Source organism: Paenibacillus sp. 1A_MP2 (assembly GCF_052244825.1).
Lineage (GTDB): Bacteria > Bacillota > Bacilli > Paenibacillales > Paenibacillaceae > Paenibacillus > Paenibacillus vandeheii.
Map to the genome: position 1 here is coordinate 6,341,510 of NZ_JBQQCS010000001.1, position 115,343 is coordinate 6,456,852.

General features: G+C 46.7%; 79 protein-coding genes, 3 rRNA genes, 20 pseudogenes and 2 riboswitches (1 of these 104 cut by a window edge). Of the genes and pseudogenes, 23 read left to right on the forward strand and 79 right to left on the reverse strand.

What is annotated here, in order from left to right; genetic code table 11:
• Positions 1 to 686, reverse strand: a pseudogene (locus ACTWJ7_RS31235) (1,3-beta-galactosyl-N-acetylhexosamine phosphorylase N-terminal domain-containing protein); it reaches 690 nt to the left of the window's first position.
• 13 nt (positions 687 to 699) lie between these two features.
• Positions 700 to 1,718, reverse strand: a pseudogene (locus ACTWJ7_RS31240) (glycoside hydrolase family 88/105 protein).
• A 156-nt stretch (positions 1,719 to 1,874) separates the two neighbouring features.
• Between ACTWJ7_RS31240 and ACTWJ7_RS31245 the strand changes: the two are divergent.
• The gene (locus ACTWJ7_RS31245) at positions 1,875 to 2,834 is read left to right on the forward strand and encodes a helix-turn-helix domain-containing protein (RefSeq protein WP_443146215.1); all 960 of its coding nucleotides are present in this window, start codon (positions 1,875 to 1,877) and stop codon (positions 2,832 to 2,834) included.
• A 130-nt stretch (positions 2,835 to 2,964) separates the two neighbouring features.
• Here ACTWJ7_RS31245 and ACTWJ7_RS31250 read toward each other — a convergent pair.
• From ACTWJ7_RS31250 to lpdA, 4 genes and pseudogenes are all read right to left on the reverse strand, one after another.
• A pseudogene (locus ACTWJ7_RS31250) lies at positions 2,965 to 4,128 on the reverse strand (DUF4317 domain-containing protein); the annotation flags it as partial.
• A gap of 233 nt (positions 4,129 to 4,361) precedes the next feature.
• Positions 4,362 to 5,534, reverse strand: coding sequence for an ABC transporter permease (locus ACTWJ7_RS31255; RefSeq protein ID WP_301880845.1), 1,173 nt, complete (start codon positions 5,532 to 5,534; stop codon positions 4,362 to 4,364).
• On the reverse strand, positions 5,518 to 6,150 hold the full coding sequence (locus ACTWJ7_RS31260; RefSeq protein WP_301880846.1) for an HlyD family efflux transporter periplasmic adaptor subunit: 633 nt from the start codon (positions 6,148 to 6,150) through the stop codon (positions 5,518 to 5,520). The genes ACTWJ7_RS31255 and ACTWJ7_RS31260 overlap by 17 nt, the downstream gene beginning before the upstream one ends.
• A gap of 262 nt (positions 6,151 to 6,412) precedes the next feature.
• Positions 6,413 to 7,816 carry a dihydrolipoyl dehydrogenase gene (gene lpdA, locus ACTWJ7_RS31265; protein WP_301880847.1) on the reverse strand — a complete coding sequence of 468 codons (1,404 nt, stop codon included), beginning with the start codon at positions 7,814 to 7,816 and terminating at the stop codon, positions 6,413 to 6,415.
• Between the two features lie 235 nt (positions 7,817 to 8,051).
• On the opposite strand from lpdA, the gene ACTWJ7_RS31270 reads away from it, so the two are divergent.
• Positions 8,052 to 8,621 (forward strand): TetR/AcrR family transcriptional regulator, encoded by a 570-nt coding sequence (locus tag ACTWJ7_RS31270; protein ID WP_079350458.1) that lies wholly within the window; start codon positions 8,052 to 8,054, stop codon positions 8,619 to 8,621.
• A gap of 81 nt (positions 8,622 to 8,702) precedes the next feature.
• Here the strand turns inward: ACTWJ7_RS31270 and ACTWJ7_RS31275 are convergent, their stop codons facing one another.
• The 5 genes from ACTWJ7_RS31275 to ACTWJ7_RS31295 form a co-directional block, all read right to left on the reverse strand.
• Positions 8,703 to 9,410, reverse strand: coding sequence for a DNA alkylation repair protein (locus tag ACTWJ7_RS31275; RefSeq protein ID WP_079350459.1), 708 nt, complete (start codon positions 9,408 to 9,410; stop codon positions 8,703 to 8,705).
• A gap of 244 nt (positions 9,411 to 9,654) precedes the next feature.
• On the reverse strand, positions 9,655 to 10,362 hold the full coding sequence (locus ACTWJ7_RS31280) for a DUF7832 domain-containing protein (RefSeq protein ID WP_301880848.1): 708 nt from the start codon (positions 10,360 to 10,362) through the stop codon (positions 9,655 to 9,657).
• A gap of 279 nt (positions 10,363 to 10,641) precedes the next feature.
• Positions 10,642 to 11,802 (reverse strand): cobalamin-independent methionine synthase II family protein, encoded by a 1,161-nt coding sequence (locus tag ACTWJ7_RS31285; RefSeq protein ID WP_301880849.1) that lies wholly within the window; start codon positions 11,800 to 11,802, stop codon positions 10,642 to 10,644.
• Between the two features lie 113 nt (positions 11,803 to 11,915).
• Positions 11,916 to 12,485 carry an SF0329 family protein gene (locus ACTWJ7_RS31290; protein ID WP_301880850.1) on the reverse strand — a complete coding sequence of 190 codons (570 nt, stop codon included), beginning with the start codon at positions 12,483 to 12,485 and terminating at the stop codon, positions 11,916 to 11,918.
• 352 nt (positions 12,486 to 12,837) lie between these two features.
• Complete coding sequence (locus ACTWJ7_RS31295) at positions 12,838 to 13,830, reverse strand: tRNA dihydrouridine synthase (protein ID WP_301880851.1); 993 nt, start codon at positions 13,828 to 13,830, stop codon at positions 12,838 to 12,840.
• A gap of 441 nt (positions 13,831 to 14,271) precedes the next feature.
• Between ACTWJ7_RS31295 and ACTWJ7_RS31300 the strand changes: the two genes are divergently transcribed.
• Positions 14,272 to 14,478 carry a DUF2536 family protein gene (locus ACTWJ7_RS31300; protein WP_301880852.1) on the forward strand — a complete coding sequence of 69 codons (207 nt, stop codon included), beginning with the start codon at positions 14,272 to 14,274 and terminating at the stop codon, positions 14,476 to 14,478.
• Positions 14,479 to 14,678: 200 nt separating this feature from the next.
• On the opposite strand, the gene ACTWJ7_RS31305 is transcribed toward ACTWJ7_RS31300, so the two are convergent.
• Positions 14,679 to 19,133: an endo-1,4-beta-xylanase gene (locus ACTWJ7_RS31305; RefSeq protein ID WP_301880853.1), complete on the reverse strand. Its 4,455-nt coding sequence runs from the start codon at positions 19,131 to 19,133 to the stop codon at positions 14,679 to 14,681.
• 791 nt (positions 19,134 to 19,924) lie between these two features.
• Between ACTWJ7_RS31305 and ACTWJ7_RS31310 the strand changes: the two genes are divergently transcribed.
• Positions 19,925 to 20,800 (forward strand): GNAT family N-acetyltransferase, encoded by an 876-nt coding sequence (locus ACTWJ7_RS31310; RefSeq protein ID WP_079350466.1) that lies wholly within the window; start codon positions 19,925 to 19,927, stop codon positions 20,798 to 20,800.
• Positions 20,801 to 21,256: 456 nt separating this feature from the next.
• Here ACTWJ7_RS31310 and ACTWJ7_RS31315 read toward each other — a convergent pair.
• The 5 genes and pseudogenes from ACTWJ7_RS31315 to ACTWJ7_RS31335 all read right to left on the reverse strand — a co-directional run bounded on the left by ACTWJ7_RS31315 (position 21,257) and on the right by ACTWJ7_RS31335 (position 26,796).
• Positions 21,257 to 22,212: pseudogene (locus tag ACTWJ7_RS31315) on the reverse strand (IS30 family transposase).
• Positions 22,213 to 22,336: 124 nt separating this feature from the next.
• Positions 22,337 to 23,428 (reverse strand): Ger(x)C family spore germination protein, encoded by a 1,092-nt coding sequence (locus ACTWJ7_RS31320; RefSeq protein WP_079350468.1) that lies wholly within the window; start codon positions 23,426 to 23,428, stop codon positions 22,337 to 22,339.
• Between the two features lie 2 nt (positions 23,429 to 23,430).
• Positions 23,431 to 24,546 carry a GerAB/ArcD/ProY family transporter gene (locus ACTWJ7_RS31325; RefSeq protein ID WP_301880855.1) on the reverse strand — a complete coding sequence of 372 codons (1,116 nt, stop codon included), beginning with the start codon at positions 24,544 to 24,546 and terminating at the stop codon, positions 23,431 to 23,433.
• Positions 24,543 to 26,000, reverse strand: a complete 1,458-nt coding sequence (locus ACTWJ7_RS31330; protein ID WP_079350470.1) for a spore germination protein — start codon at positions 25,998 to 26,000, stop codon at positions 24,543 to 24,545. The genes ACTWJ7_RS31325 and ACTWJ7_RS31330 overlap by 4 nt, the downstream gene beginning before the upstream one ends.
• 550 nt (positions 26,001 to 26,550) lie before the next feature.
• The gene (locus tag ACTWJ7_RS31335) at positions 26,551 to 26,796 is read right to left on the reverse strand and encodes an IS110 family transposase (protein ID WP_367620550.1); all 246 of its coding nucleotides are present in this window, start codon (positions 26,794 to 26,796) and stop codon (positions 26,551 to 26,553) included.
• Between the two features lie 169 nt (positions 26,797 to 26,965).
• Here ACTWJ7_RS31335 and ACTWJ7_RS31340 point away from each other — a divergent pair, with 169 nt between their 5' ends.
• Positions 26,966 to 27,658, forward strand: coding sequence for a site-specific integrase (locus tag ACTWJ7_RS31340; RefSeq protein ID WP_301880856.1), 693 nt, complete (start codon positions 26,966 to 26,968; stop codon positions 27,656 to 27,658).
• Here the strand turns inward: ACTWJ7_RS31340 and rlmD are convergent.
• The gene (rlmD, locus tag ACTWJ7_RS31345; protein ID WP_079350472.1) at positions 27,643 to 29,343 is read right to left on the reverse strand and encodes a 23S rRNA (uracil(1939)-C(5))-methyltransferase RlmD; all 1,701 of its coding nucleotides are present in this window, start codon (positions 29,341 to 29,343) and stop codon (positions 27,643 to 27,645) included. The two genes, ACTWJ7_RS31340 and rlmD, sit on opposite strands and share 16 nt — an antisense overlap.
• A 141-nt stretch (positions 29,344 to 29,484) precedes the next feature.
• A pseudogene (locus tag ACTWJ7_RS31350) lies at positions 29,485 to 30,365 on the reverse strand (diacylglycerol kinase).
• A 624-nt stretch (positions 30,366 to 30,989) separates the two neighbouring features.
• Between ACTWJ7_RS31350 and ACTWJ7_RS31355 the strand changes: the two are divergent.
• A complete protein-coding gene (locus ACTWJ7_RS31355) occupies positions 30,990 to 31,706 on the forward strand; it encodes an NPP1 family protein (protein ID WP_301880857.1) in 717 nt (238 codons plus the stop codon).
• Between the two features lie 68 nt (positions 31,707 to 31,774).
• On the opposite strand, the gene ACTWJ7_RS31360 is transcribed toward ACTWJ7_RS31355, so the two are convergent.
• Both ACTWJ7_RS31360 and ACTWJ7_RS31365 read right to left on the reverse strand, forming a co-directional pair.
• The gene (locus ACTWJ7_RS31360; RefSeq protein ID WP_301880858.1) at positions 31,775 to 32,191 is read right to left on the reverse strand and encodes a DUF4395 domain-containing protein; all 417 of its coding nucleotides are present in this window, start codon (positions 32,189 to 32,191) and stop codon (positions 31,775 to 31,777) included.
• Positions 32,192 to 32,315: 124 nt separating this feature from the next.
• Positions 32,316 to 33,257 carry a ketopantoate reductase family protein gene (locus ACTWJ7_RS31365; protein WP_301880859.1) on the reverse strand — a complete coding sequence of 314 codons (942 nt, stop codon included), beginning with the start codon at positions 33,255 to 33,257 and terminating at the stop codon, positions 32,316 to 32,318.
• Positions 33,258 to 33,425: 168 nt separating this feature from the next.
• On the opposite strand from ACTWJ7_RS31365, the gene ACTWJ7_RS31370 reads away from it, so the two are divergent.
• Entirely contained in the window at positions 33,426 to 34,013 is a 588-nt protein-coding gene (locus ACTWJ7_RS31370; protein WP_443146216.1) for a TetR/AcrR family transcriptional regulator, read from the forward strand.
• Here ACTWJ7_RS31370 and bioC read toward each other — a convergent pair.
• The 9 genes and pseudogenes from bioC to ACTWJ7_RS31415 all read right to left on the reverse strand — a co-directional run bounded on the left by bioC (position 34,010) and on the right by ACTWJ7_RS31415 (position 41,979).
• On the reverse strand, positions 34,010 to 34,873 hold the full coding sequence (bioC, locus tag ACTWJ7_RS31375) for a malonyl-ACP O-methyltransferase BioC (protein ID WP_301880861.1): 864 nt from the start codon (positions 34,871 to 34,873) through the stop codon (positions 34,010 to 34,012). The genes ACTWJ7_RS31370 and bioC overlap by 4 nt on opposite strands.
• Entirely contained in the window at positions 34,863 to 35,651 is a 789-nt protein-coding gene (locus tag ACTWJ7_RS31380) for an alpha/beta hydrolase (protein WP_301880863.1), read from the reverse strand. Before ACTWJ7_RS31380 ends, bioC begins: the two co-directional genes overlap by 11 nt.
• Positions 35,648 to 36,826, reverse strand: coding sequence for an 8-amino-7-oxononanoate synthase (bioF, locus tag ACTWJ7_RS31385; RefSeq protein WP_301880864.1), 1,179 nt, complete (start codon positions 36,824 to 36,826; stop codon positions 35,648 to 35,650). Before bioF ends, ACTWJ7_RS31380 begins: the two co-directional genes overlap by 4 nt.
• A gap of 13 nt (positions 36,827 to 36,839) precedes the next feature.
• Positions 36,840 to 37,828 (reverse strand): annotated as a pseudogene (gene bioB / locus ACTWJ7_RS31390) (biotin synthase BioB).
• A gap of 15 nt (positions 37,829 to 37,843) precedes the next feature.
• A complete protein-coding gene (bioD, locus tag ACTWJ7_RS31395) occupies positions 37,844 to 38,578 on the reverse strand; it encodes a dethiobiotin synthase (protein ID WP_301880867.1) in 735 nt (244 codons plus the stop codon).
• Positions 38,575 to 39,930: an adenosylmethionine--8-amino-7-oxononanoate transaminase gene (gene bioA, locus ACTWJ7_RS31400; RefSeq protein ID WP_301880868.1), complete on the reverse strand. Its 1,356-nt coding sequence runs from the start codon at positions 39,928 to 39,930 to the stop codon at positions 38,575 to 38,577. The genes bioD and bioA overlap by 4 nt, the downstream gene beginning before the upstream one ends.
• Before the next feature lie 367 nt (positions 39,931 to 40,297).
• Positions 40,298 to 41,077: a sirohydrochlorin chelatase gene (locus tag ACTWJ7_RS31405; protein WP_301880869.1), complete on the reverse strand. Its 780-nt coding sequence runs from the start codon at positions 41,075 to 41,077 to the stop codon at positions 40,298 to 40,300.
• Positions 41,078 to 41,079: 2 nt separating this feature from the next.
• Positions 41,080 to 41,370 carry a YerC/YecD family TrpR-related protein gene (locus tag ACTWJ7_RS31410; protein ID WP_017690665.1) on the reverse strand — a complete coding sequence of 97 codons (291 nt, stop codon included), beginning with the start codon at positions 41,368 to 41,370 and terminating at the stop codon, positions 41,080 to 41,082.
• 447 nt (positions 41,371 to 41,817) lie between these two features.
• A complete protein-coding gene (locus tag ACTWJ7_RS31415; protein WP_443146217.1) occupies positions 41,818 to 41,979 on the reverse strand; it encodes a hypothetical protein in 162 nt (53 codons plus the stop codon).
• Positions 41,980 to 42,151: 172 nt separating this feature from the next.
• On the opposite strand from ACTWJ7_RS31415, the gene ACTWJ7_RS31420 reads away from it, so the two are divergent.
• Both ACTWJ7_RS31420 and ACTWJ7_RS31425 read left to right on the forward strand, forming a co-directional pair.
• Positions 42,152 to 42,454, forward strand: a complete 303-nt coding sequence (locus tag ACTWJ7_RS31420) for a hypothetical protein (RefSeq protein WP_443146218.1) — start codon at positions 42,152 to 42,154, stop codon at positions 42,452 to 42,454.
• 183 nt (positions 42,455 to 42,637) lie between these two features.
• Entirely contained in the window at positions 42,638 to 43,729 is a 1,092-nt protein-coding gene (locus ACTWJ7_RS31425; RefSeq protein ID WP_079351078.1) for a DNA alkylation repair protein, read from the forward strand.
• 413 nt (positions 43,730 to 44,142) lie between these two features.
• Here ACTWJ7_RS31425 and corA read toward each other — a convergent pair.
• From corA to ACTWJ7_RS31445, 4 genes and pseudogenes are all read right to left on the reverse strand, one after another.
• Positions 44,143 to 45,101: pseudogene (gene corA, locus ACTWJ7_RS31430) on the reverse strand (magnesium/cobalt transporter CorA).
• A 352-nt stretch (positions 45,102 to 45,453) separates the two neighbouring features.
• A pseudogene (locus ACTWJ7_RS31435) lies at positions 45,454 to 46,442 on the reverse strand (inorganic phosphate transporter).
• 14 nt (positions 46,443 to 46,456) lie between these two features.
• Entirely contained in the window at positions 46,457 to 47,074 is a 618-nt protein-coding gene (locus ACTWJ7_RS31440) for a DUF47 domain-containing protein (protein WP_301880875.1), read from the reverse strand.
• Positions 47,075 to 47,290: 216 nt separating this feature from the next.
• Complete coding sequence (locus ACTWJ7_RS31445) at positions 47,291 to 48,358, reverse strand: DUF3048 domain-containing protein (RefSeq protein ID WP_301880877.1); 1,068 nt, start codon at positions 48,356 to 48,358, stop codon at positions 47,291 to 47,293.
• A gap of 340 nt (positions 48,359 to 48,698) precedes the next feature.
• Between ACTWJ7_RS31445 and ACTWJ7_RS31450 the strand changes: the two are divergent.
• Positions 48,699 to 49,237: pseudogene (locus tag ACTWJ7_RS31450) on the forward strand (DoxX family protein).
• A gap of 173 nt (positions 49,238 to 49,410) precedes the next feature.
• On the forward strand, positions 49,411 to 49,623 hold the full coding sequence (locus tag ACTWJ7_RS31455; RefSeq protein WP_301249939.1) for a hypothetical protein: 213 nt from the start codon (positions 49,411 to 49,413) through the stop codon (positions 49,621 to 49,623).
• A 178-nt stretch (positions 49,624 to 49,801) separates the two neighbouring features.
• On the opposite strand, the pseudogene ACTWJ7_RS31460 reads toward ACTWJ7_RS31455, so the two are convergent.
• The 3 genes and pseudogenes from ACTWJ7_RS31460 to ACTWJ7_RS31470 all read right to left on the reverse strand — a co-directional run bounded on the left by ACTWJ7_RS31460 (position 49,802) and on the right by ACTWJ7_RS31470 (position 52,191).
• Positions 49,802 to 50,586: pseudogene (locus tag ACTWJ7_RS31460) on the reverse strand (DODA-type extradiol aromatic ring-opening family dioxygenase).
• Positions 50,587 to 50,766: 180 nt separating this feature from the next.
• The gene (locus ACTWJ7_RS31465; RefSeq protein ID WP_301880882.1) at positions 50,767 to 51,597 is read right to left on the reverse strand and encodes an alpha/beta hydrolase; all 831 of its coding nucleotides are present in this window, start codon (positions 51,595 to 51,597) and stop codon (positions 50,767 to 50,769) included.
• 357 nt (positions 51,598 to 51,954) lie between these two features.
• Entirely contained in the window at positions 51,955 to 52,191 is a 237-nt protein-coding gene (locus ACTWJ7_RS31470) for a hypothetical protein (RefSeq protein WP_301880883.1), read from the reverse strand.
• 413 nt (positions 52,192 to 52,604) lie between these two features.
• Here ACTWJ7_RS31470 and ACTWJ7_RS31475 point away from each other — a divergent pair, with 413 nt between their 5' ends.
• A complete protein-coding gene (locus tag ACTWJ7_RS31475; protein WP_301880884.1) occupies positions 52,605 to 53,441 on the forward strand; it encodes a DUF1129 family protein in 837 nt (278 codons plus the stop codon).
• A gap of 896 nt (positions 53,442 to 54,337) precedes the next feature.
• On the opposite strand, the gene ACTWJ7_RS31480 is transcribed toward ACTWJ7_RS31475, so the two are convergent.
• Positions 54,338 to 57,472 carry a copper amine oxidase N-terminal domain-containing protein gene (locus ACTWJ7_RS31480; RefSeq protein WP_301880886.1) on the reverse strand — a complete coding sequence of 1,045 codons (3,135 nt, stop codon included), beginning with the start codon at positions 57,470 to 57,472 and terminating at the stop codon, positions 54,338 to 54,340.
• A gap of 293 nt (positions 57,473 to 57,765) precedes the next feature.
• Between ACTWJ7_RS31480 and ACTWJ7_RS31485 the strand changes: the two genes are divergently transcribed.
• On the forward strand, positions 57,766 to 58,737 hold the full coding sequence (locus tag ACTWJ7_RS31485) for a hypothetical protein (protein ID WP_301880887.1): 972 nt from the start codon (positions 57,766 to 57,768) through the stop codon (positions 58,735 to 58,737).
• A gap of 123 nt (positions 58,738 to 58,860) precedes the next feature.
• On the opposite strand, the gene ACTWJ7_RS31490 is transcribed toward ACTWJ7_RS31485, so the two are convergent.
• The 24 genes and pseudogenes from ACTWJ7_RS31490 to ACTWJ7_RS31605 all read right to left on the reverse strand — a co-directional run bounded on the left by ACTWJ7_RS31490 (position 58,861) and on the right by ACTWJ7_RS31605 (position 85,346).
• Positions 58,861 to 59,130 (reverse strand): GNAT family N-acetyltransferase, encoded by a 270-nt coding sequence (locus tag ACTWJ7_RS31490; RefSeq protein WP_443146442.1) that lies wholly within the window; start codon positions 59,128 to 59,130, stop codon positions 58,861 to 58,863.
• Positions 59,073 to 59,462, reverse strand: a complete 390-nt coding sequence (locus ACTWJ7_RS31495) for a hypothetical protein (protein WP_443146219.1) — start codon at positions 59,460 to 59,462, stop codon at positions 59,073 to 59,075. Before ACTWJ7_RS31495 ends, ACTWJ7_RS31490 begins: the two co-directional genes overlap by 58 nt.
• Complete coding sequence (gene ilvA / locus ACTWJ7_RS31500; RefSeq protein WP_079344059.1) at positions 59,462 to 60,754, reverse strand: threonine ammonia-lyase IlvA; 1,293 nt, start codon at positions 60,752 to 60,754, stop codon at positions 59,462 to 59,464. Before ilvA ends, ACTWJ7_RS31495 begins: the two co-directional genes overlap by 1 nt.
• A 554-nt stretch (positions 60,755 to 61,308) precedes the next feature.
• Complete coding sequence (locus ACTWJ7_RS31505) at positions 61,309 to 61,914, reverse strand: alpha/beta hydrolase (protein ID WP_301880910.1); 606 nt, start codon at positions 61,912 to 61,914, stop codon at positions 61,309 to 61,311.
• 14 nt (positions 61,915 to 61,928) lie between these two features.
• The gene (locus tag ACTWJ7_RS31510; RefSeq protein WP_079344057.1) at positions 61,929 to 62,879 is read right to left on the reverse strand and encodes a ring-cleaving dioxygenase; all 951 of its coding nucleotides are present in this window, start codon (positions 62,877 to 62,879) and stop codon (positions 61,929 to 61,931) included.
• Between the two features lie 299 nt (positions 62,880 to 63,178).
• Positions 63,179 to 64,261 (reverse strand): hemolysin family protein, encoded by a 1,083-nt coding sequence (locus tag ACTWJ7_RS31515; protein WP_301880890.1) that lies wholly within the window; start codon positions 64,259 to 64,261, stop codon positions 63,179 to 63,181.
• A gap of 82 nt (positions 64,262 to 64,343) precedes the next feature.
• Entirely contained in the window at positions 64,344 to 65,681 is a 1,338-nt protein-coding gene (locus ACTWJ7_RS31520; protein ID WP_079344055.1) for a hemolysin family protein, read from the reverse strand.
• Between the two features lie 654 nt (positions 65,682 to 66,335).
• Entirely contained in the window at positions 66,336 to 67,607 is a 1,272-nt protein-coding gene (purD, locus tag ACTWJ7_RS31525) for a phosphoribosylamine--glycine ligase (protein WP_079344054.1), read from the reverse strand.
• Positions 67,608 to 67,725: 118 nt separating this feature from the next.
• A complete protein-coding gene (gene purH, locus ACTWJ7_RS31530; protein ID WP_094938663.1) occupies positions 67,726 to 69,273 on the reverse strand; it encodes a bifunctional phosphoribosylaminoimidazolecarboxamide formyltransferase/IMP cyclohydrolase in 1,548 nt (515 codons plus the stop codon).
• A 296-nt stretch (positions 69,274 to 69,569) separates the two neighbouring features.
• Complete coding sequence (gene purN, locus ACTWJ7_RS31535) at positions 69,570 to 70,187, reverse strand: phosphoribosylglycinamide formyltransferase (protein ID WP_301880893.1); 618 nt, start codon at positions 70,185 to 70,187, stop codon at positions 69,570 to 69,572.
• Positions 70,187 to 71,227 (reverse strand): phosphoribosylformylglycinamidine cyclo-ligase, encoded by a 1,041-nt coding sequence (gene purM / locus ACTWJ7_RS31540; protein ID WP_024633540.1) that lies wholly within the window; start codon positions 71,225 to 71,227, stop codon positions 70,187 to 70,189. The genes purN and purM overlap by 1 nt, the downstream gene beginning before the upstream one ends.
• 848 nt (positions 71,228 to 72,075) lie before the next feature.
• Positions 72,076 to 73,553 (reverse strand): annotated as a pseudogene (purF, locus tag ACTWJ7_RS31545) (amidophosphoribosyltransferase).
• Positions 73,538 to 75,780 (reverse strand): annotated as a pseudogene (purL, locus tag ACTWJ7_RS31550) (phosphoribosylformylglycinamidine synthase subunit PurL). Before purL ends, purF begins: the two co-directional pseudogenes overlap by 16 nt.
• A pseudogene (purQ, locus tag ACTWJ7_RS31555) lies at positions 75,758 to 76,448 on the reverse strand (phosphoribosylformylglycinamidine synthase subunit PurQ). Before purQ ends, purL begins: the two co-directional pseudogenes overlap by 23 nt.
• Positions 76,449 to 76,452: 4 nt before the next feature.
• Entirely contained in the window at positions 76,453 to 76,698 is a 246-nt protein-coding gene (gene purS / locus ACTWJ7_RS31560) for a phosphoribosylformylglycinamidine synthase subunit PurS (RefSeq protein WP_024633544.1), read from the reverse strand.
• Between the two features lie 576 nt (positions 76,699 to 77,274).
• Entirely contained in the window at positions 77,275 to 78,147 is an 873-nt protein-coding gene (locus tag ACTWJ7_RS31565) for a phosphoribosylaminoimidazolesuccinocarboxamide synthase (RefSeq protein WP_301880895.1), read from the reverse strand.
• 232 nt (positions 78,148 to 78,379) lie between these two features.
• Complete coding sequence (gene purB / locus ACTWJ7_RS31570; RefSeq protein ID WP_024633546.1) at positions 78,380 to 79,678, reverse strand: adenylosuccinate lyase; 1,299 nt, start codon at positions 79,676 to 79,678, stop codon at positions 78,380 to 78,382.
• A pseudogene (gene purK, locus ACTWJ7_RS31575) lies at positions 79,675 to 80,876 on the reverse strand (5-(carboxyamino)imidazole ribonucleotide synthase). The gene purB and the pseudogene purK overlap by 4 nt, the downstream one beginning before the upstream one ends.
• Positions 80,873 to 81,357: pseudogene (gene purE / locus ACTWJ7_RS31580) on the reverse strand (5-(carboxyamino)imidazole ribonucleotide mutase). The pseudogenes purK and purE overlap by 4 nt, the downstream one beginning before the upstream one ends.
• 187 nt (positions 81,358 to 81,544) lie before the next feature.
• Positions 81,545 to 81,646, reverse strand: a riboswitch (purine riboswitch).
• Between the two features lie 271 nt (positions 81,647 to 81,917).
• On the reverse strand, positions 81,918 to 82,352 hold the full coding sequence (locus ACTWJ7_RS31585) for a universal stress protein (protein WP_024633549.1): 435 nt from the start codon (positions 82,350 to 82,352) through the stop codon (positions 81,918 to 81,920).
• A gap of 189 nt (positions 82,353 to 82,541) precedes the next feature.
• Positions 82,542 to 82,805, reverse strand: coding sequence for a DUF1294 domain-containing protein (locus ACTWJ7_RS31590; RefSeq protein WP_024633550.1), 264 nt, complete (start codon positions 82,803 to 82,805; stop codon positions 82,542 to 82,544).
• 129 nt (positions 82,806 to 82,934) lie between these two features.
• Entirely contained in the window at positions 82,935 to 83,072 is a 138-nt protein-coding gene (locus ACTWJ7_RS31595; RefSeq protein ID WP_173405256.1) for a hypothetical protein, read from the reverse strand.
• 145 nt (positions 83,073 to 83,217) lie between these two features.
• Positions 83,218 to 83,631, reverse strand: a complete 414-nt coding sequence (locus ACTWJ7_RS31600) for a topoisomerase DNA-binding C4 zinc finger domain-containing protein (protein ID WP_443146220.1) — start codon at positions 83,629 to 83,631, stop codon at positions 83,218 to 83,220.
• A 119-nt stretch (positions 83,632 to 83,750) separates the two neighbouring features.
• Positions 83,751 to 85,346 (reverse strand): DNA topoisomerase 3, encoded by a 1,596-nt coding sequence (locus tag ACTWJ7_RS31605; protein WP_443146221.1) that lies wholly within the window; start codon positions 85,344 to 85,346, stop codon positions 83,751 to 83,753.
• Positions 85,347 to 85,729: 383 nt separating this feature from the next.
• Between ACTWJ7_RS31605 and ACTWJ7_RS31610 the strand changes: the two genes are divergently transcribed.
• The 3 genes from ACTWJ7_RS31610 to ACTWJ7_RS31620 are packed head-to-tail and all read left to right on the forward strand — an operon-like array spanning position 85,730 to position 87,662.
• Positions 85,730 to 86,005: a hypothetical protein gene (locus ACTWJ7_RS31610; protein WP_443146222.1), complete on the forward strand. Its 276-nt coding sequence runs from the start codon at positions 85,730 to 85,732 to the stop codon at positions 86,003 to 86,005.
• A complete protein-coding gene (locus ACTWJ7_RS31615; protein ID WP_443146223.1) occupies positions 85,957 to 86,181 on the forward strand; it encodes an S-layer homology domain-containing protein in 225 nt (74 codons plus the stop codon). Before ACTWJ7_RS31610 ends, ACTWJ7_RS31615 begins: the two co-directional genes overlap by 49 nt.
• Positions 86,121 to 87,662: an amidase family protein gene (locus ACTWJ7_RS31620; protein WP_443146443.1), complete on the forward strand. Its 1,542-nt coding sequence runs from the start codon at positions 86,121 to 86,123 to the stop codon at positions 87,660 to 87,662. The genes ACTWJ7_RS31615 and ACTWJ7_RS31620 overlap by 61 nt, the downstream gene beginning before the upstream one ends.
• Before the next feature lie 252 nt (positions 87,663 to 87,914).
• Here the strand turns inward: ACTWJ7_RS31620 and ACTWJ7_RS31625 are convergent, their stop codons facing one another.
• Positions 87,915 to 88,910: a ketoacyl-ACP synthase III gene (locus tag ACTWJ7_RS31625; RefSeq protein ID WP_301880900.1), complete on the reverse strand. Its 996-nt coding sequence runs from the start codon at positions 88,908 to 88,910 to the stop codon at positions 87,915 to 87,917.
• A 242-nt stretch (positions 88,911 to 89,152) separates the two neighbouring features.
• On the opposite strand from ACTWJ7_RS31625, the gene ACTWJ7_RS31630 reads away from it, so the two are divergent.
• Positions 89,153 to 89,698 (forward strand): NADPH-dependent FMN reductase, encoded by a 546-nt coding sequence (locus tag ACTWJ7_RS31630; RefSeq protein ID WP_301880902.1) that lies wholly within the window; start codon positions 89,153 to 89,155, stop codon positions 89,696 to 89,698.
• Positions 89,699 to 89,896: 198 nt separating this feature from the next.
• On the opposite strand, the gene rrf is transcribed toward ACTWJ7_RS31630, so the two are convergent.
• The 13 genes and pseudogenes from rrf to ACTWJ7_RS31695 all read right to left on the reverse strand — a co-directional run bounded on the left by rrf (position 89,897) and on the right by ACTWJ7_RS31695 (position 106,307).
• A 5S ribosomal RNA gene (gene rrf / locus ACTWJ7_RS31635) occupies positions 89,897 to 90,013 on the reverse strand.
• Positions 90,014 to 90,152: 139 nt separating this feature from the next.
• Positions 90,153 to 93,078, reverse strand: a 23S ribosomal RNA gene (locus ACTWJ7_RS31640).
• Between the two features lie 356 nt (positions 93,079 to 93,434).
• Positions 93,435 to 94,984: ribosomal RNA gene (locus tag ACTWJ7_RS31645) — 16S ribosomal RNA — on the reverse strand.
• Together the 16S, 23S and 5S rRNA genes form the textbook arrangement of a ribosomal RNA operon.
• 810 nt (positions 94,985 to 95,794) lie before the next feature.
• Positions 95,795 to 97,171, reverse strand: coding sequence for an NCS2 family permease (locus tag ACTWJ7_RS31650; protein WP_024630796.1), 1,377 nt, complete (start codon positions 97,169 to 97,171; stop codon positions 95,795 to 95,797).
• Between the two features lie 179 nt (positions 97,172 to 97,350).
• Positions 97,351 to 97,450: riboswitch (purine riboswitch) on the reverse strand.
• A 504-nt stretch (positions 97,451 to 97,954) separates the two neighbouring features.
• Positions 97,955 to 98,089, reverse strand: a complete 135-nt coding sequence (locus ACTWJ7_RS31655) for a hypothetical protein (RefSeq protein ID WP_443146224.1) — start codon at positions 98,087 to 98,089, stop codon at positions 97,955 to 97,957.
• 95 nt (positions 98,090 to 98,184) lie between these two features.
• The gene (locus ACTWJ7_RS31660; protein WP_301882562.1) at positions 98,185 to 98,361 is read right to left on the reverse strand and encodes a hypothetical protein; all 177 of its coding nucleotides are present in this window, start codon (positions 98,359 to 98,361) and stop codon (positions 98,185 to 98,187) included.
• Positions 98,362 to 98,528: 167 nt separating this feature from the next.
• Positions 98,529 to 100,067 carry a glutamine-hydrolyzing GMP synthase gene (gene guaA / locus ACTWJ7_RS31665; protein ID WP_301882560.1) on the reverse strand — a complete coding sequence of 513 codons (1,539 nt, stop codon included), beginning with the start codon at positions 100,065 to 100,067 and terminating at the stop codon, positions 98,529 to 98,531.
• 309 nt (positions 100,068 to 100,376) lie between these two features.
• Positions 100,377 to 100,817 (reverse strand): DUF4129 domain-containing protein, encoded by a 441-nt coding sequence (locus ACTWJ7_RS31670; protein WP_443146225.1) that lies wholly within the window; start codon positions 100,815 to 100,817, stop codon positions 100,377 to 100,379.
• Between the two features lie 80 nt (positions 100,818 to 100,897).
• Positions 100,898 to 102,658, reverse strand: coding sequence for a transglutaminase-like domain-containing protein (locus tag ACTWJ7_RS31675; protein WP_443146226.1), 1,761 nt, complete (start codon positions 102,656 to 102,658; stop codon positions 100,898 to 100,900).
• Positions 102,659 to 102,724: 66 nt separating this feature from the next.
• On the reverse strand, positions 102,725 to 103,558 hold the full coding sequence (locus ACTWJ7_RS31680) for a DUF58 domain-containing protein (RefSeq protein ID WP_443146227.1): 834 nt from the start codon (positions 103,556 to 103,558) through the stop codon (positions 102,725 to 102,727).
• On the reverse strand, positions 103,507 to 103,950 hold the full coding sequence (locus ACTWJ7_RS31685) for a hypothetical protein (protein WP_443146228.1): 444 nt from the start codon (positions 103,948 to 103,950) through the stop codon (positions 103,507 to 103,509). Before ACTWJ7_RS31685 ends, ACTWJ7_RS31680 begins: the two co-directional genes overlap by 52 nt.
• Positions 103,947 to 104,935: pseudogene (locus ACTWJ7_RS31690) on the reverse strand (AAA family ATPase). The gene ACTWJ7_RS31685 and the pseudogene ACTWJ7_RS31690 overlap by 4 nt, the downstream one beginning before the upstream one ends.
• Positions 104,936 to 105,038: 103 nt before the next feature.
• Entirely contained in the window at positions 105,039 to 106,307 is a 1,269-nt protein-coding gene (locus ACTWJ7_RS31695; RefSeq protein WP_301882555.1) for a polysaccharide deacetylase, read from the reverse strand.
• Positions 106,308 to 106,552: 245 nt separating this feature from the next.
• Here ACTWJ7_RS31695 and ACTWJ7_RS31700 point away from each other — a divergent pair, with 245 nt between their 5' ends.
• Positions 106,553 to 107,197 (forward strand): DedA family protein, encoded by a 645-nt coding sequence (locus ACTWJ7_RS31700; RefSeq protein WP_301882554.1) that lies wholly within the window; start codon positions 106,553 to 106,555, stop codon positions 107,195 to 107,197.
• A gap of 72 nt (positions 107,198 to 107,269) precedes the next feature.
• Here the strand turns inward: ACTWJ7_RS31700 and ACTWJ7_RS31705 are convergent.
• Positions 107,270 to 108,576 (reverse strand): annotated as a pseudogene (locus ACTWJ7_RS31705) (MFS transporter).
• A 173-nt stretch (positions 108,577 to 108,749) separates the two neighbouring features.
• Between ACTWJ7_RS31705 and ACTWJ7_RS31710 the strand changes: the two are divergent.
• From ACTWJ7_RS31710 to ACTWJ7_RS31730, 5 genes and pseudogenes are all read left to right on the forward strand, one after another.
• Positions 108,750 to 110,261, forward strand: coding sequence for a spore germination protein (locus ACTWJ7_RS31710; RefSeq protein ID WP_301882552.1), 1,512 nt, complete (start codon positions 108,750 to 108,752; stop codon positions 110,259 to 110,261).
• A gap of 114 nt (positions 110,262 to 110,375) precedes the next feature.
• Positions 110,376 to 111,481, forward strand: a pseudogene (locus ACTWJ7_RS31715) (Ger(x)C family spore germination protein).
• A 6-nt stretch (positions 111,482 to 111,487) separates the two neighbouring features.
• Positions 111,488 to 111,724: a hypothetical protein gene (locus tag ACTWJ7_RS31720; protein WP_301882550.1), complete on the forward strand. Its 237-nt coding sequence runs from the start codon at positions 111,488 to 111,490 to the stop codon at positions 111,722 to 111,724.
• Between the two features lie 93 nt (positions 111,725 to 111,817).
• A pseudogene (locus ACTWJ7_RS31725) lies at positions 111,818 to 112,851 on the forward strand (GerAB/ArcD/ProY family transporter).
• 51 nt (positions 112,852 to 112,902) lie between these two features.
• A complete protein-coding gene (locus tag ACTWJ7_RS31730; protein WP_301882549.1) occupies positions 112,903 to 114,024 on the forward strand; it encodes a GerAB/ArcD/ProY family transporter in 1,122 nt (373 codons plus the stop codon).
• 50 nt (positions 114,025 to 114,074) lie between these two features.
• Here ACTWJ7_RS31730 and bcp read toward each other — a convergent pair whose 3' ends face one another.
• Together bcp and ACTWJ7_RS31740 are read right to left on the reverse strand one after the other, a co-directional pair.
• Positions 114,075 to 114,539 carry a thioredoxin-dependent thiol peroxidase gene (gene bcp / locus ACTWJ7_RS31735; RefSeq protein WP_285080760.1) on the reverse strand — a complete coding sequence of 155 codons (465 nt, stop codon included), beginning with the start codon at positions 114,537 to 114,539 and terminating at the stop codon, positions 114,075 to 114,077.
• A gap of 44 nt (positions 114,540 to 114,583) precedes the next feature.
• Positions 114,584 to 115,326: pseudogene (locus ACTWJ7_RS31740) on the reverse strand (ABC transporter permease).
• Positions 115,327 to 115,343: the final 17 nt, after the last annotated feature.

Here is a 115,343-nt window from a genome sequence, read left to right on the forward strand (position 1 = left end):
TTACGCTCGTCGCTGCCCCAGATCCAGGCGAAATTATAAAATAATGAGGTGAATCGAACCACCGTTGTTTCCTGATGCTGCTGACTCCAGCTTTCCATCCAGTCCAGCAGATAGGTCTGCGTTTCCGAATAGATCGGATCAATTTGCATCAAGTGCTCTTTGTCCCAATGGTTCGTGGTGTGATTGTACATCGAAATCTCTTCCCAAATCCGATAGGCCATGAAGCTTACGGTGTATTTATGCCAAGGGACGATACCGGTAATTACTACATGGCCGGATTCCCTTTCATAATTCCACTGCCCTCTTGGCACTTCCTCCCCGGTTGTCCGGTCAAAGACCTGCCAATATTTAAACGCCTCTTTGGAATCATTCACCCTGAATTGTTCAGCAAAAAAATCCTCCATCAGATAGAACGATACATAATCTTGTACAGCTACCTTCGGATTCGTAATTAGAAAACACTGCTGCAGCTTATCGGAATTACGGGTTGCCCACTCGTTATGATCCCGAATGATACAGATGGTCGAATAAATGCCATACCCAGCGTTAATAATCTCATCGGACAACTGCGTGCCGTCACTGTCACGAATGACATCGGCTCCCCACCGTTCGGCAAGTTCCAAAGTCAGTGCCTCATAACCGGATTCTCCCGGTAGTGTAAAGGAGCCTTTTGTTGGTTTGGACAACGTGGTTCCCTCCCTATTTCAACATGTCGGATAGAAAAGCCAATGCCAAGCCCTGACCCCAGCCCTGAATCCAGTCTTTTGGAATATTGCGATACCCCTCCCGATCCTTCATCACCGCTGTACCGCCCGATACACCAAGCACGCGTCCATCTTCACTAATGTTGTTCAGGATACCTTCCAGTGCCTTTTGCACATATTTGGTATGCAATGGATTGCCGTTATTGATCATGGCTGCTGCAATACCAGCGGAAGCAGAAACCTCTTCATAAGAATCCTCGTCATCCAAAACCGTACGCCACAAGCCATTTTCGGTCTGGACGAGCTTCAGAGCTGCCAGTTGATCCCGCAGTGAACACTCCACGTCCATGCACTGCGGATATAGATACCAGTCCTTCAATTGTGGTTTTACTTGTGACATAGTGTAGGCGCCCAAGCGTTCGCTCTTCCCCAATATAATCCGGACATGTGGTCCTTGTTGACGTTATTGTAGCCGTGGTACCAAAAACCGCTGCTTGGATCCTGCAGGTATTTGATATGCCAGTAATATTGATTCAGAGCATCCTGGATCATTTCCTGATCCTTTATTTTGCTTCCTACACGGAGCAGGAAAAATGCCGCCATAAACAAGGTATCCGCCCATGCCTGCTCGGGAAAATCATTGGAAATAGAAACGGTATGCTGCAGCACGTTATCTCCGAAACGAAGTGCATGATTTTGAAGATAATCCACCTTGCTCATCACAATATCCCAATATTTCTGGTTCCCTGTTTCTTCATATAAAGTAATCAGCATATGGCCCATGGCACATGTATTCACGGTCCAGTCCGGCAAGCCCAGCTCAATGTATTCATCCGCCCATTGGACAAGCCTGTCCAAATATTCCTGATTGCCTGTCGTTTGATAAGCTCTGGTTACACCATAGTACGCCACACCGCAAGGCCAATCCCACGTCAAATCCATGGCCAGTGTTTTCTGAGTAACGTTATCAATTACGTTTAAAATTTCTTCCCTATCATATTTCACTTGCAGCATCGATGATTCCCCTCTCATAGCGCACATGCCCCCAAATGCGCTTGAGAGCTGTCCGTCCTTGGTTTGAAAACGCTTTACTTCTTCCATTGTACGCAGTAAAATAGTGTCAATCTAAGCATATTCGCAACAAAACTGCGCAATTTCAATCATTTATGAATGGGAGTTATCGAATGTGCCCAGAAAAAGCAGCCCATTATTGAATATCGCCACTACAGCTTGCCGATCCATTTTCCTATTCTGCTGTTAAGCGGTGAACGCTGGAAGATCTCCGATATCAAAAGTGAACATCTCCATTTCCATAACCATCTGGAGATTGGCATTTGCCATTCAGATAGCGGCATTATGGAGATCAAAGGTGAATCTGTACCTTTTAAAGCCGGTGATGTGACCTTTATCCCTAGATATCTTCCTCATACAACATATAGTTCACCCAACGAAGCCAGTCTTTGGTCTTATCTCTTTTTCTCGCCAGAGGATCTCTTTCAACATTCGTTTAAGAGCAATGCCTGCAGTAACTTCGAACCCAATTTGTGGGCAATTAAGGGACTGAACTGCATTTTAAACAGGGAGGAACATCCGAGGATTTATACCCTTGCGACATCGGTCGTAGAGGAATTGAAGCAGAAGAAACCTTTGTATCAGGAAAGTGCCTATGGCTTATTGTTATCCCTTTATATCGAACTCCTGCGAATCCATTCCCAAAGTGAAACCTTTGAAGATCAAGAAACACAGCCTAATCTAAAAGGTGATTTTGTCATTTCTCCAGTTCTGGAGTATATCACCAAAAACTATATGTCGCCCATTACCATCGATTCTCTGGCTGATCTGTGCCACCTAAGCACTACTCATTTTCGCAGAAAATTTCATGATATTATGGGAACTGCACCTCTGGATTTCCTGAATAGCACCCGGATTGAAGAAGCCTGCAAGCAATTAAAAACCACGGATGCCTCCATTCTTTCGATCTCCGAACAAGTCGGTTTTCAGTCCATCTCCAGCTTCAATCGCTGCTTTTCCAAGCTTATGGGGAAATCGCCGAAGGAATGGCGCAAAGGTGCACAGTCTGAAGTGCAGTCCGCGAAAGCGTCCATATTGGAGTTTACAGGGTGGATATAGGGAAGGGATATGTGCGATAGAGTTTATAGGCAAATTAAAGACGCTTCGAGAGCGAGTCTCGAGCGTCTTCTTACGTTCCTTGTATTATTAATCATTAATTCAACACGAATAAAGGGATTGATAAACGAGTCTACAGTACCTCTGTCGTAAGCGTAAACCCTTCAATCACGACATCTTCGTCCACTTCAATCATGATACACCGTCTGCCTTGATAATTCACCTGTTTCACATATCTCAGGTCTTGCGGGCTTACCGAAATCGTAGCAACTTTGGTTTCAATCTTAATGGACTTGGACGTAAACTTAGGCATCACACTGGTCGCTTTCATTTCATAATTCTTGTTATCGACGATAGTTTCAAATGCACGTTCCACTTTCTCCGACGTCAGATCCTCTACACCGCTTGCCGTCAACACACGTTCCAGGTCTTTATAATCCAGCTTCGGAGGTTCTTCCTCATGTGACTCTTCGTTAATTTCGATGACCCGGTTGATCTCCTCGTACACATGTGCAATTGTGGCTGAGTCGAGCTGTTCACCGGCCACTTCCTTCACGATATCTTCGAAGATCGCCCGTTCTTCCAGCGCTGTAACGGATCTTTCTCCATTCAATACATTTTCAACAAAATGCGGATCCGGGAAATTCGATTTCCCTGTACAATATAGAATACGATTAACATCGGAATAGTTGTCCGTCACACTCGGGTACAAGAAACCCTGCTCTGGTGTGCTTAATTTGACAACCGGATCGACAATCACGTTGTACTTAAATTCTCTCTCCACGTAATCAAACAAAAGTGTTTTCCGCTGCTTCTCCGTGGAATTCACACTGCACAGGATGAATGGATGTGCGAACACTTCGTTCTTCTCACTTTCTTCCGCTTCATCATTACGCGCCTTGGTCGGCAAGTAATACTGTCCACGCACGAACGTGATCACCATATCCCTTTCATACTTGGCATCTGCCAACATTCGTTCCACCAACAGGAGCATCAGGTCCTGCCATTCCTCCGGATCTCCTGTTACCAATGCTTGGTGAAGCATCACCTGAGCCGGCTCTTCCGCCTGCTCCTGAAACTTCAACTCAAACAATTTCTGATCCAGCTCACCCGTCAGCAATTTTTTGAAATTGCCCATGTACAGCTCCTGCTTCTCTCTGTCTACCAGCTCAAACGGATGGCGCTCCCAATGATAGATCTCGTTCGTTTCTTTCGTAATATACACGTTGAGAATATCGTAAATATTCAGTAAATCATGATCCATTTTAAACTGCTTGCGGATATGCGCGACTTCTTTTTATTCATGATTCGTTAGACAACTCCTCAAGTAAATTGGCCTTACAAGTATAAACGATATAAAAAACCTTCGCTATATAAGTTCAACTAAAGAATATTTCCACTGGCACTCTGATGACTGAACAACCTTCCGATCACTGTTATCGTTATATGTCATCTGCGTTAACTAAACAGAAAGACGCATCAGGAATGATTCCCGTGCGTCTGTTCTCGTTTTAATAATTATGTTTTCGATTAACTGCTGCTCGGCAACACATCTGCATTCAACAGTAGTTCACGGCTGGGAGAAACTTTCCTCGCTTCACGTAGAAACAGTAATCCCATCAAAAGTGATACTACGCCAATAATAATCAGCAATGCCCCCAACTCCTGACTGTAGGCTGCCAGATCCCCGTCCCGAAAAGCCATACCACGAATCAGACGGTTAAGCCAGTTCATTGGTAATACCCATGCGAAAATTTGAAACGGTTCTGGAAATGCCAGCGGCGTTAGTTGAATTCCTGTAGCCAAAAAGGACGGATACAATACAAAACTGGTTCGTAGACTGACTTTGGACATGTCTCTGGCAGTGTAACCAATGAAGATACCCAGGAGTGACAAGGCGAAGGCATAAATAACCAGTGGGATGATAAAAAGATAAGGCTCCGCTTCAAATCGCATTCCCCCCACCTGCTTTAACAATCCATAGGATAGAAGCAGTGAAAGGGAACTCAACACAGCATAAGGTACACACCGTATCCATAGCTGGAAAGGTGACTTTCCGTTTGCAAACAGCTTCCCTTCCTGACGCAGCCGAGGCGTTATCGAGCCCGCTGCGCTTGTCGTAATCATCAATACTACAATATTCACAAAGCCAAGCACCATAAAACCAACATAACTGGAGGTTGGATTAAACAGCATCCGCTGCTGAAGGGATAACGGCGACACGATTCCTTTAGCTGTTTCGGCATCCATTCCTTTCTGGACGAGACGTGTCATGGAAAGGGTCATATTCTCCGTCTGGATAATTTCCTGAATCGCGGTCCGAATCCCGGTTAGCCCAGAGGGCATCGTGTTATCCATCAAGATGCCGATGTTCGTCGATTTCCCTTGTTGTTGACGCAATCCCAACTGATTGGGAAGCATAATGACGGCTACAGCCTGTTCATTGGCAAGCAATGTTTCCGGACTCACTCGGCTGGCATACACACTTTTGACGCTCATGTATTGTGACGCATTTATTTTGGAGATCAGCTGCCGTGAATATTCACTATGATCCTCATCTATGACAACAACAGGCGATTTGCTAATTTGGTTGTGCGAGAACATTAAACCGAAAAATAAGGCTGCAATAAGCGGACCAATAAAGATCAGGCGAACATACTTGCTGCCCAATACGTATTTCCACTCATCAATCAGTGATTTCATCAAGTTTCACCTCTGCTGTCATCCCCGGAAGCAAATCAGCATTTGAATCCATCGATATTCGGACCAGAAACATACTTAGATCCGCTTGCCCTTTTTCGCGCGACATACGCAGGCTCGCAAACTGTGGGGAAGATGAGATGGAAGTAACAACCCCGCTCACCTGTGTTGACTGATCCAAATACGGAAAATGAACATCAATGCTTTGATTCACTTCAATCTTTTGAATTTCACTTTCCTGCACATAGAGATCCGTGTAATAGTTATTCTTTTGCAGAACCGCCAGCGGAACTCCTGGTTGTACTTGATCCCCCTGCTTTATAGTAACTCGGTCGACCAATCCGTCATACGGTGCGAGTACATCCACTTCTCCTTCCTCAGCTGATTTTACTTTGAACAGCACCTCTCCCTCTTTCACAGAGTCACCTGCAGATGCACCCGCCTCTATAATCGCCCCAGGGCTATTTTGATAAAATAATGTCGTTTGCTCTGCCTCAAGTATGCCTTGTTTCCTGCTCTCCGCCTGACTTACCGCATCCTTTCCTTTCACAGCCAGAAGTGAACCTCCAGCAATGAGCACCAGCGCAATTCCGATATACAAACCTGCTTTTATCTTCATTCTTTTATCTCTCCCATTCTAATTCCTCGTATATATAAGTTGAACTAAAGAATATTTACACTGGACACTCCGATGACAGAACAACCTTCCGATCGCTGTTATCCCCAGATTTTTTGATTCCTTTTAAAAAGGGGTAAATCCGGGGATAAAGGCGAAGCATATGCTTCCGATGCAGCTTTCTTTCAGAAAGCTTTTAGCTCCGCTTCTTCAGGTTCTTTCTGTCCTCTCCGTTTTGTGTAAATGTTTAGTTCAATTTATATAGTTAACTTTGCTGCGCATGTTTGCTTTTCATTATCATTTTAGTGACCGCATTCTCGGCAGCCTCCATAATCACTTCGCCCAGAGTGGGATGAGGATGAATCGTCATAGCCAAGTCTTCCACGGTTGCACCCATCTCAATTGCGAGTGCAAGCTCCGATATCAGTGTGGATGCCTCCACGCCAACGATTTGTGCACCAATGACGATTCCCGAGGTCGGATCAGCTACAATTTTTACAAATCCTTCGGTTTCCCTTAATGCCAATGCTCTACCGTTGATCCCAAAAGACGATTTTCCAATAACCACCGGAATGGCTTGTGCTTTCGCTTCGGTTTCAGTTACTCCAACACTGGATAGCTCCGGATCAGAAAAGACAACCAGCGGAATCACCTTGTAATCCACTTTGGAGGTAAGGCCAGCAATGGCCTCTGCCGCTACTTTGGCTTCATAGGATGCCTTATGAGCGAGTGCCGGACCGGCTGTAATATCTCCAATAGCATAGATATGGGGGATCATTGTTCTGCACTGTTCATCCGTTTCAACCAGCCCTTTGCTGGTCACTGGCAAGCCCATTCGCTCCAGTCCTAACTGGCCATCTGTATTGGGTTTCCTGCCGATCGTGACCAATACATATTCCGCAGTAACCTGGTGCTGCTCCTGATTTTTCGAATAATACAGTGTAATGGAATCGGCATTCTGCTCCACCTTTTCAGCAATCGCTCCGGGTACGATCTGGATACCATCCGCCTTCAATTGTTTGACTACAGGGGCTGCAAGTTCCGGCTCAAATCCGGGCAATACTTGTGCTCCTCCCTCCAGAATCGTTACCTTTGTTCCAAATTTGGCATACATCTGCCCAAGCTCCACACCGATATAACCTCCGCCAATAACAACCAGACTACTCGGCACCTCCGCCAGAGACAGTGCTTCTGTGGAAGACAAGATACGTCCTCCAACCGGAAACGCTGGCAGCTCAATCGGACGAGATCCAGTTGCCAGTATGAGGTTTTCAAAAGAAATGCTATGGTCCTGTCCAGCTTGCTGGATCAGCGCTGTATGTTCATCCACCAGACTGGCCTCTCCTTCGAGAATGGTCACACCCGCATTCTTTAACAAATAGTGGACGCCACCTGCCTGTTTATTCACAACCCCCTGTTTAAAATGCTGTGCATTCTTAAATGTCGCTGCCGCGTCAACTGGATTGAACTGTTTGAACAAATCATAACGATGTGATTCCGCAATTAAGGCTTTGGATGGTATGCAACCTACATGCGTACATACTCCACCAAGCTGTTTACGTTCGACAATTGCCGTTTTCATCCCCAGTTGCACGGAACGAAGCGCTGCCACATAGCCTCCTGGACCAGATCCAATAACTAACGTATCTACAGATTCAAGCTTACTCATATCCCGATACCTCCTAAATTGAAGTCGATTTAAAATATGATGATCGTAATATATTATAACCATCATATTTTAAGACCGTCAACAACCGTATTTGCCCTTTTGTAATTCAACAGACATCCAGTCGCCAAATTGACAGGCTTTATTATGATGACTATAATATTTTAAAAGTATAGAAATTGATCTTAACGTAAACATTCAATTTCTATAGAATGATGAAGCTATGGAGTGAATGATAATGCCCTATCCCAAAGGCCATAAAATAAAAGTACGAGGTAAAATTGTGGAGAGTGCTGCTCGGGCTTTTCGCACCAATGGTATCCAGGACGTCAGTGTGCCGTTCATTATGAAGGGAGCCGGATTGACTCATGGAGGGTTTTATTCACACTTTGACAACAAGGAACAACTGGTCGCCGAAGCCTGTGAATATGCCATTAGTGATACCATAGCACTTCTTCAGAAAGTCGCGGATCAGGAAGAGCAGACCCCCAAAATTAATACAGTCATCGATTATTATCTCAGTCCCTATCACCGCGACAAAACGGAAATGAGCTGTATTTTCCCTGCCCTTTCCGGCGAAATATCCCGCTCTTCCGAAGAGGTCCGGCAGGTATTCACTCATGAACTGGAGCGGATGGTCACTTTTATCTCCAATTTAGCAGATATGGACATGTCCAAAGCTCGCGCACTGTTCAGTACATTGGTCGGCTCCCTTGTTCTTGCACGCTCTGTTAATGATCCTGAACTAAGCGACAGTTTTCTCGCGGCGGGCAGGCAGCAAGCCAAAGATATGGTTATGAAAGATTAGAAAACATAAAAAAAACACGTCCATAGTGGCGTGTTTTCTGTAAACTTTTGTGCAAATCGTTTTACCCGACAACTATTCAAATTAGCACCTTACATATTTACGCTTGAATCCAGTACGCCCTTTTTCCACTGCCTGTTGAATATTCGCAGAGGCATTCAGCAGCTTGCTCTTAGGCTTGTCCTTGTTCAATTCAACAGGTCCCACAGCCTTGGCCGTCTCCACTGCCTGATCGTGCAGCGGTTGATAGGATGTCGCGACGGTGTACAGGAAGTTGTTCATCGAATACTTGGTGCGTTCAGGTGATTCGTGAATCGTTTGCTCTACCTGTTTAAGCATATCGTTCAGCTTACTTTCGGAAAACTCAGCATCCTTCCGGCTTCCGAGTAACCAGCAATAACAGCTCCAGCCTGCTGACATTTTCAAATCATCCCCGCTCGCAATCCACTTGTCCGAAACCGTTTGGGCAATATCCGTCTCCGACAACGTGACGGAAACGATGAAGTCAGAGATCATGTAAAAATAAGCGGCATCGATCCAACGGTCAAAATCAGCTTCTGTCATCGCTTCGGGATCGGCAATCACACCAGCAAAGTACATGGCATCATAGTTCCCCGTAGCGTAAAGCAGCTCAGCCAAAGGTTGATCCTTTTTTATTTTCTTCGCAATTGGTTTCATCGCCCCGGTTGCTACTCCAAAAAGTGGTTCATGTGCACCATTCGACATGTATATTTTCTTTGTTCGTTCTTTCCCGAGTGCTTCAAGTTCTTGCATAACCTCTTCCAAATTCATTGTGCAAAACTCCTTTTTCATAGGACATATATATTTCTAATTTGCCGTTTAGAGGGAATACAGCTTGCGAGATGATCCGTACAACAATTTCATTTTCATTGTATCACAGCCTGTTGTCACGCTATACATCCAGATTCCACTAAATTCACTCCCATTCCAACATATCGTTTGTACACAAATAACCACTACTCTGAAGAGCAGTGGCCCATTATTGATAGTTATTTTCCTTGTTAACATCCTTGGTTTACAGTCTTTGACGACTTTTCCATTCCCGATAACGTTCAGTAATCATCGGCTCAATGATGTGATAGTTCTCCATGGAATCTTGCACATGGTAGATCGTTGGCAATCCAACTGCCAATATATTAGTGAAATCAACAGCCGTGTATAGGTCTTTATGGATATCCAGGTATTCACGCGCAAAGGTATCCGCTTCATCCGACAATTCCTTCGAGCTGAGCACACCATCCCAGTTCTTGCGATAGAACTGAGCACCCGTCATTTCATTCCGTTTCACAAGCTCGATATCTGATGCATCGTTTTTAGCACTTCGTTTGCCAATCATATCGTTTTTGATTAACCACGTGATGAACATGCCCGTTGGAACATAGGCTTGAGTGCTGTCCAGTTCTTTTGGAAAGTCTGCCTCATAATGCCACTTCGCTTTGTCATACACATATATTTCTTTTTCCGGGATCTGAAACAAAACCTCTCTCTGCGCCTCCACAAAACCTTTAGTTCTCAGTTCATTAGCCAGTTCATTCAGTCGATCAACGGTTTCCTGCTTGGTAGGATAGGGTTCGTATGTCGGATTCATCGTCTTCTTATCGGGATATAATCGGCCTTTAATGATATTAAGAATGCATACCTCTGTTGCTTCCGTAATGATCAAATGTCGATAATCGGTAAACGTCTTTCCTGGTTTGATCAATACAAGCTCGATCTTCTCCATCTTCTCACCTCACCAATAATGCTAACAACTCCACATATTTCGGGTGATTAGCGTCCACCCCTATGATATCAAAATTATGAACGACTAACATGAGTTACTCTATAAAACTCAGTCTAATGCGAGATTTATCCATTACGATTTGAGAAGATCCACAGCGTTGAGGAAGAAAGTACGATATATTGGGACAAGACCGCTGTATAAAAAAATAGAGATGCCTCGCAGGTCCATTGCTGGCGCTACGAGGCATCCCTTTTAGTTCAAGATGCTGCTATTCGAAATTTAGTTTTCCCAGTACTGCTTGGCAATCTTTTGGCCTTGATCGATCTTTGCCCATTGCTCGGCTTCGCTTAGCTCGTTACCGCCATCACAGGATGCAAAGCCGCATTGGTGCGAAAGCAACAGACGATCCTTATCAATAATTTTGGAGGCTTCGTCAAGCAACCGGATCACACGAGCTTCATCATCAAGTGTGTTGGTTTTGGATGACAACAAACCTAATACAATTTCCGTTTCAGGTCTGTCCTTGAAAACTTCCAATGCTTCGATAGAACCCGCGCGATCATCATCCCATTCCAGGAAGAAGCGATCATATTTCAATTGCTTCAGGAACAGGTTAGCGATTTTCGCGTAAGATCCACCGCCCATGTTGCGAGAATCATAGTTGCCGCGGCAATTGTGTGTCCACATTTTCAAGCCCAGGCTATGACCGAAGTCAATCACAGTATTATTAATATCAATAAATTCGGTAGCGAGACCTTGTACTTCTTCTTGATTAATATGCTCCCCTGTAAACGGAGAGTTCGGGTTGTCGTCTGCAAAAAGCTCCCACAGGCAATCATCAAATTGCAGGATTTTACCGCCTACCGCAGCAAATTCTTCGACAAATTCCTTATACGCCTTCACAAGACCCTCTTTGAGCTCTTGAATGTTCTGATAAACAGCATCCGTACCGCCAATATTATCCGACCAGGAAAGTTCACCAAAGATATGGGATGGCGACGGAACGCAAAGTTTCGTTTGCTGGTCACCCGCCGTGTCTTGCAGCTGTTTGAACAGTTGAATGAAATGATGATTTTTACCGCTCAATTCCCCAGTGATGCGCAGGCCAATATCTTTACGTGTTTCGTATTTTGAAGATCCATCCACATCACGGAAAAAATAGCCATGGTCTGCAATATAACGCTCAACGCCACCAAAGCCCCACACAAAATCCAGATGCCACATCGATTTGGAAAACTCGCCATCTGTAATAATCGACAGGTCATGCTCGATCTCCTTCTTAACAACCTGTTGGATTGCCTCCGTCTCGCATTTCTCATAACCTTCGAAGCTTTCATAGAATGGATATTGGATATCATCACGATGTTCAATTTGTGTTTTATATGTCAGCAGCTCTTCGGGCCGCAACAAACTACCTACGATCTGGAACTTATCAGTCATGTTAAAAACCCCCTCGTTGTATACCATTATCATATCATGTAGAACGAGGCTAGCTGAGATACTTAAATACCATAACTGGTTATAGTTAAAAGCTATAGCGATTCATATCCATCTCACAATGTACTACGCCTTAATTCATAAAAATACTGCACAGCCGGATGCTTCATTTTAATCGACTCGGACATATTAAGGATTCGCTTTTTTCCAAGACGTCTGTCTACCAAAGCCAGAATATTAAACAAGATATCGTTGCTCTCCAGATTATCCTCTATCGAAGTAGATAAAAACGTAGTCGCTACAACGGTAAAATTCGATTTACTGAGTGCAGCCTGTGCCAACAATAGCTCCTTAGCAAGTACGGAGCTTTTTCTGCTTCTTGCTATGACTTGAAGACGATCCTCCGGAACGGTCCCTTTGGTATCTTTTCGGACGGCTTCAATCTCTTCATCGGTCACAGGAATAACGATCTCCGGGTCGTTCTTGATCTCCTGCTCCGTTTGATACCATCTGATTAAGCCAGTGATGTCACTCATGTTGAGTATGTTCTTTTTATCTACAGTAATGTAACAGTTGCCTGATTTATCAGGTGAATAGCGATAGCTGGTTGCCCGGTACTCAACTCTTCCAACTAACGCAGGACTGAGGAAACTCTCCAGTTGTTGCTTCAATTTGCTCCAAGACATAAGTTTCTCCTTGTTCGATATTCATAACCACCCTATCGGGCAGCCTATCTATGATCCATCATACAGTAACCAGCACTTATCCTCCATAATGGAGCGAACCAAGCATCATTTCCAAGAAAAATAATATGTTGTTGACGTGGTTTCTGTTCGATAAGTGTCTATTGTCTTCAAAAGAAAAAACATAGCCAAGTCGGCCATGTTTTCCAAAATGTTATTTTCCTAAATCGCCTAATCCCACTCAAAAAAACACATGGCTACATGAGGAAACTAACGTCATTTTTTATTGCCATAGCTTGAGCATTCTGAGAAAAAAAAGCTTTGCCTCTCGTCTGTTGTTTCTCCAACCTGGAACTTAATTTCCGTTTTCCTCTGTCTCATCATGATCCTTGCTTCTAAATTCATCGAGCAACGTACGCACTTCACTTGTTGACTTAGCGTTCATTAAACTGTTTCTGAGTTCACTAGCCCCTCGAAATCCACGGACATATATTTTGAAGAAGCGGGCCAGTGGGCTGAACGCACGCGGTTCAAGCTCTGAATATTGATCATACAGGTCCAGGTGCAGCCGCAGCAGATCAAGCAATTCATCACTACTGTGTTCCTTCGGCTCCTTCTCAAAAGCATACGGATTTTGGAAAATACCGCGTCCAATCATAATGCCATCTACGCCATATTGCTCAACGAGCCTCAAGCCGGTCTCACGGTCAGGGATATCCCCATTAATGGTCAGCAGTGTATCTGGTGCTATCTCATCACGAAGTTTCTTAATCTCCGGAATCAGTTCCCAGTGAGCGTCTACTTTGCTCATTTCCTCTCTCGTCCGAAGGTGAATGGACAGATTCACAATGTCCTGCTGCAAAATATGAGTCAACCAGTCGCGCCATTCGTCTACAGCTGTGAATCCGAGACGTGTTTTGACGCTGACAGGCAGTCCTCCGGCTTTAGCCGCCTGAATGATCTCCGCTGCGATTTCGGGACGACAGATCAGCCCGCTTCCTTTCCCATTCTGTGCTACATTCGCTACAGGACAACCCATATTGATATCGATGCCTTTAAAGCCTTCCTTCGCCATCCCGATACTCATCTCACGGAAAAATTCAGGCTTGTCTCCCCAAATATGCGCCACAATGGGCTGTTCATCCTCCGTAAAAGTCAAACGCCCACGCACACTTTTGTTCCCCTCCGGGTGACAATAACTCTCTGTATTCGCAAACTCGGTAAAAAACACATCCGGTCTGCCCGCTTCACTTACGACATGTCGAAATACAACATCCGTTACATCTTCCATGGGTGCAAGTATAAAAAATGGTCGTGGTAAATCACGCCAAAAGTTTTCCTTTGTCATCTCTAAACCCCTCTATACCTTCGAGGACAGTCTAATGTCCTTATTAATAGTAAAATCCGTAACTCATGCATCTGTATGTTCTTCATTTACATTAGCAGTTTGGTTGCAATTTACATTTTGATGTCCTTGCTGCTTCTTCACTTGTACCATACAAATGTAACTTCGTTCAAACATCAGTTTATGTTATTGCTTCCAATAAATCTTCGGAATTCACCTTTCCCGATTTTATCACGTATTTATGTAATTTTCAGCACGAGTTCATCAGTAGAACAATAGAAACACAACTTAACTTTCTCGTTTCGGTCTTTATAATAGAAAATAAGCTTCCTCCATCGTTAATTTTTTGAGATTGCTCTTGCCGAACAGGAGAAGCTCCTCTAAAATGAAGCTCGGCAGGCTTTAAACCTGCAAATCGTGATTTGGAGGAGGCCTGGATTAAATATGGAAATTACACTGGATATGCTCAAAGACAAAGTCGAATGCCTGCAGGCTTATGACTTCCGTGAACTGGAACGAGCGATCGAAGAACGAATCGGAATGAACAAGGCATTGCTGCTTCGAGTGAAGCATGTTCAGCATCAAGTGACTTTCGACCCACTTCGCAACAAGATGTTATATAGTGCAGTTGTGCATTTTGCCGCAGAGTGATGGACGAGTTTTTTTACTTTACTAGCGTAAATTTATAAAAGTATACCCGGTCGTTACGGAACCCATGGAGATTCCGCCAAAGATGGTATCTACATTCTCCCCAACGCCGTGCCATTAGATATAAAAAAGTAGAACTACCCCCGTCTAAATAACATACGGGGGTAGTTTTTTTTAATCAGCTTACTCATTTGAATTTACATTTACATTTCCCAGATTCGGTACAGAATCATCGCTGCTTCGACGCGGGTCAATGGTTCAGCTGGTGCAATTTTGCCATCTTTGCCGTTGACAATTCCGCTTCCTACAAGGGAAGCTACGCTATCCATCGCGTAAGTGGAAATGCTTGCAGCATCGGAATAAGGAGCTAGATTTCCAATGCCGGCAGAATGCTTACCAGCTGCTTTCAGGGCTTTTGCCGTAAGAACCATCATGTCTTGACGAGAAATGCTGCTGTCTGGTTTGAATGTGTTGTCTTCGAATCCAGAGGCAATTCCAAGTTCTTTGGCAAAAGCCACGGCCTGTGCATAGTGAGCGGTTGGCTGTACATCGCTGAAGGCTGCCCCGTTCGTGCCTGAGCCCTTCAACTCAAGTGCTCTGACAAGCAAGGTGATAAAGTCTGCTCTCGTGATAGAAGCTGCAGGAGCGAAGCTATCCTCAGAGATTCCTTTAATAATATCGCGTGCAGCCATCGCTTCGACTGCTTGTTTTGCCCACAGGACATGCTGCACATCGGCAAATGACTTGGTTACGTAGGCTACAGCATAGGTGCTGAAATGAGTTGTTTTAAACACCATCGAGCCGGTTTTAGCATCATAGCGTCCGCTTGGCAAGGCTGTTGCCTGTCCTTGATTGTCAATGTAAAGAATAACGATCTGATGTGCATTGACAAGCTCCTGTGCAGCAGGCGTGTACGGAACAGATACCGTTACAGGTGCCGCTGGGTTGTTCCAGGCAAGGACACGGTCACCAGCTTTTACGCTTAGATCGATCACCGGACGGCTGCCTACGATAGCGCGAACATCTGCGCTCAAGCGATCTGCTGAGACTTTGTTAATCTGAATAGAGACTTGATCGGCTTGCTCCGTAATATTAGAAAGCATGTTGGACGGAATTTGAAGTGTTGCATTCTCCGTCTTAAGCACAAACTCAACATTATTGTTGCTTTGCAGGCTGGAAGTCGGCAGCTGCACCACATAGGATTGGGCATTGGCTTGCTTCGGCACTTCGATGGTAACCTGCTTTTTGCCATTTGCACCTGGAGAAGCTTTTTCAATCGCTTTATTCAGGCTGTCGCTTGAAATGGTTGCTGTGGCTGTTCCATTTTCGACTTTTATTACCGGTACAATTACTGAGTCGTTGCCCGGAAGCTGTGGTTGAGGCTGTGGCTGCGGCGTAGTTCCTGAGTTCGATCCGCCACTGTTACCCCCGCTGTTGTTACCTCCACCACTGTTGCCTCCGCCATTATTTCCGCCTGAAGAAGGTTTGCCAGTCAGCGTCAATTCACCGAATACGGAAGTATCCTGGTAACCTTGACCGGATGGATCATTCCATGCGTTCACGCTGATTCTGTTGCCGTCTTTGGCGTCATTAATCTGCGCATCAAAGCCAATTTTGGCATTGTTCGCAGGCTTAACCTTCTTGAACGGAATCTTCATTTCAACTGTGTAGTTGGTACCGGAAACAGAGACTTTGGAGTCGAAGCCTGCAGCGATTTCCGCTGGATTAAAGGAAGCTACGTTCTCGAAGTTCACTCTGTATTGTCCATCATCGTCTTGGAAGTTAGCCGTTTTTCCGTTATTTTCATCGACAAATACTTCGACGGAATCCTGCTCCCATACATTCGGGTTGGACTTGTTCAGTTGATCGTCTCTGACTTGAACCAACACATACAGATTGTCGTCATCCCAGAGTGCTTTTGCTGTTCCTGTAGCACCTGACCATGCCATTTGCTTCGTATCCAGTTTCATTTCAGGAGCTTGGCTCCATACGCTGTCTACGGAGCCATCAATAGCTGGTGTCCCATAGTAAGCGCCTGAGCGCTTGTATTCAAGCTCTTCAGGCGGATTTTCCGCCATGTACTTTTCAGGATCAACGACCGCGTAGAATGCCTCTTTGGCTTGAAAATTTTTATCGAACAAGGTTGGATTCTGCTCGGCTCTCCAGCTGGTGCTGTCATTTAATCCCCAGAAGGTGACACGAGAAATATGCTCGCTGTTCTTCTTATAGAGATCCATCAATTGGGCATACAGATAGGCCTGTTGTTTGGCTTCTTTTTCAGTGATTGTAGAATTGGTGCCTGCCATAATGTCCAACTCGGTGACACTGACTTCTATACCCAAGGATATAAAACGCTCGAGCGACATCTTAACATTGTCCAATCTCGTGCCCAAATTATAGTGGGCTTGCATGCCGATGCCGTCAATCAGTTTCTCGCCAGGGTGATTTGCGGCGTACTTCTCATTGATCTCTTTAACCATACTGTAGATGGCTGTAGCTTTATTTTGGTTGTCATCGTTATAGTCATTGTAGTAAAGCTTGATATCCCAGCCGTTTTCATCAATGACTTCTTTGGCTGCGAGGAATGCCTCCTCAAGAAAGTCAGGGCCGATGGCCTGTAACCAGCCGGAGTTACGCAATGCATTTTTCCAGTCTTCCGGATTTTGCGGGTTATCGTTCATGGCTTCGTTGACAACATCCCAGGAAATGACTTGGTCACCAAAGTGCTCAACGACCGTTTTAACATGTGTTCTTAGATTCGTCAGAGCTACCTCACGGCTCAATGGTTCACCACTCACTGCCGTATGAAGCCAGGTAGGTGATTGCGCATGCCATACGAGCACGTGACCGTGCAAATCAAGACCTGCATCCTGTACTCTTTGGACAAGAGCATCTTCTGCGGTGAAATCAAATTGTCTGTTCGTGTCATATGCATAATCCGGCTTCATGTCATTCTCAAACGTGACGACATTGTGATGTTTCTTCAGAAGCTTGAGCCGAGTCTCATCAAATGTAGACGGATTAACAATATTCCCAATCAGGAAATCATCCTCATAAATATCCTTGATATTAGGAAGATTTTCTTGAATCGGAGGTGCGGCAGCTACAGGTCCGACATATTTTAGAGCAAAGTCATCCAAGAAAAAGGTACGGTTGCCACCGTCATTATTTGCTGTTTCAATATAAGCATTGAGTACGCTTGGAGTTGTGGTGAGCGTGTACTTACCCGTTAAGTGTACCCATTCCTGATCGGTAACGGTTGCATTTGGTGAAACGTTTGCAAAGCCGCTGTCCGCATATTGAACACTAATACGAAGGGTTGTAGGTGCTTCACCAGGAGCCATTTTCACCCATGCAGACAGCTCATATTCGTGATTCTTCGCCATTTTGCCTGTAGCATCAACCAAGGCTGCATCATATTGTGTCGTAGTCGTCACAAGCAAGCTTTGCTTGCCGCCAGATGTACGATTATCGTCTTGGGAAAGGACTACCGTTTCACGGCCGTTCCGTGCTTTGAATCCATCCAGACCATTCTCAAAATCCGCAGAGATGCCCGTTTTATCTACAACCTCCGGTTCAGTTTGATCAGGGGTCACATCGGTGATGATAACTTCATCAATGTAAATATCCGAGGTTAACGTATTGCCCGATGGTTCAACATAGATGATGACCCCATTCGTTTTAGAAGGTACTTCGTAACCTTTGGTTTCAAATAAAGTCCATTCGGAAGCGTTTACAAACTTGTTCCCTATAAGCCAAGGATACTTCTGGTCCTCCGCTAATATTTCAGAATTTATTTTGGATGCCAGATGGAACTGGCCTTCACCTGAACCGAGTCTAACCTTGAGAGAAATATCATACTTACGGTCCGATTTCATCTTGCCAGTAAGTTCGAGAGCAGGAACGGCCTTCTCATCGGCCCGGTTGAAGAACTTCAGAGATTTCGTACCTTCGGAGGCTAAGTTATCAACGACCGCGGTATCCCCGCTCGATCCCCAACCCAGCTTGCCCCATCCATCGGTACTGCCGTCTTCAAAACTTTGGTTAAGGACTATAGTAGGCTCTGCAGGTGCTTCTGCTTGGGTAATCGTGATATTCCCGATATAGAATTGGACAGCTTTCCCTGCATCACTCGATTTAATCCGCAGAGCTGTCTTGTCCACACTCGTCACGGTAAGAGGGGCAGATAGCATAATGCCTTGTCCCGCTATAAAGTCGGAAGAGCTAATTTCCTTGTATCCCTCTGAGTCAGTAACGCCCTTATTAGATACAATCTCCAGTACTGCTTTCCCAGCTGCAGGCGGGTTAGCATCCGTATCGACATAAACGGAAGCGGTTACAGAATACTCTTTGCCAACTGACAAACCAAGGTCATCAAAAGCGAGGTCCACGCCATCCCAGTTATTAGATCGGTTACTAACTTTTAAAGCTGCTCCATCATCATTGCCTTCAAACGGCTTGCCTGTTACAGTGCTCAACTGGGCACCACCTGATGGAGTTACCTTGCCTTGACCATTCTGGAATGTTTCCTGATACACAATTTGTGAATTAGTTGCCGCTAGATCCGCAGCGCTAACTGCCGGAGCTATCAAGCCACCCGGAAGAAGCAGAGCCGCTGCGAGTAACCCGGAAACGACCTGCTTAAATGATTTCCTCATTCGAAGCATTCCCCCACACCAAATTTTTTATTAAACATATAAAGCGCTTACATAATTTTCTGTTACCAGCCTCCTTTCACCCCAGATAATACCACTTCATGGAAGAGAAATCTTACTCCAAATTAAAGGGGAATCTTAGTTTTTTACAGAACTATGCCAAGTCTGATAATGGTATGGACATGCGCTTCATTTCTGCTGATCAGGCCGCGACGGATAAATTCGAGAATCTATATAAGTTGAAACGTTGTTCATTACTAGAAAAGAAACAGATAAATCCGTCGCAGCAATCACAAAAGATCCCCTCTTCACTTAAGTCAACATCATCAAGTTTGTCCTCTAAGGGCCCACAGAATCTACATACCAGTTTTACATACACATATTTAAAGTATCAAACCTTTCGTTCAACAATAAAGAAGCTGAACAAGATGTTCAGCTTCTTTATTGTTTAGTGATGTTAGTAGACATAATACGATTCAATTATTACGCCATACTTTTGAAGATCCTCAATATAGTACACATGGAATCTGAACGCCTTAGATGTTTTCCAGTGGTTTCTCAGAATATTTTGAAATCGATACTCGTCACAACATTGTTATGTTCACTATCACGATAAATTTCTATTAAACAAATAAAATCCACATGTACTGTAAATTATCACCACTCGACGATATTGAACAGGTGTCAGGTATCCTATCGTTCCCTGAATTTGATGCTTGATATACCTGTTTAAGTACTCCGATAATACCATTAATATAAAGACAGTCGCTTTTGAGAATTAAGGGGGAACTACAATGCAAGAACTTATATTTATGAAGGATTATAAAAACAATGAAGCACTTAGAAAGAGTTTTTTCGAACTTGCTACCAACACTTTTGGCTTAAATTTTGAAAATTGGTATCAACAAGGGTTTTGGAGCGAACGATACATTCCTTTTTCATTTGTTGAAGGAGATAAGGTAATTGCAAATGTTTCAGTAAACATTCTTGAGTTCATTATTAACGGAGAGAAGAAAAAAGCGATACAAATCGGAACAGTAATGACACATCCTGAATATCGAAAAAGAGGATTATCTACAAGTTTAATGGACAAGGTTTTAGAGGAATATGAGAACAAGGTTGATTTCATGTATCTCTTTGCCAACGATACGGTTTTTGATTTTTATCCCAAGTTTGGGTTTAAAGCCGTAGAAGAGCATCTATTTTCAATGGACTTTACACCAAGCCAATTGGAGCATACAGACATTAGAAAACTAGATGTAAGTCAAGCAGATGATCTACGGTTAATTTACACATTAGCATCAGGAAGATTGCCCGTTTCTCAACGTTTTGGAACTGATTGTACTCAAGGAATATTAATGTATTATTGCCTGAACGTGTTTAGTGATGATATTTATTACTTGGAAAACGAGAACGTTATTGCAATCTATAAGAATGAAAACAATCACATGGACCTCTTTGATATGATCAGCTTAAAGGAAGTCAACATTCAAGATGTTCTGACTAAGATTGCAGGTAAGGATATCGAGAAAATAACGTTCCACTTCACTCCAGATTATAATGGTATCAATATAAAAAGCACTATCTCTGAAGGTGGCTTATTTGTAAGAACAAATGGTGAAAATTTCTATCCCGCACACGTAAAACATCCTATTACATCCATAGCTTAATGCTAGGACAGGCGGACTTTTTGGTCATCCCCCTTAGCAACAATTGCCTCTATGTCGCCTATAAGTCAAACAAGAAGGAGCGGGAGTGACCCGCTCCTTTACTGTATATGCTAATTCATCTCGAACATCAGTCATTCCTAACCAACATCGCCACGCTCTCCACATGTATTGTAAGGGATATGGGGACATGCCTCACTCCTCTCTTCCACTGCCAGCTTTTTTTTGGGCTTTTCATTCCGCTCATACCTTGAATACTGCTCTTTAAGCCGGTTTTGAATACACAGGTTAATTGATACGGCTCCACGCTACCGTCTTCCTGTTCTCCTGTTATAACTTTTTTAATGACACTTTCGAATACACTGCGATCGAATTCAGAAAGGACGGTATTGCTTTGAAGCACGTTACGAAATTGCTGTTTGCGTTCGAAGAGAACTAGGCTTAACTTACGACGGATTGTCAAGCTAAGTGCGACAGCTCCTCTGCAAAGGATTCGTGAGGGGTTCTCCAACCCAAGCATTTTCATGGTCTGTGGTTAATCAAGCGCAGAGCGGTCTCCAAAGCTTCATTCGTGATTTGTGCGAAATCTGTCCCCTTGGGGAAAAACTCTCGCAAGAGGCCATTGGCATTCTCATTCGAGCCGCGTTGCCAGGAAGAATTCGGATCTGCGAAATAGACCTGTAGGCTATGAGCGGTTTCCAGGCTAGTGTAACAGGCGAACTCCTTGCCACGATCTGCAGTAGCGGTTTGAAATGCACCGGCAGGGTACTGCGAAGCTGCTACACCAAAAGCAATTTCCATAGACAAAGCTGTACGGTCAGGCATGTGAATGGCGGTATATAGGCGGGTCCTGCATTCGATGACGTAGCTAAACATCCCTTGCTTTTCCCACGGCCCGAGACGACCGTATCGAGTTCCCAATGACCTAAGGTTTCCGAGAACGAACCTCTTTCGGACGCTGAGAGATGGTCTTACCCACAGCGAACTTCACGCGTGTCTCCGCAGGCTTCTGCCGTTTACCTTTGTGACTTAGGACGGCAAAGCATCCCTTTCACCAAACTGGCTGTATATAGCCAGCGATAGATGGTTTTAAAGCAGACCACAGGGTGTCCCTCTTGACGGAGTCGTTCTACGATCTGCTCGGGAGACTACGTGGCTCGAAACCTTTCTTCAATAAGGACCGACTGCTGCGGTGTCCATTTTCCGGCAGGGACGGAGGACTTACATCGCTGGACATAGCTTTCCTGAGATCGCTCGGCACGATAGGACTTCTGCGTTTCGTTTCGACGGAGTTCTCGGCAAATGGTGGCATGATGCCTACCTAAATCACGGGCGATGGCTCGTGCACTTTTCCCCTGTTGGTGGAGGATTTCTAGCTTACTGCGCTCAATTATGCTAAGATGTGCGTAGCTCATGGTGGATTCTCCTTGTGTGAATGTGGTGTAGGAAGCTTCATTCTACACGAATCCGGCCATGGGCCATTTTTTATTTATTTTCAGTAGGTGTCGCACTTCATATTACAATCCGTCTTGTTTTAAATCACATCGACCGCTCCATTATTAAAGGATGTATTTTGATGTCGTAGTCAACATTAATTTTCATATTTCCCCAATATTTCAACCATTGCTCTTCCGTTATTTGTTTAGAAAACGGCTTAAGCGAATGTGTTCCGACCCCTAAGGGATCCACTTTCAACCGTTGCATACTTTTTAATAATTCTGACGTTTGTTCCTCAAGGTAGACCTCAATCTCATGAATTAAATGTTCCAATTGTTCCTCACTTTGAATATTCTTTTCTCCCTGGTATTCCTCAATTCTTCCTTTCAATCCCACATGTAAAGACAAGGATGAATAGTCCGTCGATAGTTTCATACGAATATTGGATCGAATACGTCCTAAACTGATAGATAATTTGGGAATGGCCAAGACTTTTAAGAAATGATCGTTATCCAGAAGTTGAAAAATTTCATCGCTTACTTCTTGAGTGACCATTACTTCTTTATCTTTTTGGAAGAAGGCCGTCCCTACGTAATTGAAATTGTTCTTATCCGAATGAAAAACCGGCAGGATCGGATCCTTAAGAGGGGAATATAACATCTTCATAAATTGATGAATATTGACGATGCTCATTTCACCTTGGTTATGCTCCTCGTAATGCTTTAACATCCGATAAAGAAAATAATCTTGGTTTTCTTGCTTCGTCAATTGATTTTTTATGTATTCATCAAAATCGCCTCTGACAATCAATAAATAGACACGCATTGAAATATCGGGATCAACCAATATCGTATTGATCAGCTTTTCAATGCCTCCTTTTTTTGCCAGCTCCTCATTGATTAATAACATTCGCAGCTGCCCCTGCTTTAATTCCCGATAATAAATTAAATTAAAATCCTTGCCTCCCTGCTTTAACAGATCGACTTCCTTGGAGAGAAAGCGTTTTTTTTCTTTGATGAGTGGTGGTACTAAAGTGCTGATTTTAAACTTTCCTTCCGTCCCCTTGTCAACCGACCAGAAAACGACCGGAGCGATCTCTTCGATCATATTGTTCTCGACATATGGAGAAGAACAACCGGCCATCCACATAAGGCTTACAATCGCCAACAAACCATAATGCTTGTATGGTACCATGCCTACATACTCTCCTTTCGTTTAATCACAGTGAAAAGGATCGTAGGAACAAGTAAATAAATGAATGCGCCGAGCCAGATTTGAATGTTCAGTAATATCTTTTGACCCGGAACCGTTTGCCATAACCATTGATCCATTATGATGATGCTTATCAAAATAACGAACCAACTCGACAATAATCCGATCCGAGTCGTACGTTCGTTCATTTTTTTCATAAAGACTCTTCCGGCTCCATAAAAACACAACAGAAGAATTGAAATGTCAAACACATAATTAAACATATGGAAAGAGATAAGGATGTAATCGATTCGTTCTAAACCGCTAGTTTGAATGTAGCTTCCCATATATCCTATCGGAAAATTGATCTTGCTTAAGAAGTTCGAACCGTAAAACAATACCGAAGCAATGAACAATAATGAATATTCCATGATCGTCATCATGTTTCCAATGACCAGATATTTCGATATTTTTTTATTGGAGCTTAACCATGGAACCATAAAGATCAAATATACTGGACCGGAAAATGCCGACCAAATAAACAACAAACCCTGCCATGATTGTCCTGACCATTCGGTGGGTATGAGAGGATACAAATCGCGGTAATTTGCAATCGACGGAAAGAAAAAAGGAATAAACACGATTGCGATCCAAGCCCCGCAAAGAAAGGCGATGATGACAAAACGCAATGTGTTCTCCATTCCATGTGAAGCCACAAATAAGCTGATCAAAAGAATCATTAGGATCAGCCATTTTTTATTCATTGATGGATAAATAAAACTATGGAGCATTTCAACGTATCCCAGTGTGATGATTGAAATTTTTAACAATATTATCAAAAAACCAAGTATTGCGAAAACTTGAACCGCCCGTTTCCCGAAAAGCTGTAAAAATCCTTGATAGCCTTTCGCTGCATAACTGGAAGTAAACCATTTGGACATCATCATCAAATTAAGTTGGGACAGCAGCCCCATCACGACAATTCCCCAAACCATATACGAATGAACCAAATAAACCGGCATGATTAAAATAAAATAATGCATTTGCATGCGATTCACTAAGAAAAGGAAATAGATGCCGCCAAGGGTGGAAGTTCGATTGTATAAAGATAAACTCTTCACTTCTTCATCTCCTTCCGCGATTTCCGCAGTGGTTTTAGGTATTTCGGACGCGTTTTCATCCAAATTAAAGGGCCGCGGATAAAGAGGTCGATCCAATCCTTCCCATAAAAAGGAGCAATCGGCGCTAAATAAGGTTGACCTAATGACGTTAATCCATGGAGATGTGCAAGAATCCCGATCAGCCCGATCACGATTCCCGGCAACCCAAGAAACGATGCAAGGATAAGAAGAAGAACTTGCGTCAGCACCATGGATTTTGTCATTTGGTAATTGGGAACTAAAAAGAAAGCAATAGCGGATATACCCATCAATACAATCAATACTTTACTTGCAAAGCCTGCTTCTACAGCCGCTTGTCCAATGACGATACCACCGATAACCCCTAACGTTTGACTGGTTTTGGTCGGCATTCGCAAACTTGCTTCTTTGATGATTTCCAGCGTTACGATCATGAATAATCCTTCTGCAAACGGAGTAAAAGGCAATTTGCTTCTCGATTCCAATAATACGAAAAGAATCGGCAGCGGAATCATTTGGTAATGAAATGTCGTTAACGCAACATAAAAAGGAATCATCGTCAAAGAAACAATAAAACTTCCATACCGGATTAAACGTAAAAAACTGGCTACCGGCCAACGAAGGAAGTAGTCTTCCGGCGATTGGAGTAGATGAAAAAAAGTAATGGGAGCAATTAAGGCAAACGGTGAATTGGAGACCAATAGCGTCAGCTTTCCCTCACCTAAGGCGTAGGCGCAGGAATCGGGCCGATCCGTTTGTAGAAACTGCGGAAAGACCGTATGATTATGATCTTCAATAAAAGCTGCAAGCTGAGAGGAGTCTAAAAATTGATCGAAATCCACATTTTTAATTTTCTTTCTTGCAAGGGAAACAAATTCTGGATTAGTTAATCCGTCTATGTACATTAACACAACTTTCGTTTTACTTAGTGAACCGATAGTGAAGCTTTCCGTTTTTAATGTCGTTATAGGCAAACGCCTGCGCAACATTGTAATGTTTTTATCGATTTGTTCGCTGAAGCTGTCTTTCGCTCCATATATAACCGTTTCCGTTTCGGAAGGTTCAACTGCCCGACCAAGAGGATTTTCCAATTGGACGCTTAACCATTGATCGTTGACTGAATCGTTTAGAAGAATAAATCCTTGCATTATTTTTTGTTCAGCATCTTCGATCGATATAACTTCTGAAACTTTGGAATTGGTTATGCATGAAGAAAGCGAATTGCCGGCAGATCGATGAAGTGGCTGAATAATCGCCTCGTTTAAACGCTCTTGATCGATTAACGTTTTTATGTATAAAAGATGAACTGAAGCACTGGTACCCATTCTGTGCTCAACGACTTCGGCATCATCCATATGGTTTAATTTCTGTTTTAATTTATCGAGCCATGTGGAAATTTGATGATTTTTCATTTGAGGGTCGTATTTTTCAACCATAGTTTCTCATCCTTTAAAGTAATCATTGGTTTTATCTTGCCCTGTAATCGAAAAAGTCATACGACCGGAAATATTTGTATTTCAAATCGCATAACGTTTCGGGTTTGATTGCCCAAGAGCATAGATGTGCTTCACTAGGAAACTGTTTCTTGATATCCATCCCGATTTACGCTAGGATTTGCTCAGCCATTCGAGTTGCTATGCCAGGGATTGAATCTAAACGTTCAACATCTTCATGAAACGATTCTACCCGCGTAGCAGCTTCCTTATCGAGCGCTTCAACTTGCTCACTCAAGAAATCAATGTGAGTTAAAATGGTTTTTACCGTCAGACGTTGATGGGGGTGCATTAAAGAGCCAGTTCGAGTTCTTTTTTTTCGCTTCAGGGTGCGTCTTGCGTAGTTCGCTAGTTTTTCGGGATCATCTTCAAAGTCAGCAATGGAAGCATTTTATGAGAGGAAACATCCATAATATTCGAGACAACGGAGCCAAGTTTAATGTTCGCACCTTCTTACACCTTCTGAATGCGATCGTATTGTCTAGCTCTCTCTTCAATGATGCTGCGGCGATACCAAACAAGTTCTCGAAGTTCCCGTTGATTTCGGTTTGGAATGAAGCTTGCTTTTATGTAGTCCATGACGGAGAAGTTTGACGATCCTCTTTGAATCCCTGATATCCGTTTTACGTTCAGGCAATGCCTTCATACGCTGGGCATTCACCACTAAAAATTCAATACCTTCAGCTTCAAGTAGGTTGATGATGGGTTTCCAAAATACTCCTGTGCTTTCCATCGCAATGTTAGAACACTTCTGTCAATCGATGAATCGTAATAGTTACACCGTTTTCGTTGAAAACGTTCAGATCTCCTTTCCTTCAGACGTTAGAATGCATACAGTAATATTGTCCTTATGAATGTCCATACCGCATACAATCAGGGGTAAAAAAGGTGGTGGAGACCTATATAAAATGATTCACAGGGATATATTCTCCGGTGCGATGGAGTGGAAGGTTATTAAGGATAACCCAGTATCCTCTGATCAAAAACCAAAAGTAATAAGTAAAAGAAACACGCCTACGAGCGGAAGTCAAAGATATGCTTGCCGCTTTAGAAAAAGAACCTCGCCATTGGAGATTGTTTGTAACCATGGCAGTAACGTCTGGCCTGAGACGAGGAGAATTACTTGGACTGGAAGAAAGCATATAGATCTGGAAACTGGGGTTTTGACTGTTGAACAGTGCGTAGCAATTACAGCTAAGCTAAAGGAGTATCTTGAGTACCGAAGAAAAGAACGAGAAGATCTGGGAATTGATTGGAACGGAGGAGGCTACCTTTTTATATTTTCTCATCCCGATGGCAAAGCATACCATCAGGAGAGACCATATCTGTGGTTCAGACACTTTCTTAAAAAGAATAATCTTCGATACATTAGATTCCATGATCTACGGCACACCTCGGCAACCTTGCTGATCAACCAAGGTGTACACGCAAAGATTATTTCAGAACTTTTGGGGCACGGGAACATTAGCACTACCATGGATATTTATGGCCATGCACTCCAATCTGCTGACCAGTCTTCCGCTGATAAATTTGATTCACTTTTTGATGTTCCCCACCAATTTTCCCCCAACGATGAAAATCAGACTCAAAAACCCTTGTAAATCAAAGAACAAACAGCTTCAACATGATTCGTATGTGGGAACATGTCCACCGGCGTTACCTCAACCGTGCGATATCCGCCATCCTCCAGCACACGCAAGTCACGTGCCAACGTGCTCGGATTACAGCTCACATACACCACACGCTCCGGCTTCATTTCCAGAATCGTATCCAACAAACGTGGATCACAGCCCTTCCGCGGCGGATCGACAACGATGACATCAGCTTCGATGCCTTGTTCTTTCCAGCGTGGAATGACATCCTCTGATGCACCGACTTCGAATTTCACGTTCTTCATCTCGTTCAAGAGCGCATTGCTGCGAGCATCTTCAATGGCTTCTGGAACAATCTCAACCCCGTACACCTGATCCGCATGCTGCGCAAGGAAAAGAGAAATCGTACCGATGCCGCAATAGGCATCGATGACAGTCTCTTTACCACTCAGTCCTGCGTACTCTACCGTCTTCCCATAAAGTACTTCCGTCTGCACCGGATTCACCTGGTAGAACGAACGCGCGGAGATCGCAAACTGCACATCTCCGATATAATCGTAAATCACATCACGGCCCCACAGGACGCGGGTCTCATCGCCAAAGATTACGTTGGTCTGCTTCTTGTTCACGTTCTGGCAAATGCTCGCCACATGCGGAATTGCTTCACGAATACTGCCGATCCACTCATCCTTATACGGAATGTCGCGGCCATTCGTGACGAGAACGAGCATCATCTCGCCTGTACGGAACGCCTTCTTCACAACCACATGACGCAGTAGGCCGCGACCTGTCTCTTCGTTATATGCACTAATGCCGAGATGGCTGCCTAGCTCCTTGACCTTTGCCACCACTTCATCGTTATGCTCATGCTGAATGAGGCAGGTGTCCATGTCGATGATCCGATGGCTTCCTTTGGCGTAAAAACCACCCACCAAGCCACCCTCGGCTGCTCCAATCGGCACCTGTGCTTTGTTGCGATAGCGCCATGGCTCGTCCATCCCCATGGTAGGCAGCACACGAATAGCGTGCTCCGCATCTTCTTCGTTCATGACCCCTTCCATCCGAAGACGGATACGGTTGCTGCCGTTCATTTGCTCTTCAGCAGAGGTTTGTTCAGGTTGGATTGCCTGTTCCTCATCCTCCACCAACACATTCAGCTTGCCAATCCGCTGCAAATTATCCACCACCAGCTGACGTTTCCACGCAAGCTGTCCGGTGTAACTCATATGCTGGATCTGGCAACCACCGCATTGATCGTAGATCGGGCAAGGCGCGGATACACGATCCGGGCTGGCCTTCACAATCTCCAGCAGTTTGGCGTAGCCGTACTGCTTTTTGGTTTTCATCACTCTCACGCGTACGGTTTCGCCCGGAAGCGCACCTTGCACGAAGAGCGTGTATCCATTGGCACGGCCGACACCTTCACCGTCATGGTTCATACCAATGATATCGATGACGGTCTCTTCATTTTTACTAACAGGAAGTCCTTCGATTGGTGCAGATTCACGTTCCCGTCCCTTTGGACGAACGGCAGAAAGAGATGCGCCTTGTGGTCGCACCTCTTTCCCTTGCTGACGTGTTGATGGACGAGATGATTTGCTCGACTGACGGGACGCTGACGCGTTCCCTTGCCCCTGAGAGGCAGCCGAATTCCGGCGGTTTTTTCCACGACCGCTGCGGTTCGTATTAGACAACGTACATTCACTTCTTTCTTCTTATATGTTCATCCCTTGTGCAAGGGAGATTTAATTCATTTTCAGACCCCATGAGATTATACGTGATCCCATTGCACACGGCAACTGGAAATCACATTTTCTCCCCAATCCATACTACGCTTAACGATACAACATCAGGTGATGACGCAGGTTCGTAAATGCGGCTGGCAATGTACCGCCCAGCTCACCATCCAGGTTCAACTGCACATAGCCCGGCGATGTCACTTCCATATAATCCGTTTGGAAATGAACGACCTTTTTGTCATTCAGATGTTCACCACGCAGCGCAAGGGTTACGAGGCGAATCATGTCAGCCAAATTACATTTGCGCACACCAATCACATCGAACAAGCCATCATCAATGGTCGCACCCGGAGCCAGCTTCTCGAAGCCCCCGACGGAGTTCGTATTGGCAATGAGGAACAGCATGAATTCATCATGAATTTCTTCCTGACCAGCCGCACGGATAACCAGCTCCTGCGGAGACAGACTCGCCATTTTCTCAATACCCTTCATATAATAGGCAAGTTGCCCAATCATCGTTTTCAGACGGCTTGGCACCTCATAGGTCAGTTCGGTTAACGAACCCCACCTGCGATATTGATAAAATATTTATCATTCGCCTTGCCCAGATCGAGCGGACGAAGCTGCTGGTTAATGACCAGATCCACGTAATCTTCCCATTGTCTCGGAATACCCAGTGCACGCGCAAAATCATTCGTCGTTCCCAAAGGAAATACACCCAGCGGTGGACGATTCTCCCGCTCGGCCATGCCATTAATGACTTCATACAACGTACCGTCGCCGCCAGCGGCAATAATCATGTCATATCCGCGCTCTATCGCCAGCTCCGCCTCCCGGGTTGCATCTCCCTCACCCGTTGTTGCGTGACAAGAGGCTTCAATGCCACCTTGATCCAAACGCTGCAAAATATCAGCCAGACGTTTCTTCATTTCTTCCCGGCCTGAGGTCGGGTTATATATTAAGCGAGCTTTTTTCATCCCATACGCCACCTATTCCACATTATCCATGAGTCTGAACGACCTCATTTTGTTTCCACCTGCGAGTGACCACAGCCGGGTATCATTTTACACAACGATTCATTTCCGTTAATCCTGCGCCAACACTTTTTTTCTACCTATATATATGCATAAGGAATTCCGTCTCATTCCATAGCCTTTATATTCTATCATATCATCAAATGTGAAGATGTCCTAGCCTATGATGAATAAGTAATTATTATCATATCGAATCAGTTCAAAATTTTACATCAGGATAACATTATCAATATATGCTAATGAATTAACTTACTCCACACTAGCCATGTATTGGCATTTATGCTTTCTCTTATCTTCCGAACCTGTCTATCCTTTACAAAATAAACCTTTCGCACTCCTCTTGAATCTAGTCCTATCGTCTTGCTGTCGTTCATAACCATCCATCACCATTCTGCCCGCTTGGGCCGGAAATAGTCTTATCCCCTCTCAAATCATGAGAACGACCATATCCTTCAAAAATTTTACAAATATCTAAACGAGATGACAAATAAAATGAAACCTTTTCCAATATAGTCGTAATGCATCCTCAACAAATCACACTATCATACCCATGAAGGAGATTACCAAATGAAAAGAATCGTATTATTGCTCATGGTTTCACTCCTGGCCTGTATTCCCTTTGTCACAGCCGTTGAAGCAGCCGTAATTAATCATGATCAGGTTGTCGGATTCCAGGGAGTAAGTCCCGTCACAGTCACGCAAATAGCAGCCAAACGTTTTCAACCTTACCTAAAAGTCTACCATGGATGTGTTCCATTCCCCGCAGTGGATCAGCAGGGCAATACCAACGGCGGCTTGCAAACTTCCGGTTCACCGAATGGAAACTGCAGTTCAAGCACAGGCCAAGTGTACTCCCGTTCGGCATGGCACAATGGCGTATGGGCGATTATGTACGCGTGGTACTTCCCGAAAGACTCCCCTTCCTCCGGCCTCGGCCATCGTCATGACTGGGAAGGCATCGTTGTATGGGTAGACAATCCCGCAGCACAAAATCCTCAAATCCTCTCCATCGCCTACTCAGGACATGGGCAGTTCACGAACGTTGCACCAAGTAACACGAATCTGAACGGTGCCAATCCGTTAATTAGCTATAATAGTACCTGGCCTCTAAATCATGAGCTTGGTGTAACGGGGACCGTGGGTGGAATGCAGCCTCTGATCGGCTGGGATGATCTAACGCCTGCCGCGCGTAATGCGCTGAATACAACAGATTTCGGCAGTGCCAATGTTCCGTTGAATGACAGCAATTTTACAAACAATTTAAACAAGGCCTGGTTCAGATAAAAAAAGTAAAATCCCCTTCAAGTAGACCACAGAACTTGGAGGGGATTGTTTTTGCAACTACATATAGTTTAGAAGCCAATCTTTCTGCCTGCACGTAATTGCTTATACCAAAAATATACGGTGCAGCCCACACAGTAACCGAGCAATGCGGCACTTGCAGCGAGGAGAAGCATCGACGAGAAAATATAACCCGCTACCTGCCAACCAAGGCCGAATGAGACAAGTGCCAGCGTAAGAAACAATACGGCCAGAACATTGTTGAAGCGTTGCAGTTCCACTGCCTGTGTCTCTGTCCCTTTTCCAGTTAACACGGCCTTCGCAATTTGCACAAACAGATTAAGCTTGCCTCCGGATGCCAGACCAATGACTTGGATGATCCATAACGCTCCCAGAATTAACGGCTGGTTGAACAGAAATGAGAGGATAACAAATAGCACAATCCCAATCTGGTTCGCTTTGACATAGCGCATAGGTACTTCCCGCATCTTCATATCTCCTTATCCCCATTTTATTAGTTGGTTTAATTGTAGTCGGGATTGGGACATTGAGCAATAGGAAAATGTGTGCAGGATGCTCACTATAGGCAAATTTCCAGAAGAAATTTCACTTTTACAGTGAGTCATCTTTTTTGAGATTAGAATATTCCTTTTTGAGAACATCCCAATGAGGAGTCGGCGTGTGGGTAGCCTTTTTCCAATCAGTAAATGCATTATCTAGCGCCTCAATCTCCCCATAAGAACCTGCAACCAGTTTATGCACCGGAAGCACACTATAGATCTTCAATAGAAGGTAAAACATCCGTTGATGCTTGCGAATCAGTTTGGCCTGAATCTCCGGTATTATCGTTATGCCCATAGCCTCCAGCACGCTAAAGCCCTCATCCATCGCCCCAATCATATGCTGGAGCTGCTTTCTGTTCCCGTCCAGCTTGATCATCTCACGCTTCTCATTAAAACTCACCGCATTAAGCATCAGAATGGGCACCATATGGCTTTTCAGCCAGGCATCGATATCGTCCAGGTAATTCAACTTGTATTTCGTCTTCTCAAAAGCTTGATCCAGTATCGATTTAAAGGCAATCTCACCGTCCAGCCCACCAATCACCATTTGCCCGTTTGCTCCACCAATGGATAACATCCTGTCTTCTTGCCGCCGTCCACCGCTGACCTGAAAACCAAACGCGATCCTTTTTTCCTCCTTGCTGTTTTCCTCCAAAAAGATTTGCATGCGTCGTGCATCTGCGTTGTTGCCGACAATCACAATATTGCTGCTCTGATTGGCCGCCAGAATGGGAAGCACGGATGGAAAATCGTTATATTTCATAACCACGAAGATAAGATCATAGCGATCATTTTCTTCCAACGTTCTTGTTACCCGAACCGGATCAACGGTTGTTTTAAACTGGAACACATGACGAATGACGATACCATCCCTCTCCAGTTCCTCTGCCCGCTTCCCTCTAGCCAGAATGGTGACGTCATTTCCCCCGCGCATCAGCACCTGCGCCAACTGACTGCCCAGAACGCCTGCGCCATACACTAATATGTTCATTAGTTATCCCTCTATTTCAAATTTTTATGGATATTCGTTGCTTTATCAACAGTTGTTGATAAAATAAGAGTAACAAAGCATCTGCAACGCTTCAATCGCTAAAACATCCGTTTTTGTTGAATAATCAACGAATGAACCCATATTGTTGAAAACTTCTGAGGAGGAGCCATGGACAGACGAGTAGTCAAAACAAGAAAAGCCATAACCGGGGCCTTTATTGGGCTGTTGGAAGAGCGGGATTTCGAGCAAATTACGATTAATGACATTGCTGATCGAGCGAATGTTAACCGTGGTACCGTCTATTTGCACTATACAGACAAGTTCGATCTCCTGGATCAAAGCATCGAGACGTATTTGCAGCAATTGGTGGAGAGCTGTATGGTCGAGAGTCCTACCACTCCCATGACCATTAAGGATGCATTGCTCCGAACCTTCCGTTACCTGGAGCAGCACGCTCCCGTTTATACCACGCTATTAACTCGAAAAGGCATCCCGGCATTCCGAAATCGACTCATGACGCTCCTGATTCAGGGGGTTGAAGAGCAGGTTGATGCGTGCGGCATTCACAAGGGACTTAACAGGGAGATCACTGTACAATTTCTGGCCTCTGCCGCCGCTGGTTTGCTGGAATGGTGGATTATGAATTCCATGCCTTATCCAGCAGAGGAGATCGCCGAAGAATTAATCTCTATGCTGGAACTTCATCTCATTCTTCCCCTACAGTATAGGGTTAATATCGCTTTATTCCATGATTAATACGGGGCCAATGATTCGATAAATAGGAGATCGTAAGTTGCTGCGACTCCTCCCTGCATGCTGAACCTATTCTCATACTCCCTATACATATCAGTGAACAATCGACGCAAGCTGTAACCTGATACCCTTACTGCTTCTGAAGTGCTGGCTCCCATCCCTTTAACCGAATACAGAAAATCTCTTGCGGAAGCATACTTTTCCTTATGAATTGAACGCTCACAATTGAAATTCAAATATCCGGATTCCTGAAGCATGGTTTCCCATTGGACAGGCGATGCAAACGACAGTCCATGTCGCTGTGGTTCCAGTCCGTTAGCTCGATAAGCTTCATTAAATGCCTCATGCATTTCACAAAATGTATCCGGCCCGAAGGTCGCAAATATCAGCAAGCCTCCGGGGCGCAGCATACGCCGCAGTTGACTCAGTGTTTCCTGCGGAGAATTTAGCCATTGAAAACAGGCGTTAGAGACGATGATATCCACTGAGGACTCCGGAGCATTTACGGCCCACATTTCAATATCTGCCTGTAGAAAACGTAAGTTATCCGTTGTACAATCCCCAGTACCTGGATGCTGTGCTGACCGGAACCGTTTCGAAGCCAATTCGATCATCTCGGGTGCAATGTCAATTGCAGTGATCTTCGCACTGGGCCATGCATTCACTACGATTTGAGTCAGAGCTCCCGTGCCACAACCGATTTCAAGAATGCTCGGCTCACTTGGGAGCCCTTTATTTTTCCATTCTGCGAGAGGTCTTGCTAACTGATCAGCCATCGAACGCTGCACATGTGCATGTGTATCGTAAGAAATCGCACTACGATTAAATTGGCGTTGAACAGCACTATTTCTACTATTGGTCACGCCACCACCTCCTCCATTCATCCGCTATATGTGCTTCCCTTCCCAAAAAAGGTGCATGCCCGCAGGCGGTTATTGAAATTAACTCGGCATGGGGTAATTGAGTCACAAGCTCTAATCCAGCACCGTAAGGACAAATTTTGTCCTCAGTCCCGTGAAAAAGAAGAACCGGACAATCTATACTCGGCAGTTGAGATAAGCAATTTTCGGTTCGTAACAACTGAAGACCTGCCAGTAGTGCTTGGGTTGTCCAGCTACCCGTTTGAGGTAGACTTTCAGCAAGGCCTGTCTCCCATTCTTGCTCCGTAAACATCATCTTTCGAAAATTCGTTTCAACTGCATGTCGATCCCTTGAGATCCCTGTGATCATCTGCCTAACGTACGCATCTGCCATGCCGCGGTCAAGCTCTTCTTTGGATCGGGTAAAACGCGCGGTTGCACTGAATAACACAAGACCATCAGCGTAGCCTTTAGCCGCTAATCTAAGCGCTAGTAAACCTCCAAGCGACCAGCCTGATATCAAAAGCGGCCCGTAAATCGCCTTTTCCCTGCAAGCCGACCCTCCACCAAATAAAATATTCCTCACTGCCGTCTCAGCTAGACATAGCATGTTCTCCGGAGAATCGGCAGTGCTGTAATCAACAGAAATATGCCGGAAATCAGGCAACAACAGGCGAAGACGTTCAAACACCGCATCAGGCATACTCCAACCCGTTAGCCACACTATGGTTCCGCTTGTCTCTTGCTTTATTTGCAGTAAGCTCTGATCCGGTGCATTCATGAGTTCACCACCCCCAATTGAAGCCCGATCTTGCCGATTAACGAAGCTGCATCGCTCAGTTCATTAGGGGTATGATCAGCTGATAAAGAGAAGCGAATTCGCGCTGTGCCTTCAGGAACAGTAGGCGGCCTGATGGCAACTCCGGCAATACCACCTTCTTCAAGGGCCGCACTGAAACGAAGAGCTCTTTCGTTATCACCGACGACTATTGGAACAATAGGAGAATCCCCGGGCTCAACGTTAAATCCGGCATCACCAAGTGAAGAACGAAACAACATACTGGCTGAGTAGAGACGTTCACGACGCCAATGATCATTTTGTACCAAGGTTAACGCTGTTGAAATACCTGCGACGAGAGAAGGAGGTAAAGCCGTTGAATAGATGAGCGGCCTTGCTTTGTTGATGAGAAAGCGGATTAATGCACGGCTGCCGCAGACATAAGCTCCATATAAACCAAATGATTTGCTAAAAGTCCCCATATGCACATCCACATCGTTTTGCAGACCAAGCTTAGAGCATAGTCCTTCACCCCGTTCCCCGTAGATCCCCCCGCTGTGGGCCTCATCCACCATCAGCATTGCCCCGTACTCCTGTTTGAGCGCAACGAGTTCTCGCAAGGGTGCTTGATCCCCATCCATGGAAAAGACGGCATCCGTAACAATCAGCTTACGTCGTTTATCCCGGTGTTTGTTCAATAACACCTTCAGATGCTCCATATCATTATGCCGATACCGGGCATGCTCTGCGCGGCTCAGTACAATCCCATCCACGATACTCGCATGGTTTAATTGATCACTGAAAACCACATCGCCCCGGCCCACGAGTGCACGAATGACACCGGAATTAGCCATATAGCCATTTGCAAAAACAAGTGCTGCCTCACTATGCTGCCAAGCGGCCAGCGCTTCTTCCAGACGGCTATACAGCGGTCGATTCCCAGTGACAAGGCGAGATGCCCCCGAACCTCCTCCTTCGGTAAGAAGCGTCTCGCGAATTGTATTGATGATAGCGGGATGTTGTGCGAGTCCCAGATAATCATTGGAGGCCAGGTTGAGGAGCACTCGATCTCCTCTCAGCGTATAACCCGGACCATCCGGAACCGCGGCACTGTCACGTAAGTAACGTTCATTGGAGGCATTCCCCAATAATGCCAGTTCTTTTTCCATCCAGTTCATAGTCTGTACCGCCTTAAAGAGCATTTAGCTCAATCTCAAAGCCCAAATCTTCAATCATTTGATGATCATTCGAGATTTCTTGACCTGCTGTCGTTAGATAATCACCTACAAAGAGTGAATTTGCCGCATACAGTGACAAAGGCTGGAGTGTACGAAGGTTGATCTCACGCCCGCCCGCAACACGAATCTCTTTGGATGGACAAATGAACCGAAACAGCGCCAATACCTTGAGGGCTTTCATCGCCGGAGTGCGACCCGCGCCTTCCAGAGGAGTTCCCGGTATCGCATTGAGAAAATTAATCGGAATCGAATCCGCATCAAGCTCACGCAGTGCCAAAGCCATCTCGACAATCTCCTGATTACTCTCCCCCATACCGATAATGACACCGGAGCAGGGGACATGCCGTATGCTTTTACCTTTTCCACGGTTTCAATTCGCTGGTCATAGGTATGTGTAGTGGTTATCGACGGGTAATTGGCTTTGCTGGTGTTCAGGTTGTGATTGTATCGGTGTACGCCTGCGTCAGCCAAACGTTCTGCTTGACCGTCTTTCAATATGCCCAGACAGGCGCAGATTTTAAGCGGCATCGTTTCACGGATTTCTTTTACCGCCTCTACAACTTGATCCAGATCCTTATTCGTCGGACCCTTCCCTGAAGCTACAATGCAATAGGTTCCTGCTTTACGTGACATAGCTTCGCGTGCTCCTGCAAGTAGCGTTTCTTTGTCGAGCAAGCTGTATTTTTGAATGGGTGCCGTTGATACGATGGATTGTGAGCAGTAACCGCAATCTTCGGGGCAAAAGCCGCTTTTGGCGTTAATGATCATATTCAGCTTTACTTTTTTGCCGTAAAAATGTCGTCTTACATGAAAAGCGGCTTGCATCAGCGGCAGTACCTCATCGTCGTTTGCTTCAAGCACAGCAAGCCCCTCTTCAATGGTTAAGCATTCGCCATTCAATGATTTCTTTGCAAGCGACAACCACTCTTGATTACCTGTCATTGTATTCACCTTCATTCATCCTCCCATGGATTGAACTGTTATTGCTTGTCTGATTGGTGTTAACTGGATCTTCTCTCGAATCACTTGGATCAACAGTTCCGAATCGATTTCGCCCGTTAAGCACGGAAAGCGTCCGAGAAAGGATATGCCGCAATAACGTTCAATCAGCTCCGCGTTCGTTGCAATGCTGGAGTCGTTATGAATCTCGTCAGATTCACCATCGTTGAGAATAAAACCTACGATCGGAACACCATGTTGCTGAAGGTAAGCCACCGTAAGAAGTGTATGATTAATTGTACCTAGACCTGAGCTGGCAACGATCAGAGCTGGTGTCCGAAGCTCCGAGATCAGATCTACTACAAGAGAGTCTTCAGTCAGTGGAACAGCAACGCCCCCTGCCCCTTCGATGAGTACCGATTCATATCGATGGATTAGCGGCTGACCAGCGGTGATTATCTCCTGTAACGTTATAGTCACTCCTTCCTGCTTGGCAGCGAGCATCGGGGTAAGAGGAGCTTGGAATGTAAATGATGCCACATCCTCGGCACTTTCATGAATTCCGCTGTATTGCAATAGACGTTCTGCATCGGTTTCTCCGCTGCCAATAAGTGCACCGGACTGCACGGGCTTCCAGACGCCTACATTCAGATCTTCAGCACGAAGCGCAGCAGTAAGAGCTCCTGTAACGATTGTTTTCCCAACATCGGTGTCCGTGCCTGTTACGAATAATCCGTGAATTACATTCATCATTCCAAGCCACCTTCGGTGACATCAAGAATGGATTTCATCAGAATATCGGTCATTGCATCAAGCTCAGCCTCTGTGCTGGCAAGAGGAGGAATGAACACCACGACATTGCCAAGCGGTCTTGTAAGCATGCCAAGCTCTCTGGCCCGCCCGGTTACACGAACGCCAATACGTTCGGCCCAATCGTAAGGTTCGCGAGTCTCCTTATCCCTTACAAGCTCAATTCCTACCATTAATCCCTTCTGCCTGATATCACCGACATGCGGGCAATCGTTAAGCGCTGCGAGCTTGCCTTCTACAAAAGTCGCTTTGGCTCTTACACCTTCTACCAAGTTGCGCTCTTCAAATAGTTTCAAGTTAGCCAAAGCTACTGCACAACCGAGCGGATTACCTGTGAAGGAATGACCGTGAAAAAATGTTTTCTGCTCTTCATAATCGGCATAAAAAGCGTTGTACACTTCATCCGTTGCCAATGTCGCTGCCACAGGCAAGTAGCCGCCTGTAAGGCCTTTGCCTATCACCATCAAATCAGGCGATACCTCTTCGAGATCACAAGCAAACATAGCGCCTGTCCGACCAAAGCCTGTCGCCACCTCATCGGCTATAAACAGTACGTCATAAGAACGGCAAAGTGCTGCCATCTCGCGTAAACAGCCTTCAGGCATAATAAGGATGCCACTAGCCCCTTGAACAATTGGCTCCACAATGATGGCCGCGATTTCGTCTGCGCTGGTTTCAAGTACATTACGCAATGCGGTTAACGTAGCTTGCATGGCTTCCATTTCGCCGTTCTCATGTCGATAAGCGTAAGGATATGGAATGACATAAGTAGGGAACAGCATCGGACGGAACACATCATGGTACAACGGAATTGCACCGACACTAACCGCACCAATCGTATCTCCGTGATAGGCTTGATTCATCGTAATAAACTTCGTTTTACCCGTTTCCCCTCGGTTCTTCCAGTACTGAAACGCCATTTTGACCGCAATTTCTACACCGGTTGCTCCCGAATCCGAATAAAATACTTTATTTAATCCTTCTGGTGAAATCTCTACCAGTTTTTCTGCAAGCTCAATTGCAGGCACATTGGCCATTCCGAGTAGCGTAGCATGTGCAACACGCTCCAACTGATCCGTTATGGCTTGGTTCAGCTCCGGTACGTTATGTCCGTGAACGTTAAGCCACACCGAGGAGAAGCCATCGTAATAGGCACGTCCTTGGACGTCATATAGCATAACGCCTTCGCCTCGCTCGATAATAAGAGGATCGGAGTTATTGTAATCTTTCATCTGCGTAAAAGGGTTCCATAGATGAGCCTTATTTATAGCTGCCAGTCGTTCATAATGTGTCATAAGATATCACCTTCCGTTAGATCATTTCAATTGTTAACCAAAATATTTTATAAAGGTTAACAATTGAATGTTGACATCTTATCAGACAAAAACTTTCCTGTAAAGAGAATCATTTCTGAGTTATAACCCTGATCCTCCATTCTGTCTGACCGGAATGAACTCCGAATTGCGCCTCGTAAAGGGCTCTGCCGAATACAAAAAAACACGCCTGATTCGGCGTGTTTTAGTGTTTGATAGAGATTAGGAAACTGAGCACTCCACATATCTAAAGTGCAAACAAAACAAAACGGCATCTCTGCCGTTTTGTTTAAATCTGAGGTTAAAAGCTACCGGAAATGAGCGCTTTCAGCGATCCTTTTCCCCTATACTAAATCTCAACCTCATTGTATTTTTCCAGTAAATGTTGAATCTGGCGCTCTAGCCAATGACTTAACAGCGGATGTGGAAGCAGCGTCTCGCCACTATACACATAATCCAGTTCCTTTAGTCGGCCCGGAATCACCTTCATGGTGAAATAACCTGCACTCAAAAACAGCGGCGCCACAATCACCCGGCTCCCCCGCTCTTCACTCCAGTATTTCGCCTTGTCGTAAACACTATCCGGATTAAGCAGCGCATAATCCGTATGAGCTACACCACTAACTTCCTGCACCCGCTGTGCGAGCGAAGAAATACCCGCTTCCCAGCGCTGACGGAATCCATTGTGAATGCTCCCATGTCCGACGAGCAGAATCGTTTCCTGCTCTGGTTGCTGTGAAAGGGCCTTTACCTTGTCCCAGACCATGACCGCAATATCCGGATCATTATCCACAGGATAACCGAAGTAGACTTGTGCTTTCACGTTGAATGGCTCCAGATCCGTCTCACGCTCCGGAGCATCTTTGGCACCGATAGCATACTCTATCTCATCCACATGTGTACTGCCGGACGAAACAAACAGAGGTACGACCAATATATCGGTTACGCCTTGTGCTTCCAGTCGGTCGATACCGTCCTGGATCAGACGTCCTTCCACAAGTTCAAGAAACCCGGCTTCCACGGGCAGTGGTTCAGGCAGTTTCAACCGGGAGACCGCGTCATCGACGGATTCTACCCAGGCCTTCTCCTGAGAACCGTGACTAATGATGAGTACACCCGGTTTCTTCATCCTTAACGTCCCAGGCGTTCCAGTGTCATTTTATAACCGTCATTGCCGTAGTTCAGGCAGCGTTTTACACGAGAGATCGTGGCTGTACTTGCACCTGTCTCAGCTTCAATCTGGTTATAGGTATTTCCTTTGCCAAGCATACGTGCTACTTCCAGCCGCTGGGACATGGATTGAATCTCGTTTACGGTGCAGAGGTCATCAAAAAACACATAACACTCTTCAATATCTTTTAGAGTCAAAATAGCCTCAAATAATTGTTCAATGCTTTTATCATTTAGCTTTTTCAGCTGCATTTCATCATCATCCCCTAGCGGTTACTGTGTACCTTCATTGTACTCACCCTGAGTTGGTATTTCAAGCGTTAACGATTTCACGCACTACAGAACAAAAATACATGTTACCGCTTACATCGCGTATTAATGTCCTCCCTGCGCGCACAATCCCCCTCTATCTCACGGTTTTTACCCTTTTCCCACGTATATTTCCGATTAAATTTGTAGGTATTTACCCATTTTAAATGTGGCGAATTTGTGTCTAAATGATAAAATTCTACTGTAAACCTCTCATCCCCTCCTGCGCCCAAATCCGCAAATATCCCGCTTTACGGGATACTCGCCTACGCCGTCTCTCCGCTAATGACATACAGTATATCAAAAGGGAGTTCCATCTCGGTCTGTTATGCACATCGAGCAGCTGAAGGAACGCAATTCCGAAATCCAACATAGAAGGAACGTGATAGTTCATGCCTCAGCATTATTATCACCGCCGGCCCGCTCCACGGCAGCGTCCGTCTTCCCATACGCATCGGCAGCCCCATACTTCTGCCTATATGCCGCCTGGGGCGATCCCGCGGTCATTGAATGAAGGCCAGGTTCAGCCCATGTATCCTGGTGTAGATCCATACTATCCTCCACTCCAAGAAGTTGAAGCATCGGCACTTGTACCTTATAGTCCAGGTAGTCCGGCTGGTGGAGATTTGTTCGGCGGGGGGCTCCTCTTGCTTCTCCTGTTCCAGTGGAAGCGCCTGCGTCTTCCTCAGGCTTTTCCCTGGCCAATATCGGCGAACTGAAAGGAATGATCGACCGCTTCGGTGGAATTGATGGCATCATGAGCGGAATCGGCAAAATGCAAAAGGTCGTTGGCGGGTTCCAGCAGATGGCACCAATGATGAAACTGGTGATGGGGATTCTGCCTTTTGGAAAAGGAAAAAAAAGCAGTGCGGCGGATAAAGATTATGAAGAGTATTCTCCACCTCGCTCACGCAAACGCCGTAAAAAAACGACTTCTGCTCCACGCAAACGTAATTCAAATAGCAAATCCGGCCGTAATAAGTCCAATACCACGAAACGTCGTCCCAAAAGAAACAAAAAAGTCTAACACTTTTCCCAGGCGCCCTCTTTCATTAGGGGGTGCTTAATCCACTTCAACCTTATTCTCCCCCTTCATTCCATTCATTCTTTCATAGTAAGAAGAACCTATTCATAATAGATATTTTTAAGAACCTATGTTCTTATTCCTATAATTTGAGGTATACTGGATAGTAATTAAAGGAGGCGGACTATGGAACTGTTCAAAGATAAGTATACTCCCGCATTAATCGAACGGACGGGAGAACGGTTACACCAATTTTACCCCAAGCTGGACAAGCAGCAATTTCGTGAACTTGTATTCGCCGAGGGCTGGGGAGAGCTGGAATTCAAAGCCCGTATCCGCCGGATTACACTCGCTTTGACCGAGGTTCTGCCTGACAACTATGAAGAAGCATTGCATGTGATTGAGCAGGCAGCACCACAGATGCGAGGAGTCGAGTATCTGTTCGTACCGGATTTTGTCGAAGTGAATGGACTTGCACCGGAAAACTACGAGCTATCCATGAAGTACTTGACCCTCTTCACACCTTATTCCAGTTCCGAGTTCGCGGTACGCCCGTTTATTGAACGATATCCGATCGAAACGATGAGACGAATGATGCAGTGGACAAGCAGCCCCAATGAGCATATTCGCAGACTTGCCAGTGAAGGCAGTCGCCCACGTCTACCATGGGGCTCCAAACTGCGGGGATTCATCACTGATCCAACACCAGTACTTCCCATTCTTCATGAATTGAAGCAGGACGAGTCCCTGTATGTCCGGAAAAGTGTAGCCAATCACCTGAACGACATCTCGAAAGATCATCCGGCACTGGTCCTGGATTTGGCCTCCAGCTGGTATGGACAACATGAGCATACCGATTGGATTGTTCGTCATGCAAGCCGCTCCTTGCTGAAAAAAGGGCATCCGAAGGCGCTAAGTCTCTTTGGTTATGTCGAGCAGGATGCGACACATATCGAGCATCTTCAGCTTGCAAGTGATACCGTGGCCATCGGAGAGGATCTTCATTTTTCCTTTGATGTCGTGAACGAAAGTGGTCAGTCCCAGATGCTGCGGATCGAATATGAAATTGGATATATGAAAGCGAATGGCAAGCAGGCACCCAAACGTTTCAAATGCTCGGACAAGAATTTCCCTACCGGGAGAACCAAGGTTGCAACTAAGCAGTCGTTCAAAGTCATTACGACCCGACGTTATTATGCTGGTTTGCACACGTTAACGATTGTTGTGAATGGACAACCTGCTGCTACGGCCACTTTTGTACTGGAGCCATCCGAGTAACCCCTGAATGGCATGTAGCAAGTTAACTTAGGATGAACATTTAGCACGGTTCATTTCATTTCATTTTATGATATCGATCCCATGTTGAAATTCAGCTCATGGAATCCGCTCCTTGAGAAATTCCCCAAGGTGTCTTCTTTAATGAAGATGCCTTTTACCCTTTTACCTTTTTTCCTTTTACCCATGTTTGTAACAGCCCCAATTCCCTCAAAACCTAGTTATGCACATGATGCTTCTTCATTTATCTTATCCACATGTGGACATCTATTCAGACAACGAATCAATATGTACTCCTATATATACTCCTATATGTGCTTTATACACATATTTCACAGGCTAAAGAAGCGATCTTTGCAGATCGCTAGCCTTTATCTTACTATTTACTTGTTATCCCGCTTAGCTTCTATTCTTCCTTACTTAAACCAGCCCCGCTTCACAAACCAGGCCACCATGCTTCCGCCCAGAACAAACATCAGCAGCAGCACTGCCCCATACCCAAACTTCCATTGCAGCTCAGGCATATAGGCAAAGTTCATGCCATAGATCCCCGCAATTAGCGTCAGTGGCATAAAGACGGTTGTAATCACGGTAAGGGTCTTCATAATCTGGTTCATTCGATTAGAATTCAAGGAGATGTAACTGTCGCGTAGGTCTGCCGTCATTTCCCGATCGGCTTCAATCATGTCAGTCAGCTTCAACAAATGGTCATAGATATCCGTAAAATATACGGTATGCTCCCCTGATCGCTGCACATGTTGGGAGTTGACCACCCGATAGAGCAAATCCCGCATGGGCACTACCGTTCGTCTAAGCTTCAGCAATCGACTGCGCAGGTCGAACACCTGATTCATCAGGTCTTCCACCGACTCCTTGCCGCCCCGGTTCTCCAGTTCAGCCAGCTCATCCTCAATGGCAAACAGAGACGGGAAATAATGATCGACCAGCTTGTCCATCACCGTATACGCCGCTGCCACCGGACCCGAGCCCAGATGGTTCGTTCGTGCGCATGATGCAGCAACCGCTCCCACGCTTCATCGACTTCCTCCAGTACCCCATGATGAAAGGACACCAGGAAGTTCGAGCCTAGAAACAGATCCACCTCCTCCGCTTCCAATGTGGAAGGGTTCAGCGCATGCAGCACAAGGAACTGTAAGTTGTCATAATAATCGAGCTTGGGCCGCTGCAGCACAAGCATACAATCCTCAATAGCTAATGGGTGAAAATGAAAATATGTATCCAGCAACCGGCTTTCCTCTTCCGAAGGCTGATTGAAATCCGCCCAAACCCAAGCGTATTCCTGCAGATCCAGCTGTGTAAGCGGTACATTTACAGATACCTGATGATCCCGTGAGATGGCGAGTGTACGAATCATAAATTAGACCACGTCCTTGTCTTGTATCCTTTACGTTATTGTACAACTTTAACCCCTGAATCGTCTCCTGCAACAGCCCATTATACACACGTTATCCTGTGATCGCGACAACAAAAAAAGCCAACCCTGTTGGCTTCTCTCATTTCCCTATCCACAGTTTCCTGTATCCACAGGAATATCTTCTTTTGGTTTATCATTCCACGGATGGCTATCCACATATCCAGCCTGTCCACACGTTCATGCACAGGCGTCTCTTCGTTTTGATTGTATAATTGTCCACATATCCCGATATTCACACAGTTATGAACAGTTTGTCTGAACCACCGAATTGGTTCCTGAATACTTCTTCTAATTAGAAAATGATCCAGTACAGCAATCCTGCCAGCGCCCCGGAAATCGGAATCGTAATAAACCACGTAATAATGATACGTCCAGCAAGTCCCCATTTGACGGCTGAGAAACGCTTCGCGGAACCTACACCCAGAATGGCAGATGTGATAGCGTGAGTTGTACTCACCGGCAGGTGGAGCAACGTTGCCGTGAAAATAACAGACGCGGCTGACAGATCAGCTGCAAACCCGTTAATCGGTTCAATTTTAAAAATTTTGGTTCCCATCGTTTTGATGATTTTCCAACCACCGATGGAAGTACCGAGCGCCATTGCTGTTGCCGCGGAGATTTTAACCCACAGCGGAACATCCAGATGATCCTGTACACCTGCTGCGACCAATGCAAAAGTAATAATCCCCATTGCCTTCTGAGCATCATTGGTACCGTGCGTAAACGCCTGGAGCGCTGCTGTGAAAATCTGTACCGTACGGAAACCTTTGTTCACATTATGCGGACTGCGTTTGGCAAAAATATATTTGAGAATGGTCATGACCACATAACCGATGGCAAATGCGATCAGAGGAGATAATAACAATCCTCCGACGATGTCAATAAATCCACTCCATTTGACTTTATCAGCTCCTGCGCCAACAAGTACGGCTCCAGCAAGAGCGCCAATCAGTGCATGCGAGGATGAAGAAGGAATGCCGAACCACCATGTAACGAGATTCCAGATGATCGCGGCGATCAAGGTGACTATGACGACCTCGATCCCATTATCCAGCGTGGTGGGGTCTGTTACACTTCCCCAATCGTCTTCGCTACTCCTGTAAACATCATGGCACCGACAAAGTTCATCACGGCAGCCATAAGGATCGCCCGGCGCGGAGTCAGTGCCCGTGTCGAGACCGAAGTTGCAATGGCATTCGCCGTGTCGTGAAATCCGTTGATGAAGTCAAACGCCAGTGCAAGGAAGACGACTATACCCAATACCCAAATCGTTGTTTCCATTATTCTCTGGCTCCTTAAGAATTACGCATGATGATGGATTCGAGCACATTCGCTACGTGTTCACAAGCATCCGTTGTCGTCTCAAGACGTTCGTAAATTTCCTTGCGTTTGATCAATTCAATCGGATCAGGCACGGTAGCGAAAAGGTTCTTGATACACATGCGCAGCACTTCGTCGCCCTGGTTTTCCAGATCGTTCAGACGAATGGTGTACTCGCGAATCGCCAGCAATTTTTTCTGAGACAGCAAATGAATGGCCTTCTGAATTTCGTAAGCCGATTGGCGCAAAATTTCAGCGAATTGAACGATATATTCGTCCGGGTCAGTCAGTTGGTACATATAGAAACGGGAAGCCGTTGCTTCGAGTCCGTCCAATACGTCATCAAGTGTCGTTGTCAGCTCCATAATATCATCGCGTTCGATCGGCGTGATAAATGTTTTGTTGAGTTCCGTAATGATCGTGTGCACATAGTCATCACATTGGGACTCGTACTTCTTCATTTCATTGGCAAAAAGAGTCACATCCTGAAGGTTGGAAACATGTTGGGAGAAATAATCTGCCGCTTGCACGACCGCATCTGCCATGTTCTCTAGTGTCTCAAAAAATATATCCTTCTTCTTCTTAAGCTTCATAGCTCTATCCCCTTTACGAGAAATTGCCGATAACCGATGAAACATGAAATGACAACCTTTGATATCTTATCATAAATGTTTCACGGTTTGTACATAAGGCATGATCCTTTTTTATATTCTTATCACATAAATCTGAAATGAATCTTAATTATTTGGAATGGCTGGAAAAATGATGATGAAATTTTACACTGCGTTTACATTTCTCTTCAAATTGGATTAATTTTGAATTTCAATATGCCCTGCAAAGTCAGGCTGATTCGGAACGATACTGATAAAAGTCTTGCCAGGAACAAGAGCAACTTCAGTCCCATTTTGTACAAATCGAATAATATCACCCGGTTTCTTAACCCACTGACCTCGAATCATTTTACCTTTCTGAAACAACATGGCTTCCCCACCCTGCTCCAGATTAACCGACAGTCTGCCCACGTTGTCGAGCACCTTGTGATCCGCTCCGGCTACAATAATGTTGGCGGCTCCCATCTGAATGCCATTATCCAGATCCTGATCAGCCTTTCCGTTCACCAATCTCATATATCGTCCACTAACCTCGTCGTAATCATACGTAACCCGGTAACTCTCCAATAAATAATGAAGCTCAAACTGCTTGGCCAACTCTCCGGCGGACGTGGCACCTTCTTCGTTATACGTATACACAGGGGACTTGAAGTCGTGACTATAGCCTTTGGTATCTGCGCCTTCTCTTAGCTTGTCCGCCGACGTGTACAGATTGTGAGGTGCTTTACGATCCGAGGAACGCCAGAAATAAGGGCCACTATTCGATATCTCATCCATATGCTGTTTCTGCTGCTTTTGCAAAATGGAATACGCATCCGGGCTGCCACCCGCATGAACCAATACACCATCATAGCTCTCACCAAGTTCGATTAAATACGGGCGAATACTGCGTATCGGTCCTACCGTATCTGCCCCGCCTTCACTCTGGAAGATCGCAATAAAACGGGTAATGCCTCCCTCTGCGAGCACTTCGATAATAATGTCAGCTGCACTCAGACCTGATTGGGGCCGCGCTGCAGGAGCATTGTTAATCATAACCGCCAGTGGACGACGCGTAATTGCTTCATCAACAGGCAGACCCGTCAGTGGTGCTGTATAGAGCGACGTGGAAGGTTCTTCCGTTACTTGTTCCTCCTGTAAAGGTGTAGGAACGGTCTCCGGTTTCGGGACCTGGACCATCTCCTTATTTTGGCAAGCGACCAGACTTAGGGCCAGAATAAGTAGCGATGCCGCTGACATCATCTTGTTCCATTTCAATTGCTTCAATATATGTACCTCCTGAACGATATGGCTGAAATCTAGGCTGTAGTTGCTCTTAATGTAGTGACCATTTCACGTATTTCTTTCCATTTAATCACACACAGCATCATTTGTCTTCGATAAGGAGAGCATTTTCTACCCTTCGTTTTACGTTTGAAACGTGAAGCAGGATGAAAAATATGTCCTAAATGTGAACTTCTCAAACCTTACTTAAAATTTGAACTAGATTGTGATAATAATCACAAACAAGATGACTTTTGAACTATACAATAAAGACATCAAAGGTGATCACTTAGAAAAAACAAAAACAACAACACACACTAAATTCCATGAAGGAGTGGTTTATATGTTCAGCTTCAACCAATGGCTTAGAGAAAACAAAGTGGCAATGTGGATTTTGACAATACTTCGGGTGTATATCGGTTACGACTGGATGACACACGGCTGGGCAAATTGACAGGTGGATTCCAAGCTGGCGGATTCCTTGCAGGCGCTGTAGGAAAAGCAACGGGTGAAAATCCAACCGTTCAAGCTTGGTGGGGAACATTCCTTGAGAACTTCGCGGTACCAAACGCAGGACTGTTCGACTTCGTTATCCCTCTGGGTGAATTCCTTGTAGGTCTGGGCCTCATTCTTGGATGCTTCACAACACTGGCAGCACTTATGGCAATGGTCATGAACTTCGCGTTCCTCTTCTCGGGAACAGTAAGCACGAATGCTCAATTGGTTCTGATGGAAATCTTCCTTGTAGTCGCTGGCGCAAATGCTGGTAAAATCGGTTTGGATCGTTGGGTAATGCCTTACCTTCGCGGATTGTTCACTCGCAATAAAGGCAGCCAGCCTAAAGATACACCAACGATAAACCATACGCACAAAACAGCCTAATGATTAAAAAATATAAAAAAATTAATAGTATTCGCGGTCCTGCTCCCTCCCCCTGGAGAGCAGGACTTTTTTTGTTCTTTAGATATGCTTGCACATTCATCTGACTTGCTCATCTACAGAAACACGTATTATGATGAACGTATAGATCGAATATAATTAAAGGAGTACATGACATGCCAACCCAGCGCCGACTTGAAACCGATGCCGACTTCCAGGAAGCCATGGACATGAAGCATAAGGTTCGTGTTTTTAAAGATAACCATCAGATTGATTCCGGTGGCGTCATTATCCGTTTTGACAGCAATACCATTGTTGTGCAGTCCAGTGTAAGTGAGCTGGCATATCATTCGCGTACAGCATGTGAGCTTTTCGAGATTCGCAAATAGCTGCACTAACTTTCAAAATGTTAAAGTCATAGAAAAAGGTTTCTGAAGCCATCATGCTGGCAGCAGAAACCTTTTTTACTTCAACGATTTATTAACCTAAGTCTTGCGGTCAATGATCTACCGTGTATTGGCATAATATGACTTATAGACCTGTTCACGTTCTGTTGTCTGCGCCAAGTTATACGCCGTCACCAAACTGCCAGCAGTTCAAACTGAGCGTACCGTAAGGATACGACTGGAATAGTCGTTTTGCAGATCGGGACATGTCAGCCGTACCCATGGCATAGAACAAGGGCGCAATGTGCTCCATTCCATAAGATGGAACTGCCGTGCGGGCGTAGGGGGCTTTTTTGTCATATTGAAATAGCTCTCTCGTGTTCCACTGCTCAAGCCGCTCCCCAATCCAGTTATCGAATTCCACTGCCCAGTCTTGTGGTTCATCATTGCTACCAAGCATGCGCAGGTTATGGACTGTTCCGCCGCTGCCAATGATCAGCACATTATCATGACGCAGCTGTTCCAGCATCCGGCCAATATCATACTGTTCCTGCGGGGAACGCAGCGAATCAACAGATACCGCAATAACAGGAATATTGGCTTCTGGATACATGTGTAATAGCGGTACCCATACACCGTGATCCAGACCTCGGCCTCGAACCGGTTGATGTGCAAGATTACTACGAGTGAACAAGCACAGATCTCATTCGCCAGATCTGGCTGACCAGATGCTGGGTAATTCATTGTATACATATTAGAGGGAAATCCGTAAAAATCATGCAAGGTCTGATGTGTATCATCCATTGTCACGGACGGTTCGGGACAATCCCAATGCGCCGTAAATACAACAATGGCTTTCGGAGCCGGCAGCCTGTCTCCAAGCTGGTTCAAAAAGTGAGTGTAGTCATTGCTCTCCACCGCCAGAGCGGGAGAACCATGCGCAATGAATAATGCGGGTAATGTCATTGCTGCCAACCTCCAGACACGGATAGGATGCTTACCCTTCTATTTTACCCCGAAGAAGGCGCTTTTCCAAGCTATCATCCCAATCAGGATGCATTCCGTACGCGCATGTTGCCTTTTGAATCAGCTCATGTTGACCATGCCATGCTCCAGACCAACGAAAAAGCTTGGCATAAGACCACTTTAGATCATCCAATGCTGCCAATCCTGTTCGATCTTCTGACGCTCTCCCAGCCATTCTCTCGTACGTGTGATCAGCTGTTCCCGCTCTTTACCGGAAGAGAAGGTATGATCACCCTGGAAAATAATCTCCTTGTCGCAGCGGCCTTCCTGGCGCATCCAGAATACCTTTTGATACAGAAACGCGTAGTCGACAGGAATGATCTCATCCGACGTACCATGCACCACCAGAACATCCCCGTTAAATTTAACGGCTTCCTGGAACGGCTGATGTTCAGCCAGTGATTCAAAGAATGCGGGTGTAAACTTGTAGCCGAGATAATCAGCAGATCCCAGTTTCACCCCTTCATCGTACACACTACGTCCCGTAATCTTCACAATATCATTGAACGGATATCCTACGGATGACCACATGACGAGATTCTTGACTCGTTTATCACGGACAGCAGTCAGCAGAGCAACAGCTCCACCCAGACTATGACCTATCAGCGTCACACGGGTTGGATCTACATCACTGCAATTTACGGCATAATCCAGCACAGAACGTGTTTGGGTAATCATGGATTCAAGTCCTTCAGCTCCGTACTCACCGCTGCTCTCCCCGCAGCCGATATAATCGAAGCGCAGTACCAAATACCCATCTTCGGCCAGCTCACGGGCGGTCTTCACAAACAGACGATCCACACCGATCCGACTTCCTACGAATCCGTGGCAGATGACAGCAAGAGGCACGCGCTGTTGTTGATTTCCCTCCTTGATGTCTTTGACGACCGGATAATGAATCGTGGCTGTTAATTCTTCCTGCCCATGACGAATACTAATCTGACGCTCCATGCCCATTTCCCCTTTCCATTCTTCCCTGCTCTTGTTCATTTTGTTAATTATATATAAATCCGATAAGTTTAATGTGTATTAAGATATATTAGTATATTATCATCCTGTGAACCTCAAGTCAACGTGAGGAAATGTCCATATCCAGTCATATCTTATCTATATTTTATCGGCAAAAACGCGAAAAAAATGAGCCAAGCTGACAACAGCTGACTCGAATTATACCTAGTGCTAATATACTGGTGCTGAACCATAGAAACTAAAATAACTGAAATTTCAGCTCAGCTTTTCTTAATAAGCGGGTTGAGTAATACCAATACGCTGCCATCCATATTGGCGACCTGAACCTTCTGTTAGAAATTACTCATAGCTGCGACGAAACATCTCATGGGTCTCCACTCGACCCTGCCAATCGTTTTCATAAACCGAAGTTGAGCTTTCCCAAAAGCTCCCCGACTGAAAGGTTCCCTCTGTATACTCTTCCGGATATTCAGCATCCTCCAACGTCTCTTCCATCGGCACAACTTCATCCGTTACGCCGCGGGAGTTGCTACTCAGCAGCAGCTTCCTTGTTAATTGCTCCTTTTGTTGATCCATATCTGCCACACTCCAATCCCTGGTTTCTGTTGGAAATGCTACTATTGTGGTGGATTCGGCTGCACTTTATTCATTCTTCACACAATCGTTGGAACTGAACTCTCTCTTACGCATATTAACGGCGAATCAAGGAGAACCTAAACAATATATCATAGCCAACATTTGCCTCCGATTCCTTCTGGCGAAAGGGTTGAAATCATGGAACACATCTTGGAATGGATTCGTATTCACGGTAAACTGGTGCTGCTATGCACCTGTGTCATTCTGGCCTGCGCAGGGCTATGGTCGAATCGTAAACAATTGTTTTATAAGGAATGACTTTGCGAAACGAGAGACCTTCCCGTATACTAAAATACCGTCAGGGTCTCCAGATCACCGGGGATCAGAACGTGTGTAGACAGGGGGAGCAATCATTGGGGATTTCCTATAAGAAGTTGAAAGAAATACAGAATCGGCAAATGACCGAAATGAGTAAGATGACACCGGAACATGTCAAACTGTTCGACCAGATCAGCACCATGGCGCGCCAAGCACCAGCCGATGAGAGAACGCAAGAAGAATGGATTCTCTCTGCCGGGAGAGCTATCGTACAAGCTCAGCGTGACGGTAAACCTGCGCGCGAGTTATATGGACCTGATCTGGAACAGGATATCTATTCACAGCTAGGCGTGGCAACTAATCATGAGGACGCTGATCCTGTTGAATCTAATATCGCCCCATCCACAACTTCAAGTACGGTTGTAGCGGGCACCCGAAGCAACTCCAATAAACGTAATGCTTCAGCCAAGAAGGCAGCAACAGTTGAAGCCGAATCAGCGGAGTCTACGGATCAGGTTAAACGAGCGCCCAAATGGTATATCATGATCTCCTGGGCAGCTTTATCTTTTGTCATGCTGATTCAGGGGGCAGTTGGTCTATTTGTTGGCTGGACAGGTGGAGATACGGAACCGTTTAGCCATATCAGCCTGTTCTCTCTTATCGTTGCGGCGGTTGGCGGGATTGCACTCGTTGAAATGCTTCGTCGCCTTGCAGAGCGTCCAGATGATCAGGGAGCAGACAAGACTGCCAGACCACAGGTCAATCTTCGCGGGATCGCCATCTATATCGTTATCGTTGTGCTTGTCCTATTTGTAGGATATCCACTGCGTGACAGCCTTCCCGTATTTACGCTGGCTCCATGGATTAGTCTCGTGATTGGAATTGTAGGATTGGCTACGCTGAGACCACTTTTCGGACAAAAGAAAGCGTAAGGATGCTAATGCCCATAGTGGGGCAGCAGCATTGGGTATATCATGCAAGTGTATGATGTGCGAAGAGGAAGTACGACATTCGGTGATGAGATAGAATATCTAGTGTCAAAAAAGAGGCCATAATGGCCCCCAGCCAGCTGTTGAGAAATTCTCGACAGCTATTTTTATTTTCAGACCGTTCAGGAAAACTTCAAAATACCCTCACTCCATCAGAGGTAACAGTGATCACGTACCACACCTTATGAGTAACTTATAATACGCCAGTAGCTCGTTTGAAACTGCTCCCGCCTCGAAAGGAATGGCCTTGTCATACTTCATATAGATGATCCGCTGCGCAACAAAAAAAGCTGATATACCGGAAATCCAATCAGGTCTAAACTGAACTTTCTCTTCTTTTGTTCCTACACAATACAGATACAGAGGCAACCGGGAATCCGGCAGGCAGGTTAAGCGAAATGAAAGCATACCATCATTCCTTTCGGATCATGCTCTTCTTTCCCCTATTCTCCACCCGTTTGCCCCTTTGCACAACGGTCAAAGGAACCTTTTTGGTGACAGGATTTTTAAGTGGAATATGTGTGATTCAGAAAATCTACTACGGTGGCAGAACAACTTTTAAGACCAAGAAAAACTCCCCTTCACTTTTGGAAGGGGAGCCTGGTTTGTCAACAAAACTGAATGATAAAATTGTTGGTTCTTGGAGTGACCATTCCGGTTACGGATCGTTCTTTCGATCGCTGTTGTCTCCAAATTTATCTGATTCAACCTCTATAAGGTTTAAATTCGGAGACAAAGGCGAGCGCTGCCGCTTCTTCAGAATCGATTCCGTCCCCTCCACTACTTCTCGCGCTCATCAAAAACGAACTACTCATCAAAGCATAAAACTCTCTTTACAATTATTGAGGTGGGGTCTCTACAGCAGGCGTTTGACTACCATTATCCGGATTGGACGTAGGAGCTGCCGGAATAGTAAATGTAGCTATATCTGACTTCGTAGTTGCATATTTCGCAGCGTCACTAGACACGGAAACCACTCTGATTTTATATTTTCCTGATTTGAAAGCAAACCCATCTGAATCCGTTGAATTACCGGTAATGTTAACGTTCGCTGTTGATGGATTGCCTGCCCCACTATTCACAGTTCCTACTCGACTACCAAGGCCGTTATCGATTGTGTTACTCGTATCTTGGACAATGTAAACATCATAGCCTGCAATTCCAGTTTCATTGCTAGGCTTGGTGAAGCTGACATCAATGGAAGAATCATTCGCTGTCGCTGTCACGCCAGTTGCTTTTCCAACAAGTACTGGATTAATCGTGAATGAAGGCGAAAAGGCTATGTTGGAATCACGTTTGTTGTCTGATGATTCGGATAAAATAACCACTTTATACGATGTGCCTGCTTGAATATTATTACCGTTGCTATCAAGCAGCACTGTCGGCAAAGTTGTAGGACTTGAAGTAACAGCTGTTGCATAAGTAGATTTTGCAGTCGCTTTGGCCGCATTCAAATCAAACGCTGTTAAAGCAGGTACAACCATTAGCACATAACGCCCAATCCCTGTCTCAGAAGCAGGCCTTGTAAATGTCACGGTTACATCCGTTACATTACCTGCTGCTTGCGCTGTTTCTTTCACAGTTGCGATTACATTACTCACTGCGGCTACAGCCGTAGCCAATGTGATCACTCCCGAGCCTGAAGACAATGCATTGGCAAGAGAGGCGTTATTATTTACTGCCATTACAAACACCTTATAGCTCACATCATTACGAATCAGATCCCCATCCGTTGTTTTGGAACTAGTATCTAGAGTTACAGGGTAGCTGCTTGATCCGTTCTTGCTTACGAGCTTATAGTTCGAATTCCTGCTAGCTTCTGCTAGATTGAAATTACTCGCATTGCCCGATTTCACCACAAACACACGATAGTGATTCACATTCGTCTCATCCGTCGAACGATTGAACGTCACACGCAGATCGCTACCATTGCCGTTATCCCCAATATCTGTTGCCGCCACATTGCTTGGTGCAGTCACAGCTGCATTGGCAGTCAGCGTGATTTGTGAAGAATAAGAAGACAATGCATTCTGGCTGGAATTTCCACTTGTGCTTACCGACAGGACGAATACACGATAGCCTTCATTATTAGTAATTCTGTAGCCATTAGTATCGACCGCATTGCTAGGAAGAGTAAATGACTGATTTCCACCTGTCTTGTTCACCTGATAATAATTGTTCGATGCATTCGCTGCGCTCAGTGTGAAGCTGCCTGTATTTCCGGAACGTACTACATATACTCGATATACGGAAACGTTAGATTCATCCGAAGCTCTATTAAACGAAACCCGCAGATCGCGTCCATCACCGTTGTCACTCACATCAGCCACCCCAATGTTGCTTGCGACTCCAGCATTACTATTCGTTGTCAGTCTCAACTGCGTCGACGAAGAGGACAGCGCATTGGTATATCCATTCTGCTGGTTGCCTACAGCCATAACGTAGATCCGATAATCCTGCAGATTTGTTACGTTATAACCACTTGTGTCCTTCATGGAGGATGGCAGTGTGGTTGTAATATTGTTTCCTGTTTTGTTCACATTATAGTACAAGCTGGAAGACAGATTACTCGCCGTAGTCAGATTAAAGCTGCTGGATACCGAGTTGCGTACTACGAAAATCCGATAATTAGCAACTTTAGACTCATCAGATGAACGGTTGAAGCTCACTTGAATGTCACGACCGTCTCCATAATCCGAATTGTCTCTCACTGACGTGATAACAGGTGCTGTTGCTGTGTTTACACCCAGCGTAAGCGAAGATGATACAGAGGACAGCTTGTTGTCCGCTGTTGCCGCGTTGGAGCTCACTGACATGATGTACACGACATATGATGTGCCGTTTTTGATCAATTCCCCGGATGTATCACGCGTCGAGGAACTGAGCTGGCTTTTGACAGCCGTGCTGTTGCCTTTGTAGATAATGGTTGAATTCGAACTGGATACATTATTGGCCGTAGTCAGATTGAATGAAGAAGCGTCTTTCGCCTTGACTACAAAAGCACGGTAATACGTAATATTGGATGTGGTGCTCGGCTGTGTAAAGTTAATTTCCAAGTCACGGCCATCCCCATAGTCACTGATATCTGCGATCCGAAGGCCTGTGACAGGTTGAACCGTCGTTTTCACATTGTTTAGTTTCAAGGACTGGGAAGACCAGGCCAGCAGATTTTTGTAATTATTGTTGCTGTTCCCCATAGTAAGTACATACAGACGATAGGTTTCACTTGTATTTAACAAATCCCCATTTACGTCGCGTGTCTGGGCATTCAGCGTTAATTTTGGATCAGTACCATTTGGAGAAACGGATGTATAATTACCGGATGGTACAACCGATGCCGCAGACTCATTGAAGCTGTTCACATCACGCGTTTTTACCAGCATAATCCGATATGAGGATACAGCCTTCTCGGATGTCGGACGTGTGAAGCTTACAGTCAGGTCACGACCATCCCCATTGCTTCCGGATACAGAACCATAAATGTTCCATGCTGCATATTTCGTTTCATCCACAGGAGGTGTGGACGTTGTTTTGATATCTACCCGCTGATTGCGGGAATTCCAGAATACTTTCTCCCCAAAAGCTTCACTAACAAAACGAATCGGAACCATCGTATTTCCTTTGATTGTGTTCGCAGGCACATCCAGTGCGATCGCTTCACCGTTGATGTAAGCCGTTTTGGAACCCAGCGTCAACGAGACTTCTTGGTCACCCCGACTAGCCTTAATGGTTTTGGTTCTGTTGGTGTACTCTACAGTGGCATCCAATCCTTCAAAGATGGACCGCAACGGAACCAGTACACGTCCACCTTTCATGACAGGCGCCTGTGCGGATGACAGCTCCGCATCGTTGATATATATGCTAATTCTCGCAGCTGCATCCATAACCGACGTAGGTAGTGCTGACATCAACATAGCCGATACAGCCAGTGCTGACATCACCTTTTTCACTTGACGTCCTCCCGCTTTCTTCATATCCAATATCCCCATTCTCTTCATGGTTTAAGTTAAAATGTGATCGTTTTGAATTTCATTTTATTCCTGTAATTTCCTGTGCACATCTAAGACGTATGAATAGGAGTAAAAGTTTCCAATCCCACAAAAAATATTTTCGCAGAAATGTCCTTCCGCCATCTACCCTCCAAAGGTTAAAAATAACAGAAGAATTTGTCATTATTCCGAAACAACATCCTTCCCGAATTCGTTTAATGTAAAAGTGACTAGTGTATTGCAACCTATCATCTCTAAACTACGGGAGGTTCACCCTTATGACACCAGCGTCCATTTTTTCCAAACATAACTTCATCCGTACCATCATTACAGCAACTGCCGTCGCCATGCTGCTTCAGACTGGTTCTGCTCCTTTAACAGGGGTCGCTATTGCAGCTCCGTCGAGCGCGGATACCAAAGTAACTACCAGTAGTTCAACCGCCATATATAAAACATTTCAGTCCATGCTCAAAAAAAAGAACGGCTTGCCCGCCGCTGACACCTATCTGGAATCCAATATCAAAAAGGTAACAACACATCACGCTACCCTGATGGTGCTCCAACTGGAGAATGCGCGCCTGAAGGCTCTAACCTCCATGACGGACCGCTTGCTCGTTCCTAACGTTCAGGACAAGATGCTCAAGGCATACCAAACGAACGACAGCTTCACCAAACTAATGGAGCGTACCCAGGACTCGAATCTGCGTGCACTGTTAAAAGAAGCCCGGGACAGCGGCTATCGCCTCGTCATGCTCGAAGGCTCCCTCTATCCCATTATGAATTATGCGGCACTCGTGAAATATACCTCTGATATTACAGGAGATATCTCAAGCTACATCAACATCATGATGAAGGAAACAAAAAACTTGCCTGCGGATGACGGAGCACTGGTCATTGGCTATCAGGAAATTCTCCTTCGAGCACTCAGCCAGGAAAGATTCCTGGAGTTGCATCCAAAATCCAACCGGACCAAACAGGTGCAGTATTTGTTGAACAGTTATACCCTGTATACCTTTTATGGGCTGAACAATACACCACTGTTTGATTATGACACAAACAAAATGGTTGCGAACGCCCAAAGAGGATACAACGGCGTCTTGCAGCGTCTTGCATCCGTTGATAGTGAATTCCTCACCGAGCTGGATGCCTTTATGGATGTGGTTAAGGAAGCAAAGTATGAGAAAACGGCTGCGGTGGAGAAATGGCTGGAACAGAATGTTCCGACCGGGTCAGATGGCAGCATGCAATGATTCATCCGATTAAACTCCTCATAAACGCAAAGAAACCGACACAGGATCGCGCTCCCGTGTCGGCTTCTTTGGATTCTATCGTTGAATTGCATCTCCTACACCAGACTAACGCAGATTCATGAACTACGCAATCGGCTTGACCATATGGCTATACTCATGTCCATCAATGACAATCACTTCATCCTTGATATAGCCCTGCCGTTCGTACAACATCAAGGCCCGGCCATTGTTACGTTCAACAATGAGGGATACCTGCGAGTGTCCAAGTTCCCTTCCCTGCTGCTCAAAAGCAGCCATCAATGCCTTGCCGATACCCTGCCCCTGATATGCTTCGCTTACCGATAGAGTATCCAGATAATACTCCCGGGACGGGTTTCTTTGACCAACGTATATTTCTCATCTGTACTCCGACCAGGCCGATCCAGAATTGGCTGATCCAGACGATCTGCCTCGCCGCCATCATAAGCCACCAGTATTCCTGCGACTTGCTCATCCTGTTCCATGACCGTTACGTTACGGTAGCTGATTCGATTATCTTCCTGCATGTACAATTGCTGCAATATTTGCATCGCTTTCTCATGATCTCCTTCACCAGCAAGAGCATAGGCAATATCATCAATCGCCTGATAGAGTAAAGGAATCACTTGTGCGGCATCTTCCTTACGAGCAGGTCTGAGCAGAGGCCGTGCCTCACTACGGTCCGACTTCACATTGGAATAATTCATCAGATTAACATGTTGAACAGATTGAGATTTTTGTTCAGCTCGGTATACGCGATGCCTTTACGATTCATGCGTTCAATCAGCGGCTGGTAGTCTTCCTTGTACATCAGCTCGATGCCCACCAAGGCAGGCCCATTTTCCTTATCATGTTTCTTCGTATATTCAAATCGGGCAATGTCGTCATTGGGTCCCAATACTTCCACAAGGAATTCACGCAATGCTCCCGCACGCTGCGGAAAATTGACCATGAAATAATATTTCAGACCTTCGTAGATCAAAGAACGTTCTTTGATTTCCTGCATCCGGTCGATATCGTTGTTACCACCGCTAATTACACAGACTACCGTCTTGCCCGCAATCTGCTCGCGATACTGCTCCAGTGCAGCAACCGCCAGTGAACCAGCAGGCTCTACAACAATCGCATTTTCATTATATAACTCCAAAATGGTGGTGCAGGCTTTACCTTCAGGCACCTTCACAATGTCATCCAGCGTACTGGTACAGATGTCAAAGGTCAGATCACCAACACGTTTCACCGCAGCACCATCCACGAATTTATCAATATCATCCAACGTGACAACCTGCTTGCGGAACATCGCCTCACTCATGGAAGCCGCGCCAAGTGGTTCTACGCCAACAATGCGGGTTTCCGGGCTAACCGTCTTCATGTAGGTTCCAACACCGGCAGCCAGACCGCCACCACCAATTGTGACGAATACATAATCCGCTTTTTCATCCAGACTCTCCATGATTTCCATCGCAACGGTACCATTACCTGCAATAATCTTGGGCTGGTCGAACGGATGGATAAACGTCATGCCCTGTTCATTACACGCACGCATAGCTTCCTCATAAGCATCGTCATACGTATCACCTGTCAGTACAACTTCAACATTATCTCCACCAAATCGGCGTACCTGTTTCACCTTCTGATTTGGAGTTGTGCTCGGCATGAAGATTTTACCGTGGATGCCCAGCGCGTTACAGGAAAAAGCAACCCCCTGCGCATGGTTGCCCGCACTCGCGCAGACAATACCTTTCTCCAGCTCAGCGGGAGTCAGACTACGAATCATGTTGTAGGCTCCACGAATTTTGAAAGAGCGTACCACCTGCAGATCTTCCCGTTTAAGATACACATTACAGTTATATTTGGCCGACAATACAGCATCCCGCTGCAGCGGCGTTCTTACAATGACCTCTCTCAGCACATGATGTGCGCGCACGATATCTTCCATGCCAACACTGGCACGGCCGGAATTGGTAGTTCCCGTTGGTTCCTGTTCCACTGGTTTCATCTCTTCTCCACACTCCGCTTATCTTGGTTGGCAATGCAAGCATTGCTTTTCTCTCTTTATTGTATCACTTTTGTTCTGTTCTTGCGCCTGAGCTCGCCTCATGTATCATTGACACGATTTCATTAATAATGATCTGGGGATCCGTAAACATGACCATATGGCTGGATTGATCGGCTCCGATCCACTTGGTATTGGTCAGTGAGCTTACCGTTAGACGATGTGCTTGTATAATAACGGGCCTTATTTTACGCTCTCCCATGCCTGTTTTCATACCTGAAATGACGCTAACTTCCAGATTACCAAGATCAAGAGGGTTAAAATAACCGAATCTAATTGAAAATGATTATCAATTACTTGATTATAGATTATTCCACTCTTTTGGACAAGGCATAGTGTGGCTCTGATCCATTAAAAAGTAGATCGTTGGAAATTGGCACTAGCGGTATGCTACTCGGTTCGTTAAACTGTAAAACGCCAAAAGAGGTGCCCCGTCATTTTAATGACTTATGGGACAACCCTTTTAAAAGAAGGATTTAAGCATCCAGGCAGAATTTTTAAACCTGAGTTTTATACCAAGCTGCCGCGGCTTCTGCCTCCGTACGGGTCAACTGGTGACCCTGACGCTCCCAGTGCATGTGCACATCGGCACCAGCACCGCTAAGCAGTGAAGCGAGTTCATCTGTTTCACGTTTTGGCACAATTGGATCGTTCTCTCCTGCTCCTATAAACACAGGCAGCCCTTTCAGGTCCGGCAATTCCAGACCACGAAGCGGTACCATCGGATGGTGCAGAATCGCTCCTTTAAATGCGTCAGCCTGATGGAAGATCAGACTTGCTGCGATATTAGCTCCGTTGGAATAACCAAGGGCATAGACATTCGCACGATCAAAGCCATACTCCACAGCAGCTGCATCCACAAAAGCACCCAATTCCGCTGTCCGTGCAATGAGATCTTCTTCGTCAAACACGCCTTCCGCCAAGCGGCGGAAGAAACGGGGCATCCCATTCTCCGATACGTTACCACGCACCCCCAGAATACCTGCTCCTGGCGCGATCATCTCGGCCAGACCTACCAGATCATTCTCCGTTCCACCTGTTCCGTGCAGCAACAACAGTGTAGGGGCATCCGGTTGTGCACCTGCTTTATACATATGTTTCATTGTATTGGTAGAAGTCATGATTTGGACTCTCCTTTCCATTCACGTACTTGAATAGGTGGCAGCAGCTGTTCAATCTGCTCACGCTGTGGTTCATACCATTCAGGCAGCATCAGCTTTTGGCCCATGCTCTCTTGTGGTTCATCCCGTGCAAATCCTGGAGGATCCGTAGCCAGTTCAAACAATATACCTCCCGGTTCCCGGAAATAGACGGCGTTGAAGTACTGGCGGTCAATGACCGGCGTTGGATGATATCCGGCTTTTTGAAGATCCTGCTGCATTTGTTCGTGCTCGACGTAATCTTTGGCACGCCATGCAATATGGTGTACTGTCCCTGCTCCGCCAATGCCCCGTTGAATTCCGGTGGATTGAATGTCAATCAGTTGACCGATGTCACCCGTTGCCTGTAAACGAATGATTCCATTCTCTTCACCTACCTGCTCCAAACCGAGCATCGTTTTCAGCACATCCGTTGTTTTGTCGGGTACATGGCTGAATAATACAGCACCACCAAAGCCTTTAATCGCATGCTCTGGCGTTACGCCGTTGAATGACCACTGACTTGCCTGGCCTCCTTCACGCTCAACCAATTCGAGCAGCAGGCCGCCTTTATCGAAGAAGCGAATGTACTGCTCGCCAAATCTTGTTTTATTTTCAAATGGAATATCGAAGGATGTCAGACGTTCTTTCCAGAATGGCAGGCTTCCCACCGGAACTGCATATACCGTTACGCCAGTCTGTCCTGATCCAATTACACCTCTTCTGGCATTTTGCTGCGGGAAGAATGTGATAATGGTACCCGGTGCCCCATCCTCATTGCCATAATACAGATGGTACACATCCGGTGCATCAAAGTTAATTGTTTTTTTCACCAGTCTCAGTGCCAATACACCTGCGTAAAAATCAACATTTTTCTGTGCATCATCTACAAAAGCCGTAACGTGATGGATTCCTGAAGTTCTGAACATACTCTCCACTCCCTTGGTTTTATTAGTAGCATTGTTATATTTAGCAGTTTGTTATGCATTGCTTTTTGTTATTTATCTTTAAATTAAGATTCTTTAAATTTATATTAATCCATTCGTTCTCATTTTGCAAGCTTTTGTTTTAAAATTAAGATACTTAGGGTCGTTGACCTGCTGAAATGCCGCTTGAGTATAATGACATGGACAAAAAACAGGCCCCGAGCACTCGGGAACCTGCTTTTCTTGAATCTTATTCCATTGACGCCAAACAGCATTGGCCCTAATTACTTCGCATGATGCCTTTAGGTCAATTTTAATCGCTTAGGCGGTTGTACCAGATCTTTGCCATCATACTCATCCTTGATATCTCCAACAATTTCTTCAAGGATATCCTCCATCGTAACCAGACCAACCGTTGCCCCCTCCGCATTATGAACTGCAGCGATATGGGAACGACTTTGCTGCATCTGGATCAATACATCCTTAATTGGTGATAACTCCGAGAATTTCAACATGTCATGAACAAAGGTATCCATATTGAACGCCCGGCCTGCGGCAACACTCGTGAGCATCTCCTTCGTATGGATAAATCCAACGAATTGGTCCAGATTTCCTTTTTCGATTACAGGGAAACGTGTATATTCATGCTGCTTCAGAACCTCAATCATACGATCCAACGGCATTTCCTTATCAATCGTGACAATTTTGTCTTTGCGAATCATAATCTCCTGAAGCAGACGCTCATCAAAAGCAAAAATGTTTTTGAGATAGTCCAGCTCCGTCTGATTAATCTCTCCACTTTCATAACTCTGCGCCATGATCAGCTTCAGTTCCTCTTCAGAGTGAACTGTATCGTGACCTGCGGGCTTTATACCAAATATGCCAAGCAGCAGACGTGCAGCCCCATTCAATGCATAGATGAACGGATTCATGATCTTACCGAACCAGTACAGCGGCGGTGCAAGCAACAGAGTCATTTTCTCTGCAAACTGGATCGCGAGCGTTTTCGGTGCCAATTCACCTATTACGACGTGCAGGAACGTGATGATCGCCAGAGCAATACCATACGATAGTACCGTAGATAAAGCCGCTGGAACCTCAAGTCGTTCAAACAGCGGGTGCAGCATTTTCTCAACAGTAGGTTCACCCAGTGCACCCAATACCAGCGCCGTGATGGTGATACCCAACTGACAGGCAGATAGATAATAATCCAGATTGTGAGCCACTTTTTTGGCCAATACCGCTTTTTTGTTGCCTTCCAGGATTAACTGATCTATTCGAGACATCCGTACTTTCAGAATTGCAAATTCCGCTCCAACGAAAAAGGCGGTCAGACCGATAAATACGGCTACTAAAAATAAGTTTAAGGCTATTATTCCGTCCAATGATTTCCCTCAAGTTGAGGGATTCACCTCCAAGTTGATCATTTTAATTAAGTGAAGCACGAGTAACGCTCCGGTAATTAGATTAGGCCAGGTCACTGGCAGATTCATTAACCTGTACGGCATTTACACGTTCAAGCAGAACCTGCTTAATGTGAAAATTTTCTGCGTCCACAACGGTCCAGACGTAATCACCATGTTCTATCGTATCACCTTGTTCCACACCGACACCCTTCTGGAATTGAATCCACCCGGCCACGGTATCCATCTCTTCATTACCTTCAAACACAAGCCCAAACTGCCGCTCCAACTCATCCAGCAGCACCCGGCCGTTAATGAGATATTGGTTCTCTCCAGTTTCCTGAATGTCAGCAACTTCATCGGCATCGAACTCATCCCGAATCTCGCCGACAAGCTCCTCCAGAATATCCTCCATTGTAATGATCCCCGAGGTACCTCCGTATTCATCCACGACCACGGCCATGTGCACACGTTCCTGCTGCATCTTGATCATGGCATCCTGAATACTTGTAACTTCAGAAACGTAAGGAATTTCACGAACAAAATCGATAAGTTGGTGCTCCCTAAGGGCAACCATATCAGGCAAAATCTTTTTCACATTTACTACACCGACAATTCGGTCCTTATCCCCATCCTCAATGACGGGATAACGTGAATAATTATGCTCATCTAATATCGGGATGATATCGTCGTAGGTCATATTTTGACTCAGTGTTACTAGTTCTGTCCTCGGAACCATGATGTCTTTGGCATCACGCTCATCGAACACAAATACATTTTCCAGATACGAAAGCTTGGTCTTATTGTTCTCGTCCCCTTCATAACTCTGGTTCATGATGATTTTGATCTCATCCTCAGAGTACGCCTGCTCATGCCCGGCAGGTTTAACGCCAAAACCACGAAGAATAACGCGAGATGCACCATTCAGCGCCCAGATGAACGGGTACATAATTTTCCCGAACCAGTACAATGGTGGCGAGAGCAGCAGCGTCAATTTTTCCGAAAATTGAATCGCCAGCGTTTTGGGAGCCATCTCACCAACAACAACGTGCAGGAACGTGACAAGTATGAACGCAATCGCATAGGATGCGACGGATGATACGGAAGCCGATACGTTTAGATACTCAAATACCGGATATAGGAGCCTTTCAACAGTTGGCTTACCGAGTGCACCCAATCCCAGGGCAGTGACGGTAATACCGAGCTGACAGGCAGACAGATAATAATCGAGATCCGTGACTACTTTCTTGGCCAATATGGCCTTCTTATTGCCCTCGGCAACAAGCTGATCTACTCTTGATGTACGAATCTTGACCACAGCGAACTCCGATGCAACGAAAAATGCGGTCAACGCAATCAAGATAATGAGTAATGCAATATTCAATACGGTAATTATGTCCAATGATTTCCCCGCTTCTCAGGGATTCACCTCCAGAGATAGTTACAGCGTGATCCGTTAATCTGGTTAACCATTCAACAGCTGATTGACGTTCAATACGGCGTATGCCTTATATGAAATCGATTAATGATAAAGTTTGTATATGTTATACTCTGACCTTGTAAAATAGCAAAACAGGAATTCAGGATGAAGTTAATCAATTACAGAAACTACTTCACTAAAACCAGGGTTACCCCTCATGCTGTCGCTTGTTTCTCCGATTTACTCCACCAAAATTCTCCATTTGGACAGTTTACAATATCGCCTTCCCAATAGATATCCACCTCCCCTCTCATTCATTCCTGTTTCAGAAAAGTATAACACGATCTGCACCAAACCATCCAGTTGCACGTTATGGTTTGTAGCACTACATATTGTATTGTTCACAAAATAGTCTTTATGTATGAAGATTTCATTCATTATGGTTAGACTAGACGGTTTTACAAAAATAATACCCTCTGCCAAGATTGCTTAAACAACTCAGGAGTCTGGTTTTCTTTCCTTGACCTGTCGGTAAATAGAAACAGCTTTGCCCCATAGTCATGTATACGCAACAAAAGGCTCGCAGGATGCAAACACCTTTTCAGGCGAGCATCTTACGAGCCCCTTGTTGTTGAGTTATTGGTTAACCAAAGCCTTGGCAGCAATATCAGACCGCTGATGTTTGCCATCAAAGCGGATTCGGTCCGCTTGAGCATAAGCTTTGTTTCTTGCATCGGCGATATCGGCACCAAGACCTACCACACCCAGGATACGTCCGCCATTGGTAACCCACTCTCCGGATTCATTGCGTGCCGTACCCGCATGGAAGACTACCGCTTCGTCTACTTGATCCAGCCCCTCAATCGCTACGCCTTTTGCATAAGGACCCGGATATCCGCCAGAAGCGAGCACAACACATACGGCAGCTTCTTCGCTCCATTCAATCTCGATATCCGCCAATTTCCCGTGCACGGTTGCCCAGAAAATGTCGAGTAGGTCACTCTTCAGACGTGGTAATACGACCTGAGTCTCGGGATCACCGAAACGGGCGTTGAATTCAATCGTTTTGGGTTTACCATCTGGTGAAATCATCAGCCCAGCAAACAACACACCCTGGAACGGACGTCCTTCGGATACCATCGCTTTGGCCGTTGGTTTGATAATCGTCTCCACTGCTTCCTCAATGATAGATGCCGGGATGTGCGGAAGTGGCGAGTAGGTTCCCATTCCACCTGTGTTTGGCCCCTGATCATTGTCAAATACCGGTTTGTGATCCTGTGCAGCTGCCATCGGACGAACGGTCTCTCCATCCACAAAAGCCAAAATCGACATTTCCTGACCTGCCAGGAATTCTTCGATGATGACCTTGGCTCCTGCTTCTCCAAACACTTTATCCACCATAATGCTCCGGAGCGCCTGATTAGCCTCCTCACGGGAATAAGCTACTGTAACGCCTTTACCAGCTGCCAGTCCATCAGCCTTAATCACCACAGGAATGGCTTGCTCATTCAGATAAGCCTGCGCTTGCTCGTAATTGTCGAATTTCTCATAGGCTGCAGTCGGAATATTGTATTTGTGCAGCAGGTCTTTCATAAATGTTTTGCTGCCTTCAATCTCTGCTGCATTGCGACGTGGTCCAAAGACTGGAATGCCTGTCTTGTCAAAAGCGTCCACAATGCCGTCTGCAAGCGGATCATCCGGCCCAATAACAACCAAGCCTACATGAAGCTCCACAGCGAGCGCTGTCAGTTTATCAAATTCATTTACTGCAATCGGATGACACTCGGCGAGCTGTGCAATGCCTGCATTTCCCGGCGCACAGTGAATCTTGCCTGCCTTCGGGCTTTTCGCCAGTGCCCATATGATTGCATGCTCCCGGCCACCGCCGCCCACTACCAGAATATCCATTAGCGTTGTTCCCTCCATGAATTTCAGGATTTTTCATTTTCTCTTGGTAAAAAAGCTTCAAAAGACGATGAACAAGCCTATTCGCTTGTTCATCGTTTGGAAGCAGTATAGTTATCGTTTAATGTTTGAAGTGACGAACGCCAGTGAAGACCATGGCAATGCCGTATTCATTCGCTACTTTGATGGACTCTTCGTCCTTGATGGAGCCACCTGGTTGAATCACTGCCGTAACTCCAGCTTTCGCTGCGAGCTCCAGTGTGTCGCCCATTGGGAAGAACGCATCAGATGCCAGAATGGCACCTTTGGCTTGATCGCCTGCTTGTTCAATCGCAATTTTGGCTGCACCGACACGATTCATTTGACCTGCGCCCACACCAACAGTCATGTCGTTTGCCGCCAGCACGATCGCATTGGATTTCACATGCTTAACCACTTTCCAGCCAAACAATAGCTGTTTCAGTTCTTCTTCGGATGGTGCACGATCTGTTACTACCTTCAACTCGCTTGCTTCAATGGAATGCACGTCGCTTTGCTGTACGATCATGCCGCCGTCGATGGAAGTTACTACGAATTGACTCTCACGATTGCGGGCAGCGTTGAGTTCACCCGTTTTGAGCAAACGAATGTTTTTCTTTTTGGTCAGGATATCGAGAGCCTCTTGTGTAAAGTCAGGAGCCAGAACGATTTCCAGGAAAATCTCACTCAGTTTAGCCGCTGTATCGCTGTCGATAATGCGGTTGGCTGCCACGATTCCACCAAAGATGGAGGTTGGATCAGCCGCATAAGCTTTACCATAAGCTTCGTAGATGCTTTCGCCAATACCTACGCCGCAAGGATTCATATGTTTGACCGCCACAACAGCTGGTTCTTCAAATTCCTTCACAATCTGCAAGGCTGCGTTCGCATCGTTAATGTTATTGTAAGACAACTCTTTGCCATGCAATTGCTCGGCTGTTGTCAACGTATCTTGAGCTGCCAGCGGTTTGCGGTAGAATGCCGCCTGCTGGTGTGGATTTTCGCCATAACGCAAATCCTGGAGTTTTTCGTAAGTAACCGTCAGACGCTCTGGCAGCGGATCACCGTTCAGGTTGGAGAGATAGTCAGAAATAACTGCATCGTAAGCCGCTGTATGACGGAACACTTTTGCCGCAAGCCGTTTGCGTGTTTCGAGTGTAGTGTCTCCACTGCTGCGAACTTCTTCAAGCACCTTGCCATAATCTGCTGTGTCAACAACGACACTAACAAAAGCATGGTTTTTGGCAGCAGAACGAAGCATGGTTGGACCACCGATATCGATATTCTCGATCGCGTCTTCGTACGTTACATCCGGTTTGGCAATGGTATCTTGGAAGGGGTAAAGGTTTACGACAACGAGGTCGATATAATCCAATCCGTTCTCTTCCATCTGGCGCTTATGCTCTTCGCTGTCACGAACAGCCAGCAACCCACCATGAACTGCTGGATGCAATGTTTTGACACGTCCATCCATAATTTCCGGGAATCCGGTCACATCCGAAATTCCGATGACAGGTACGCCTTCCTTCGACAACAGACTGCTTGTACCTCCTGTCGAAATAATCTCCACACCCATTTGCGACAGCTCGCGGCAAAAATCCACGATGCCTGTTTTATCCCATACGCTGACCAGCGCTCTTTTGATACTCACAATATGCTCCTCCTTTAATGTCCCATGGCTTCGCGTTTCATGGCGAAACACAACCGATTTATTTCCCGAGAAATATCACAAAATGCGTACCAATTTTCGACTTCTGTTATACAAGTTGAACCAAGATGTTTACACGGGACACTCCAATGACAGAACAACCTTCCAATCGCTGTTATCCCCAGATTTTTCGATTCCCTTTTCTTAAAGGGAAAATCCGGTGATAAAGGCGAACGCTTCGCTTTTTCAGGTTTTTTCTGTCCTCTCCGTTAATGTGTAAAAAAATTTTTAAACTTATTTCAAACCGGTTTGTTAACAGTGACGTGACGTCCGTCTAACTGAACCAGACCTTGCGCGAACCAGGAAACAACCTCGGGGTAAAGCTTTTGTTCGGCAGCATGGATGGAGCTACTAACGGATTCAGCTGTATCCTCTGGCAAAATCGGAACAGGCTGCTGGGCAATAATCGGCCCTGTATCCATGCCTCCATCCACAAAGTGCACGGTAACTCCGGTAATTTTAACGCCGTACTCTAGTGCCTGTCCTACTGCATCTTTGCCTGCAAACGCTGGCAACAAGGACGGATGAATGTTAATCAGCCGTCCTGCATAGCGATCCACGACCACTGAAGTCAGCAATCTCATGTAACCGGCAAGAACAACCAGATCAATGTTTTTGGATTCAAGCACTTCCACAATTTCAGCCTCGTAGGCTTCGCGGGAATCATAATTTTTGGGAGTAAACAGATGGCATTCCACGCCTGCATCCTGCGCCCGCTGCACAACACGTGCAGCCGGCTTGTCACATACCAGCAGATCTATGGATGCACCCAGTCCTCCGTTCCGTGCTGCATCAACCAATGCCTGAAAGTTCGATCCTTCACCAGAGGCAAATACAGCAATACGGTAGTTCGTCATTAAACATCCGCTCCCGTGAAGGTTACTCGCGCATCTCCTTCTGTAACACGGCCAATGATGTACGCTTCTTCGCCAGATGCCTTCAGATGTTCCAGCGCTTCACTTGCATCTGCTTCGTTCACAACCAGCACAAGTCCAATCCCCATATTAAACGTGGTGAACATGTCACGGTTCGATACAGATCCTTTTTCTTGCAGCAGGTTGAAGATTGGCAGAATCGGCCAAGAGCCGTAGTCGATATCTACATTCACGCTGCTTGGCAGCATACGCGGGATGTTCTCGATGAAACCACCACCTGTAATGTGGGCCATGCCTTTTACTTTTACCTTTTCAAGCAGAGAAAGAAGTGGTTTTACATAGATTTTCGTTGGTTCCAGCAGTGCGTCACCCAGCTTGCCACCCAATTCAGCGACTTCATCCTGCAAGCCCAATCCAGCTTGTTCCAGCAAAAGTTTGCGTACCAAGGAGAAGCCGTTGCTGTGCACACCGCTGGATGCAAGTCCGATCACCGTGTCGCCAGGAGCGATAGTTGTACCGTTAATGATTTTCGCTTTGTCCACGATACCCACCGTAAATCCGGCAATATCGTATTCACCCTCACTGTACATGCCCGGCATTTCAGCCGTTTCGCCACCGATCAGGGCACAGCCCGACTGATGACACCCTTCTGCGATGCCCGCAACAATGGCTTCGATTTTCTCCGGGATGACTTTGTCACACGCCAGATAGTCGAGGAAGAACAACGGCTCTGCACCCTGTACCACAATGTCGTTCACACACATGGCTACCGCGTCGATTCCGATGGTATCATGACGGTCCATGGCAAATGCGATTTTCAGCTTGGTTCCTACACCGTCTGTACCGGATACAAGCACCGGCTCATCATATTTATCTTTGTTCAAACCGAACAGGGCGCCAAAGCCTCCCAGATCTGTCATCACTTCCGGACGGAAGGTACGTTTCACGTGTTTTTTCATCCGTTCAACCGCTTCGTTGCCTGCCGCGATATCGACGCCGGCGTTTTTGTATGCTTCGGACAAGTGGAATCCGCTCCTTTTTTTCGCCCCTCCTAAATCCTCCCGCCCGGGAGGACCCCGAAGGACCTTGGCAGGCCCTCTGGACACCCGCCAAACAAGCGGTGCAGGGGTGGCTGGTATGATCTTGCTATGGTTGGTTCGTGCGTGTGCTCGCGTTTTTGTTCGCCTTTCCCGTTGGCCGTAGGCCATCGGTCGGCGAACCCCGCTCGACTGCGCTGCGGGGCTGCGCCCGCTGGGGCAGCTGCTTCGCTTGGCTGCCCTTGCCCCTGTTGCTCCGCAAGGCGGGGCTTAGGGCTCGGGCTGCGCCCGGGGCAGCTGCTTCGCTTGGCTGCCTGTGCCCCTGTTGCTCCGCAAGGCGGGGCTTAAGGGCTCGGGCTACGCCCCGGGGCAGCTGCTTCGCTTGGCTGCCCGGGGCAGCTGCTTCGACTGGCTGCCCGTGCCCCTATTGCTCCGCAAAGCGGGGCTTAAGGGCTCGGGCTACGCCCCGGGGCAGCTGCTTCGCTTGGCTGCCTGTGCCCCTGTTGCTCCGCAAGGCGGGGCTTAAGGGCTCGGGCTACGCCCCGGGGCAGCTGCTTCGCTTGGCTGCCCGGGCCCCTGTTGCTCCGCAAGGCGGGGCTAAGGGCTCGGGCTGCGCCCGGGGCAGCTGCTTCGACTGGCTGCCCGTGCCCCTATTGCTCCGCAAAGCGGGGCTTAAGGGCTCGGGCTGCGCACGCTGGGGCAGCTGCTTCGCTTGGCTGCACGTGCCCCTGTGCTCCGCAAGGCGGGGCTTAGGGCTCGGGCTGCGCACGCTGGGGCAGCTGCTTCGCTTGGCTGCCCGTGCCCCTGTTGCTCCGCAAGGCGGGGCTTAACAGCTAGCAGCTGCAGCCGAATTTTTCTTCACCGCCGAAATCGAGGCGGGTTGGGTAATCATTATCAAAACATGCGAGGCAGAGCCCGCCTTTATAGTCATCCTGATTATCTCCCTGAATCGATGTAATCAGCCCGTCGGGGCTGAGGAACGCCAGAGAGTCCGCATTAATCTCACGGCAGATTTCTTCCACCGACAGCTGTGAGGCAATCAATTCGCGGCTGTCGGGAGTGTCAATACCGTAGAAGCACGGGTTTTTGAACGGTGGTGATGTAATCCGCACGTGGACCTCGGTTGCTCCGGCATCTCGAAGCATGTTCACGATCCGGCGGGAAGTTGTTCCCCGTACGATGGAGTCGTCAATCATGACCACGCGTTTGCCTTCGACAACACGGCGCACGGCGCTCAGTTTCATCTTCACGCCTTGTTCCCGCAGTTCCTGGCTTGGCTGGATAAACGTACGTCCGGTGTATTTGTTTTTGATCATACCCATCTCATACGGAATCCCGGTTTGTTCCGCGTAGCCGATTGCCGCGGAAATACTGGAGTCTGGCACACCTGTCACCAGATCAGCATCCACGAAAGACTCAATCGCCATCCGGCTACCCATCCGTTTACGCGCAGCGTGCTGGTTTGCACCGTTCATGTCACTGTCCGGACGGGCAAAGTAGATATACTCCATCGCGCACAGTGCCTTACGGTGTTTGTGATGATCGAAACGGTCCTCGTGAAGACCATCTGCATCAAGCACCAACAGTTCGCCTGGCTCAATATCACGAATCAACTCTGCACCGATGGTTTCCAATGCACATGTCTCGGATGCAAACAGATATGCATCTCCCAATTTACCCATTGTGAGCGGACGCAGACCATGGGGATCGGAAGCAACCAGCAACTTATCGTTGGTCATGATTAGAAAAGCATAACCACCCACGATACGCTGAAACGCATCCTTCGCAGCTTCCACCAATCCTTTTGGCGATCTCGCTATTAAATGGGCAATAACTTCCGTATCACTGGTCGTTTGAAAAATGGAGCCACCCTGCTCCAGCTCACGCCGAATTGTTGGCGCATTGACAATGTTACCGTTAGTTGCTACTGCCAGATCACCATCACGGTATTTAAATACCAATGGTTGTGCATTCGTCAGCTTACTGTCACCACTGGTTGAATACCGAACGTGTCCGATGGAGATATCCCCGGTCAACGTCTGCATTAGATCCTTGGTGAAGACTTCCTTCACCAGACCCATACCACGGTGGTAGTGAAACTCGTTGCCGTCGCTTACACACATGCCTGCACTTTCTTCCCCCGGTGTTGAAGCGCATGCAGGCCATAATAGGACAACGATGCAGCGTCAGGGTGCTTAAACACCCCGAATACGCCACATTCCTCCTTTAATTTGTCGAGCCCTTCCTTACCGGACCCTTCATTATAATAATCGCCTGTCCACAAAGGTCCTGTCGTCAGTTCATGAGACATGGAATCGCATCCTCCCAGACCTGTGTCAAACCTCCTACGGGTTCGTTCACGGCTGATGTTCCGTTCAATTCAATCGACAAATTACTTCCTTCAACACGCCCAATCACGGCTACAGGCACACCACGCTCACGTACAAAAGCTTCCAGCTTACCCGCTTGCTCCGGCGAAGCCGACAGCAGAATCCGGGATTGGCTTTCACTGAAAAGTGCATGGTCCCCACGCAATCCCGTCTCAACATTGACCTGTGCACCCACATTGCCGCTGATGCAAGACTCAGCCAATGCTACAGCCAAACCACCTTCAGACAAGTCATGCGCGGAGCGAACAAGTCCGGATTGAATGGCTTCCAGTACCGTGCTGAGCAGCGCTTTTTCTGTGTTCAGGTCCAGCTGTGGCGGACGGCCTTCCGTTTTGCCATGAACCGCATATTGCAGCTCACTGCCGCCCAGTTCAGCTTTCGTTTCACCCAGCAGGATGATAACGTCACCTTCGGCTTTGAAGCCTTGGGTTGTGATGTGATCTGTATCATGCACCAAGCCAACCATACCGACAACTGGCGTTGGGTAGATGGAGCCTTTGGCGTTTTCGTTGTACAGACTCACGTTACCACCGATCACTGGCGTATCCAGCACGCGGCAAGCTTCTGCCATTCCGTCTACCGCTTTTTCCATCTGCCAGAAAATATCCGGCTTCTCCGGGTTACCAAAGTTCAGGTTGTCCGTAATCGCCAATGGCTCTGCACCGGAACATACAATGTTACGGGCTGCTTCGCTGACTGCAATCCGTCCGCCTACTTCTGGATCAAGATACACATAGCGTCCGTTACAGTCCGTTGTCATCGCCAACCCTTTGCGTGTACCACGAATGGTCACCACCGCTGCATCTGAACCTGGGCGAACCGCAGTACTTGTACGCACCATGTAATCATATTGATCATAAACCCACTTCTTGCTCGCTACCGTTGGGGATGCCAACACTTGCTTCAACGCTCCGCCGAGATCCGACACTTCATCGTAACGAAGGGTGTCGATAGAGGCACTTTGCTCATAATAAGCAGGTACAGAAGATGGTTTGTCATACACTGGGCACTCGTCAACCAGTGCAGTTACTGGCATGTCTCCAACCACTTCGCCATGGTGGATCAATTTCAGACGTCCATCATCCGTTACTTTTCCGACTTTTGCACAGATAACGCCCCAACGTTCAAAGATCTCCATCGCCTGCGCCTCATCCTTCGGCTCAACAACGAACAACATCCGTTCCTGGGACTCCGACAGCATCATTTCATAAGGCGTCATGCCTTCTTCACGCTGTGGCACCTGATCCAAATATAATTCCAGACCGTTACCCGCTTTACTTGCCATTTCCGCACTGGAGCATGTCAGACCTGCTGCACCCATATCCTGAATACCCAGCACGATCCCTGTATCGATGAGTTCCAAGCAGGATTCCATCACGAGCTTCTCCATGAACGGATCACCCACTTGAACAGCAGTCCGTTTGGACTCGGATTCTTCTGTCAGCTCAACTGATGCAAAAGTAGCACCATGGATACCGTCACGACCTGTTGGCGGTCCAACATAATACACCGGGTTGCCTACACCTTTAGCGACACCGCGCTGGATTTTGTCATGATCGATCAAACCTACACACATCGCGTTAACGAGTGGGTTACCGTCGTAGCTTTCGTCAAACATAACTTCACCAGCAACGGTTGGAATTCCGATACAGTTACCATAGCCAGCAATACCGGATACGACATGTTCAAACAAATACTTCACGCGGTCACTTTCCAGCTTGCCAAAACGCAGGGAATTCAGAAGTGCCACCGGTCTTGCACCCATGGAGAAAATATCACGGATAATGCCCCCACACCTGTTGCCGCACCTTGGTAAGGCTCAACCGCGGAAGGATGGTTATGGCTTTCAATTTTGAACACAACGGCCTGATTATCACCGATATCTACGATCCCGGCACCTTCACCCGGTCCCATCAGAACACGCGGCCCACTGGTTGGGAAACGGCGCAGCAGCGGCTTGGAGTTTTTGTACGCGCAGTGCTCGGACCACATGACACTAAATACACCAATCTCCGTGTAGTTCGGCTTGCGCCCCATGAACTCACAGATCAGCTCATACTCGCTGTCAGACACGCCCATTTGTGCGTAAAGTTTATGTTCTGCGACCTGTTCTGCCGTCGGTTCCTTAGCGGATAGCTGCTGCGTCATGCCGATCCCTCCATGCTTTCAAAATAGATGTAAACATACGTTTGCCGTCTTCCGAAACCGAGCAGTGAGTCCACCGCGCGCTCTGGATGTGGCATCATGCCGACCACGTTTCCGCCCTCATTACAGATTCCCGCGATATCACCCAGAGAACCGTTCGGGTTGCTGCCATACGTAAAGACGATCTGGTTGTTTGCCTGCAAACTCGCCAGCGTCTCCTCGTCGCAATAATAGTTTCCTTCACCGTGAGCAATCGGAATAACAATCTCTTCCCCAGGTGCATAGTCACGTGTAAATGGAGTATCTGCATTTGCTACTTTCAATACTGTATCGTGACAACGGAATTTCAGCGACATGTTGCGGATCAATGCGCCCGGAAGCAATCCTGCTTCGGTCAAGATCTGGAATCCGTTGCAAATGCCGAGAATATATTTACCTTGTTCAGCAGCTTTCGCTACCTCGTTCATTACAGGTGCAAAACGGGAAATCGCTCCGCAGCGCAGATAGTCACCATACGAGAAACCACCCGGAACAAGGATACAATCATAAGCCGATAGATCTGTAGCCGTGTGCCATACGTAATCAACCTCTTGTCCAATCGCATCTTCTACTGCCTTGTAACAGTCGATGTCGCAGTTGGAGCCAGGAAACACAAGAACTGCAAATTTCATGGGATTAACCCTCCAATTCGTAGCGGTAATCTTCAACAACGGTGTTGGCCAGCAGCTTCTCACACATGACTGTCAATCGTTTTTCCGCTTCCGCACGATCTGTTGTATCCAGAGTCAGTTCCATGACTTTACCGATCCGTACACTTTCCACTTCATTGAATCCCATTGAGTGCAGGGCACCTTGAACAGCTACTCCTTGCGGGTCGAGAACGCTTTGCTTAATAGTGACATAGACGGTTGCTTTAATCATGATCCTTATGTTCCTCCTCAGTAATGAACGGAATAAATGCTTTATGCTGTTAAAAAAGTGACTTTGGGAGCTTGCTCCGGGCGGATTGTTCTTCCGGTCGCTGTTGTCCCCAGGTTTTTTGATTGTTTTGAACCGCTGTGCGGTCAAAACCCGGGGACAAAGGCGAACGCTTCGCTCCTTTAAGAACAATTCCGCCCCTCCGCTAGTCCATGCGACGTTTTTTAAAGGCCTAAACCTTTTACGTTGCACGGTAAGTAATGGTCGAGACTGACCATTACGTGAGAACAGTGAATGGTCTTCAAGTTAGATTAGTAACTTCACTTTTTATATTGATAGACTTCCTGTTTAATAGAAGTCTTGGTTTAAATTTCCTCATCCACCAGTTTGAACACTGGCGGAGGGAAAGATTTGAGCTGGAGAAGCGAAAGCGGTCGCCTTTGCAACCGGAATGTGTCCTTTTGAAAAAAGGATTCCAACCAAAACATTCCGGGGCAACAGCGATCGAAAGCCAAACTTTCCAGTAGCCTACACTCAAACGTCCCTTACTCAAACTTTCCCGCAGCTCACTCAAACGTATTACTTTGTTAAGCGGTTATAAATATCGACGTATCTTGCGGTTGTTGCCTCCACAACCTCTTGTGGCAGCGGGTCAGGTTTACTGTTCTTATCCCAATCGCTCCCCAAAAGATAGGTGCGTACCGGCTCTTTATCCATGCTATCGATCTCGATGTCGAGTGCGTAATTCTCTTTGGCCCAGAAACGAGAAGCGTCCGGAGTGAATATCTCGTCAATCAGGATGACTTTACCATCCACCATACCGAATTCGAACTTGCAGTCTGCGAGGATAATTCCGCGCTGATCACAATAGTCGCGAGCGAATTCATACAGACGAAGGCTCTTTTCCTGAAGCTCAATCGCCAGAGCATCTCCTACAAGTTCTTTCATTCGATCCATTGGAATGTCTTCATCGTGACCGACATCGTTTTTGGCAGCCGGGGTGAAGATGGGAACATCGAGCTTGGCGTTTTTGCGAAGTCCATCCGGCAGCTTGATGCCGTTAACCTCTCCGCTTTTCTCATATTGTCTCCATCCACCTCCCGTAATGTAGCCGCGCACCACACATTCAATATCAATACGCTCGGCTTTGCGGGTCACCATGATGCGGTCTTTAAGCAGTGCAGGGTCGGTGATGATATCGCCCAGTTGGTTTACATCCGTATGCACCACGTGGTTGTCCATCATATCGCCTGTCAGTTCAAACCAGAAGCTGCTCAGTTTATTAAGCACATTGCCCTTTTCCGGAACAGCCGGGTCCAGCACGTAATCAAACGCCGAAATCCGGTCCGTAACCACGATGAGAAAATGTTCACCCAGATCATACAACTCACGTACTTTTCCCTTATATAACAAAGGAGCTTTAACGAGATCTGCCACAGTGGACAGCGCCATGGAGGCTCACCTTCTTTCAGGAGATGTAAGGCTAAGGACAGAATCCTAATGGTGCGGACTCCACTCCGCTGACAGAACAATCTTCCGATCGCTGTTATCCCCAGATTTTTTGATTCCACTTTTTCAAAGTGAAAATCCGGGGATAAAGGCGAACGCTTCGCTTCTTCAGCTTATTTCTGTCCTCTGCGTTCCCTGCAAACCCATCATTCTGCGCTATAGCCTTATTGAATTATTAGTCGTTCAAACCGAGTTTTTTGAAGATGGTATCCACATGCTTCAGGTGCCAGGATGGGTTGAACGCATCTGCGATTTCCTCTTCGCTCAGTACCTCGGTGATTTCCGGTGTGGATCTCACGATATCCTGGAACTGGCGTTGTTCTTCCCAGGCCTGCATCGCACGTGGTTGAACGGTATCATATGCCTGCTCGCGGCTGAAACCTTTGTCGATCAGCTTGGTCAACACTCGGCCGGAGAATGGCACGCCGAAGGTGCGCTCCATGTTGCGTTTCATATTTTCAGGGAATACGGTCAGGTTCTTCACGATGTTACCGAAACGGTTCAGCATGTAGTTTAGCAGCATGGTCGCATCCGGCAGGATGATACGCTCTACGGAAGAGTGCGAGATATCACGCTCGTGCCACAGTGTTACGTTCTCGTAAGCAGATACCATATGTCCGCGAATGACGCGGGACAGACCGGAGATATTTTCACTGCCGATTGGGTTACGTTTGTGCGGCATTGCCGAAGATCCTTTTTGACCTTTCGCAAAAGCTTCTTCCACTTCACGGAATTCACTCTTTTGTAGCGCACGTACTTCTGTAGCGAACTTGTCCAGAGATGTTGCGATCAATGCCAGTGTAGCCATGTATTCTGCATGACGGTCACGTTGCAGCGTTTGAGTCGAGATTGGGGCAGGCTTCGTACCCAGCTTCTCACATACAAATTCTTCAACAAACGGATCAATGTTTGCGTATGTGCCGACTGCTCCAGAGATTTTGCCGTATTGTACATTGTCTGCTGCATGACGGAAACGCTCCAGGTTCCGTTTCATTTCTTCATGCCATAGCGCCATTTTCAGGCCAAACGTCGTTGGCTCCGCATGTACCCCATGTGTACGTCCCATCATTGGCGTGTGCTGATAAGTCAGCGCTTTTTCGCGTAAAATTTCGATGAAATTCACAATGTCGCGTTCCAAGATTTCATTTGCCTGACGTAATACATATCCCAGCGCTGTATCAACGACATCCGTGGAAGTCAGACCGTAGTGCACCCATTTCCGCTCTGCACCCAGACTTTCAGATACCGTACGTGTAAAAGCAATCACGTCATGACGTGTTTCCTGTTCAATCTCGTAAATGCGATCGATGTCAAAAGAAGCGTTCTGACGAAGCAATGCTGCTTCTTCCTTAGGAATGACTCCAAGCTCCGCCCATGCTTCACATGCACAAATTTCTACTTCCAGCCATGACTTGAATTTATTTTCCTCCGTCCAGATGGCTCTCATTTCGGGTCTGCTATAACGTTCGATCATAAATTTGTATTCCTCCAAAGATTAGTTTGTTCAATCCATTGTAATCCTTCTTCGACATCCTGACAGAGCAGATTGACATGCCCCATCTTCCGTCCTGTCTTCGCTTCGGTTTTACCATATATATGAAGCTTGGGGATGACACCAAGTTCCATCGCCTCCGCGTCATGCTGACCCGTTCTTGCAATGATTCCTTCCAGATGTTCTCCAAGCACATTGACCATAACAACCGGGCTTAATAATGAAGTATCTCCAAGCGGCAATCCGCAAACGGCACGGATATGCTGTTCGAATTGTGAAGTCGCACAGGCCTCCATTGTATAATGTCCCGAATTGTGCGGCCTTGGAGCCAGCTCATTCACATATAGTCTTCCATCCGCCGCAACGAACAGTTCCACTGCGAGCAAGCCCACTGCCTGCATCGATTGTGCCACGGCTGCTGCCAACTTCTGCGCTTCAATCTGAATATCGGTAGGTACTCTTGCCGGTACGATCGAAGTATGCAAAATGTTGTTCACATGAATGTTCTCGGCTGGCGGGAACGTCTTAATCTCCCCATTGGTACTCCGTGCAACAACAACTGAAATCTCGCAGTCAAACTTGATGAATTGCTCCAACACCAGTTCCGCACCGGTAGCTGCGAGTTCTTCATAAGCAGCTACCGCCTGATTTGCTTCTCGAATAACACGTTGACCCTTGCCGTCATATCCACCAGTCACCGTCTTCAGTACACAAGGAACACCAAGCTCACTGACTGCCGCTTGCATCGTATCTTTACTTGTAATCTCACGATAAGGAGCAACGCGTACGCCCGCCGCTTCGATTGCACGTTTTTCGCGCAAACGATGCTGGGTTGTGTACAGCAGCGCACTTCCTTGCGGCACATAGGATTCCCGTTCCAGAAGAGAAGCAACATCGGCATCTACATTTTCGAACTCATAGGTAATTACGTCACATTGCCGGGCCAGTTCGAGCGCAGCCCCCACATCGTCATACCCTGCTTCAATCTGACGGGCAACTTGTCCACATGGAGCGTCTGCAGCAGGATCCAGAGTAATAAATCGATAACCCATCGCTGTTCCGGCCAACGTCAGCATCCGTCCAAGCTGCCCGCCCCGAGAATACCAATGGTTGTTTTCCCTGGGAGCATGACACGCTGTAATTGTCCCGCTGATCCGGATTGAACTCCCGTATGACTCATAGTTCATCACTACTTTCGAGCACTTCTTGTTTGATTCGCTCTCTACGGGCTTCACTGCGACGTTGGACATCTTGGTCAAAAGCACCGATGATCTGAGCCGCAAGCAATCCGGCATTCGTTGCACCTGCCTTGCCAATCGCTACCGTTGCGACGGGAATGCCGCCAGGCATCTGCACAATGGACAGCAAGGAATCGAGACCGTTTAGCGCCTTGGATTGCACGGGCACTCCAATGACCGGAAGCATCGTTTTGGAAGCGACCATACCGGGCAGATGTGCCGCCCCGCCCGCACCTGCAATGATAACCTTGAATCCACGGTCAACCGCTTGCTCCGCGTATTCAAACATCAAATCTGGCGTGCGATGCGCGGATACGACCTTTTTTCATACCCAATCTCTAGCTCGTCCAGCACCTCACAAGCATGCCTCATCGTTTCCCAATCCGACTTACTGCCCATAATCACAGCTACCTGCACTGACATGAATACATCCAACTCCCGTCTGAGCGTTTTGGTTTGACCCTGTTGCTTCTCGTTTAATTGTGAAATGAGAAAAATCCGCTACCCGCGAAAACATCACATTTTCTCCGGACACCGGACTCCAAGAAATACGTATCCCGCATTTGGGCATGCCAAAGTGGGCTTGCTGTCCGCATCCGACTTCATGCGACTCTCAGCCGTATCTCCTCGTAGTCCGGAAATTTACGGTTCCCGGGTAGATACTTCCGGGCCCTATTCCCGGCGTTATACGAGCAAATATCTATTTCAACAAATGAATTCAATAATATTAAAGATTCCACATCTTTCGAACCTACTCGACCTTAATTATAACTGATCGACACATCTAACATTCTAACAATCCCCTACAGCTAATGTCAACTTAAAGACGAACATTTAACATATTGACAAATTTAATGTTCGGAAATTACCGATCATTTGGAGCAACCCCATCCCTTTTATTCCAAAAAAGAAAGCCGGCCCCTCTTCATCCCATCGAAGACAGCCGGCTCTTGCTCTTTCATGTGCACACACACATTCTATAATTATTTCACAATTAGTACCGGAACTTGTGCATGCTGCACCACGTTGTGACTGACACTGCCCAAGACAAATTCCCGGATTCCACCAAGACCACGGCTACCAATAATGATGATGTCCGATCCGTTCTCTTTGGCGTAATCGAGAAGAACCTCGGCAGCAGCCCCCTGGATCAGATCCACATTCGCTGTAACACCAGCAGCCTGTATGCGCTCTTTCGCCTCATCTGTCGTTTGCACTGCCAGATTATAGTAATCATTATTCAAAGAAGGCGGCAATGGTGCCAATCCTTCCCCGATAAATACACGCGGAAAGTCAAAGGCATGAATAACATCCAGTACAGCGCCCGGAGAAACTTTGGCTAACTCAATCGCACGATCAAGTGCTTTATTTGAAGCTTTGGAACCATCATAGGCCACTAATATTTTGGAGAATAACATGTAAATCCCTTCCCTTCCTTTATATGTAGAACAGTCGAAGCCATCTTTGGTCTAACATAAATTACAAGAACCATGTAACTCCTTAAACGCACCAGGACCAAAACGAATCAATCATACGAAACAATTTACATAATTATAATAACTTATTCATAAAGCGAGCAAAATAGCATCCATATTTATCGCGCCACATCATTGCAGAAAATAACCGTAGATAACCGCATTGAGAAATAACAACAACGGGATGCCGATTGTGAAGCTGGGATGTTTGGTCTTGTGACGTTTACGATACATGGCGACCCATACTCCCAACGCCCCTCCAATAAAGGCCAGCAGGAACAGCGTTCGTTCAGGTGTACGGTCTCGACGTCGTTGTGCACGTTTCTTGTCATCTGACATCACCAAGTAACCAACTACATTAATAAACAAAAACCAAAGTATCAATCCGGTTTGCATAGCGTTTTAGCGGTCCCCCTATCCCGGGACATCTCCCATATCTCCATTATAGACCTCCAGAGAGACATGTTCAACGCAAGGGTAGGGACCGCGTATCATTTCAGAAGGAAAGAAACATGCATCCCGAACCTAGGACTCCTGTTTTGGAATACCATTCAGATTGGGTGCTCTTTTGGCAGCTTTCTCCGGGCGTACAGCGATATGCTCTTCCCGGATGCTATCATTGTTTTGCTGGTTGTGAATTTTCTCTGGCTTGTTATGCGGCATCTGCGTATCACCTCCTAGGCTTACGTTGCCTGAAAAAGGAGGTTCTTATACGGCACATTGTTCCTGAACAGGCAATTCACACTCAGCGAACAACCCACATGAAGCAGTAATCCGTTGGATCTTTTCACTTAAAATCAAGAGCCGTCTATTCCCCTTTTTTCTCCATGGCCGCCTTCAGCAGATCCCCCAGATTAGAGCCAATCGATTCCTGTTTGGCATACTGCTTAACCAACTTTTGCTGATCACGTTTGTTCACATGCTGTTTGTCTTTATCCAACGTTTCTGTGATGCCGCAAGGTAAACATTGCACGTACAAACCTGCTTTACCCTCTTTAATTTCCATCTTTTTGTGACATTGCGCGCAGCGACGATTGGACAGTCTTTTCTCTGCCGAACGACTGTATCCACAATCCTCTGTGGGACAAACAAGAAATTTCCCGCGTTTGCCCTTCTTCTCCAACAAACGGGCATTACAATCCGGGCAGTGACTATTAGACACATTATGCGGCTTATACTCGGCTTTACTGCCTTTTACGGTGGATACAAGCTCTTTCGCCATCGAACGGATGCTATCCAGGAAAGGCCCTGGTTTCCCTTGTCCACGAGCGATCCGTTCCAGTTCCGCTTCCCAGCGGGCTGTTAATTCAGGTGAACGAAGCTGCGGAGCCGCCAGTTCAATCAGCTGTTTCCCTTTCCCGTAGGATGCATGCTGTTGCCTTGACGATCGATTGTGTCAGAGCTGACCAATTTCTCAATAATGTCCGCGCGTGTAGCCGGAGTGCCCAGTCCATGCTTCTCCATTTGGGAAAGCAAAGCTGCTTCGGTGTACCGTTTGGGCGGCATCGTCCGTCCACTTTTGATATGACAACGTTGAACAGTCACGGGCTGTCCTTGCTGCACGTCTGGCAAAAGCGCACGTTCATGGTCTGAAGAATCTTCAGTCCGATCATCATCCTCATCGCTATACTCTCCGCCGTAAACTTCGCGCCAACCACTTTCTTTTACCGTTGTTCCTTTTACATAAAATGAATCATTCCCCACCTGAACGGTGATCGAGACAGAATCGTACTTCGCAGCCGGATAGAACAAGCTGATGAATCGGCGAACGATCAGATCGTATAGCTTACGTTCCTCTGGATTCAACTGATTGAGGAGAACCGTCTGTTCTGTTGGAATGATCGCGTGGTGATCGGTTACCTTGCTGTCGTCCACGATACGTTTGGTGATATTCAGATTTTTACGCAGCAAAGGACGGGCCAGAGACGCATAAGGTCCGATAGCAACACTATCCAACCGTTCTTTCAACGTTCCTGTCATATCTGAAGTCAGATAACGGCTATCTGTACGTGGATACGTTACCAGCTTGTGCTGCTCATACAGGCGTTGCAGAACATTGGATGTTTGCTTCGCGGAAAAACCGTATTTCCGGTTGGCATCCCGTTGTAATTCCGTCAGATCATAAGCCAGCGGATGCGGCTCAACCTTTTCACTTTTTTTCACTTGGGCAATCGAACCCTTGCGACCCTCTATCCGTTTCTTCAATGCCTGTGTCTCTTGCGGATCAAAGATGCGTGAATCACCGCCTGCAGCCCGCCACACTGCCTGAAAACCTCCAACATCAGCCGTTAACGTCTCGTACTCCTGCGAGCGGAAGCCGTTGATCTCATTTTCCCTGTCCATAATCATGCCGAGGGTTGGGGTCTGTACTCGTCCAGCTGACAATTGCGCATTAAATCGAACCGTCAGTGCCCGAGTCACGTTAAGTCCGATCATCCAATCTGCTTCTGCCCGGCAACGGGCCGATTCATAAAGTCGATCAAATTGGCTGCCTGGCTTCAGCGCTGCAAATCCATCCTTGATAGCCTTGTCCGTCTGGGATGATATCCACAGTCGCTTGAAAGGTTTCTTCCACTGGGCCATCTGCATAATCCAACGGGCCAGCAGCTCTCCTTCTCGCGCCGCATCCGTAGCAATAACCAGTTCGCCAACATCCTGACGTTTCATCAGCTGTGCAACCGCTTTGTATTGATGGTTTGTCTCTTTGAGCACCTTCAGCTTGGTACGTTCCGGCAGAATCGGCAGATCCTCCAAATTCCACGTTGCATACTTTTTGTCATAATCCTCCGGCTCAGCCAACCCAACAAGATGTCCAAGTGCCCAGGTTACGATATATTTCGGGCCTTCCATATAACTTTTATGTTTATCACGCGCACCCATCACTCTGGCAATTTCGCGTGCCACAGATGGTTTTTCTGCGAGTACCAATGTCTTCACTCAATCTCTTCCTTTCTTAATGAAACCTACGACTCTCTTGCTTCTATCGTTGATTATGTTCATTCTTCTACTTCTATCCTTTTATTATATCATTTCAGGGTATTGGTTTGCTTTGGCTTCCAAAAACGAATTGTTTCATGAATTAACACTTAACCATCCACTTATGTCATATTACTTTACACAATATGCTTCGACAAGTTTCTTCCGCGAATGGAATGAGAAGCATCTGGAAGCATGTATCACGTACGTACTGGATGTATGCGTTTTTTTGGATATATATGAGTGTTGTAAGAATACCTTACATGTATTTAGAATGTGACAAAAGCAACTATATCAGATTCGCTAACACACATCATTGATACACAGGAAGGGAGCGTGGATGCATGACTTATCATGGATCTGTATTGAAAAAAAGTGGGGCATTGTTATTGGCAGGGGCTGTTATCGCCACAACATGGGGAGGAACTGTACCATTGGCGTCAGCCGCAGCGGCAACGTCTTCGAGCAAAACTACGGTTGCAGCCGTAACAGCTGGTAAGGCTCCTGTCACTGCAACGGCATTTGTTCAAGCCATGGAAGAAGCGGCTACACTTGCAGGTGTTCCTTTTCCATGGACAAGCTTTCTGGTACAACAGTACAGCGTAAAGACGCTGCGGTAGTCCTGCAAACATGGCTGAAGTTGGAGTCTGCTGCGGAATCCTTCAAGGATGTCCCGGATCAGGCAAGCTTTGCCGGTGCCATTGGTGCTCTGAACACCGCCGGATTGATGAAAGGATACACGGACTCTCTCTTCTTCCTAATGCTGTACTTACACAAAATGATGTCGCCATTCTGAAAGACCGCATTTATAACTACATAAAACCATTTGTTCTGGAGGAAGCAACGATCACGGATCTCCAGGCTGCCATGACGCAAGGAAAGCTGACATCCAAAGAACTCGTACAGAAGTATCTGGATCGCATTGAAAAATACGATGATCAGGGTGTGAGCATTAACGCAGTCCTGACGTTGAACCCGGATGCTCTCAAAATCGCTGAAACTTTGGACGAAGAGCGTGCAGCTCAAGGCCCTCGTGGACCTTTGCACGGTATTCCGGTACTGGTCAAAGATAACTTCGACACAAATGATATGCCTACAACCGCAGGCTGTATCTGTCTGAAGGATTCTGTTCCTGCTCATGATGCTGAGCAAGTGAAGAAGCTCAAAGCAGCAGGGGCCATTATTTTAGGAAAAACTAATCTGCATGAATTCGCATTCGGCATTACTACCTCCAGCTCCTTGGGCGGACAAACACTGAACCCTTATGCGCTGGATCACTATCCAGGCGGATCTAGTGGTGGAACAGGTGCTGCTATTGCCTCAAACTTTGCAGCTGCAGGCTTGGGCACAGACACGGGCGGATCAATCCGCATTCCATCCAGCTTCAACAGCCTCGTGGGTATTCGTCCAACGATCGGACTATCCAGCCGTGAAGGGATTATCCCTCTCGCATTAACACAGGATGTCGGCGGCCCGATGGCTCGTACTGTGAGTGATGCCGCCATTATGCTGGACGCTACAGCTGGCTATGACAAAAACGATGTGGCTACAGCCTATGCCGTAGGCAAAATTCCTTCAAGCTATACAGACTTCCTGGATGTAAACGGACTGAAGGGTGCACGGATCGGTGTGGCCACCGAGCTCATTCCAAGTACCAAAGCCGAGGAAAAAGCCGTTGCTGACGTGATTAACAACGTGGTAGTAGAACTCCAATCGTTGGGAGCTACCGCAGTTCCAATCAGCATCCCCAATCTGGCAGAAATCAATAAATATCCAAGCTTAAGCGGATATGAATTCAAATTCCAACTGAATGACTATCTTGATTCTCTGGGAGAAGATGCGCCATATCACAGCCTGTCGGAGATTATCGCATCCGGACAGTTCGACAAATCACAGGAACAATCCATGAAGACGCGTGATGCAAGAGAAACACTGGAGACAACAGAGTACAAAGATATTGTACTGAAACGTACCCAAGTTACACGCGAGTCCCTGTTAAAGGTCATGGCAGACAACAACCTGGATGCCATCATCTATCCTACATCTACGCAAGCTGCTGGCATTATTGGCGAGGGCCAGAACTCTGGTGGTAACAACCGACTCAGTCCGTTCTCCGGCTTCCCGGCCATCACAGTTCCTGCCGGTTTCACTACCGACGGTTTGCCTGTAGGCATGGAATTCCTGGGACGCGCCTTTGACGAAGGAACCCTGATCAAGCTGGCGTACAGCTACGAGCAAGGAACTCATCATCGCCAAGCACCTAAGCTCACGCCATAAACCTTTAATTAGGTTAATTAAGATGTAGATCAAAATAACCCCACCTTGCTTACTGTAATCATATTAAATATCTAGCTTTATGCGGGTTATCAGGTATTCCCTTGCCAAGCTAATCACTTTCGAATTGCACAGCTTATTGAATGTAATCAATCTGCTCACATTAAAAGTACACCCCTTTCATGAGTTCATGAAAGGGGTGTACTTTTTGGGATGGTATCTCAGTTCAAGAAGGATAACATTATATTCAAACGTTTAAATGGTATCCGGTACTCCCCATCTTAGAACCAGTCCGGCGTAAGTCAGGCCACCCCCAAAACCAAAGAGGGCCACCTGCTGCCCATGCTTTAATTTTCCTTCGTCCACTGCAAGCTGTAAAGCAAGAGGAATCGAAGCCGCCGAGGTATTTCCCCGATACTCCACACTTGTTAAAGTGCGTTCCAACGAGATAGGACCACGTTCACATACTGCTTCAATCATTCTTAGATTCGCACTATGCGGAACAAACCAATCAATCTGTTCCGGTTTAAGCTCAGCTTTGGCTATAAGATTACCTAACTGTTCAGGAATCGTTCTTACAGCCCATTTATAGATCTCTCTGCCATTCTGCACAAGGCATCCCTCACTCTGCAGAGGTACGCCATTCATCTCCGAAGATAGACCACTCTTATAGAGATGGATACCTCCTTCTCCACTCGTACCTGAGATCGCTGCCATAAAATCGCCTTTTCCGGCAGCTCTCTCTACCAAAAATGCTCCTGCCCCGTCTCCAAACAATACGCATGTCGTACGGTCTGTGTAATCGGTAATCTTGGACAACGTCTCCGCTCCAATAACCAGCACTTTATGATACATGCCACTGGTTACCAGGCTGTCAGCCAGCTGCAATCCATACGTAAACCCTGCACATGCCGCATTCAAATCAAGCACTCCCGTATGTGGAATGTTAAGGTTCGCCTGTACTCTGGATGCTGTGCTGGGAAATGCATATTCAGGTGTGCTGGTAGCAACCAAAATCATATCCACATCTTCTACGCTAACATTATAACGATGCATCATATCTTCTACAGCCTTCGTAGCCAGATCAGACACAAACTGATCATCAGCTGCAATGCGCCGTTCTCTCATCCCTGTACGCTGTACAATCCATTCATCACTCGTATCGACCAGCTTCTCCAAATCAGCATTACTTAATATTCGATCCGGTACATACGTACCCATTGCCGTAATGGTTGCCATTGATTGATTCATACCGGTAATCACCTCGTTTGTTTTTTACCATTATAGCACTAAGTATTAGTACTTGGTACTAATTTTTAAAAATATTTATTATGACTCAAACGATCGCATGCAGTTTTGATGAAGAATTGTGGATATCTCTTGATTAACATGAAGAATGCCTTAATTAAAACCGTTCTCTATAGACAGTCTAGTCCTACAGGAGGAAAATAAACAAATCGCCTACATTATTAAAGAATAGAGATGATGCTACGTTGAAGAAAGAACTAAATATCCTTGCCATTTCCGGAAGTCTGCGCAACCAGTCCTCTAATACGTTACTAATGCATGCCATGATTAAACTGGCTCCTCCTAACCTTAAGTTTGAAGTATATGAAGGATTAAACGATCTACCGCATTTTAACCCTGACCTCGATGTCGAGGAAGGTCCTGTATCCGTGCAAAATTGGAGAGCCCAACTGAGGCATTCGGACGGAGTTCTTATCTGCACACCGGAGTATGGAAACGGAGTTCCTGGGGCCTTAAAAAACGCATTAGATTGGATCGTCTCTTCTGGAGAATGGCTCAATAAACCCACTGTTGCCATCGCTGCTTCTCCAAGCGCCATGGGTGGTGACAAAGCCCATGCTTCACTATTGCTGACGTTAAACATGATTAATGCACAAATCTTACATGATGCCTCCCTAACCATTCCTCATATTACTTTGAAAATGAACAAACAAGGAATCATCATTGATTCAGAGACCCAGCATGCAGTGGAGAGTTCCCTTTTACGCCTAGAGAATGCATGCAACCAATGAATGAATACACAAGAAAGAGGCCGCTTCATAAACTGACTATAAAGGAATGAACAACCTAAAAGAGATTTAACAATCTCAGATCAATAGAAATAAAAAAACAGCCCTGGCTATTCACCGGGCTGTTAAGGTTTATATTAATTGATATTTCCTTATAAACAAATAAAAACCACCACCGAATAACATCGGCAGTGGTTCTTTGCTTGGCGGCGTCCTACTCTCCCAGGACCCTGCGGTCCAAGTACCATCGGCGCTAGAGGGCTTAACGGTCGTGTTCGGGATGGGTACGTGTGGAACCCCTCCGCCATCGCCACCAAACGAGCATTTGTGTAACAAATGCGTTCGCGTTCCATTCGGTCCAACACGGCTGTGTGGATGAATGGTTCAGCGGTTGTTCAGAGATCATTCTCTGAAAACTAGATCCGAAACGAAATTTGCGATGTACAACCTGCATATCTTGGATAAGCCCTCGACCGATTAGTACTGGTCAGCTCCATGCATTACTGCACTTCCACCCCCAGCCTATCTACCTCGTCGTCTTCAAGGGGTCTTACATACTGGGAAATCTCATCTTGAGGGGGGCTTCACGCTTAGATGCTTTCAGCGCTTATCCCTTCCGTACATAGCTACCCAGCGGTGCTCCTGGCGGAACAACTGGTACACCAGCGGTACGTCCATCCCGGTCCTCTCGTACTAAGGACAGCTCCTCTCAAATTTCCTACGCCCACGACAGATAGGGACCGAACTGTCTCACGACGTTCTGAACCCAGCTCGCGTACCGCTTTAATGGGCGAACAGCCCAACCCTTGGGACCTACTTCAGCCCCAGGATGCGATGAGCCGACATCGAGGTGCCAAACCTCCCCGTCGATGTGGACTCTTGGGGGAGATAAGCCTGTTATCCCCAGGGTAGCTTTTATCCGTTGAGCGATGGCCCTTCCATGCGGTACCACCGGATCACTAAGCCCGACTTTCGTCCCTGCTCGACTTGTAGGTCTCGCAGTCAAGCTCCCTTATGCCTTTGCACTCTTCGAATGATTTCCAACCATTCTGAGGGAACCTTTGGGCGCCTCCGTTACTCTTTAGGAGGCGACCGCCCCAGTCAAACTGCCCACCTGACACTGTCCCCGCACCGGATTACGGTACCAGGTTAGAACCTAGATACGATCAGGGTGGTATCCCAACGGTGCCTCCACGCAAGCTGGCGCTCACGTTTCAAAGGCTCCCACCTATCCTGTACAGATCGTACCCAAATTCAATATCAAGCTGCAGTAAAGCTCCATGGGGTCTTTCCGTCTTGTCGCGGGTAACCTGCATCTTCACAGGTATTAAAATTTCACCGGATCTCTCGTTGAGACAGCGCCCAAGTCGTTACGCCATTCGTGCGGGTCAGAATTTACCTGACAAGGAATTTCGCTACCTTAGGACCGTTATAGTTACGGCCGCCGTTTACTGGGGCTTCGGTTCACAGCTTCGGATTGCTCCTAACCGCTCCCCTTAACCTTCCAGCACCGGGCAGGCGTCAGCCCGTATACTTCGCCTTACGGCTTCGCACAGACCTGTGTTTTTGCTAAACAGTCGCTTGGGCCTTTTCACTGCGGCCCCCTCGTGCTATTCACACTACCGGGGCACCCCTTCTCCCGAAGTTACGGGGTCATTTTGCCGAGTTCCTTAACGAGAGTTCTTCCGCGCGCCTTAGAATTCTCTTCTCGCCTACCTGTGTCGGTTTGCGGTACGGGCACCATCACCTGGCTAGAGGCTTTTCTTGGCAGTGTGAGATCATGACCTTCGCTACTCTAATTTTCGCTCCCCATCACAGTCCAGCCTTACGATGTGCGGATTTGCCTACACATCAGCCTCACTGCTTAGACGGACATCCATCAGTCCGCGTCACTACCCTGCTGCGTCCCCCCATTGCTCATAACGGCTTACGGTGGTACAGGAATTTCGACCTGTTGTCCTTCGACTACGCCTTTCGGCCTCGCCTTAGGTCCCGACTTACCCTGAGCGGACGAGCCTTCCTCAGGAACCCTTAGGCTTTCGGCGGATCAGATTCTCACTGATCTTTTCGTTACTCATACCGGCATTCTCACTTGTATAATGTCCAGCGCTCCTTACGGTACACCTTCAACCCTTATACAACGCTCCCCTACCCCTGATGCAAAGCATCAAGCCATAGCTTCGGTGGTGTGTTTAGCCCCGTTACATTTTCGGCGCAGAGTCACTCGACCAGTGAGCTATTACGCACTCTTTCAATGGTGGCTGCTTCTAAGCCAACATCCTGGTTGTCTGTGCAACTCCACATCCTTTCCCACTTAACACACACTTGGGGACCTTAGCTGATGGTCTGGGCTGTTTCCCTTTTGACAATGGATCTTAGCACTCACTGTCTGACTCCCGGAAGTAAGTCTATGGCATTCGGAGTTTGACTGAGCTTGGTAACCCTTGCGGGCCCCGCACCCAATCAGTGCTCTACCTCCACGACTCTGTTTTCCGAGGCTAGCCCTAAAGCTATTTCGGGGAGAACCAGCTATCTCCGAGTTCGATTGGAATTTCTCCGCTACCCCCACCTCATCCCCGCATTTTTCAACATGCGTGGGTTCGGGCCTCCAGTGCGTGTTACCGCACCTTCACCCTGGACAGGGGTAGATCACCCGGTTTCGGGTCTACGTCCACGTACTATGTCGCCCTATTCAGACTCGCTTTCGCTGCGGCTCCGGCTCTTCACCTTAACCTTGCACGGGAACGTAACTCGCCGGTTCATTCTACAAAAGGCACGCCATCACCCCTAAAACGGGCTCTGACTTTTTGTAAGCACACGGTTTCAGGTTCTATTTCACTCCCCTTCCGGGGTGCTTTTCACCTTTCCCTCACGGTACTGCTTCACTATCGGTCGCTAGGAAGTATTTAGCCTTGGCAGATGGTCCTGCCGGATTCATACGGGGTTTCACGTGCCCCGCACTACTCGGGATCCGTCTCGGAGGGAACAGACTTTCAACTACAGGGCTTTTACCTTCTTTGGCGGGCCTTTCCAGACCTCTTCACTTAACCGGTTCCTTTGTAACTCCATGTGAGACGTCCCACAACCCCAAAGAGCAAGCTCTCTGGTTTGGGCTTCTCCGCGTTCGCTCGCCGCTACTGACGGAATCACTATTGTTTTCTCTTCCTCAAGGTACTTAGATGTTTCAGTTCCCTTGGTATGCCTCTACACAACCTATGTATTCAGTTGTGAGTAACTGGAAATTACCCCAGCTGGGTTTCCCCATTCGGACACCCCCGGATCAAAGCTTGCTTACAGCTCCCCGAGGCAGTTTCGTTGTTCGCCACGTCCTTCATCGGCTCCTAGCGCCTAGGCATCCTCCGTGTGCTCTTAGTAGCTTAACCATAATTGCTCCGGTTTCGACTGCTCGCTTCCCTTGTTTTGCTTACGCAAAGCCAAAAGTCGCTCCCATCCGATACCATCGCAATGCAGTTTTCACTATTTATTGAAACTTGTTATACACAAGTTCAACTAGGATGATTGTTGATCGGTTACTTGAACCGAACAAGCATTCATCCCTAAAAGGAATGTTCTAAATCGCAAATTTTCGTTTCGATATCTAGTTTTCAAAGAACAAGCTCCATGCAAAAGCAAGCTGTTTGAGAGTTTGAGCTCTCAAAACTGAGCAACGAGTGAGTAAGTTTGTGCAGATCTAGTCTGCGATTTGAATGTTTCCGTTACAGGAAACGATTCTCCATAGAAAGGAGGTGATCCAGCCGCACCTTCCGATACGGCTACCTTGTTACGACTTCACCCCAATCATCTATCCCACCTTCGGCGGCTGGCTCCTTGCGGTTACCCCACCGACTTCGGGTGTTATAAACTCTCGTGGTGTGACGGGCGGTGTGTACAAGACCCGGGAACGTATTCACCGCGGCATGCTGATCCGCGATTACTAGCAATTCCGACTTCATGCAGGCGAGTTGCAGCCTGCAATCCGAACTGAGACCGGCTTTTTAGGATTCGTTCCACCTCGCGGTTTCACTGCCCGTTGTACCGGCCATTGTAGTACGTGTGTAGCCCAGGTCATAAGGGGCATGATGATTTGACGTCATCCCCACCTTCCTCCGGTTTGTCACCGGCAGTCACCTTAGAGTGCCCACCCGAAGTGCTGGCAACTAAGATCAAGGGTTGCGCTCGTTGCGGGACTTAACCCAACATCTCACGACACGAGCTGACGACAACCATGCACCACCTGTCTCCTCTGTCCCGAAGGAAAGGTACATCTCTGTACCGGTCAGAGGGATGTCAAGACCTGGTAAGGTTCTTCGCGTTGCTTCGAATTAAACCACATACTCCACTGCTTGTGCGGGTCCCCGTCAATTCCTTTGAGTTTCAGTCTTGCGACCGTACTCCCCAGGCGGAGTGCTTAATGTGTTAACTTCGGCACCAAGGGTATCGAAACCCCTAACACCTAGCACTCATCGTTTACGGCGTGGACTACCAGGGTATCTAATCCTGTTTGCTCCCCACGCTTTCGCGCCTCAGCGTCAGTTACAGCCCAGAGAGTCGCCTTCGCCACTGGTGTTCCTCCACATATCTACGCATTTCACCGCTACACGTGGAATTCCACTCTCCTCTTCTGCACTCAAGTCACCCAGTTTCCAGTGCGATCCGGGGTTGAGCCCGGGATTAAACGCCAGACTTAAATGACCGCCTGCGCGCGCTTTACGCCCAATAATTCCGGACAACGCTTGCCCCTACGTATTACCGCGGCTGCTGGCACGTAGTTAGCCGGGGCTTTCTTCTCAGGTACCGTCACCTTGAGAGCAGTTACTCTCCCAAGCGTTCTTCCCTGGCAACAGAGCTTTACGATCCGAAAACCTTCATCACTCACGCGGCATTGCTCCGTCAGGCTTTCGCCCATTGCGGAAGATTCCCTACTGCTGCCTCCCGTAGGAGTCTGGGCCGTGTCTCAGTCCCAGTGTGGCCGATCACCCTCTCAGGTCGGCTACGCATCGTCGCCTTGGTGAGCCGTTACCCCACCAACTAGCTAATGCGCCGCAGGCCCATCCCCAAGTGACAGATTGCTCCGTCTTTCCAGTTTTCTTCAGGAGAAGAAAACAACTATTCGGTATTAGCTACCGTTTCCGGTAGTTGTCCCAAGCTTGAGGGCAGGTTGCCTACGTGTTACTCACCCGTCCGCCGCTAACCATCGGAGAAGCAAGCTTCTCTTCAAGTCCGCTCGACTTGCATGTATTAGGCATGCCGCCAGCGTTCGTCCTGAGCCAGGATCAAACTCTCCAATAAAGTATTGAAAAGAGCGATATGCTCATTTTGAAACTGACGAGATTAAAAATCTCATTTATGCTTCGAAATCATACGGTCCGAAGACGTGTACCGATTTCTCAGCGTCGATCTTGCAAGCAAGATCGTTACTCACTCGTTGTTCAGTTTTCAAAGATCAAACTTGTTTCGCTACTAAGCTTCGTTCAACTCAGCAACTTTTATATCTTATCACATCCGAACCAACTTTGCAAGCTCTTTTTTTAAGTTTCTTTCGAAGCTTATTTGTTTCGCTTGCCGCACCGTGTTTCTCGTGTTTTCTTGGCCGGAATTAGAATATACCATGTACAGTTTTTGAATGCAAGCTTTATTTTCATATTTTATAAATTCATTTCCTACATACTCTCTCCACCTATTCCCTCGATACATCCCAGCACGACAAGTCATGGACCAAACCTGAAATCGAGCTTAAATCTAATAGTTTAGTTCATCCCGTAGCACAGCACCTATCATTCCAACCTCAGAGATTAACAACTCTCTTACAGTAAACCACTATCTATTATAAATAGTAGAATATCTTTCAAACTTATATCCGGCTTGCCGTTAACTAGACCACTTTGTCTGTTCGCCATACCAGCTCATGAACAATGTTCTATTCAACTGGAGCCAGAACTGAATCAAAAACCATCAAACCGTAACTCATGTTGTTTCTCCTTTATATAGAAGAAAACAAAAAAACGAAAGCCCCGATATCGTACCGAGGCTTCCGCTTCTTCATTTGTATCATAACGAACCTATGGCAAGTAATTAACCAATTTCAATCTATTAAACTTGTTATTCTCCACCGATGAATACATACCGGCATATAACAATGATAGCTAATATCCACATAAGCCAATGTATCTTCACCTTGCGCTCCGTAACCAGGTTACTGAATACGGCCAGAATGACATAGGATACAATCCCTGCGGAAATCCCGTTCGCAATTCCTCCAGTGAAAGGCATCAATACGATTGTAAGGAAGGCTGGGAAAGCCTGCAGGAAGTCATCCCACTCAATGCTGCGAACCTGACTCATCATCAGGACACCGACGATAATCAATGCCGGAGCTGTTGCAGCTGACGGAACAACCAATGCCAGCGGAGCAATAAACAAGGCCAAAATGAACAGGATACCTGTTGTTACAGAAGTCAGACCTGTACGTCCACCTGCTTCGACACCAGAGGCACTTTCAACGAAAGCAGTAATGGTACTCGTACCCAGGGCAGCACCCGCACTTACACCCACAGCATCGACGAGCATTGCTTTACCAATCGTTTTCTCGCCTTTCTTCTTGTCCTTCATAATCCCCATTCGCGTTGCTGTACCCACCATCGTTCCGAATGTGTCAAACAACTCTACAAAGGTGAAGATGAAGATAATTTCAAACAATCCAAGACTAATTGCACCTTTTAGATCCAGTTGTCCAACCGCCAGATCGCTGAAGTTAGGCAACCAGCTTGCACCGGACAAGCCACTAAGATTCGTAACGCCCATTGGGATACCAATTAACGTTGTGGCAATAATACCGATTAGCAGTGCACCTTTGACGCGCATAACCATAAGTACAGCAATAATGAGTAGTCCGATCAAGGCCAGTAATGCATCGTGATGCGTTATAAAATTACCCAAAGACAGATTGAAGCTGCTGCCCGGAATCGGCTGGCTCAGATCCGCATCTGGTGCAACATTAACTGTTACCGCGACCAGATTAGCCAGTTTGAAACCGACAATGGTAATAAAAAGACCAATACCAACTGTGATTGCCATTTTTAATGAATCCGGAACTGCAACGAGCAGCATCTGACGGATCTTGGTCACAGTCAAAATAATAAATACGATACCAGAGATAAATACGGCTCCGAGAGCGGCCTGCCAGGAAATCGCACCGTTTGAGCTCAAAACCACGGTCATGAAATAAGCATTCAACCCCATGCCTGGTGCAAGGGCGATCGGAATGTTAACGAACAATCCCATGATAATAGTCATCAAACCGGCACCTACGGCTGTTGCAAAAAATACGGCATTATCCGACATTCCAGCTCCAGCTGATCCCAAGAACAGCGTGTTGACAAAAAGAATGTACGCCATTGTCATAAAGGTAGTGAGACCCGCAACAATCTCCGTTCTAACGTTCGTTCCGTTTTCTTTTAATTTAAAGAAACGATCCATAATTCACCAATTCCTCCTTAGAGATGTTGAAGCCATATTGAAAAACGACAAATAACCCTAAGATGAATGCATCACCCAGGGTTTTAGCTGATGAGGAGTGGCACGGTGCCAATACGGAGAACAAAAAAAATTCTAATGTGCGTGGTGTCATGCCCGACGCAATCATGTAGAATTCATGTGCTCAGCCTTCTCCTCTTCGTAGCCAGATCATTAGGGTGATCTCGTAGAGACTCCCGGGCCAATCCCCAGGATTATACGAAGTAGTTATGCGCTATTTGTGTGTTTCCCATCACTATTTTAGGAGGGTTACCTCTAGTTGTCAATGAGAAAAACGAATGTTATTCGCATTCATTAACTAAATCGTTCGTATTATTTAACAAAATGAACCAGTTCAGCGGTTTACAACCCAAATTTACATGAGGTTTCCGGTGAATTTTTCAAGTATATGTTGATCTTGCCAAAGGCTGATTTCCATCATTTGCAACATTCAAAAAGCTACCGCAGTCAAAGGTGGCATGCACACGTTGATCCATGGTAGCTTAATGGGTTATTGATAGAATAATTATGTGATGAGGATAATGTATTTAGGTATTCGTTCGAAAGATTAGGTATAGAGAGCGGACTGCTCGGTTACGAGTTCATTTTTTTACATGATGGGTCCTACATTCTAAATCTCTGTTTGAACGTCCTGTACCTGCTGTTGTTCCGGATCAGTAGTACCGGTTGTTGTTCCTTCATACAACTCCTGATTCCGGGTCTGATCGGAAGACGAATCTGCTGCCTCTACATTTGCAAATGAAGAATCCCCGCACCGAGAGCCAGGTCCTGCATACCCGAGCCGCATCCTGCCAGCATCACCATCAGAAACGCACTTCCAATGCCCATCTTCCATTTGCTCATATTGTCGGTTTTACGCATACATTCAATTCTCCTTTCAGTGCCATGTAGCCGTATTATGTACTCAGTGTACAAGCCCCACATGAAAACAAGCTGAAATGAACCTAAAAAAGAAATTAAATATTCAGAGGTTCCTCGTTATACCACCATCCACTCTCATCCCATATACCTGCTGCCATAATCGCCTGCTTCGCGACTTTTTGCTGTTTGGCATTTTTCAAATGAACAATCATTCTTTCCAAGGGTTTACGATGAATCAGGGATTCGATATCCTCAGCGGTAATCTGTTTCATTTGCAGGAGAGCGAGCTCTTTAAGGCTAGTGCGGCAACCTCCTTACGATTCCATCCTGGTTTAAGTTCGATTCTTTGTACAACACCAAATGAAAGAAAAACAAGAGACCGAAGATCCTTTGACGGAATCTCCGATCTCTTGTTATTAAATCTGTGTAGTTAAAACTTCTATTCCCACTCAATCGTTGCTGGTGGTTTGGAAGTTACGTCATACACAATACGGTTTACGTTATCCACTTCGTTAACGATCCGCACGGAGATTTTCTCCAGTACGTCCCAAGGGATACGTGCCCAGTCAGCTGTCATTCCATCGATGGACGTTACAGCACGGATACCTACAGTATAGGAATACGTACGCGCGTCACCCATTACCCCAACACTCTTCATGTTAGGCAGGGCTGTGAAGTATTGCCAGATTTCGCGGTCAAGACCGGCTTTGATAATTTCTTCACGCAGGATGTAGTCCGAATCACGAACGATTTTGAGCTTGTCCTCAGTCACTTCGCCCAGTACACGGATAGCCAGACCCGGACCTGGGAACGGCTGACGCCATACGATCGCTTCTGGCAGACCGCACTCTTCGCCGACTTTACGCACTTCGTCTTTGAACAAAGCGCTCAGTGGTTCGATCAGCTTGAAGTTCATGTCCTCAGGTAATCCGCCCACATTGTGGTGGGATTTGATCGTTTGAGCTGTCGCTGTGCCACTTTCCACGATATCCGTGTACAGTGTACCTTGCGCCAGGAAAGCAAAATCATCAAACTGCTTGGACTCTTCGTCAAATACGTAAATAAACTCGTTACCGATGATTTTACGTTTTTGTTCCGGATCATCCACGCCTGCCAGTTTGGACAGGAAACGCTCTTGCGCATCAATTTTGACAACTTTCATGTCGAATTTGCCGACGAACGTCTCCATTACGCTCTCCGCTTCGCCTTTGCGCAGCAGACCATGGTCGATAAACATACATGTCAGTTGGTCACCGATGGCTTTGTGAAGCAATGCAGCCACAACGGAGGAATCCACACCGCCGCTAAGTGCGCACAATACTTTACCGTCGCCCACTTTTTCACGGATATCCTTGATCGTATCTTCGATGAACGTCTCCATGCTCCAGTTGCCTTCGCAACCACAGATTTCGTACAGGAAGTTTTTAATCATTTCATTACCGCGAACAGAGTGGCGCACTTCTGGATGGAACTGAACAGCATACAATTTGCGCTCGTCATTGCTCATCGCAGCGATTGGCGCACTTTCCGTGCCTGCATCCAGTTTGAATCCAGCAGGAAGAGCAACCACGTGGTCACCATGACTCATCCATACCGTATGTTCACCTTCGATACCTTGTGCGAGAGCAGAACCTGGTGCAAACTCGATATCCGCTTTACCGTACTCGCGCTTCTCGGAACGCTCCACTTTACCATCAAGCTGTTGTGCCATGAGCTGCATGCCGTAACAAATTCCGAAGATTGGCAAGCCCAGATCATAAACGGCCGGATCTACGTGTGGTGCATTTTCTGCGTAAACGCTAGATGGTCCACCGGAGAACACGATACCCTTTGGTGATAATTCTGCGATTTTCTCCGCTGGTGTGTTATACGGCAAAAGCTCGCTGTATACGCCGAGATCCCGAATTCTTCTGGCGATTAACTGGTTGTATTGTCCCCCAAAGTCCAGGACAACCACTATTTCATTTTGCTTATTCATTACCGTGCCTCCCTCAATTAATGAAACTAATTATACGCAACGACAAAACATACCGTCAAGGAAAGGCGAAACTCCTTTTTTCGACATCTCAAAACATGGCAAATCCAACGTCTGAAATTACGGTATTGGGTCGATTATTTTCACTTTGATTCTATTTATTTCCGATCGGAAATATAAGAAAAGGCTTTATGCACTATTTTCATTATAAAAGAGATCTTCCGCATGAAGCTCGCGGTGTATGCTCGCGGAAAGACGCCTCGTTCGCTTATAGGGCGAGAAAGGCGTCTATGTATAGCGCTGTACTTCGTGTTACAGCGCCTGCATCCGCCGGGCCAGATGAAGCGCCCGGCGCAGGAAGTCCAGACTGTCCGCGCGCAGCGGACGGTCCGGCCCGTACAGCAGCCGTTCCCAGTCGGCTGCAAACCGCGCGATGTCCGCGCCATCCGTGCCTGCGGCCACAGGGGGTGACGCTGCATATTCACGCAGCGTCATTCCCGGCGGCCGCGGGCCGTAGCGGCGCGCGAGCGCGGCCCAGACCGGAGCGGCGGCGCTAAGCAGCCGCTCGCGGTCTGGAAAGCTGCTGCGCGGCCACGCCAGCAGCAGCCTTAGGCGCAGCGCGGGGCGAAGCCGCCGCATGCGCACGGCCCCGGCGGCGCACAGCAGCGCCGCTGCCGCAAGGGCTGCCGCGAGCCATGGGTGCGCGGCAATGGCCCGTGCGCGGGCGAGCAGCCATGCGCCCGCGTGAGCCACCCCGCCGTCTGTCTGCGGCGGGGTTACGGCAACGGGCTGCTGCCCGCTAAGCGCAGCAACGTCTTGGCCTTCACCCTGAGTCATGGTGAAGCCAGGCGTAGCCTCGAATGGCATCCAGCCCGCGCCGGGAAATACACTTCAACCCAGGAGTGTGCATCTCCCTGAGTAACGATGTATTGCCCGGAGTCGTCCGGGTCTGCTTCACCCGGTCCAAAACCCTTAACCCAGCGTGCCGGGATACCCTCTGCACGCAGCAGTACAATCATGGCTGTTGAGAAATGATTGCAATATCCCTGCCGTGTGACGAACAGAAAATCGTCCACAAAATCAGTTCCTCGCGGTGGCATACGGGTATCCAGTGTATATTCGGCGTGGTCGGCTAAGTAATTCTTCACGGCTTGTACAGCATCATAACGGGTTTCGCTGCCCCGAATGATTTCCTTGGCAAGAGCCTGTACACGCCCGGGAAGCGAAGTCGGCAGTTGCAGATACGTTCTGCGAACAGCGGCTGGATCCTTCATTGTGGACGTCTTCTCCAGAAGGCGTAGTTGTTCAGGTGTTGCCACAGAAATCATCACATCTGCCGTATAACTTTTGACCGGCTGATCGTCATAGGTACCCGCGAGCCATAACGTTGCTGAATCTTCATTCGACAGAAGTAAACGTTTGTTCTTCTGAAGATCACTGTTCTTATCCTGGAACGAAAGATTGAGCGGCGTTCCGCCTGTAAAAAGGGGATTTGGTCCTCGCCATTCTCGCTTCATCGTCACCGTTTGACGAATACGCTGCCAATAGGCTGGATACTCCCAACCATCGGTACGCACCAATCCGGATGGACTTGCTGTCGCAAAGCTTTGCACCGGATCGCTCCAGGTGCTTCCGTTATAATATGAACGGGTCTCGCCCCGCCAATACGTAGCTACCGAGCTTTTCGCCGTAAAAAAAATCGTGTCTCCCTGTACCAAAGGTGCCCCCATTGGTGCATCCGCTGTACTATATCCTGTGACAGCGGATGCGGCAGGAATACTTCCGTGCTGTGTATAGCCTGCCCAGCGGGCCAGTCGCTCACCCATCTGCTCAAGGGATATCCGTTCCGGCGGAGGAAGGAAAGCAAGCTGACCAGGAATCGCTGAGCAAAGTACCATACCTGCCGACACCGTAAGTGTTACTGTACACCAACGGCCGTAAGGACTGTTCCTAAAGATCGGGGTCGTGACCCCGCCATTAAGACGAAGCAACTGCAGCATGGCCTGAATGAGTAGAATCCACAGCACAGAACGTACTACCGAAGCATATACATCCAGCCCGGCAAAGGATTCAAGCAGCAGCAAATAGACCAATGTTGCACTGCCAAACAGCATCACACTTCGTCGCAGCAGTACAAGCGACTGCACAGAAGCCATTAGCATGCTCCAGCCGCACATCATGAGCAGACCTCTTGTCTCCACACTAATGGAGTGAAAACGCCAGGTACTCAAGAAACTGCCCATATCTGCCGAAAAAGTGGCCGGGTATGTAGTTGCCCATCCGGCAGGGTCATTCCCTCCATATATGCAGCATAATGCGGCTAGCGCAATGCAGAGCCTGATTAGTATTCCCGTGATCCAGCCCGTACGAAGCAACCCCATGAGAAGCAAGGCCCCTGTTAATCCTGCCATTACGGACAAGAATCGTTCACTGCCCTGCTGACCCGTTGACGTTATAGGATAGATCCACTCCAGGGACAATATAAGCAAAATGGCAGAAATACCAATTCTGTAAAGGAGAGGCTCCGAGCTTTGACCATTACTCCTCAGATCTACTCCAGATGTCCTCGTTTCAGCTTTATATATGGATTGCACAGACTCTAATCCTAAACTGGCGGTACGCCCCTTTCAGCTACTGTGGAATTCGCTTGAAGGTTTCCATTATGCTCCCACATCTGTTACCTCCGCCTTTCTCATTGAAGGTAATGAGCCGTCTGTGATCCAATGGATCTGTACTCCTCTTTGACGAAGCTGTTCCAGACTTTCATTGCCCGCGTCACGATTGGTTTGATCGGTCAGTTGAACATCTACCCTGTACCCCAACCCGGTTGCACACATTACCCAGTCCACCAGAGCGTCATCCATTCTTCCGGTGAGAACCACAATTCGTGACCCGATCGCAATTCTATCCAACATCTCTGTACGAAGCGACGGAGTTATAGCGTGAGATGTTGAGATTCGTGCCTGTGCCAGTTTGTCCAGTTCATGGCTTTCAGGTGAATACAAGAGTTCTTGTTGCCATTTCTCCTGGTGGGCAGATCCTGACCCACCGCCTTCTGTCCACAGCTGATAAGGTATGTTATCCCGTTCAGCGGTATAAATCCAACGAGCAGCTGCACGGACCGCACGTTCAAAAGCAGGCGTATCTCTCTTTTCTGACTGCTTTACTTCATAACCTGATGCACCTTCATACACAAGGATACCCAGCGAGGCAGAATCTGAGGATTCAGGCAAAAAAGTCTGAAGCCGACCCGTTTTGGCTGTACTTTTCCAATGAACACGCCCAAGAGGATCTCCTTGCTGGTATTCCCGGAACTCAGGACTTCGATTTCCCTGACTGCTTCTTCGTTCAGACAGCGCATCTTCACCTATGGCTGAGCATTCTCCGGGAGCACTCTCGCCCCATTCCATTGCTTGAGGCACAACAATTAGCGGGGTATGATTCACCGTCTCTGCAGAGGCCGTATTCCATCCGAAAATATCACCCCAATACAATTTCCCTGATTCCCATCTGTACACACCTCTTCGCAAACCCGATAATTCATATTGATACGTAAACTGGCGACGGGTTCCGGGAAAAGTAATTTACGGTGTACGCCAGCAGGTGTATTCTCACACAGAATGATCCATAACAGTGGAATCGGACAGTCGAATTTCAGTTCCACCGCTACCGTCGTTCTTTCACCTGCCACAACCCGATTCGCATGCATTTGCCGCCGAATGTTAATATTGCGCGGACCGAAAAAATGGATACTCAGTGCGCTTGCGAGCATCAAGGTCGCGATCATGGACAGAAAAAGCGCGGCTTTACCGCCATGCCATACATAGAAAGAGGCAAAAGCCACCACCAAGACAGCACCCAACATCCGTTGACCCAGCGCACTCATTGACGCCGTCCCCTTCCCTGTGCCGCCATCTGAACAGGTACAGGGACCGCTGCCAGAACTTCCTGAATTACCTGCGCCTGCCCCCAGACTTCCGCTCTGTTCTGGGCCTTTAACTGAACACGGTGGGAAAGGACCGGGACAGCCATCTCTTTCACATCATCGGGAATGACATAGCTTCGACCTTGGAGATAAGCAAACGATTGTGCAGCAGCCATCCAGGCCAATGTTCCGCGCGGGCTAATGCCCAGTCTTACCGACGGATGACTTCTGGAGGCCACGGCGACAGCAACCAGATACTGTTTGACCACAGGGTCAACATGTACATACTTCACTTCACGCTGCATGGCTACGACTTCTTCAGCAAGCATGACAGGACGAAGTTCATCAAACAGTTCTCTGCTTTGCATCCTAGTTAACAGTTCGACTTCCTGCTCCGGCTCAGGGTATCCCAGTCCAATCTTCATGATAAATCGGTCCAGCTGCGCTTCAGGCAGACGATAGGTGCCCTCGAACTGCAAAGGATTCTGTGTCGCCAGCAAAAAGAACGGGCGTGGCAAAGCATAGGTTGTGCCATCCACCGTAATGCGTCGTTCCTCCATCGCTTCCAGTAGTGCAGACTGGGTGCGGGGGAAGCCCGATTGATTTCATCCGCCAGAACAATATTGGACATGACGGGTCCTGGGCGAAATTTGAATTCTCCCGTATGTGGATGATACATCGACGTACCTGTCACATCCGCCGGCATCACGTCCGACGTGAACTGAATTCGTCCCATAGAGCAATCCAGTGCAGAAGCGACAGCGCGAACCAGCATCGTTTTGCCTGTACCCGGTACATCTTCCAGAAGTACATGCCCTCCACTAAGCATTGCAGTCAGCACATATCGAATTTCTTGTTTCTTGCCAATTATCACACTTTCCACTCGCTTCATAACTCTATTCAGCAATTCAACGGCATGTTCATGTTCCATTCGGATATAAGACATTTCTCCTGATCTCCTTCCATCCATCGGCATTCCTGAAACATACTAATCTATGATTCAGTGTTGCCCGGAAGTAGAGAGAATAGTCCTGCACGAGCGACTTTATTCAGATCAATTTATCCATATACATGCTGGTCGCCGATGCCAGAGGCACGCTGGCTTTCACAATCCATTCCTTTTCATTGGCCTTCAGTGAATCAATATCTGTTCCCATATGCTCCATTAAATCCCGTAGCGGAACCCAGGTTGTTCCTCCCTGGCTCTGCACAACTGCCTCTGTTGTCCTATCATGGATCAATTTTGCACTTTTCGTTGTCAGTTCTCCGCTGATGCTGTCTGCATGGATGATTCGGTCTTTCCATATGGCTGTAGCTGTCCGGGTGTCTGCATTCCAGCGAGCGCTGCCGCCGAACTTTTTCATAAAGGTCCGCAAAGGCACCATGATCCGCTGATCTTCCACACGAAACTCTCCTTGCTTCAATGTGGCCGCTGTGAAGCCAATCTCCACCTTCAGTTCCTTGCCTGCCAACCACAGGTTGCTGTTCTCCTGTACATGTTCTGCAATCCACTCCGTACCCGGAGCCTTGCGTGACTTGTATTTCCCATTGGAATCGATGCGGAATTGAACAGGTTGATCCGAGGCTTTCATCGTGTCAAAACGAAAACCTTGACCGCGGTAGTACTTGATAATGCCAGGAAGTGCTTTTACCGTCTCAGCATGAGCGCCTCCATCATGCATCAACACAATGACCGAACGTGCCCCGCCAGGCAACTTGGTAGCATTGCGCAAAATTTCTTTAGCGGGAACACCCTTGCGTTTGGAATCACCACTGTCAACGTTCCAGTCCATAACGGTGTACCCGCCCAATTTCATCAGATCAAAATAACTCTGGTCAAAATGTCCATAGGTACCGCCTGGTGCACGTACCAGATTCGGACGAAATCCGGTAATTCGATTTACGACTTCCTCTGTTTGTTTGATCTGCTTCCAGAACACTTTGAAATCACTGTACAGCTGTTCATAATTATGATTAAACGTATGATTGCCCAACGCATGTCCATCTTCCACAACCGCATTGATCATCTCAGGATAACGTTCTGCCTGCTCACCAAGCACAAAGAATGTAGCCAGAACCTGCTCCTTGCGCAAAATATCCAATACTTCACGGGTATGGTTACCCGGTCCATCGTCAAAACTCAAATAGACTACTTTGTCTTGGGAATTCTCTTCTTTGGAGGCGGGCGCAGCAGAGCCCGAAGCAGAAGATGCGTAAGTTGTGCCTGCATATGCAGCAAATACACTTAGCAGTACCACAATGCGAAGAACAAGCACAGACCATTTTCCAGATAAAAATGTATGTATTGGTGTTACCATGAACGAATCAACCTCCAACGTCTCTAGTGAATTTGCTGATAGACTTCAGCAGATTTGTTAGAATTATATGGAGGACGCCCTGAAAAAAGACGCGATTTTGTTTTATAATTTTTCACAATTCGGGATGGCTCGTGATTGATTCTTCGCTTCGGATTAGGTAGCATAATGGACAGGTAGGATCATGAACAAAACGCCTTGGAGAGTAAGTATCTCCTCCCACCCTGTCTGCAGGAGAGTGAAGTCTATTGGAATGGCTTGAGAAGGTCCAGCATCTGTTTGGATCCTACGGATACAGCGTTTTATTTTTTGGCTTATTGCTTGAATTCATTGCCCTTCCCTTCCCGGGAGAAACGACCATGGCTTATGCAGGATATCTGTCCTACAAGGGTCATCTGGACTTTGGAATACTTGCCATCCTCGCTTTCCTGGGAACGACGATTGGCATGACGATCACGTATTTTATTGGTGCCAAAGCAGGTCTGCCGTTCATTACGCGATATGGAAAATGGTTTCTAATGAAACCGGACAAGCTGGATAAAACGCAAAAGTGGTTTGCCAAGTACGGCAATGCTCTGATCTTCATCGGTTATTTCATTCCGGGAGTGCGACATTTCACCGGATATTTCGCGGGTATAGCCGCTGTTCCCTTTCGCAAATTCGCTCTCTACGCCTATTCAGGCGCATTGTTCTGGGTGTTTCTGTTTCTGGGCATAGGTAAATTATTCGGTCCCCAATGGAACGCGGTGTTCCAGCTTGCCCATCAATATACAGCTTACATTGTCGCAGGTATTGCACTGCTGTTAATTGCAGCCGTACTTTACCGTTATCGAAAAGCGTGGGCAGCCCGATCGCTGCGCAAGCCTGCTGCTGTTCGGCAAAGACAAAAGTAAACGGTGAGGGTGCCAAACCTCCGGGTTAACTCTCTGTTATTAGCAAGGAGCTGCATGTGCGGCTCCTATTTTTCATGTTCTTTTGGTTGTGCGTCTAATCTTAAAAGCTTCACGTGCCCTTAGCCATCCATAAGCGGTAAGCAAAATAGCAATTGCTGCGAAACCCAAACCTCCTGCGAAACCAAGCTTACGGGGCTCAACCACTTCCAATAATAAACCCGCACCAAACATGGATAACCCCAGCATGCTACTACTGCATGCCGTTACCAAACCATAGATGAGTCCTCGGTATTTCTCAGGTGTATCTCCCATCAACAATGTATCCAGACAAGCATTGCCTACCCCCGACATAAGGGCCAGCAGAATATAGATCAGAACTGCGATCACAGGCAGAGTCGCGATACTAAGAAGCATAAGTAATCCCCCTTCTACGAGTAGACACATGACTACTCCCGGGAGTAACCATTGCTGAAAATAACGAGCGCACCAGTTGCTTAATACCAGCCCTATACCTAGCGCCGCATAGAACAGACCTACACCCCAATCCCCAAGGCCAAACACTTCAATGGCATATACGCTAATCAATACATTGTCGATCCCATTTATGACCGGTACCCACAACTCGAACAGGATGATGATCTGTAATGCTACAGAGGACCGAACCAACCGCCATATAACCAAGAAAATAGGCGCTGCAATGGAGTTTCGAGCGATCACAGAATTTCCAGAAACAGCACCTCCAGAACCATCTCCCCTTCCAGAAGTACTCTCACGTGGTTCAGTCTCAACCATAGGCGGAAATAAGACGTTGCGTATTAAACCTGCTGCTATTAGAAAGCATAAGGCATTCGTAATAAACGCAGCCTGTGGACCAATCACGGAAGATGTGATTCCCCAAGAAAGGCACCTACTATCAGCACGGTACCGTTCATTACCTGTTCAAGTCCGTTAATTTTGAGCAAATTCTCCGGTTGAACAAGCAATGGTATTCCTGATTTCCGGACAGGCGCATAGAGAGCCTCACCACACGCTAGTAAAGTACTCGCTGTGTATAGAATCCACATATCATCTGCACTGTTCACGAGCAAATAACTCAGAGCAAGAGGCACCCTTATCAGATTAGTAAGCAGCATAATCTTTCGCCGTGAGAAGCGTATGGTTAACATGCCTCCTGCCGGGGAGAGCAGCAGAAATGGAAGCACACGCAGACCAAGGGCTAGTCCTATGGCAAGTCCAGATCCTGTTGTACTGAGAATTAGCGAAAGCATGGCGACCTGACAGAAACGGTCACCTATGCCGTTCACTAATCCGGCGACAAAGAACTTGCGGTACTCCGATTCTTTTTGTAGCAGAAGTAATACGGAAGATCTGGACAACATGAAAAACCCTCTTCTCAAAATTAGATATAAATCTAATTAGATATTATGCTAATAATAAAGGATTGACAATGTTCTTTTTTATTCTGCGGGATAATCAATAACACATTTGTGATAATCCTGATTCATCCAGGTCATACTAATTTGCAAATATAGGGTGTATAAGGGGTGAAGGAATGAGTACAGCATCGCAGAGCAGTCTGGATCAGACGATATCTCCGAATCTTACGGATAATATAGATTACTGCAACCAAGTGATGGGGAATAGCAAAGACTTGATGATTCGCCCACTGCATTGTTTGCAAAAATGGCCTTCTGTCATGTTGTACATCGATGGAATGGTGGATGTGCAGATTATCAATCGTTCCATCCTGGAATCCTTGTTACAAACCCGGGAGATACCTGAGTTTTCGGAGGATAATGAGCATCTGGTCTATCTCCAGAATGACGTGCTAGCGGCCAGCAACGTGTTATTAATTGATGAGATGAAAGACATTCTTGATGCCCTTCTGGCGGGCTTTGCCGTTGTGCTCCTAGAAGGTTCCACTCGGGGCCTGAAAATTGCAGCAGCAGGCTGGGAAGACCGTCCCGTCGGTGAACCGATCTCCCAGACCGTTGTTCGAGGGCCCATGGAAGGCTTCAATGAAAACTTACGTACAAATACAGGCTTAATTCGCAAACGAATTCGAGACCCCCATCTCTGGATTGAGGAAAGGGAGCTTGGTCGAGTCACGAACACCAGGGTAGCAGTGGTATATCTGGAGCATATCGTTGATCAAGAGGTTGTAAAAGAACTGCGGCGCAGACTGGATGAGATTGATATTGACGCTATTCTGGAAAGCGGATATATCGAGGAACTCATACAGGACAAAACAGGTACGATCTTCCCTACGGTTTATAACAGTGAGCGACCAGACAGCGTATGTGCTGCACTGCTTGAAGGTCGGGTAGCGATCATTATAGACGGAACTCCTTTCGTACTGCTTGTCCCTGCCCTGTTTGTTCATTTCTTTCAGTCTCCCGAAGATTACTACCAACGTGCCGACATCAGTTCGTTAATTCGACTAATCCGTTATCTGGCTTTTTTTATCGCGCTGCTCGCTCCATCCTTTTATATTGCCATTACTACCTTTCACCAGGAAATGCTGCCTACCAACCTGCTTATTAGTCTGGCAGCTCAGCGTGAAGGTGTTCCATTCCCGGCATTCATTGAAGCCATCTTAATGGAGCTAACCTATGAGATTTTACGGGAAGCCGGCATCCGGATTCCGAAGACTGTCGGTCAGGCCGTTTCCATTGTGGGTACCCTTGTTATTGGTCAGGCCGCAGTAGATGCAGGCGTTGTATCGGCTGCCATGGTTATTATCGTATCCATTACAGCGATATCCAGTTATGTTATTCCGGAAAATGGACTTTCCATCTCTGTACGGATTCTGCGTTTTGTCCTGATGATTCTAGCTGCCGCCTTTGGTTTCTACGGGATTCTGATGGTTCTGCTGATTACGGTAACCCATCTATGCAGTTTAAGATCCTTTGGTGTGTCTTATATGTCCCCGTTTGCACCTTATATCGGGAAAGACCTCAAAGATACCATTTTCCGCGTGCCTTGGTCCCGGATGAAAACCCGTCCGATCTCTACCGGAACTCCGAACGTAACCAGACAGGCAAACAAAAAAACGAAGCGATAATCGGTAAGGAGAACGTGTATGAACAAATGCCTACAATTGATTCTATCTTTTGCCGTTCTGCTCCCTCTCCTTACCGGATGCTGGGATCGACAGGAACTCAATGAACTTGGCATCATGCTGGGTCTTGGTGTGGACAAGGATGGAGACATGATCAAGGTGAGTGCCCAGGTTGTTGTTCCCAATGAAGTATCCTCCAAGTCAGGGGCGGTAAAGGAACGCCAGTGACTCAGTATCAGGCTTCTGCGCCTACCTTGTTTGAAGCCATTCAAAAGTTAACACAATCAAGCCCACGCCGCATTTTCATGGCGCATATCCGTGTGATGGTCATTGGTGAAGAGTATGCACGGAAAGTCGGGATTTACGACATTACTGAAGCATTAATGCGTGAACCTACCGTCCGTCCTGATTATTACGTCATGGTTGCACGTAACACAACAGCCTCCAAAGTACTTGACGTGCTCACACCACTTGAGAACTTACCTGCAGAAAAGATGTTTAATTCACTGGATGTATCCACCAAGACCTGGTCACCCACAACAACCGTAACCGGGGATCAATTAATGGAATATATCCTTTCTCCCGGAATACAGCCGGTAATCACAGGGGTTGAGGTTGTTGGTGAAGCGGAGAAAAGTGGTAGTCAAGCTAATATTACAACAATTAAATCTCCGGCCAAGCTGAATTCAACTGGACTATCCGTCTTTAAAAAAGACAAGCTCATTGGCTGGTTAACGGAAGACGAATCTAAGGGATATAACTATATTCGAAACAATGTGGTATCCACGATCGGTCATCTTCCTTGTCGAAAGGATGGTTATGTGACCTTTAAAACACTTCGAACAACAACCAAACGCAAAGCAAAAGTCGTTGCGGGACACCCTGTAATCGACATTAAGATAAAAAATGTATCATCTATTGGTGCCGTGGAATGCGGAATTAAAATTGGTTCAATGAAAGTCCTCAAGGAACTGGAACGTGACAGTGAGGAACGACTTAAAGATCTGATGCAAGAATCCATTAAATCGGTACAGCGCAAATTTCATGTCGATATATTCGGGTTTGGGCAAGAGGTTTATCACTCGGATCCCAAGTTTTTTAAAAAGGTGGAAAAGGATTGGGACGACTATCTCGAAAATCTGGATGTTCATTACGATATCAATGTGCAAATCAAACGTGTAGGCACACTGGATGATTCGTTCAAAGATCAAATTAGGGAGTGAGACAGGGTGCTACTTACACTTAGTGTCATTGTGACTGCAGGGCTAATTGGGTGGTTCGATCTGCCTAGACTCATCCGTCGTAAGGAATGGAAGGAAACTATTGTGTACAGTGCCTTGCTGCTCTTGGCTACCTTCCTCAGTGTATTTGCGATCAATTTGTGGGAATTTCCCAGTCCGCTTTATCTCATCATATGGATCTATGAACCGGTAAATCAATTTTTAGCACACTTGACTGGAACTTAGGAAAAAAAGGAGGTGGACATTATGCTTGAACAGGGCCGCATCGGAATAAGACAATTGTCCACCCTTATATTCATGATGGTGGTCGGGGATATGATGCTGATCTATCCTTCGGTTATCACTTCCTATGCCAAACAGGATTCCTGGATATGTGCACTTATCGGCGTTCCACTCGGAATGCTGCTCATGCTAATGTACTTAAAGTTATGCAGCTTGTATCCAGAGAAAAATCTGATACAGATTCTGCGCAGTATCCTGGGATTTTGGCCAGGTTCTTTAATTTCCGTATTTTACCTTTTCTTTTTTGCCGTAGGGGCTTCAGCCCATACCAGAGAAGTCGGAGACTTCATCACGTCTCAAATTTTTCAATATACTCCGATTCGAGTCATCATTCTGATGTTTGTCATCACCTTGGGCTGGGGCCTGTATCATGGCTTAGAAACAATGGGACGCAGCAGTGAATTACTGATGCCTATCCTGATCGTATTTATTTTTGTACTTGCACTCTCTCTGCTGCCCAGATTGATCCCAGCAATTTGAAACCTTTGAAGGACACTAGCGTCGTTCCCATCCTTCAGGGAACTCTCGTTAGTATCATATATCCGGTAGGTGAACTGATTCCCATTATGATGGTTCTTCCTTACACAATAAAACAGGCGCACCAGACCCGGGACGTACTTTTGTCAGCAGGAGCTGGAAACCTATTGCTTGCGATCCTGGTTACCATCTCCTTGCTCGTTCTAGGCGCTTTCCTTACACAGCATAATATTTATGCTTCCTTTGTTTTATCTCAGAAGATTAATATCGGTGGTTTCTTTGAACGGATCGAAGCCATTATGGCTTCTTCCTGGCTAATCTCCACGTATGTCAAAGCAATAGTGTATTTGTATGCATTTGTTGTTGGATGTGCCGAATTATTCAGGCTCAAGCAGTATCGCATGCTTATCTTGCCAGCATCCTTGTTGGTATTTGCCCTTGCCAATTTGGTCTCGCCCAATTTGACTTTCATTGTCATTACCGTCGTTCCATACTGGGTAGATTGGGACACCACATTATGTATTATTTTTCCTGGATTGTTATTGTTGGTGCATAGGTTCAAAAAAGGATGGAAATCAAAGTCTTCCGGATAGCATAATATTGATGCCTCTGTTAGCTGTCGATTAGAAAGGAGGATAGAGACCATGATTATTAAAGATAAAATAACTATCCGGCAATTTGCACTGCTTACCTTTCTTGTCATGGTTGGGGATATGATTCTGATCTATCCTTCATTGGTCACAACCTTGGGCAAACAGGATGCATGGATATGTTCTTTCCTCAGCCAGCCTATCGGTCTATTTATCATTTGGATCTTTTACAAGCTACACCAAACCTACCCTGAACTATCTTTAATTGAGATTTGCCAGAAATTGCTTGGTTCATGGATTGGATCGATCTTGTCTGCTGGTTACCTGTTCTATTTCGCCATTGGCGCTGCCATCTGTATCCGTGAGGTTGGAGACTTCATGACGACTCAAATCTACCTCGAAACCCCCATCCGTGTTATTTTAATTATGCTCTTGTGTGCGCTAATCTGGGGCCTAATGAAAGGATTGCAAACCATGGGGGCAACGAGTGAACTATTGACTCCAATTGTTGTTGTCTTTATGGCTCTTCTGTTCGTGGGGCTGCTGCCCAAAATAGACGCTTCACATCTGCGACCATTCCTGAGCAGCAGCTGGGTCCATTTGGTTGAAACCGTTATTCGCGGAGCATTTACCTCCTTCGGGGAACTGATCGTACTTACGATGATTCTTCCTTATGTGACGTCAGGGCCACACGTTAAACGAGATCTGCTGCTTGCCACTTTCTGTGGAGGCCTGCTACTATGTGTGCTGTTATTGTTTTCCCTTATGGTTGTAGGACCTTTTCTGACCCAGCATAACATTTTCATTTCCTACACCCTGTCTCAAAAAATTAATGTGGGTAACTTTTTTGAGCGTATTGAAGCCTTTATGGCTACTGCTTGGTTAATTGCAACCTATTTTAAAAGCCTGTTGTACATGTTTGCTTTTGTTATCGGACTAGCTCAGCTGTTTCGGTTAAAAACATACAAACCACTCATTCTCCCTTCATCCTTGCTCATGTTTGCATTGTCCATCCTGATTTCTCCCAATGTCATTTTTTATATTGAAACCATTATGCCTGCCTGGGTGGATTGGGATATAACCGTATGTTTTATCATTCCGCTCCTTCTTCTACTTGTTCACCGGATCCGTTCTCGCAAGAACAACCAGACAACTTCTGATCGTGTTTCAACATAAAAAAGGCTGTGTTCACGTCAGAATCCGCGAGCACAGCCTATAATATTTTTTTATAACTCCCTTACCGCTTCCAGCGCAGCTTCAATATGTCCTTTGACTCTCACTTTCGACCACGACTTCAGAAGGACACCCTCTTCATCAATGAGGAACGTGGAGCGTACCATCCCCATATATTCCTTGCCATACAACTTCTTGAGCTGCCATACGCCGTATTGCTCGGCAACCTGATGTTCTTCGTCTGACAGCAAGATGAATGGCAAGCCGTATTTGGCAATGAATTTGTCGTGCTGCTTCATCGGATCAACACTAATCCCCAGAATAACTGTATTTAACCCCTCAAACTCCTCATGACGATCACGGAAATCACATGCCTGCTGGGTGCAGGACGAAGTCATATCCTTCGGGTAAAAATAAATCAACACCCGCTGTCCGCGATAATCCGAGAGCTTCACCGTCTCTCCCGTACTGGACGGAAGCTCGAAGTCTGGTGCCAACTTTCCTTCGGTTAATGTCATCTCATTTCCTCCTTTCGTCTATGCTTTCGTAAAAAGTGGTTCCGTTATGATCCCGCTCCGCGATACTTCTTCACGCCATAATTCCAGAGCAGAAGGCCCATGGAACCAAACGCTAACCCCATCACAGGTGTCAGCATCGCCATACGATGCATTTCCGTTCGTTCCAGGAACAGGGCTGCGGGATAAATGCCCACAAAGGCAAACGGAATGACCCACGTTAATAGCACCTGAATTGCACGGTTATAGATGGTTACCGGATAACGTCCATATCCCTGAATGTTGTACATTAATGGCAGGATGCCTGTAGGCGCGTCCGAATAGAAAGACAATGACGTTAAAGTGATATAGATTCCTGCATAGATTAACACGGAACTCAGAGCAAGAATAATGAGGGCCGGAATATGCCACCACTCCAATCCAAGCCCCATCTCCGCACCACTAATGCCCATAATGATTAGGCCAATAAATGAACCAACGAGTGCGGCGGGTCCACATTTTCAAGTAAAATCTGGAACAGGTTATGCGCAGGCCGGGTCAATATGCGATCCATCTCACCTTTGACGATATATCGTTCACTGAATCCCCATAGATTGATAAAGCAACTGAAGATGCCGTAAGGCACCATAAAATATCCATAGACAAAAAGGACTTCACTCTCACTCCAGCCACCCAAATTATCAGTATGTCGGAAAACCACAAAGATGAAGATCAGATTGGTTGCCTGGAACAGCAAATCCGAAAGGATCTCGACCCAAAAGTCGGCGCGGTATGTGAGACGTGTTTTCATGTAATTTTTTAAATATT

Excerpts from the sequence above, each read along its gene's own strand:
- ACTWJ7_RS31245 (WP_443146215.1), top strand. The coding sequence starts at position 1,875 with ATGGGAGTTATCGAATGTGCCCAGAAAAAGCAGCCCATTATTGAATAT.
- ACTWJ7_RS31255 (WP_301880845.1), bottom strand. The coding sequence starts at position 5,534 with ATGAAATCACTGATTGATGAGTGGAAATACGTATTGGGCAGCAAGTAT.
- ACTWJ7_RS31260 (WP_301880846.1), bottom strand. The coding sequence starts at position 6,150 with ATGAAGATAAAAGCAGGTTTGTATATCGGAATTGCGCTGGTGCTCATT.
- lpdA (WP_301880847.1), bottom strand. The coding sequence starts at position 7,816 with ATGAGTAAGCTTGAATCTGTAGATACGTTAGTTATTGGATCTGGTCCA.
- ACTWJ7_RS31270 (WP_079350458.1), top strand. The coding sequence starts at position 8,052 with ATGCCCTATCCCAAAGGCCATAAAATAAAAGTACGAGGTAAAATTGTG.
- ACTWJ7_RS31275 (WP_079350459.1), bottom strand. The coding sequence starts at position 9,410 with ATGAATTTGGAAGAGGTTATGCAAGAACTTGAAGCACTCGGGAAAGAA.
- ACTWJ7_RS31280 (WP_301880848.1), bottom strand. The coding sequence starts at position 10,362 with ATGGAGAAGATCGAGCTTGTATTGATCAAACCAGGAAAGACGTTTACC.
- ACTWJ7_RS31285 (WP_301880849.1), bottom strand. The coding sequence starts at position 11,802 with ATGACTGATAAGTTCCAGATCGTAGGTAGTTTGTTGCGGCCCGAAGAG.
- ACTWJ7_RS31290 (WP_301880850.1), bottom strand. The coding sequence starts at position 12,485 with ATGTCTTGGAGCAAATTGAAGCAACAACTGGAGAGTTTCCTCAGTCCT.
- ACTWJ7_RS31295 (WP_301880851.1), bottom strand. The coding sequence starts at position 13,830 with ATGACAAAGGAAAACTTTTGGCGTGATTTACCACGACCATTTTTTATA.
- ACTWJ7_RS31300 (WP_301880852.1), top strand. The coding sequence starts at position 14,272 with ATGGAAATTACACTGGATATGCTCAAAGACAAAGTCGAATGCCTGCAG.
- ACTWJ7_RS31305 (WP_301880853.1), bottom strand. The coding sequence starts at position 19,133 with ATGAGGAAATCATTTAAGCAGGTCGTTTCCGGGTTACTCGCAGCGGCT.
- ACTWJ7_RS31310 (WP_079350466.1), top strand. The coding sequence starts at position 19,925 with ATGCAAGAACTTATATTTATGAAGGATTATAAAAACAATGAAGCACTT.
- ACTWJ7_RS31320 (WP_079350468.1), bottom strand. The coding sequence starts at position 23,428 with ATGGTACCATACAAGCATTATGGTTTGTTGGCGATTGTAAGCCTTATG.
- ACTWJ7_RS31330 (WP_079350470.1), bottom strand. The coding sequence starts at position 26,000 with ATGGTTGAAAAATACGACCCTCAAATGAAAAATCATCAAATTTCCACA.
- ACTWJ7_RS31340 (WP_301880856.1), top strand. The coding sequence starts at position 26,966 with ATGATTCACAGGGATATATTCTCCGGTGCGATGGAGTGGAAGGTTATT.
- ACTWJ7_RS31355 (WP_301880857.1), top strand. The coding sequence starts at position 30,990 with ATGAAAAGAATCGTATTATTGCTCATGGTTTCACTCCTGGCCTGTATT.
- ACTWJ7_RS31360 (WP_301880858.1), bottom strand. The coding sequence starts at position 32,191 with ATGCGGGAAGTACCTATGCGCTATGTCAAAGCGAACCAGATTGGGATT.
- ACTWJ7_RS31365 (WP_301880859.1), bottom strand. The coding sequence starts at position 33,257 with ATGAACATATTAGTGTATGGCGCAGGCGTTCTGGGCAGTCAGTTGGCG.
- ACTWJ7_RS31370 (WP_443146216.1), top strand. The coding sequence starts at position 33,426 with ATGGACAGACGAGTAGTCAAAACAAGAAAAGCCATAACCGGGGCCTTT.
- ACTWJ7_RS31380 (WP_301880863.1), bottom strand. The coding sequence starts at position 35,651 with ATGAATGCACCGGATCAGAGCTTACTGCAAATAAAGCAAGAGACAAGC.
- bioF (WP_301880864.1), bottom strand. The coding sequence starts at position 36,826 with ATGAACTGGATGGAAAAAGAACTGGCATTATTGGGGAATGCCTCCAAT.
- bioD (WP_301880867.1), bottom strand. The coding sequence starts at position 38,578 with ATGATGAATGTAATTCACGGATTATTCGTAACAGGCACGGACACCGAT.
- bioA (WP_301880868.1), bottom strand. The coding sequence starts at position 39,930 with ATGACACATTATGAACGACTGGCAGCTATAAATAAGGCTCATCTATGG.
- ACTWJ7_RS31405 (WP_301880869.1), bottom strand. The coding sequence starts at position 41,077 with ATGAAGAAACCGGGTGTACTCATCATTAGTCACGGTTCTCAGGAGAAG.
- ACTWJ7_RS31410 (WP_017690665.1), bottom strand. The coding sequence starts at position 41,370 with ATGCAGCTGAAAAAGCTAAATGATAAAAGCATTGAACAATTATTTGAG.
- ACTWJ7_RS31415 (WP_443146217.1), bottom strand. The coding sequence starts at position 41,979 with ATGGATCTACACCAGGATACATGGGCTGAACCTGGCCTTCATTCAATG.
- ACTWJ7_RS31420 (WP_443146218.1), top strand. The coding sequence starts at position 42,152 with ATGATCGACCGCTTCGGTGGAATTGATGGCATCATGAGCGGAATCGGC.
- ACTWJ7_RS31425 (WP_079351078.1), top strand. The coding sequence starts at position 42,638 with ATGGAACTGTTCAAAGATAAGTATACTCCCGCATTAATCGAACGGACG.
- ACTWJ7_RS31440 (WP_301880875.1), bottom strand. The coding sequence starts at position 47,074 with ATGAAGCTTAAGAAGAAGAAGGATATATTTTTTGAGACACTAGAGAAC.
- ACTWJ7_RS31455 (WP_301249939.1), top strand. The coding sequence starts at position 49,411 with ATGCCAACCCAGCGCCGACTTGAAACCGATGCCGACTTCCAGGAAGCC.
- ACTWJ7_RS31465 (WP_301880882.1), bottom strand. The coding sequence starts at position 51,597 with ATGGAGCGTCAGATTAGTATTCGTCATGGGCAGGAAGAATTAACAGCC.
- ACTWJ7_RS31470 (WP_301880883.1), bottom strand. The coding sequence starts at position 52,191 with ATGGATCAACAAAAGGAGCAATTAACAAGGAAGCTGCTGCTGAGTAGC.
- ACTWJ7_RS31480 (WP_301880886.1), bottom strand. The coding sequence starts at position 57,472 with ATGAAGAAAGCGGGAGGACGTCAAGTGAAAAAGGTGATGTCAGCACTG.
- ACTWJ7_RS31485 (WP_301880887.1), top strand. The coding sequence starts at position 57,766 with ATGACACCAGCGTCCATTTTTTCCAAACATAACTTCATCCGTACCATC.
- ACTWJ7_RS31495 (WP_443146219.1), bottom strand. The coding sequence starts at position 59,462 with ATGAATTATTCCAATGTGAAGTCGGACCGTAGTGAGGCACGGCCTCTG.
- ilvA (WP_079344059.1), bottom strand. The coding sequence starts at position 60,754 with ATGAAACCAGTGGAACAGGAACCAACGGGAACTACCAATTCCGGCCGT.
- ACTWJ7_RS31505 (WP_301880910.1), bottom strand. The coding sequence starts at position 61,914 with ATGAAACATATGTATAAAGCAGGTGCACAACCGGATGCCCCTACACTG.
- ACTWJ7_RS31510 (WP_079344057.1), bottom strand. The coding sequence starts at position 62,879 with ATGTTCAGAACTTCAGGAATCCATCACGTTACGGCTTTTGTAGATGAT.
- purD (WP_079344054.1), bottom strand. The coding sequence starts at position 67,607 with ATGGATATTCTGGTAGTGGGCGGCGGTGGCCGGGAGCATGCAATCATA.
- purN (WP_301880893.1), bottom strand. The coding sequence starts at position 70,187 with ATGACGAACTACCGTATTGCTGTATTTGCCTCTGGTGAAGGATCGAAC.
- purS (WP_024633544.1), bottom strand. The coding sequence starts at position 76,698 with ATGATTAAAGCAACCGTCTATGTCACTATTAAGCAAAGCGTTCTCGAC.
- ACTWJ7_RS31565 (WP_301880895.1), bottom strand. The coding sequence starts at position 78,147 with ATGGCGCTGTCCACTGTGGCAGATCTCGTTAAAGCTCCTTTGTTATAT.
- purB (WP_024633546.1), bottom strand. The coding sequence starts at position 79,678 with ATGATCGAACGTTATAGCAGACCCGAAATGAGAGCCATCTGGACGGAG.
- ACTWJ7_RS31585 (WP_024633549.1), bottom strand. The coding sequence starts at position 82,352 with ATGTTATTCTCCAAAATATTAGTGGCCTATGATGGTTCCAAAGCTTCA.
- ACTWJ7_RS31590 (WP_024633550.1), bottom strand. The coding sequence starts at position 82,805 with ATGCAAACCGGATTGATACTTTGGTTTTTGTTTATTAATGTAGTTGGT.
- ACTWJ7_RS31595 (WP_173405256.1), bottom strand. The coding sequence starts at position 83,072 with ATGCCGCATAACAAGCCAGAGAAAATTCACAACCAGCAAAACAATGAT.
- ACTWJ7_RS31600 (WP_443146220.1), bottom strand. The coding sequence starts at position 83,631 with ATGGCGAAAGAGCTTGTATCCACCGTAAAAGGCAGTAAAGCCGAGTAT.
- ACTWJ7_RS31610 (WP_443146222.1), top strand. The coding sequence starts at position 85,730 with ATGACTTATCATGGATCTGTATTGAAAAAAAGTGGGGCATTGTTATTG.
- ACTWJ7_RS31615 (WP_443146223.1), top strand. The coding sequence starts at position 85,957 with ATGGACAAGCTTTCTGGTACAACAGTACAGCGTAAAGACGCTGCGGTA.
- ACTWJ7_RS31625 (WP_301880900.1), bottom strand. The coding sequence starts at position 88,910 with ATGAATCAATCAATGGCAACCATTACGGCAATGGGTACGTATGTACCG.
- ACTWJ7_RS31650 (WP_024630796.1), bottom strand. The coding sequence starts at position 97,171 with ATGGATCGTTTCTTTAAATTAAAAGAAAACGGAACGAACGTTAGAACG.
- ACTWJ7_RS31655 (WP_443146224.1), bottom strand. The coding sequence starts at position 98,089 with ATGCGTAAAACCGACAATATGAGCAAATGGAAGATGGGCATTGGAAGT.
- ACTWJ7_RS31660 (WP_301882562.1), bottom strand. The coding sequence starts at position 98,361 with ATGAAACAGATTACCGCTGAGGATATCGAATCCCTGATTCATCGTAAA.
- guaA (WP_301882560.1), bottom strand. The coding sequence starts at position 100,067 with ATGAATAAGCAAAATGAAATAGTGGTTGTCCTGGACTTTGGGGGACAA.
- ACTWJ7_RS31685 (WP_443146228.1), bottom strand. The coding sequence starts at position 103,950 with ATGAGTGCGCTGGGTCAACGGATGTTGGGTGCTGTCTTGGTGGTGGCT.
- ACTWJ7_RS31695 (WP_301882555.1), bottom strand. The coding sequence starts at position 106,307 with ATGGTAACACCAATACATACATTTTTATCTGGAAAATGGTCTGTGCTT.
- ACTWJ7_RS31710 (WP_301882552.1), top strand. The coding sequence starts at position 108,750 with ATGAGTACAGCATCGCAGAGCAGTCTGGATCAGACGATATCTCCGAAT.
- ACTWJ7_RS31730 (WP_301882549.1), top strand. The coding sequence starts at position 112,903 with ATGATTATTAAAGATAAAATAACTATCCGGCAATTTGCACTGCTTACC.
- bcp (WP_285080760.1), bottom strand. The coding sequence starts at position 114,539 with ATGACATTAACCGAAGGAAAGTTGGCACCAGACTTCGAGCTTCCGTCC.